Source organism: Planctopirus limnophila DSM 3776, assembly GCF_000092105.1.
In the GTDB taxonomy this organism is placed as follows: domain Bacteria; phylum Planctomycetota; class Planctomycetia; order Planctomycetales; family Planctomycetaceae; genus Planctopirus; species Planctopirus limnophila.
This window is the reverse complement of record NC_014148.1, coordinates 3,391,030-3,506,372: the sequence shown is the minus strand read 5'-3', so window position 1 is coordinate 3,506,372 and position 115,343 is coordinate 3,391,030. Positions and strand designations below refer to the sequence as shown.

Here is a 115,343-nt window from a genome sequence, read left to right as displayed (position 1 = left end):
GCCATCGACATGCATCTCCTGCACCCAGTAACGGAGGCTGTCCATAATCAATTGCAGCACGCGCGGGCAGACCATGTTCAAGGTGTTACCGCAGCCGGTGTAATCGAGATAGTAGCGGCGGTTATCTGCCACCTGCCGATAGTAACTGCGGTTATCAATCCCGCGTAACGACAGCATGGGCCCCAGGTGATTCCCTTCAGCCGTATGGTTGTAAACGACGTCGAGAATAACTTCGAGGCCATGGGCGTGCAGCGTCTTGACCATCTTTTTAAACTCAAGAATTGCTCCCTGAGGCGAAGGGTCTGCCGCATACCTGATTGCCGGAGCAAAGAAGGCCAGGGTGTTGTAACCCCAGAAATTTCGCTTCCCTTGTGTCACCAGAAAATGGTCATCAATGAAGTGATGCACTGGCATGAGTTCGACTGCAGTAACTCCCAGTTCCTTCAGATGCCGGATGGAGCCCTCACAAGCCAGCCCTGCATAGGTACCGCGCAACTCACGGGGAACCCACGGGCTCAGTCGAGAGAATCCTTTGACGTGCAATTCATAGATGAGTGTTTCATGCCAGGGCGTTTTCGGATGTCGATCGCGACCCCAGCGAAACCTTCGATCAACCACTGCGGCTAATGGTGCAAACGCACTGTTGTCTCGTCGATCGATGAGCAGATCCTGCTGTTCCTGCCCGATGACATACGGGAACATTTCTTCCGACCATTGGACATCCCGGGCAATGGCCATGGCATAAGGATCCAGCACAATCTTGTGAGGATTAAAGCGATGCCCTTCGTGCGGTGCATAGTCACCATGCACCCGGTAGCCGTAGATCTGCCCGGGCTTTACATCCGGCAGATATCCATGCCAGACAAAATCCGTCTGCTCAGGGAGCGTGATCCGGCAAGATTCCACCTTCGCTTCGGCAGAATCAAACAGGCACAGTTCGACTTTGCTGGCATTCTCCGAGAAGAGCGCAAAGTTCACTCCGCGTCCGTCAAACTTCGCGCCCAGTGGGGCTGGCGATCCTGGCCAGATACGCATGGGGAGTTCCTTTCCCGGGATGTTTCGTTATGGGTTGTGAGTCGTTGTGGGGGAGTTGAGGGTAGGAAGATCAGTGTGACTGCCTCTACTCATATCGATCGGAGTGAATTGGGGTGAGGTGCTGGATCGGTCACTTTCCAGCTTGTCGGGATCTTGCTCGGCATAACTCATTTATCAGGAAGCCCCTCACTCGACCTGTTGGCCACCCTCTCCCGGAGTACCCGGCGAGTGTCAATTGCCTTTTCTGAGTTCTCTCCTTTTCCCCTTCTATCCTTCCTACCTCCCTGGCCTTGTCGCTTATCTGCTTTCTCCCCTCTCCGCTCCCATCAACCCGTTGTTCTCAAACCAGCGGCCACTCCTTGAATGGTCAGTCGCACTGAGTGTTGCAACCTCGCTGCACGATCGGCTTCAATGCTTCCTTCACGGGCTCGCTTCAAAAGCTCAACCTGAATCAGATTCAAAGGATCGACGTAAGGATTCCGCTCCTGAATTGAGGTCTGCAGCCAGGGTGTATTCGAGAGCAGCGATGATTCGCCGGTGATCATCAGCACCGATGCCCGGCTGCGGTCGTACTCTTCATGGATCATGGACCACAATCGCTTGGCGACTTCCCGATCTTCGACCAGGTCGGCATAGCGGTTGGCAATCTGCAAGTCGGCCTTCATGAGTGCCAGCGTCGCGTTATCGATAATCGCCTGGAAGATCGGCCATGTCCGATACATTTCCTGATAACGTGACCAGTCTTCATTGTTGCGGGCGACGGCATCATGCAGTGCTTTCCCTAGACCGAACCAGGCGGGAATCATGTGCCGACTCTGCGTCCAGGCAAATGTCCAGGGGATCGCCCGGAGATCCGAGAGACTCTTCCGTTCGCGTCGCCTTGCAGGTCGCGAACCAATAGGTAAGCGTTCGATTTCTGATATCGGCGTCGCCCGGTCAAAATACATCAAAAATCCAGGGTCATCCACCAGCTTGCGGTAATGCAGATAAGATTGCTGAGCCAACTCGTCGAGATGAGTAAACCAGTCTTCCGGCCAATGCCCTTCTTGTGTGCTGCTCACCAGCAGCGTGGCCCATGTCACCTGTTCCAAGTGGCGGAACGCAATCTGTGGTTCGTCATATCGCTCAGCGAGGACTTCTCCCTGTTCGGTGACACGCAGGCTGCCATCGACTGATTTGGGTGGCAGCGAAAGAATGGCCCTGGCTGCCGGTCCGCCGCCACGGCCTAGTGCACCGCCTCGACCATGGAAGACTCGCAGTCTCACACCCTGGCTGGCCAACACATCCGAAAGCTGCTCCTGAGCACGATACAAGCCCCACGAAGCCGCCAGATATCCGCCATCCTTTGTGCTGTCGGAATAGCCCACCATCACGTTCTGGAGTGGCTGTGCTCCCTGATCTTTCTTGAGGTAGGCCAGATAATCAGGAACGGAAAGCAGATCGGTGAGAATTGCCGGCCCCTGGCGAAGATCGTCGATTGTTTCCAGCAGTGGCATCAATGGCAGATGCGGCAATTCAGCCTTGGATTCACCGGCGGTTACTTTCCAGGCCCACTTCCAGAACCACAGAATCACCAGGATATCGCTGGCATAGTGCGTCATGCTGACAATGTGACCACCGAATCGCTCAATACCACCGGCACGCACGGTCTCAGCCATCAGCTTGTAGAGCGAGAAGGTCTCTCGCGCCATATCAGATAGCTCGCCCTCAAGAACATTCATTCCCAGATCATGCGGCGTCGTCAGAATTTTCTGGCGGGTTTTTTCGTCGGCTTTGGCATACTCGGCATAAATCCCGGCACGAGCAAAAACTTCCTGCAGCACATCCACATGCACGCGGGAATCCTGCCGGACATCCAGAGCCGAAACTTGCAGTCCGAAGGTGCGAATCTGATCGAGCCACGCTGCCAGGAATGAGGCATGAATTCGATCCCCTTTTCGCCTCAGCAGGCTCTCTTCGATCAAGCGGGCATCGGCTTCCAGTTCGGCTGCTGTCTGATAGGCCTTCAAAGGCGAGGCCAGCGCAGGCTCAATGCGTTTGCGAAGCTTGAGTTCAATCACCTTGATCCAGCGCCGATAAGGTTCAGCCTCAGGAGCATCTCCGACCAGTTGATCGAGTTCGGGATGAGCGCCAAACGTCTTCTGCAAGGCTGCATAGACTGGATCATCCGGCTGCATGCCGCGATCGGAAACGACCAGCAGGTCCGCGAGTTCGCGCGTGGTTTTCAGATGCCGCTCGATGGCAGTGGTTTCGAGCAATCGCAGGGTGTCGCTGGTGACCTGGGCAGTCACAAACGGATTTCCGTCTCGATCTCCACCAATCCAGGAGCCGAACTTCAAAAATGGCGGCACATGGAATTTGAATCCCGGGTAATGTTCGGCGAGGGCACTCCGCAAGTCCTGGAAGATCAGTGGTACAATGTCCCACAAACCATCGAAGAAGAAGAGACCTCTCTCGACTTCCTGCATCACAGTCGGTGGCTGCGGACGCATGGGGTCGATTTGCCATAACAGCGTGAGTGAACCGCGAATTCGTTCCTGAAGGACTCCGCTTTCGCGAGGCAACAAATCTCCCTGATGGGCAGTTGTTAAGTCTGAACGCAACTGGCGGAGAATACGCCGGGTCGTTCGCCGCTTGGCTTCCGTCGGGTGAGCTGTGAAGACCAGGCCGATGTGCAATTTATCAAGCAGATGCTGCACAGCTTCGGCCGTCGCTCCCTGCTTTTTGAGTTGAGCAATCGCATCGCCCAGCGATTCCTTCCGCACGGAACCTTCTGATTGCCGCTCCCTTTGCCGAATTACGCGAATACGCTGCAGATCTTCCGCCACATTGGCTAGATCAAAGTAAATGCTGAGTGATTTGGTGAGGAGGTCGAGCTGATCTTCATTCAAACCCGCCAGTAATTCGACCAGACGTTCGGCGGCACCTGGTAAACCGACTCGTCTTTCCCGTGAGAGTTGCCGAATGCGCATGAGTAAGGCAGCCAGGTCACTCCCGGCCTGCTCGACAATTGCACCACCCAGAAGTGAAGTCAGCGTCTCGACATCACTACTTAAAATCGGCTTTGCACTCATATCGTTGCCTGTCTCTGGATCGCTACGTGTGACCTGATTGCTGCCCATCAATAACGGATTCACGGGGAAACTTCACTCGATGCAATTCTGCCAGATTCTGGGGCTGTTGTTGCTGATTTCATAGGAGAATTCACTCGTTTCACTGGATAAATTCTCGCGACCTCAAGCTTTCACACATCCAGAAAGGCCGTGCCTCGAATGCCTGTGATCATAAAATAAGCGATTTGCCCATAAGTTGCGCATATTCTGTTGGCAAGCCTCTGTCCATCAGTGGTTGGCAAAAGCATACACGCTTCAACACCCTGTAAGCACCCGGTGTGCCAATAGATTTTGGAGAGGGCAGAAAACGGTATTGGGTTCACCGAGGAAGTCTTGCGATCTGAGAGTACAACTAGTGATGTAATTCAAAGAGAAATCGACGTGCTTCGAAGGCCGTCTTACCACCAGAGTGAGGCCACCTGAAATGTGATCAGCGCTCCGACATATGCGAGGGCGGTCATGTAGACGAACGTGAAGACCGCCCACTTCCAGCTTCCCGATTCCTGCGCCACGACGACCAATGTGGCCATGCACTGAGCGCAAAGGGCGAAAAAGACCATAATCGACAGAGCCACCGGAATCGTGAAGACGGGGCTGCCATCTGGATTTCTGGAGTTGATGAGTGCATCGCGCAATTGGGGCGATTCCGCTTCCATCCCTTCGCCGAGATTATAAATCACACCTAACGTGGCGATGATCACTTCACGAGCCGGGAATGAGGCGAGCACTCCCACACCAATCCTCCAGTCCCATCCTAATGGACGCACGATCGGCTCGATCGAATGGCCCGCTATCCCGAGAAAGCTGTTCTCCTGCAGTTGCCCTTGTGTGGCAATCAGTTCCCCCTCCAACTTCTCGATTAACTTGTCGTATTCTTTGAGCTGTTGATTCAAAGAATTCAATTCATTTTCTAAGGATGCACTCTCCACCGGAGAAGGGGGCGGAGCATCATCAGATCCTGCCAACTGCTGCTGTAGATTTTCTCGTCGCTGGAGAGGATCTTCAAAGATCTGCCGGGTTTCTTCCATCTCTGCCAGAATCGCATTTTCACGCGAATGATCTCCGGGGAAGTAACCTAACCCCCAGATGACAATGGAGGTCAGCAGGATCAATGTTCCCGCTCTCACCACGAAGGCCGCAGCGCGATCGTACACACGTTGAAAGACGGTCTTGATGGAGGGCCACTTATAGGGTGGGAGTTCCATCACAAACGGTGGCGTTTCTCCGGGGAAGATGGTCTTTTTCAAAATCCACGCCACCGGAATGGCGACAATCGCTCCCAGGGAAAGAAACGCCAGCAGGACCAGCGAGCGCAGATCGACCCAGCCCCCCAGAAAACTCACTCCCGGAATGAAGGCCCCAATCAGCAGGCTATAGACCGGCAATCGAGCCGAGCAACTCATGAGTGGTGCCACGAGAATGGTCACCATTCGATCTTTGCGATTTTCGATCACACGCGTGGCCATGACTCCCGGAATGGCACAGGCAAACGAAGACATCAGCGGTACGAATGACTTTCCCGAAAGACCGACCTTAGTCATCAGCCGATCCATCAAAAAGGCGGCTCGTGCCATGTAGCCGCAATCTTCGAGAATGGCCAAAAACAGAAACAGCAGCACAATCTGAGGCAGAAAGACGAGCACTCCCCCCACACCGGCAATGATTCCTTGCGTCACGAGGCTGCGCAGTGGCCCACGGGGCATCATGGCACCTACCAGATCCTGCAGGCTGCCAAATGCAGTCTCCATCAGTAACATCACGGGCTCGGCACCGCGGTATAACAACTGGAAGACCACAAACATCATGAAGATGAAAATCAGCAGTCCAAAGACACTGTGTGTCAGCCAGCCATCCAGCTTCTCACTGAACTGGCCAGCCTGCCGGACAGGCCTGATTTCCAACCCGGCGACGGCCTTACGAATCGAGGCGTAGCGCACTCGCGGCTCGATCCCGCTTATGCGATAGCCGGCTGCACTTACCTGTTCGCGAAGTCGCTGGAGATGGTTTGAGAGTTCTGGCCACAGTTGGACTTCGGCCTGCTCGATCTGCCCCTCGATGTCGATCAACAGACGACTGACCAGTGGCCTCGGCATTTTTCGGCCATGGGCCGAGAGCAATCCCTGCAACTCGTTGACTGCAGTTTCGAAAGCTGGGGGAAAATCGGAGTTTGAAGCTTGTTGAGCAGCGAGATCAGTGCCATGGGCTGCTGGTGGATTCTGCTCGATGAAGTCGAAGATTGATTTCTGAACGAGAGCGACGCTCGATTGATCATGAGCATTGCAGAAGACGACGGGCACACCCAGCCTTTGCGAAAGCTCTGGCTCAGTGATCGCAATTCCCGCTTTTTCTGCACGGTCAATCATATTGACAATCAGCAGGACGGGCAGGCCGAGGTCGCGCACTTGAGAAAATAGATACAGATTTCGCTCGAGGTTCGTTCCATCGACAATACATAAGGCCCCTGCGAGTGATCCGATCTCTGGTCGTAATCCCAATAGCACATCGACAGTGACTCGTTCATCGGCCGAACGTGCTGCCAGGCTATAAGTTCCCGGCAAGTCCACCAGCACGGCTTCCCGGGTGCTGGTTTTCAATCGTCCCAGCTTCATCTCGACAGTCACCCCGGGAAAGTTCCCCGTGCGCGTGAAAATGCCAGTCAATGCCGAAAACAGCGTGCTTTTGCCCGTGTTCGGGTTTCCGACAACTGCCAGATGCGGCACTCGATCAACTGCCAACGACATGCAGGGGCCACTTTCCCGAAAGGGCAATGTGTTTCATTGCGAGAACGGCCACTTGCGTCGTTCTCACCGGTCAATAAAACAGGTTCAAATCATCTCGATCACAACGCGGTGAGCTTCTGCCTTTCTTAACGAGAGATGGTAACCCGCCACGCGGATTTCGAGCGGGTCGCCCAGAGGCGCTCTCCCAATGAATTCAATCTCAGCGCCAGGTAAAAGCCCCATTTCCATGATTCGCAAGGCGAGCGAGTCATCACCCTGGACATCCTGCACTCGGGCATGCTGTCCCGTCTGAAGTGATTCGAGTGTTGCGGTCATTTTTGAAGACTTTGAATAGTGGATGATCGTTGTCGAGGCAATAACTCAGTGGTGGGTGATGGCAGGCAACTCATCAGGTGGGGGAGGGTTCAACAAGCACAGTTGCGAGATCATCCGTCCTCAATGAGAACTGATTTCCCGCCAGAGAAATAATACAAGGTGATCCGGGCAGAACCATTCGTACCTGACTGCCCACATTCAGTCCGATTTCCTGCAGTCTGGTGAGAAGTGTTGTATCTCCATCGATATCAACAACTTGTGCTGATTCTCCAGCTTTGAGGCAATCCAGAGGTATGGTGTAACTCACAAGGATATCCCCCAGGCAGAGACTCCGCGAAAGAATTATTGAGACTCAGTCTCAATCACTTGGTATGATAAACTGGTAATGTCTCTGTGGGTAGTCTCCTTGATCAGAAGTCATGGCAAATGTGGGAAACGTTCATCGTTGTGGCGATTGTCGTTGTTGCCGCCACTCAACTGGCTTGGCTGAGTTATCGCTCCCTGGCGTCTCGCCATGGGAAAAAGTCTGGGGGTTGCGGTTCCTGCCGCGGTTGTTCGCATGCAAATCCGAGTTCCTCTGGCTCTAATTCTGCGGCTGAATTGCCTCTTCTCAGCAATTTCGGGTGCGGAAATAGTCACACGCCGTCCCGCAGATTCCATCAGGCTGAAAACCCGCCTGTCTTCGTCAAACTCTCGCCCGTTACGCCAGATCACCAGCACTGAAATTGGCACAAATCCTCAAGGATGAGGGTTTTTCCTCTCGCACTATTGATGATATGCCCGAGTTCTGGAGATTTCTCCTCCATCGGCATGGCAGATGGTGATTGAGTCGGAAATATCAGTTATCCCGATAATTGTCCGGTCCACAAATCCGGAAACCGTAGCTCTGTAATGTGGAAAACGTCATTCGTGATGACGATGCGTCACTTGCTTTGCCCTGTGTCCTGCTGGCCTGAAGTCGCTTCTGCCTACCTCTCCTGATCGTCAGTCATTTCCAATTCCTGTCGCATTCACCGTTCGGGGTTCTGGCCCCTGATGCCGGTTATCAGCCTTTAATCAGGGAAAAATTCCAACAGAATCTTGACATTGAAGTCCCACCTTCTATTCTCTTGTAATCAAATAGGCCGATACCTGACGCGACGAATTATTTGATTTTCCGATAGAGAGGATTCTTGGTGCTGGAGCTTCGTGCTGTGGAGATCTTTGCCGAAGTGGCCAACCTGCGCAGCTTTTCCAAGGCAGCGCGGGGATTGGGAATTTCACAGCCAGTTGTCAGCGAAACGGTCCGCGCCCTCGAAGCCACTCTCGGTGAGCAGTTGATCGATCGCACAAAGCGGCCTCTCGAACTCACCCCGGCGGGAAAGCTCGTTCTGGATGCAGGCCGCGATCTGTTGGATCGTGCACTTCGCCTGGAAGACAGTGTCCGCCACCTGAAAAACAAAGTCGTTGGCACAGTGCGCATTGCGGCCATCTATTCCGTGGGTTTGCTGCAGATGGGGGCTTATGTTCGGCAGTTTGAACGCCTTTATCCCGATGCTGCTCTCGAACTTCGCTACCTGCATCCTGAGACGGTTGTGACCAGCGTTACCGATGAAATTGCAGATCTCGGGATTGTCTCGTTTGCTTCTAGGCGGCCTGATATCACCTGTATCCCCTGGCAGGAGCAGGAGATTGCTCTGATTGTCTATTCCGGCCACAGGCTGGCAAATCGCACTAAGGTTCGGGCTCGTGAAATTGACGGCGAATCACTCGTCACTTACACACCTCAGTTGCAGGTGCGGACAGAACTCGACCGCTGGTTGAAGCAGGCCCGGGTGAATGTCGAAATCAGTCATGAGTTCGACAACATTGAGAATATCAAACGGGCTGTCGAAATTGGTTCAGGAGTCGCACTCCTGCCGCTGCCGACTGTTCGTCGTGAACTCGAAATAGGCTCGCTGAAAGCGATCACATTAGAAGATGTGCGCTGGGTCAGGCCGCTGGGGATCATTCATAAAAAGAATCGCCAGCTGACAACAGCGGTGCGCAAGTTCCTCGATCTGCTGCATCAAAATCCCGACTCATTTCTCTTCGGAAATTCCATGCAGACAGGTCATTCCATGCAGACAGCAACCGGGATTGTTCCTGCTGTGGCAGTACCAAATTCCTCAGGCAGGCCATTGGCCGGAAGCTCAGCAATTCTGGCTCAGCCTGAGGTCTTGCCCATACCAGATCCACCTCAGGAACGGATTGTCGTGCAATCCACCATTCCACCTTAATCCTTTAGTTCGCCCGAATCTTTAATAGTTCTGGCGATCAGGCCGAACCAGCTTGTCCTCCGGGGCTGTCGATCACGGATGGTCAGCGATTCCAGATTCCCGAGTAGCGTTTTCTGTTGTGTATTGATTTCGAATTCGATTTGCCGAGCCAATTCATCCCTTGTCTGAGAGTTTTTTGAGATGACAGATTTTCACAGCACTGGCCTTTCGTCCTCGTCAGCTCAGTCACTGCACTCATCGGAAACCGCACGTTCACTCGCCAGGCAGGAGGTCAAGGCCCAGAATCTCGGCCCCGTAGCGGCGAGTTCCTTATTTGCCTCTCCCTACAGCGAAGAGATTTTTGCTCCAGGGGGCACTCCCAAAGCACATGGTCTCTACGACCCTGCCAATGAGCATGACAGTTGCGGCGTGGGCTTTGTGGCCCACATCAAGGGACAGAAGTCTCATCAGATTGTCGTTGACGCTGACCGGATTCTGCGTCACATGTCCCATCGCGGAGCCTGTGGCTGCGAAGAAAATACTGGCGATGGGGCAGGGATGCTCACAGGCATTCCTTATCAGTTCCTCAAGCGGGTTGTCCGTAAAGATCTCTCTGCCGAACTTCCCCCTGAAGGACGATTCGGGATAGGTCTCACGTTTCTGCCGACAGACCCCGAACAGCGAAGAGTCTGCAAGGAGACGGTCGCTGAGATTATTCGCCAGCAGGGCCAGACACTGATTGGCTGGCGAAAAGTTCCCGTCGAGCCCGATAAAGCCGATATCGGGCCATCGGCCCGTGCTGTCATGCCGGTGTTTGAACATCTCATTGTGGGTGCTGCCGAAGGTCTTTCCGAAGAAGCTTTTGCTCGCCAGCTTTTTGTGATTCGCAAGCGGGCCAGCCATGCCATTCGCGAAGGTTCACTCCCTCAGGCGTTGATGTTCTACATCTGCTCGCTGTCGACCAAGGTGCTGATTTATAAAGGGATGCTCACTCCCGATCAGGTCTGTAACTTCTTTGTCGATCTCCAGGAAGAAGACTATGTCTCTCACCTGGCGATGGTTCACTCCCGCTTTTCGACCAACACCTTCCCCAGTTGGGATCGTGCTCATCCGCAGCGTTATGTCGCTCACAACGGTGAAATCAACACCGTCCGTGGAAATGGCAACTGGATGTACGCCCGCCAGGGGATGATGAAGAGTGAACTCTTTGGTGATGATCTCCCCAAACTGTTCCCGCTGGTTGAGCCCTATTGCTCAGACTCGGGCAACTTCGATAATGCTCTCGAAATCCTGGTGCAGAGCGGTCGCAGTCTGCCTGAAGCCGTCATGATGATGATCCCCGAAGCATGGCAGAATCATGACACCATGCCCGAGGACAAACGGGCGTTTTACGAGTATCACTCAGCTCTGCAAGAGCCGTGGGATGGCCCGGCATCGGTCAGCTTTACTGATGGTGATGTCATCGGTGCGACCCTCGACCGGAACGGTCTTCGTCCCAGCCGGTTTTATGTCACGCACGATGATCGCGTCGTCATGGCCAGCGAAGTCGGGGTGCTCGATATCGCGCCTGAAAATGTGAAGATGAAGGGCCGCCTGCAGCCGGGAAAAATGTTCCTGGTCGATTTCCGGCAAGGTCGCCTCATCCCGGACGAAGAACTCAAGCGGGATTTCTCTAACCGTCGCCCTTATAAGCAATGGCTTGAAGAACAGCGGATTCAGCTCAGCGAATTGCCGCCGTACCCCGCTTTTGAGCGGATGTGCGGAGAAACGTTGCTCTCGCACATGCAGGCTTTCGGCTACACCACCGAAACTTTGCAGTTCATGCTCGTGCCGATGATCAAGACAAAGAAAGATCCACTCGGCTCGATGGGCGACGATACGGCTCTGGCCTGTCTGAGTGATCAGCCGCGTCTGCTCTACGATTATTTCAAGCAGCTCTTTGCCCAGGTGACGAACCCTCCCATCGACTCCACTCGAGAAGAGGTCATCATGTCACTGGAGTGTTACATCGGGCCAGAAGGTAACCTGCTGGAAACCACAGCCGGGCAGTGTCATCGACTCGCGGTGCCACACCCGATTCTCACTAACGAAGAACTGGCTTCGCTGGCACACCTTGATTATCGCGGCTGGAAGTCCAAGATTATTGATATCACCTATCCTAAAAAGGAAGGTGTCAAGGGACTCAAGCCCGCACTCGATCGCGTTCGTGCTGAAGTGAGCCAGGCCATTCAGGATGGTTTTGGACTGGTCATCCTTTCCGACCGTGCGATGTCGAATGATCGGCTCCCTATCAGTGCTTTGCTCGCGACCGGGGCTGTCCATCACCACCTGATTCGCAGCGAAGAACGCACGAAGATTGGGCTGGTTGTTGAGACGGGTGAGGCTCGCGAAGTGCATCACTTCTGCCTGTTGGTTGGTTATGGTGCCGACGCCATCAATCCTTACATGGCATTTGAAGCCTTGTGGCAGTTGCAGGAAGAAGGTGAACTCGAAGGGGATTGGACTCACGAGCAGATCACTGCTGCTTATCGCAAAGCGACCAAGCAGGGGATTCTCAAGGTGATGGCCAAGATGGGGATCTCCACTCTGGCCAGCTACAAGGGAGCCCAGATCTTTGAAGCCGTGGGACTTTCGGAAGAAGTCATCAAGGAATGCTTCCGGGGAACCGCCAGCCGTATCAAGGGTGTGGGCTTTGAAATCCTCGCAGAAGAAGCGATTCGTCGTCACGAACTGGGCTACCCCAGCCGTGGCAACGAGAAACTCCCTGTGCTGCCGAATTTTGGTCTGATGCACTGGCGTGCGACAGGCGAAAAGCACGCCTGGAATCCGCAGAATATTGCCAATCTCCAGCGCGCTGCCCGTCAAGGAGACAAGTCGGCTTACAAAGAGTTCTCGAAGATGGTTAACGAGCAGACTGCTCGCGAATGCCATCTGCGTGGTCTCTTGAAGTTCAAGCCTGGGACACCGGTACCACTCGAAGAAGTCGAATCCGCAGCAGCTATCGTCAAGCGATTCTGCACCGGTGCGATGAGCTTTGGTTCGATCTCGGCAGCCGCTCACGAATCGCTGGCGATTGCCATGAATCGCATTGGTGGCAAGAGCAACACAGGGGAAGGGGGCGAAGACTATTCGCGGTTCCAGCCATTGCCCAGTGGAGACTCCAAAAAGTCAGCGATCAAGCAGGTGGCTTCAGGCCGCTTTGGTGTCACCAGCTATTACCTGACCAATGCCGATGAGATCCAGATCAAGATTTCGCAAGGGGCTAAACCTGGTGAAGGGGGTGAGCTGCCTGGGCATAAGGTTGATCAGGTCATTGCTGCGACCCGGCACTCGACACCAGGTGTGGGGCTGATCAGTCCTCCGCCACATCACGACATCTACTCGATCGAAGATCTGGCTCAATTGATCTTCGACCTGAAGAACTCGAACCCATCGGCACGCATCAGTGTGAAGCTGGTGTCTGAGGTCGGTGTCGGTACGATTGCCGCTGGGGTTGCTAAAGGCCATGCCGATAACATTCTGATCTCGGGGGATAGTGGTGGGACCGGGGCTTCTCCGATCACCAGTATTAAGCATGCTGGTTTGCCTTGGGAACTGGGCATTGCTGAAACTCATCAGACGCTGGTGCTAAACAACCTGCGCAGCCGTGTTCGACTGCAGACGGATGGTCAACTCAAGACCGGCCGCGATGTGGTGATTGGTATGCTGCTGGGGGCTGAGGAAATCGGTTTCGCCACAGCACCGCTGATTGCTCTGGGCTGTATCATGATGCGTAAGTGTCATCTCAATACCTGCCCTGTGGGGATTGCCACGCAGGATCCGGAATTGAAGGCCAAATTCACTGGCCAGCCCGAGCATGTCATCAACTACCTCTTCATGGTGGCTGAAGAAGCACGCGAGATCATGGCTGAACTTGGCTTCCGCACTGTTAACGAAATGGTGGGCCGCAGTGATATGCTCGAATTCAATTCGGCCATCGATCACTGGAAGGCCAAGCATCTCGATCTGTCGGCCATTCTCACACCGGCACGCAAGCCGCATCCTGATGTGGAAACCTTCTGCACCACGACCCAAAAGCATGGGATGGAACTGCAGATTGATAACGAACTCATTCGTGAGTGCCAGCCCGCGATTGAAGATGGCAAACATGTGGAACTTGCCATTCCTGTGCAGAACATCAACCGCGCTCTGGGAACGATGCTCAGTCATGAGGTCTCCAAGAAGTGGGGTGCTAAAGGTCTGCCCGATGGCACAATCCACATTCGCTGTAAAGGTTCTGCGGGGCAAAGTGTCGGTGCGTGGCTTGCTCATGGAGTGACCATTGAAGTTGAAGGCGATGCCAACGACTTTGTGGGTAAGGGACTTTCAGGCGGTCGAGTGATCATTTACCCACCGAAGAACTCTTCGTTTGTCGCCGAAGAAAACATCATCATTGGCAACGTCGCACTCTATGGAGCCATTCAAGGTGAACTCTTTGTGCGTGGACGTGCTGCCGAGCGATTCTGCGTGCGAAACTCGGGTGCTGTTTGCGTGGTTGAAGGGGTCGGAGACCATGGCCTTGAATACATGACTGGCGGTCGTGCTGTCATCCTGGGGCCCACAGGAAGAAACTTCGCTGCCGGGATGTCGGGTGGGATTGGTTATGTTTACGACCCGAACGACAACCTCCTGGGTAACTGCAATCTGGAAATGGTTGAGCTCGAAAAGGTGGAAGCCGAGGAAGACAGGGCTGAACTGCTCGATCTTGTCCGCCGGCACATGGAGTACACCGGTTCAACCGTTGCTCGTGGTCTGATTGCCCGCTGGGAAACGGCTCTTTCTCAGTTCAAGAAGGTCATGCCAGTCGATTACAAGCGGGCTCTGGCCGAACAGAAGAAAGCAGCACAGCAGAAGGTGCTGGCTGCAAATTAAAGGCTTCGCCAGGGATCGATCTGCTCCGCTGCCTGGCGCTCGCTGGCAGCGGGGTGGTTTTCCCCTTCGCATCAATTTTTGACCACTTGGTTTGGCAGAAGCATCCACGATCTCCCAGACCAGCAGATTCCTCTCGATATCACTCGATTCACTTTGCATGGCCTGGCGATCACGTCTGGCCCTATTTCTCGGGAAAAGTGCATTATGGGAAAGCCCACAGGTTTCAAAGAGTTCACCCGTCAGGTTCCGGAAGATCGTTCACCCAAGCTGCGGATTCTCGACTGGAATGAATTCCACGATCACATGGCTGAGGACGATCTGCGCAAGCAGGGGGCTCGTTGCATGGATTGTGGCGTCCCGTTCTGCCATACGGGTCAATTGATGGCTGGCATGGCGGCTGGTTGCCCGATCAACAATCTCATTCCTGAATGGAACGATCTGGTTTATCGTGGCCACTGGCACGAAGCCCTCGATCGCCTTCATAAGACCAATAACTTTCCTGAGTTCACAGGTCGTGTGTGTCCCGCTCCTTGTGAAGGTTCCTGTGTGCTGGGGATTACCAATCCTCCGGTCACCATTAAGAACATTGAATGTTCGATTATCGATAAGGGCTTTGAAGAGGGCTGGGTTGTTCCCCGGAAACCACTTCATCGTACGGGCAAGAAAGTGGCGGTGATTGGCTCAGGGCCTGCCGGTCTATCGGCAGCTGCTCAGCTCAACAGTGCGGGTCATCTTGTCACCGTCTTTGAGCGCGCCGACAGAATCGGCGGGTTGCTCATGTATGGTATCCCGAATATGAAGCTTGAAAAGCACGTCGTCGAGCGGCGTGTGAAGTTGCTCGAAGAAGAAGGCGTCGTTTTCAAGACGGGTGTCGAAGTGGGACGTCAGTTGCCTGCGGATCAACTCAAGAAAGAGTTTGACGCCATTGTCCTCTGTATGGGTGCCACGCGTCCGCGTGATCTTCCGATTGCTGGCCGGCAACTCAAGGGGATTCACTTTGCGATGGAGTTCCTCCACGCCAATACCAAGAGTCTGCTTGATTCTGAGCTGTCGAATGGACAGTACATCACTGCCAAAGATAAGCATGTCGTTGTCATCGGTGGTGGCGATACAGGTAATGATTGCCTCGGAACATCGGCCCGTCATGGCTGCAAGAGCCTGACGAATCTGGAAATCGTTCCCAAGTCGCCTGATGAACGTGCAGCGAATAACCCCTGGCCCCAATGGCCCAAGACCTACAAGGTCGATTACGGTCATGCGGAAGCTGCCGCTGTCTTTGGCCACGATCCTCGTCTTTACAGCACGACAGCTCTTGAGTTTGTGGGGAATGAAGCAGGCCATGTGAAAGCGATCCGTATTTCTCAGGTTGAAGCGGCTCCTCCCTTTAAGCCGATTGCCGGGACCGAGCGTGAGATTCCCGCCGATCTTGTTCTGCTGGCCATGGGTTTTCTCGGGCCCGAATCACCGATCTCGGAGCAGTTGGGCGTCTCGCTTGACGAGCGTTCAAACTACAAGGCCGAGCACGGTAAGTTTGCCACAAATGTTCCCGGTGTCTTTGCTGCCGGTGACTGCCGACGTGGCCAGAGCCTGGTGGTCTGGGCGATCAACGAAGGCCGCGGCGTGGCCCGCTCTGTCGATCTGCATTTGATGGGGAAGACAGATCTGACGGCGTAAGCTCGTCGAAATTCGATGATTTCCCTTCAAAGCCCCACTCGTGACATCCTGGTCGCGATGGGGCTTTCTTGCAAAAAACCTCATTATTGAAATGATGTAGCCGCATCCCCTCCAGGAACGAATTGTCGTGAGACGATTTGCGGGCAAAAGACAGTTCTCGTAGGCTTACGAATCCTCCAAATCTCCCTGAATGCGTGCCGAGTTTCCTATGCGAATTGCCCTTGGATGTGATCACGGCGGATTTCCACTCAAGGCTAAAGTCGCCGAAGTGGTGAAGTCGTGCGGTCACGAAATTGTTGATCTGGGGACAGATTCGAGCTGTTCCGTCGACTATCCGGATTATGGGCTCACAGGGGGGCTGGCCATTGCCCGCCGGGAGGCGGATCGCGCGATTCTGCTCTGCGGCTCAGGAATTGGTATCAGCGTCGCTGCCAATAAGGTACCTGGTGTGCGTGCGGGCGTCTGCCACGACACTTACTCGGCCCATCAAGGGGTTGAGCACGATGATATGAACGTCCTATGTCTGGGTGCCCGGATTGTCGGCGAAGCTCTCGCACTCGAGATCGTGCAGTCGTTTCTGAATGCGCGGTACACCCACGAAGAACGCCACGCCCGCCGCCTGGCTAAACTTCTCGAAATCGAACGCCGTGCCAATTCGGGTGAATGGACACCAGCTTCTTAAAGTGTTCCACGTTAGTGGTCTATCCTGCCGGCCTAAGCCCAGAGCTCTTCTTACATGCGGGTCGTCAAATCGAGCTGAAATCGCCTCAAGAACACGATTTCAGTTGCTGCCACCTCCTCGAATGAGTTATGAACGCCATGGCAGGGGTCGCCTAGTAAACTTTTTTACAGGCAACGAAGCTCTGACAGTTCGACAGTCGCAGCACAGACGTGAAGCTGGAGTGATGGATGGATATCGCATGGATAACCCAGGCCTTGTATGGATTTGCCTTGATTGTTGCGGGACTTCTGGTGAGCAGCCTGGTTGGAGCCATTTGGCTACGTCTCGCTGCGACTTGGTTGGGATTTGCCACGATTCCTTATCGAGGTGCTCTCAAGAGTTCTCTGATCACCAATTTTATCCTGATCTCTCTTAATGGTTATGTGAGTTTGAGTTCGGTCTTTTCCATCTCATTGTTAGGTGGATTGGAAGATGATCGTGGATATTCCAGGATGAATCTCGCGTTTAGCTTTCCTCCTCTGTACTTCATGTATGCCACGATATTTGGTCTGCTGATCACTGCGGCCGTACTGATGAAAACAATTCCGGAGAAAGAGTCGAATGCGGGCTTAAAATTTGTCGATGCATTGGCTTTGGCCGCGTTCTATTTTGCTCTCACCTTTGCGTTTCTGGTCTTTGTTGCAGTGTTCGTGCTGCTGGCCATCATCGGCATCTTCAAGGTCACAGGTGTTTGATGTGCCTTTGTCCGGAATTGTGCGTCATCGCGTCGCACACGGCATGACAATGAATTGGAGTGAGTGCTCAACTTTGTGAGCGCGGGTATTCTTATCTGAAAGTCCCAGCAGTCTCATCACCTGTCAATCCAAGAGAAAAACATCAAACCCGGGTCCATCATGCGACGGTGGAGTCGCATACGAACGAGCGGGATCTGACCATGTCAAAACGACATGCGCCGTTGATGATCCAGGCTCTCGTGAACAGGGTTGGCACCTCCGGCGTGATTAAGACGCCGGGTTTGATAGCGAAGTTGTCTTCGACAATCCCGTTTCCCACAAGTCCAAACTCAAATCCCTTTCCGGTCATTTCTGCCGCTGAACCGCTAATCTTCGAAGGTCATGAGGTGGTTTCCATCGGCCAGCTTCCAATGACAAGTCCCCATCGATTTTGCAGTTCAGCGGGAAGTTATTTGGGCCAGACATGGTCATTGATGGCTTCAAAATCGATGGTTTTCACCCAGCCATCGGCGAATTTCGCCACACGCACTGGAGAAATGGCCTGAAATCCCTGTTCCTCGCAGCTTCTGCCGATCTTTAGTCACTTCAACGATCGAATGCCCGTTGACCTGCTTCTGCCGATTGAGCGATACCGTCGCCTGGAAGTCTGGTGGCTGGTTCGATTCATCGGGCCAATGATCAGACGGTTCCCTTCGCAAATTGCCTGCCCTCCCATCCTTTCGCCTGCCTGGCTTTCATTCTTCCCGCCTCACGAATTGTTGTTGACTCCCCGCCTGATCCTGCCACAGACGTTTTTTCCTGCCATCTCTTGAACTGGTCACTGAAGCTCATGCCCACGAGGTTCATGCTGGTTGAACACAGGATGAAGACATGCCTCATCGCTCAAAGACATCTTCATTGCTCATTCACGATCTGCAACCAGCAGGTCTGCCAACGTCTGCAGCCATGCAGTCGCCGGCTTTCGATTCAAACAGCAGTGTCGATTTGAAAAGCCATTCAATACTTGCCAGCAGGCTTCTCCCCACCGGTGGAACTCCTTTCATTATGCACGACACCCACTCTGGCTCTGGTTCAAAAACTGGCAGTCTGGCAACTCGTTGTACCGGTGCCCTGGGGTTGGTTTTACTCGCAGCTTTCACAGCGTCGCTCTCTGCTGTGGGGTGTGCCAATATGGTGGAATCGCGAGCGATCGAAAAATTCGCCGCAAATCTTGATTCGGCCAACCTATCAGCCCTCAAACACACATCTTCCGATGCGTTCAGCCAGAAAGCTCTGCGCACTGCCGATGCGATGGATGATCTCAAAATCCTCAATCTGCCGACGGGCAAAACGTCGGTCATCAAGGTTGAAGAGGTTGATCCCAAACGCAAACGAGTCACTGTCGAAGTCGGTGAACAAAAGAAGGAAATCTTCTACGACCTGGTCTTCGACGATAAGTATCGCCAATGGGTCGTTGACGACGTCTTCATGAAGCAGCGTAAGCGCGGCGTGACTGCCTACAAATCTGTCACCGAACAGATGGATCTGCTGCTCAGTGTCCGCGAAGCCATTGAAGCGTGGCAGGAATCGGAAGTTCCCTCCATCTGCGAACAGATGACTCCCGAATTCGCCGCCGCCTTCCGCAATCTTCCCGATGATTACCGCACCAAACTCACCAAGATTGTCTCTGGCGAAAAACGATCCTCGAAATCGACTCGTCCCGAGGCTTCTCTCGATGAAAAGACCGCCATTGTCCGGCTTCCCCGCGAGCGTGGAGAAACTGTCTGGACACTCGTGCTGCAGGAAGGGCATTGGCTGGTGGCAGATATTGCCATCGACTCCAAAGAAGAGGTCGAGCAGATTCCTTCGGTCTACAAACAATCGCTGGCTGTGCTGCGCTGTATGGAATTCCTCGATGCCTACGCCTCGCGTGATCGCGAAGTGATCAAACCGTTCTGTGGCCAGGAGTTCTATGAAGGGGCCATTGCCCTGGGCGATCTCTCGCTCATTACGCTCCCCCGTCCGTCAGAAAACTCTCACACTGTCGAGGTCAAAATCCAGAAGGCCCGAGCAGATTTTACGCTGACAGGCAAAGAGAATGTCATTCATGTGGCCATGCATCGACAGGGCGGAGATATCGTCATTGGCGATCAACCCCCCGTCTATGAGGTGACTGAAGTTTCGGTTTATGATATTGCCACCAATCAGGAGCAGCATCTGACGGCTGTCTTCACCGCACAGGCCATGCTCGAATTGTTTATCGAGGCGATCGCCCAGAGAGATGTTACTACTCTGCGGCAACTCTCGACGTATGACTTTACGAAACGTGTCTGGAGTCAGGTCAACGATCAGAATCTGCCCGGCTTACCCCTCGAAGTCTTCGACGAACCTGAGATTCAGATTCTCGGACGCAAATTCGAAGGTGCTCTGACTCGCTTCTACGTCATGCAGAATGGCCAGGAACTCACCTACTTCCTGAGAGAACAGCAGGGTCAATTCCGTATTGATGACATCGAATGGAAAATCTCGGGCCGTCCGGCCTCAGTCAAAATGACAACCGAACTGATGATCCCTCTTCAGAACTTTGCCTGTGCTGTTTCGCTGGGGCGTGATCCGGCCTATCAGAATGTCGCACTGGAAAATCTGCAGAAGTGCTGTTCGGAAGAGTTCAACCGCGTCGTCTGGCGGCAAACCCAGTTTGTGCCCAACTCCGGTATGTCGGCTGATACATTCCTGGCGACTTCACTCAAGGGTATTCAACTGGGTGAAGGCCTCGCTCTGGTCCAATTGGGGGAATCGCAATTTGGAGCTGAAGTCAGGCTCCGCAAAGAAGGCGAACGCTATGCCATCGATGAAATTTTACTTGTCGCTGGCGTGGAAGAAGCTCAGCGTCTCGATCTTCGTCGCACACTCAAAACTCAGCTGGCGGAAGGGACAGCCAAGCCTCCTGTGCCGACAGGCCGAGAAGAAGTGATTGGCCAGTGGTCGAAAGATCAGCAGGTCATGCGGGACAATCAGGTTGTCCCGGCGGCGGGGAGTGTCGAATCCGGCACACCCGCTTCAAAAATGCCAGCCATGAAGAAACACAACTCGTCTGGCCCATCGGTTCCCTCAGGCGAAATGCCCTCTCGCCTGCCAGTCGAACCGATGATGAAACCCAGCCAGAAGTCCAATGTTCCACCGGCACAGCCCCTGGAAACATCTCTTCACAAGACAGGCCAGCCTGCTGTCTCTGAACATGGCGGGCAGTCCCTCAGTCATCCCATGACACCCACCGTTGATGCATCACACATGCTGCCCACACGATATGAACGAACAGGCTCTGTGGGTTCTAAGGTGTTGAGCAACTTGCCTGCTCAACCACAGGTCGCGACTCAGGGGATAGTTCCTGCGGCCAGCCAGAGCAAGCCAGCTGCCATTGAAACCCAGTCGACGGCTGATTGGGCTCATGCTCAATTCGATCAAGCCTTCGAATCGACAACCAGCAGCAAGAATCCGCCTGATCAGCAATCCGAGCCGATGCCGCTGAAAAAGTAGCGTTGCGCAAAACTCCGATACCGTGCCACTTTCACCGGCTTGACCTCTCTGCAACCAACAACCAACAACCAACAACCAACAACTTAATTTATCATTGCTCGCCCCATCGCTATTTGCTCGGAATGCTGATCGTCTTGTAGTCTTTTGCGTCAATTTCGGGCTGTGAAGTGTGAAGTGTTTTTGTGATCTTTCCATTGCGGCCTTTAACCACCAGTTGATGCTTGCCTGGTGGTGCAGGGATTTCGAGCTGCCGCTCTCCTTCCTCCCATTCGAAACGCTGGCCATCCAGTTCCGCCCAGACTTTCAAACCTTTGCTTAGAGGGTTGTCGCTTCTCAGCACAATTTTCCCGGGCCGATCACTGGGGGGAGCTTGTGGGTCAACGAGCGAAAACTCAGTTCCCAGGAGCGATGCCTCATTTGTATAGGTATCGATCTGGGCGTGAACTACGGTGGGTTCATTGAATTCAAAATCCATCTCTAATTCATCGCCCGCTTTCCATTGCGGAACAAAAAGCATTATCGGTGCTCGAAACTGTTTGAGTTTGTCGGACTTGGTGAACCCCATTTTCATCATCACTAAGGCATCACTCAAACTTTTTTGGCTCACGTTCTTGAGCTTGAATTTCTTGGAATCGACTCGACGAAATTGAACCAATGGTGAGTTCGCTACTGGCCCGGCATGTTGTGCTGCATCGGCGACGAGAACCTTGCGGGCATCCATTACGAGATTCTGGAACATGTGATCCCGGTTGTTGGATGTTCCATCTCCAAAAAACAGATCTTCCCAGCCATTCTGATCTCTGCGAGCGATCACCCAGGCTCGCAACTCCTGATCGTTTTTCCCAGCAATCGCTTCCAATTCACGAGCTTCTTGCTGAGCACTGAGATCCGGTTCATTACCACTCGCAAAAACAGGTCTCTGATTCCCAAAGGAGTCCGTAGTTTCATATCCGATGACGGTGCCATAGCCAATTTTCTTGTTTGCTAAACGCTCCGCATCCTTTCGCAATTTCGCCCGCACAGCTGTCAGATCGATACCTGCGTCGGCCTTGGCTCGCTCCAGCATTTTTGTCGAATACTTATGAAGTTCTGGAGCAGGGTATTTGGATGCGGCTTCGGCGGCCTGACGCCACTGCACGGCATAAGGGCGGTGTGTATCCCGTCCGGGCATGACGTACTTACCTGAAATCGCTGCCGCCAATTGTGCAAATTCCATCGATCGAGGCTTGTAGCCCGTCTCCGGGCCGGGAACCAGTGGCGATTTCTTGACCTGTTTTTCAGGTTCGGGCTGACCGGGGAATGGCTTCCATTGCGGAGGATTCTGCTTTTCCTGCTCCATCTCTCGTTTTCGCTCAGCCAGTCTTTCAGCCAAACCCGAACCGGCTGGTTTGTTCTGGGGGAAAATCAGCAGGAGAGTCAATTCCCCCTTCCGGAGAAATGTTTCGCTATGCGGCGACTTCTCGATACGAATGTTTCGCAAATTGGCTCCGGCAGGCAGATAGTGTCCATTCATTCCCGCCAGGCCAGTCAACTCCATGGTCTGATTCGCTTCTTCGACCTGAAAAACCAGGGAGAGCTTCACGTGGTCGGCAACTGCGGATTTCAGCTTGATGCGAGGTGTCAGTACGATCTTCCCCGTTCCCAGATCGAGTGTATTTCCCTCGATGTTTCTGGCGAGGTCGCTGGTCACATCTTTGACTCCACCCGGAATCGCAGCGGAACTCCTCCAATCAAACAAGCCATTTTTTTCAGCGGCTGGGGCTATTGGCTGTGACAGCAGGCCGCAGGACATTCCCACAAGTAACCAGCAGGCCCATGGCACGATGTTTTGTGTTCGAGACATCCGCTTCACCCTGGGAAGATTCATAAAATCGCCAAAACTGCATGAGCAGCAGCTTACACCGATTCATGCGTCAACGAAGCGGCCTGTTGGCCAGAAATTCTTTGAAAGTTTTTCATGAGGCGAAAACTTCTTATTTGAACGGTGAGTTGGGTGAGCGACCAGTTCGGAGAGCGGCCGGTTGGGGGCATTCTCAAAATCCTTAACTTCAAGAAACGATGACTGGATGGCAGCTGATTTCGCTTTCATTTGCACCAACAATTGAGAATCGTGGTCGGGTACGGCTTTTGACATATCCATATTTTTGATGGAGGGCGATAATGTTGAGATGATGCGACGGTAGAACCGCGCCCCGTAAGCTTATGGCGATTTGCTCAATTCCAACTTGCACCTGCATTCGAAAGTCATTTTGTGGATTCGTTGCTCATCGCTCGATGGCAGATGGCCTTCACGCTTGGCTCGCACATCATTCTGGCCTGCTTAGGTGTCGGTTTACCCGTTCTCATGCTGTCAGCCGAGTGGCTTTCGCTGCGCACCAATGATCCTCTCTGGCGGGCACTGGCACACCGCTGGTCGAAAGCCTTTGCTGTGCTCTTTGCTGTCGGTGCGGTTTCCGGGACAGTTCTCTCATTTGAACTGGGCATTCTCTGGCCTAAGTTTATGGGAACTTTTGGCAGCGTGATTGGATTGCCATTTACTCTCGAAGGTTTTGCCTTCTTTCTGGAGGCGATCTTTGCCGGGATCTATCTTTATGGCTGGAATAAGCTTCCCCCTCGCATCCACTGGTGGACTGGCGTGCCGATAGCCCTCTCTGGTGTGGCTTCGGCCTCCTTTGTTGTCACTGCGAATGCCTGGATGAATGCGCCGCGCGGTTTCACAATGCGGGATGGTGTGGTTGTCGATGTCGATCCGCTGGCAGCAATGACCGGGCCAACGGCCGCCGTCCAGATTGTCCACATGCTGCTGGCGGCTTACATGGTGACGGGTTTTCTGGTGGCAGCTTTCTATGCATGCGTACTCTGGAATAAACCTACCTGTCTCTATTCTCGCAGGGCGATGTTGCTGGCGTTGTGGATGGGAACACTGGCCAGTTTTCCACAGGGTCTGGCAGGAGACTGGGCAGCGAAAACAGTAGCTCGCACTCAGCCGATTAAGCTGGCAGCCATGGAAGGGCAGTTCAAAACCGAAACGGGGGCTCCCCTTCGCATTGGCGGCTGGCCGGATACGACCACTCGCGAAACCAATTATGACATTGAAATTCCTTACGCGCTGTCAATCCTTGCTTATGGTGATCCTCACGCGACAGTACAGGGCCTCGATGATTTTCCACGAGAAAACCAGCCTCCAGTCGTCGTCGTGCATATCGCCTTTCAGATCATGGTGGGGCTGGGGACTTTACTCATGGCGTTAGGTGGCTGGACAATCCTCTCGTGGTGGATGAAATGGCATCCCGCCGACAATCGCTGGGTTTTAATGGCGATCATCGCCTCCGGCCCGGCGACAGTGCTCGCGATGGAAGCAGGCTGGGTCGTGACGGAAGTTGGCCGACAGCCCTGGATTGCCCATAACGTGATGCGTACCAAAGACGCCGCCTCACAAATCCCTGGGCTGGAATGGCTCTTTTTAGCGACGCTGGCCATCTATCTGGCTTTATTCGCTGGCTTGACCATTGTCCTCCAATTATTGGCGGTGCAGCCGATACCAACGTCTTCGAATTTGTCTTCCAACCCGGCAGCGTCAGATCAAAGCTCTTTGTCATGAATCCCGATGCTATTCTCCCTGCCTCAATACTTTACGGCACATTGCTGCTGGCACTCACAGCTTATGCCATTCTTGGCGGTGCCGACTTTGGCGCGGGAATCTGGGAGTTCAACACAAGTTTTCGCTCGCATCGTCGAGATCGCCAATTGCTGAGAGAAGTGATTGGCCCTGTCTGGGAAGCCAATCACGTCTGGCTGATTTTTGTGCTGGTGATCCTCTGGTCGGCCATGCCGCGGGTGTTTCAGCATCTGTGTGTGGTGATGTGGCTGCCACTACTTCTGGGATTAGCTGGGATTGTCTGTCGTGGCGCGGCCTTTATCTTTCGCGCGTATTCGCCTGTCGAAAACTCGGTCACGCGTGCGTCGACTGTGCTCTTCGGTCTGGCTTCGACGGCAGCGCCATTTTTTCTGGGAACCGTCGTGGGAGGGATCCTGACCCGTGAGGCAACAAATCCCCGTTTATCGCAGACGGCGTGGCTCAATCCACTGGCGATCTATAGTGGATTTTTTGCAGTGGCTGTCTGCCTCTATCTTTGCTCAGTCTTTCTCTTCCGCGAAGCAAGCCTGCGCCACGAACGTTTTCTGATGGAGATCTGGCGGAGCAGGGCGATGCTCTCCGGTGTCTGGACAGGACTTCTGGCCATGGCAGGGCTGGCGTTTGTCAGCAGCGAACAACCGGAAATGGCCAGGCGACTCATCTGGGGCGACTCACCCTTGGTGCTGCTTTCCTGGGCTGGCGGGATGTTTTCGATGGTCGCGCTCTATTTTCGCTGGCCTCTGGCTGCCGTGCTGGCGAGTGTTTTGGCTGTGGCCGCGGTGCTGTGGGGGGCCGGCTTAGCCGTCTCACCCGCGACCATGATCCCCGAAATTCCACTGGATCAACTGGTGGCTCCGCCGTCCGTCCTCTGGGCCATGCTTGTGGCGATCGCTGGCGGAATGCTCCTTTTATTACCTTCGCTGGCGTGGCTGTTCTGGCTCTTCAAATCGTCTTCAGCACTCGACCATGAGCATCTTGCCCATTCCAGCCATCCCTGATGCCGATCTTCGGCAGAATTCCACTTTGTTCTACGGGCCACGATTCCGCTCATTCGGGTCTAGACCACTCCGCTTCAATCAATCATCATAAAGTGGCAGAATTTTTCTCGGGCCTGTGAGTGACATTCACTGGCAGCCTCAGGGGTCAAGAGCAATGGTCATCAACATGGATGTGAGCGATACCTCTCCCACCAGATCGAACTTCTGGTCTCCGGTGCTCCTGATCCTTGCCTTGTTTTTGATCATCCTCGATCCCTCCCGGGCTCTGGCGCAGACGACGAATCGTGCGGCTGCTGCTGGCACGTTGAAAGTTCTCCAGAGTCAACAGGCCAAGTTGGAAGAAGAATTTGCCGCCAGGCTTGAGACTCTGGCCAAAGAGTGCGAAACCCGTGTGCTTCCCAGTGCTGCTCTCACAGTTCGCGCTGCGAAAACACCGGCAGATCGGGCAGCCTTTCTCGCCAGGCCCTTACCGCGCCAAACACGCGCGGAAATTCCGCTGGCGCTCCCTGCGGACGATCGCTTCTGGCAGACTCAACTTCGCTTCGAACAGGAAAGCCACGCCAAGAATTTATATCTCCATTCACGCAAAGCCTTACATGCGGGTTTTGGCAGTTATGCTCTGGATCTTGTGCGAGAAGTGGCTCAGCACGATCCCGATAACAAGCCTGCTCGCAAATTGCTTGGTTATGTGCAGCAGGGCCAGGAATGGATGACGCCTTTCGAAGCCGACATGACACGCAAAATGTATGTGCGGCATCCGCAGTTTGGCTGGATTCTCAAGAAGCATGTCCCCCGTTACGAAAATGGCGAGCGGTTCGTGCAATCCCGCTGGGTGTCGGCCGAGAAGGAAGCCGAGATTCGCCGTGATTTCCGGCAGGCGTGGGAAATTCGTACTGAGCACTTTCTGATTAAAACCAATCACAGTCTCGAAAAAGGTGTTGAACTTGGGGATGCTCTGGAAGCCTTTTACGACTTCTTCCACCTGCAGTTCGCTGGCTTTTTCAATACCCCCGAGCAGCTGGCTCAATTGTTTGATGGGAAGACCCAGGCACGAACGGTCTCCAAGCCACATGTGGTGCACTACTACCGTACGAGGCTCGAATACAACGAACGCCTGAAGCAGTTTGTTCCACAGATTGATATTACCAATGGCCTGTATCGACCGACGGAACGAATTGCCCACTTCTTTCACGATCCTGAAGTGAGTGCCAAAACGACGCTCTATCATGAAGCGACTCACCAGTTGCTCTACGAGATCGGACGTGATCGCGAGATCGCCCGGTATGAAAACTTCTGGATTGTTGAAGGGATTGCCTGCTATTTCGAATCGTTTTCTGAGAAAGATCTGGGTGCCAGCCTGGGTGATCCTCGATTTGATCGCTTTCTGGCAGCCCGCTATCGATTTCTGAATGATGGCTACTATCTGCCTCTACGCGAGATGGCACCGCTCGGTATGCAGGCATTTCAATCGAGCGAAAAACTTGCCTGGAACTATCAGCAGGCTGCGAACATGACCAAGTATCTCATGGAAGCGGAAGGTGGCCGCTATCGAGATGCGGTCATTGCCCATCTGTCACAGATCTACTCGATGAGTGATCTGAAGCGAGACAGCGTCGATTCGATTGAAGAACTGGTGGGTGTTCCGTTCGAACAGCTCGATGCCGGTTATCGGGAGTTCGTCATCCAGCAGGAAGAACTGGCTCGCAGCCTGCCACCTGCCAATCCCGCAATCATCACACCTTAATACTTCTGGTAGCCCTGCCAGCTAGTGGCCGGGTGCCGGAGGCACAAGACGCCGCGCCATCCGTGTGACATGCTTCCAACGTGGTCCATGGTTGAGCCGCCCGCTTGCCGTAATTGTCGGAAGAGATAAAGACAAGATGCCTGTTTGATCAACGTTATTTCCGATGACAAGCGCAGGAAGTGGCATCTTGTCGCTGCGCGACCCAAACCGCGAGGCGGTCGGGCCACCCGGTTGGTATAACATGGCTGCAGAAGTGATGACCTCTTCAGGAACCATGCACATGCCTATCACCACTGAATTCTTGAGGACGCTCGCCACCATCGTGGGCTCGAAGCATCTGCGCACGGTGGCGAGCGAGCTGCTGGTGTATGAGTGTGATGGCTACACCATCGAGAAGAATGTCCCCGAGGTGGTTGTCTTCCCCGCTTCTACCGACGAACTTTCCCGCGTGATGAAAGCGTGTACCCAGGCAAAAATTCCTGTCGTGCCGCGTGGAGCCGGGACGGGGTTGGCTGGTGGTTGTTTACCCATTGGTGGCGGCGTGATGATCGCCACCACACGGATGACGTCCATTGAAGAAATTCATCTGCGAGATCGCTATGCCGTCGTTCAAGCCGGTGTGGTGAACATCCATTTGAACCGGGAACTGGCGGGTTCAGGCTATCATTATGCTCCGGATCCTTCCTCGCAAAGTGCCTGCACGATTGGCGGCAACGTGGCGACCAACAGCGGTGGCCCGCATACCCTCAAATACGGGGTGACGGTGAATCATGTCCTGGGGGTCGAAATGGTGCTGCCGGATGGCTCCATCGAGGTTTTTGGTGGCCCCCGGGGAACCAGCGATCCACTCGATCTGACGGGGCTGATGGTGGGGAGTGAAGGGACATTGGGTATCTGTACGCGGGCCTGGGTCAGGCTCACACGCGATCCTGCCGCCTGGCGAACATTACTCGCCATCTTTGCCACAGTTGCCGATGCCACCAATGCGATCAGTTCGATCATTGGGGCGGGGTTGATCCCTGCAGCGCTGGAGTTGATGGATCAGGGCATCATTCAGGCGGTCGAAGCGGCATTTCAATACGGGTTCCCGCTCGATGCCGGGGCTGTGCTGATTATTGAACTCGATGGGCTGGAGATCGCGGTCCAGGAAGAATCAGTCAAGATCGCTGCACTACTCGAACAGCACCATGTGCGGGAAACGCGGGTGGCTCAATCGGCAGCCGAGCGCGCCGCGCTTTGGAAGTGCCGCAAGCAATCCTTCGGAGCAATCGGCCGGCTCAGCCCCAGCTACTGCACACAGGATGGAGTGGTGCCGCGTACGCGGCTGCCAGAAATTCTTTCGTTTATTCAGCGCACTAGTGAGAAGTATGACATTCGCATTGTGAATGTCTGCCACGCCGGTGATGGCAACATCCATCCCGTCCTGCTATTCGATGAACGCCACGAGGGGGAATTGAGTCGAGTCCTGCAGGCGAGCGATGAAATCCTCAACGAATGTATTCGGCTCGGCGGGAGCATTACCGGCGAGCATGGCATTGGTGTCGAAAAGCGAGCCTTTCTGCCCAAGCTCTTCTCGCCTGTTGATGTCGAAGTGATGTCGCGTGTGAGAAGCACTTTCAACCCGGAAAACCTGCTGAGCCCCGGGAAGATGTTTCCCGCAGGTTCAGGCTGCGGCAGCGAACATATCGAACGCGTGCACCCCGGCAAACAGGCCAGTGCCTGAAGTCTCCTCACCTGAAAAGCTCTTTGGTGGGAGTGAGTTTCGCGACTATTATTCAGGCGGCCTTCGCGTTTTTACCGCCAGAGGGCTGATGAATGGGCGGACGCTCGTAGATTGCCACCTGGCGAATGCCATAAGTCAGCCAGTCTCGCCAGAGCATCTGGTAGGAAGTCCAGATCTCGGGAAGACGCTTGAACTTCAGTTTGATAGCCGCTTCGAAGAGACGAATGGCTGGTTCAATGGTCAGGGTATGGAGCACAACCAGTTGTGCTTGTCGCTTGGAAAAATGTTTGGCGGCATATTGCAATCGGGCTCGCAGATTGTAGAAGCCTGCTTTGCCGCGAATCTGTTTGGACGAGCCACCACCCAGATGCCGAGCGCGTGCCCCGGCAAAGTAGACCGTGCGATATCCGGCCAGCCTGGCTCGTTCGCAGAAGTCGACTTCTTCGAAGTAAACGAAGTATCGCTCATCCAGCCCATTCAGTTGATGCCACACGTCACGCCGGACGAGGAAGAAGGCTCCGATCACTTCCTCGACATCGCGCGTGGAAAGGTGATCCCATTCTTTCATGAACAGAGGCGGGAACCAGCGGGGAAAGTAGCTGTCGAGCCGCCATGATTTCGCTATCAAAGAGACGGGCGTCGGTAACCTTGAGCAAGTTCGTGAAACTCGACCACGCTCATCTTCGAGCTGGATGCCGCAGATGCCAATGTCAGCCTGTGCGGGCGCATTCAGAAACTCGACAACCTTCGAGATCGATTGTGGGTAAAGGATGGAATCCGGGTTCAGTAGTAGTACAAACTCGCTGGAACTGAGTTCTGCCCCCTGATTGCAGGCCATGGCAAAACCAAGATTTGTTTCATTCCGCAGGAGCTTGAAGGGATAGTGTAATGCGGGGATGTTCCTCCACGAATTGTCGCTGGAGGCGTTATCCACCACGATGACTTCAAGTGAATCTCGGCCCTCGCAGTTTTCCAGCGAGTGCAGACATGCCTGCAGCATCTCTCCGCCGTTCCAGTTGACGATCACGACAGAGACGAGTGGAGGCTGTACTCGGTGGCCTGCAGAGAGCGTAGACGTGGCAGCAGGTGTTTCGATCAATGTCGATGGAGCTGGTGGGAGTGGCGACCAGGGGATCATCGTGTTCATTTCCAGTCACGGAGACAGTGATCGAAGACCTCGCAAATTGATCCGCTAGGCGTTTGACTTCACAGCAATCAATCGCAAGGCGTCGCCCCGATGGTCGGCTTCGCTTTGAGCAGCCAGCTTCGTAAAGTGTGGTTTGCCCGCTTTCAGCCAGGCGTTGTACTTCTCGTGACCCTTCTTGACAGCCATCTGGGCCGACTTCCGAATCCACGACCGCATGCCAATCTGTTCAATCTTGACGGACGAGAAGCGGCCTTCAGGAAGAATCTTTGCCAAGGACTTTGGGCTGAAGTGGTTGAGATGCCTCGGGGCTTCCAAAGCGAACCAGTCTTCGCGGAACTCGGCAAAACTCCAGCTCTCGATGTTGGGAACTTCGAGAACAAGTTTTCCACCGGGGGCCAACAGATCAGCCGCCGCTGAAAGTGTCGCCCGAGGATCAGGGACATGCTCGAGTACATGCCACAAAGAGACGACATCGTAGCTGGAGAGCTTGAGTTCAGGATGAGGAATCGTCCCTGCCAGTACGCGAATTCCTGTTCGCTCCTGGACTTTGCGGGCCACATCGCTGGCGTAGTCGATCCCTTCGACGTTCCAGCCCAGGCGTTTCATGCGGGTGAGAAATCCTCCCGAGCCGCAGCCCACATCAAGCAGGCGGCCTGAGCCTGTCCAGGGAATCCATTCATGGCGCGTAAACTTGGTTCGAAATCGTGATGCCGCCAGCCGGGAGGCCATGCGAGTCAACAGGCCGACGGGTTGTGGCGGGTAGCCAAAATCAGTTCGCAGTGCCGACTGTTCAATGAAGCGGTCAAACGCTTTGAGACCGTCTCCCGAGTTGTGATCGTAAGGTGAGTATTCGGCGGGATAAAAGTACCCCAAAGAAGCGAGTGTGGGCCGGGGATTGGTAATGACCATTGAGCACGACTCGCACTCGACGATGGGAAACTTCCCGCCAATTCCCGTGAGTGGGTCAGTTGCTTCAATGATTGTGCGGAATTGATGAGATCCACAGCATGGGCAATCGATCGATTCGCGGAAGATTTCCGGCTGGAATGTACCCGGAGCGATCGCCAAGGCCGGTGCCGTGGCCTGAGCACCCCACGCATCGAGGGAGAGAGCTGCCGACATGCGAATCCTTTCGCCGGACATCGGCCACTCGAGGGGAGCAACCGAATCGGATCATTCCAAGATCGTGAATTGCGACGATAACAAAACGTCTTGCTTAATCTAAATCGGGCCTCACAATTGCCGCAAGATCAACTTTGATAACCACTTTCGCTGGGAAACCTGTTGAAAAGAAAATGCCCTCTGATTCAACACCAGAGGGCATTTCGCTTTAGGAATTGTGACACAGTGGTCACAGGGGTAGTCAACGAAAGAGATAGCCCCGGCTCAATTCGATGAATGGTGAGATTCCATCACCGAATCGATGACGAAATTTCGTGTCCATCCCATAAGGCCAAAATGGCATCAGGCATCCTTGATGGTTTCGATCCGCCGCTGGATGTCGATATTCACACTCTGGTAACGAGCCACCAGTTTGCCCGGGCTGAAGATCTCGCGTGAGAGCTGTTCGATATCGTCGGCACCCACGGCACTGGTGAGGATAGTCGAAAGATACTGCATCCCCAGTCGCGATGGCTGGAACTTATCGGCATCGTACAGTGAGGGGTGCACATGCCGGGCATGAATGCGGCCCCACTGATCGCGCAGGCGTTGGGCAGGGATCGAATCGAGGCGGAAGCCATCTTTAGTAGACCACTGCAACGTGGCAATCACGTTGTTTTTGCCTTGATGCAGCAGATCGACCGTTTTGCCACCGAGTTGTGTCGCATAGAAGCGATCAAACAGAATCGGACGACCACCACGCTGGGTGTGACCCACTTTACGAGTAAAGATCGCCGAATCCCCCGATTCGTGCTTGCGGCGGCTATCAAAGAATTCATCACCAAATCGCTTAACCAGCATGCGTTTCAATTCTTCAGCCGCACCGCTGAAGACCACGTTGCCTGCGGGGTCGAAGCTCTTATGAGCCGCACCCAGTTGATGGCCAGTCGAATCGACAATCCCTTCGCCAATCGAAATGACCACGTGCTTCTGCAGGTCGTAAAGCTCGGCAATACGTCGTTCAAGACGATCCATATCGAGCGGCACTTCAGGAATCAGGATGACATCGGGCTGGCCGTAAGCAGAGCCGAGCGGGATATAGCCGGAATCTCGTCCCATGACTTCGACAATTGCAATCCGGCGGTGGCTTTCTGCCGTCGTGCGGATGCGCTCCATCCCCTGGGCGACCACAAAGCAGGCTGTGGCATAACCGGGAGTGGCAAAGTTAATGATTTCGTCGAGTTGAATGGCTTCGCGCTGAGGTTTGGTCAGCAGTTCTTTGCGGTCGCCCGCTTCGTTCCATTCGTGAACTTCATCGAGATAGTTAAGCCCGAGATCGTTGTCGATGGTTTTTGGAGCCAGTACGCAGGGGAGCATCTCGGAAAGTGGCTGCATGCCGTTGATTGTGCCGTCACCGCCGACACAGATCAGACCTTCAATGCCGAGCTTTTTGAGCCGACTGCCAATCTGGCCCAGGAGTTCACTTTCGGCGGGATCGACATAGGTACGGGAAGCACCCAGCAGAGTGCCTCCTTTACAGGGATCAAGTTCGGGAATGGTGGTGAAAAGCGGGTTGAGCCGCACATGAGGTGTTCGCGGATCGACAAGGCCCGCATAGCCTCGAATGATGCCATAAACCTCGATCTTGAGGGCATTGGCTCGCTCGACAGCCCCGTAGATGGTGGCATTGAGTGCGGGAGTATCACCGCCGGCAGTCAGAATTGCGATCCGCTTCATTCTCAAACCTTTGTCACAAAACAGGAGGAATTCCTGCAGTTGTCTCAAACGTCAGTGTCACTTTGCTCGCTTGGACAGTTCCTCAAAGCTCCTTGCTCACATCAACAATCAGAAGCCATCAGATTCTGATTCATTGTGTTAAAAAGGAGGTCAACAACTCGGAAGGAAAAGCCTGCGATACGAAAGGACACTGCATTCACTGCGCCAATCAGTTCCAAATCACGACGAGCTCGAGGCTCTGGTTGCCGCTGTCATTCGGAGTGCTGAAATTCAGGGCGCATTTCAATCGTTGATTGCGCGGAGGGCAACTCTCGCGGGCAAATCTCACACGATTGTTGGGAAAAAAGATCAATGCATAAAAACATGCAAGCGCAATTGCATGTTCTCTGGGCAAATCTGCTCGTTTAAGTGTCTATCGCTGCACGCACTAAGTCGCAGTGGTGAACCGTAAACATGACGAAAAGCTGACCTGCGCGAGTCCACCATTCATGGTCTGTGCTTGCCACAGATCTCCAATATCAGGCGGCTTCTGGAGAAGTCGCTTCTTCCGATGATTCGGGGACTTTGCAGAGGTAGATGCCCAATTCGTACAGAACCAGCAGGGGGGCCATCATCAGAATCATACTGGCTGGGTCACCGGAAGGAGTCAGCAGCATCGAAGCAATCGCGATCACGAGAATCGCCATTCGCCGCTGCTCGCGGAACATCTTGGGAGTCACCACGTTGATCTTCGCGAGGAACATCATCACCAGTGGCAGTTGAAAGCTGATGCCGAACATCAGTGGAAAACTGACGGCGAACGAAATCCACTCCGAGATGCGAATCTGCGGGTTGATTCCCAGGCGGGCGTTGTAACCCAGCAGGAAGTCCAGCATCAGCGGGAAAACGGCAAAGTAACAGAAGGCCGCCCCCGCCAAAAACAATCCAATACTGAAGGGCAGATAGATATACACATAACGCCGCTCGTGAGGATAAAGCCCGGCAGCGACAAAGAGCCACAACTGGTAAATCACCCATGGGCTGGCGAAGACCAGGCCCGAAACGAAGCCGACCTTCAGATAAGTCATAAAGGCTTCCTGAACATTCAGTGCGATCGGCCGTACGCTGTTCTCGGCTGCCTTTCGCAAAGTCGAGAAGGTGTCGCTCATCACTTTGACTGTGATCGATTTCCCCTTGAGTTCTTCTTTCGGTGCCGGTAGCGACTCCGGGGCGACCTGATGCAGTTGGGACAGCAGCTCGTAAGCCGACAATTGGAGATCGATCGACTTGCTGGGGCTCGTTTTCTCGGTCTGGAGTTGTTCGAGTTCCTGTTTCAGTTCTTGCGTATCGGTAGATGCGGGAGTCTTGTTTTCATAGCCCCAAAGAGCCCAGAACGAATTCGAGAGATACGAGAAGAAATCACCCGATGACATCTGCGGCTCAGCCTGGACGAATTCCATCATGTTGTTTCGCACGAGGGCCGCATCAATCGGCTGGCGGATGAATGCGACAATGTATTCGCCGGCATAGAGTGAAAAACAGACAGCGATCACCAGTCCGATCATCGCACGAAAGACATGCACGCGGAGCACTTCGAGATGCTCGCCAAAAGTCATGGTCGAGTCGTCGAAGAGATCCTTCGTCTTGATGCTGGGAGTGGACCTTGATTTGGAAACGGCTGGAGACGGTGTGATCTGCGGGCTGGCCATGAAATCCTCAAGGGGATGGCGGTATCCGAAATTCCGTTGTTGCCGCAGTTCGACTGATTCGGGACATCATCTGACTTGTCACATCATCGGGATGAATTCGAAAGACTGCCTGGCAAATGTCGGCTTCTGGCACCGTATAGAAGACAAAAAGGCAAACCCAGGGAGTCATCGAACCCTATGCTCAACCCCCAATGATCTCCGGGGGTTGACAGACAAAGGCGATGCACCGAGGTCAGCCGACGGGCACCAACTGAGAAGCAGTCAATGCAAACGGCTGTAACATCAAGAATACCAGAACCTTTGCCTCACGCCAATTGGGAAGCCGCTGTTGCTTAGTGATTGCAGCAATCTGCTCCTAAGTGCCGTCTTGACTGCATCAAAAGGCGACCAGTTGATCACCTCCTGTTTGCATGAGCCGCTTATTGCGCCCGACATTACATGTGTCAGCAGCGTCAATTTCAGGTGGGCAATCGTCGTTTGGTTATTCAGTCTCCCCTTCATATTGTCGTTACGTACATTTGTCGGATTTGGTTGAGCAATTGCACCCAATTGATGCAATTCTGCGGCGTAATGATGCATGAATATGTATGTTTTTTCGATCACTAATGATTTTTGAGATGAAGGTTGGCATGTTAAAATGATCAATCAGTGTGATAAAAGTTCCGTTTATGGTCTATAGATTACAATTTCTTCATCTTTTTGAGTTTTGGAACGAACTGTGCGTCATATCGAGATGTCCATAGTAGTCTATGTTTACTTGTATTACTGGAGAGATTTGACATGCCGCGTTTTCGAGGGTTTACGTTGATTGAGTTGCTGGTGGTCATCGCAATTATTGCGGTGCTCATTGCCTTACTTCTTCCTGCGGTTCAGCAGGCAAGAGAGGCGGCTCGACGGACACAGTGCCGTAACAATCTCAAGCAACTTGGTCTGGCCATGCACAACTATCATGACCAGTCGAACATGTTTCCGATGTCAACGACACGCGTCACTAGCTCGGGTCAATCGACAACAACCGCAGCCAGTTGGATTGTCCGACTGTTCCCCATGATGGATCAGACAGCGGCCTACAATTCACTGGCCTTTACTGACAACGATTTCACGATGGAACGTGGTAAGAACCGCGCCTGGCAGACCATGAGCAGTTTGCGAGTTGCGGGTCTCAATTGCCCATCAAGTCCCTTGCCTCAAACAAGAACTCAAAACACCAATACAGCCACGCGCGGCTTAACAACGGGTGTCCCGAACTCTATTGCAATTCAGACAACGAATTATGTGGGCATTGCCGGTGCCTACGATGCACCAGCTGGTGGGACGGCAAATGACACGATCTGGGAAGGGGCTCATGGTCGTCAAGTTTGGAACGGGCTGATCAACCCTCCCATTAAGGGTTTCTCGACAGTTGGCTTGCAGAAGGTGACAGATGGTTCCACAAATACTGTGATGGTGGGTGAGCAAGGCAACTTCCGAAAGGATTGCAGCGGCAATCCGGTTGATCGTCGGACCAGTAACTCGAATGGTGGTCTGTGGGCTGGAGGGCCTGGTGGAGAAGATCCGGCTGATCAATACTATGGTTTCTGGGGTAATGTCACAAGTTTCCGGGCTCCGGCTGGCATCAACTATGACGCTGACTGCAGCAATCCATTCGGTACTGTGCCCTACTGGTATGGCGATCCCGGTTACCACCACGTCTTTAATTCGGCTCACACGGGTGGTGCTCACTTCCTGTTCGCAGATGGTTCTGTCCGTTTTCTATCACAGAACATGTCACAGTCCATTTTGAATGCCCTGTGCAACAAGAACGACAACACTCCAGTTGGCGAATTCTAATTTGTTTATCCGAGCTCATGGTCATCAGACGTAATTCTTCGGTTAAGCGAGTTAAGTTCGACAAAAGGAGTCGTGAATTGAGTTCCTTGTTTTCACTAACCGGCTTTCGCTGGAATGGTTGGAGTTTAGGTTTTGTCTTCCTGGCAACAGGTTGTGGAGTCAGTGATACTCCTGTCCTCGCCCCTGTCAGCGGTCAGGTGATGCGAGAAGGCTCACCGGTCGCCGATGCACTGGTAATCTTTACCCCTGCAAAAGGCACGGCTTCATCTGGAAATACAGATTCGCAGGGCCGATTTGAACTACGCTACTTCGATGGTCAAGGCGGCGCTGCTGTGGGCTCACATCGAGTGAAGGTCACAACGGGCAATCCTGGTAAGCCATTGCAGCCTGGAGATCCTCCCCGTCCGATGCTTGAACCACCGGAAGACATTCTGCTTCCCGAACCATTCGAAGTTCGTGCTGGAGAAAACTCATTCCAGCTTCCACTCCCACCCAAAAAGAAGGGATCAGCCCGTACTTAAAACTTGCGTGTAAAAATCAACAAAAAAACAGAGAGAGGATTGTCGAACTGACAATCCTCTCTCTGTTTGAAGATCAGACTTAAATTGGTGTGTCGCGATTGGTCTCAGTCAACCGTCTTGGCTCGATTTGCCGCACGAAACTATTAATGATCGATGAGACTTAGTCCAGCCAATCACACCCGAGCCGTACGGCCCGTGTTGACACCTGCTTCGATCATGTTCTGCAGCTCGCGAATCTCGGCCAGTTCCTGCTTCCTCTCTTCATCAGTCATATCCGATGAATCCCGGAACTCGAGCATGCGGCTGCTGCGGACAAATCGCAATCCCCGCTGGAGCAGTTCACACTGGCGGCTGGTGAGATGGATTTGGAGTGATTCGCTCATGAAGACCTCAATAATGGAGAAGCTCCGGCATTTCTGGCCGATGTGCCAATGACTCGCTGAAACTTCCTGACCAAATTCTAACCTGATGGATTTTCGATCTCAAGTTCCTGTCAAGATCGATTTTTCTGGAGACAGATTCACCAGGGACATTCCCCGGCTCAACCCGTCTTCGCAACTCCTTCCTGGAGAGACTTCATGCTGGTATCTGAACAGCAGTTCTGATGCCAAACATTAAGATTCTACGGCAGATAAGCTGCAAGTCTTCCAGAAACACAGCGGTCGTGCCTCAGTCTCAAGGTCGATGACGCTCGGACGGCGCACTCGACTTTAAGATCGGCCTTCCGCACCGGCGAAATTTGCCGGAGGCCTGCCCAGCGACAACCTTCGCCTAACCCTTCCAACTGGAAGTGGCACTGGTCACTGCAGAATCTGCAATTCGCTGGCAGATCGGTCAGTCAAGATGATGGCGGGTGAAACAGTCACTTTCCCATTTCCTGAAAACTGGCCAATTCCTTTTTGGCGATCTGATTTTTGGGGAAATTCGTAGTAATCCCAATTGTTTCAGTCTGAGCAAATGTTCTAATAACCTTCGCGCCCAATGATCTCCCATAGTTGAATAATCATGAATTGTGATCCAGCAATTCAGGAGCATCATGGCCCGTACGTTCTCCACACCTGCCGATGATGAAACCCGGAATTCAGCTTTAACCGGTACTACTCTGGCCGTTCCTTCTCTGCTGGCAGGCTTGGAGCTTCCGCAGGCTGACTCCATGAGCCGACCTGCCGTGCAGAATCGCCGGAGTGCCTGGTTTGTCAGTCTGGTGCTGCACCTGGTGTTACTGCTGGTGTTGTCGCTGATTACGTTTTCCGAAGTGATTCAGCTCCCTTTTGTGATTGAATCCGGCCTCGCGACAACGCCAGAAGAACTGCTGCCCGTGACAATGGATGTCGCTGCTACGGTGACGGATCCCAACGAATCGTCCAGCCAGGTCTCGGCAGATGGAGTCATGGGGGCTGATTCGTCTGGCGTTTCTGTTCAATCTTCGATGGTTTTAAAGGAGCAGATTGCGGGTGAGTTTTATGGGCCGGGCTCACAAACTCCGGGAGAAGTGATCAGTTTCGAGACATCACAACTTTCGCAACCTGTCTTAAGGGCAGGGAAAATGACCCGGGCCAATGGTGTTTCCGGGGCTGTGGATATTCTGACAGAGGAAATCGCTCAGTCACTGCAAGAAGGGCCGACACGAGTCGTCTGGATTCTGGATGTTTCACCCTCGATGACCGAATACCGCCGGGTGATTGCTGATCGCATGGAGAAAATCTATGCCCAGCTCAAGTCGATGAAGCTGCCCATCGAGACTTCATTGGAGACCGGCTTGATGGCTTTTGACGACAAGCCGCACGCACTCTCGACGAAAACAGTCAAAGACCCTCTCAAAATCAAAGATTTGATCAACCGATTGCCTTCGACCGAACGCGGGATTGAAAACACTTACCTGGCAGTTATGAACGCGAGAAACCGCTATGGGCCAGCGAAAGAGCGGGTTCCATTCCGCGTCATGTTCATCGTGGTCACTGATGAAGAGGGCTCCGATGTTTCTCGGAATCTGGATCATTGCATTGAACTGATGCAAAAGGATCTCATCCGTTGTTTTGTCATTGGGAAATCGACTGTGCTGGGTCGGCCGGTTGTGGAAACTCATCGATTTGACCCGTCAGGTCAGCAATACATCAGTGTCGTTGAGCCCGGCCTGGAATCGGCTTACCTGGAGTTCATGGATCCTGCCGCTCATTCGTTTTTTTCGTACAACCAGCCGACAGTTTTGACCGGTGAGGCGGCTTTTGGTCTTAAACGTTTATGTGTAGAAACGGGTGGATTATTTCTGATGTCAAGCACCGACATTGATCCGGCAATTGACCCTGAGATTAATGAGGAATTTCAACCTCTCTACGGAGATCGACTGGCAGTTCAACGTTCGCTGCAGTTCGATCCCTTTCGGGCAGGACTGGTGGCGGTTTCTGAAGATTACAAAACTTTGGCTCTGGGTGTACCGGGAAGCCGGTTTCCCATACCGAATAATCTGCTCGTCAGTGGATTGACCTTACCTGAATCGCGAGCCATGGTGGCAGCTTTCGATGCGGGGTTAGCCCGGAATCTGAAATCTCTGGAAGAGCTGGGCCCCTGGCGCACTCGAGTGCGCGACCGCAGATCGCTTGCCAATTATGATCTGGCGGTTTCACTACTCGTGGCCCAGCGTGCGTATTGTCACAGCTATCTGGGTGTGCTCGAACAAATCACTTCGGGGAAGGCTAAGCCGAAGCAACCAGATCACAATATGTGGCAACTGATCGCTTCGAGTCCGATTGATGAGGGTGGGCCAGTCGCCGAAAAGCTGCGAGAGAAGGCCCATGAGATGCTTTCCACTGTTGCAGAAAGCTATCCCGGGACGCCCTGGGCCGTGCGTGCCAGGCTCGAGCTAGAAAGTTTATATGGTAAAGGGTGGGGGATCAGTTCTTATAAAGTCCGGGTGACACCTGGGTTCATTCCTCCTCGAACGCCTAATCCCTCCCCGATCCGGCAGAATCTTTAAGGCCAGAAAATCACAGTTTCGCTGCCGACTTGAGTTGAAAAACTTCAGCAGAACCAGATCGGGTCTTGCTCCACTTGACTGGCGGAGACGTTCGCCTCAGGAAACTCCTGTTGCAGACGGTTCGCCAGGGCTTCCATGGCAAATCGCTCGGTGGCGAAATGACCAGCCAGTACCAGCCCTGTGCGATGTTCGCGAGCTTCCAGTGCGGTGTGGAAGCGTGCTTCCCCCGTGAGGAAGAGATCGCAGCCGGCCCGCCGGGCATCGCTCAGATACTCACCCGCTGCGCCACAGGCAATAGCGACGGTTGTCACGAGGCGTTCGGCATCCCCCACCACCATGACGTGCCCGGATTGCAACACGTCCCGGCAACGCTCGGCAAAGGCCTTCAATGTTTCAGGCTGATGCAAGACTCCGCGACGGCCGCTGCCCCAGGAACCGCTCGAAGGTTCTAATGGGATCACATCAATGGCAGGTTCTTCGTAAGGATGAGCGGCTCGAAGTGCCTTGAGTGCAGCCTCCAATCGATTTTTCGGGCAGAGAATCTCCAGGCGAAACTCCGGAGCTCTCTCAAAAACTCCGGCTGTTCCCACTGTGGGATTCGTAGCTGCAGACCCTTGGAAGGTCCCGGTCCCGGCATGGAAGAAACTGCACCGACTGTACTCTCCAATCGTGCCCGCACCGGCTTGCCAGATCGCTTCCGCCACGATTTCCAATGAGTTTTCGGGGACAAAAGTCACAATTTTGAGTGCAGCAGAGAGGGGTTTGACACGCAATGGCTGAATGGCGTGAAGTCCCAGCCGTTCGGCCAATTGCTGATTGATACCAGTCGGTGCGTCATCCCATGCCGTATGTGGTGAATAGACGGAAATTCCGGCTCGGGCCAGTTTCCAGAGGAATGCTCCTTCCACCGATTGTGTCGTCAGTTTCTGAACGGGTTTAAAGAGCACCGGATGATGCGTCACAATCAATTGCGCATTTGTTTCGATGGCTTCTTGAGCGACATCGCTGGTGAGCGAGAGACAAGTCAAAATTCTGCCGGCATCCATCTCGGGGCTGCCGAGCAACAGGCCTGTGTTGTCCCAACTGGCAGCCAGGTAAGGGCTTGCGATCTGTTCAAGCACTTCAATAACGTGCCGCACGGTGGGTACAGTCATGGTGGCCAGCCTCAGCTCCGAGTGAAAACTGCTGGCGGAAATCCGGCCCGCCATTAAGGATCAAATGCATGATGAGAGTTTCTGCAGCTTATCCAAAACAGGGGAAATTCGCTGTTCCGAGGTGAGATCTCCTTTTGTCAGATCTGTTTTCAACGTGATGATGGAGGAAGTCGGTTCCATCAGCGGAATCTGCAGAATTTCTCGTTTCAGGCGTTCTGTCCGAGTGAAATCGAGCGGGGAAGACTGCCTCCTCACGAAAATCCTCATGGTATCCGGGTTCACTGGTCGTAATAATCCACTCATTCAAATGGTAGTGGATCGCTGGAACCTACTTTAGAAGTGCCGAGAAGAGTCATCGGACTTTGCAGGGCGATGGGTTTTCAGTTGATCGCTGCGATTTTTCAACGATTGCCATACCTCCCCACGGGGAAAGTTTTGCCATGCAGATTCGGAGTGTCCGCGCCCTTCGTGGACCGAATATCTGGTCGCGTCAACCATGTTTAGAAGCTCTGGTCGATCTGGGGCCGCTGAAGGATCTTTCGTCGGAGCTGATTCCCGGCTTCAATGATCGACTCATGAGCTGGCTCCCGGGCATGATCGAGCATCGCTGCAGTGTCGGCGAACGGGGTGGTTTCTTTGTGAGGCTCAGGCGGGGAACTTATCTCGCACACATCCTGGAGCATGTGACTCTCGAACTCCAGACAATGGCTGGCACCAATGTGGGCTTTGGCAGAGCTCGCGAAACATCCGAAGAGGGTGTCTACAAAGTCGCCATTCGATACGCCGAAGAATCGGTGGGCCGGGCGGCTCTGGAAGTCGCTCATCGATTATGCCTTGCCGCCGTTTACGACCAGCCTTTCGACATCCAGGCTGAAACGATTCGACTCAGGGAACTGGCCGATCGTGTTTGCCTTGGGCCAAGTACACAGGCGATTGTTTCCGCCGCTCTCGCCAGGAACATTCCTTACCGACGATTGAACACAGGGAGTCTGGTGCAACTGGGGCAGGGCTTTCGCCAGAGAAGAATCTGGACAGCTGAAACTGATAGCACGAGTGCGATTGCCGAATCGATTGCCCAGGATAAAGACCTGACGAAATCGATGCTCCGCGCTGCCGGTGTTCCTGTTCCGGAAGGTCGCGAGGTCAAAGACCCCGGCGATGCGTGGGAAGCTTCTCAGGAGATTGAGGGGCCCATTGTTGTTAAGCCGATTGACGCCAATCATGGTCGTGGCGTGTGCATGAATCTCGAAACGGAAGAAGAGATCCGTGATGCCTTCGTGGTAGCTTCCCAGGAGGGAAGTGGTGTGATTGTGGAGCGTTTTGCTCCAGGATCAGAGCATCGCCTGCTGGTGGTCGGCGACAGGCTGGTGGCCGCCTCTCGGGGAGATGCCGCCAAGATCGAGGGTGACGGTGAGCACAACGTCGCGGAATTGATTCAACGGCAGGTGAACAGCGATCCTCGCCGGGGCGATGATGAGATTTTTCCATTGAGTACTGTCCGCCTTGATGACGGCGTGGTCTTGCTCGAACTGAAGCGGCAAGGTTACACCCCGGAGTCGATTCCTCCCGCTGGTGCGGTTGTCATTGTTCGTCGGAATGACAATTTGTCGATCGACGTAACTGATGAAGTTCATCCGCGCAACGCCGAGCATGCGGTGATGGCGGCTCGGATCGTAGGATTGGATATCGCTGGTGTCGATATTGTTACAGAAGACATTTCCCAGCCTCTGGAGGAGCAGGGTGGGGCGATTGTCGAAGTGAATGCCGGGCCGGGATTATTGATGCATCTGCGGCCCGCCGTCGGGAAACCTCGCCCCGTGGGAGAAGCCATTCTTGAGCGACTCTTTCCACCGGGAACTTCTGGCCGCATTCCTCTGGTTTGCGTGACGGGCGTGAACGGAAAAACGACCACCAGTCGGCTCGTCGCCAGCATTCTCCGTCAGGCAGGAATCAAGGTCGGCGTGGCCACCAGTGACGGAATTGTCGTGGAAGATCGCGTGATTGAGCTGGGCGATTGTGCAGGGCCCAAGAGTGCGCGGGCCGTGCTGCTGAATCCCACCGTCGAGGCTGCGGTCCTCGAAGCGGGCCGTGGCGGAATTCTCCGCGAAGGGCTAGGGTTCGACAAGTGCGATGTGGCTGTCGTCACGAACCTGTCTGAGCCGGATCATCTGGGTGAATACGATATTCATACTGTGGAAAAGATGTATTCGGTGAAGCGAACGCCGGTTGATGTGGTGATGCCGGGTGGCTTCGCAGTCCTGAATGCGGCCGATCCCTGGGTGGCAAAGATGTCCACACTTTCTGCGGGCGGGGTGATTTTCTTTGCCCGTGATGAGCGTCAGCCTGTGCTTTCGCAGCATCGCAGTGAAGGTAAGAAAGTGGTTTTCGTACGCGACGGCTGGATTGTCGCGGGTGATGGCGGGCTCTCGTCGCAAATTGTCCGTCTGGCAGATGTTCCCTGTACCCATGGCGGACGGATCGGCTTTCAGATTGATAACGTACTGGCTGCGACTGCCGCCGCCTGGGGACTCAAGATTCCGTTCTCGGCAATCGCCGCTGGATTGCAGCACTTCCAGGGAAATCTGGCAGACGATCCGGGCCGGTTCAACGTTTTTCAATTGGGTGGAAAAACGCTGATTGTCGTCGATGCCCGGAATCCGTCAGCCCTTAAAGCCACGATTGCCGGCTTGGAGGCCTTCTCGAGCCAGCGAAAGTTGGTGGTTTACGCTGCGGAAAACGATCGAATCCACAGCGATATCACGCAACAGGGAGAGTTGCTCGCAGAGCATTTCCAGAATTTTTACTTGTATCATTTGCCAGGCTGTGCCACGACGGGTGCGGATGCACCAAGAGAACTTCTGCTCGCTTCAATTCGTGCAACCGCTGATTCAGAAAAGCTTTGCGTGAATCTGGAAGAGGATTGGCAAAAGGCGGTCGATGCTGCCTGGCACGATTTTCGCGAGGGAGATGTCCTGTTGATTCAGGCTGGGGCGATTTCTGCCACTATTCGTAAGGTTCAGCAGCTTCTAGGGTTAGAGCTTGTCAGTAAAGCGTAGAGTCGCTGTTTTCATCTTGGGGACGACTTCAGAAGACTCAGAGAAGATTCAGTCTCGGGTGTTCCAAATCGACAGTATTGGCAGTTTAAGTGTTTGAAATCACGGGTTGAGATTTGCTGAAGATACAAATTGCGAGGGTTGGTGTTCAGTTTCAGTGAACAAGATTTTTGTTAACCGGGCCTGCGTCACTTGCGTAACTTCGCAGGAACTTATTTCAATCATCTTTGATTTGATTTCTCTTTGCATAACAATTCACAAGACACGAGCAGCAGCAACGTATCAGGGAGCAGGATCTACTCACAAATTCGTCATTCTTGCGACAGCTTTTATCATCTTGATGACAAGTGTTGCTGGAATTGCTTTGATGGAACTACCACTTCGACTCAAAGCGAACTTGTGACTGATCGACCTTGATTTTGACGATACAACAGGATCAACACTCAGTAGCCAGCAGCAGGACTGGCACGAGGCGGCAGGATGTCGCCTGACTGGAGTCTGGGCTTTACAGGAAAAGGGTCATTGGCAGCAATTGATCATTGATGCCAGCGACCGGCGGCAGGCCAGTGCCTATGCCACCTCCCAGTGACGACAGTTTGCCGCGACATTGACAAAGGATGCTTTATGGAGTTGGCGAATGTCCGCGCGTTGCGTGGGCCGAATGTCTGGTCTCAATTGACCGTCATAGAAGCCACCCTGGATTTGCGTCAGGTGACCATGCAGTTTCCCCTGGAACTGGCCAAGTTCCGCGGACAACTGACAGAGATGGCGGCCTTTCTCGCACAGGAAGATGAAACCGAAGTCTTCAGCCAGACACAACAGGATCGCTCGATCCTGCTGGGAGTCGCTGAGGTTGTGGTACGACTGGTGGTGGGCTTGCAGAATGCGGCGGGTTCACTCGTCACGCTGGGGCGCGTTGTCGAAACCAGAGAGACTGGCTTATTTCGCATTGCCTTTGAGTATTGCGAAGAAGATGTGGGCCGGCAGGCATTGAAGGACGCTTTGCGTTTGTCCCGTCATGCCCTCGCACTGGAGAATCTGCTTCCCGGGCACGCTCCTGAGCTGGCGATGTCTGCTGCGGAAATGGTTGACGAACTGCGGACACTCGACCAGCAGATTCGACTCGGGCCAAGTACCAATTCGATCGTCATGGCGGCTGTGGCTCGTGGCATCCCTTTCCGCCGCTTGAATACCCGCAGTCTGGTTCAGTTAGGCTATGGTTGCAAACAGCATCGCATACTCGCGGCTGAAACAGATCGCACCAGTGCTGTGGCTGAGGCGATCGTTCAGGACAAAGAACTGACGAAGAACCTTCTGGAGGCGGTGGGCGTCCCTGTCCCTAAAGGGCGGCAGGTCGTGGATGCCGAAGATGCCTGGGCTGCCGCTCTCGAAATCGGTCTGCCCGTGGTCATCAAACCTAAAGATGGCAACCAGGGCCGGGGAGTTGCGGTTAACCTGTCTTCCAAAGAGCAGGTCTTCTCTGCCTTTGCTGCAGCTCGGGAAGAAGGACGCGAGATTCTCGTCGAGAAGTTTGCTCCCGGTTCGGATTATCGACTGCTGATTATCGGCTACAAACTGGTGGCTGCTGCTCGCCGTGAACCTCCACAAGTCGTGGGGGATGGGCGTCACACCATTCGCGAACTGGTTCGTGAGGTCAATCTCGATCCGCGCCGTGGTGAAGATCACGCCACGCCGCTCAGCAAGATTCCGCTCGATGATATCGCCTGTGCTGTGCTGGCTGATCAGGGATTGATTCCCGATTCCGTTCCCGCTGCAGGCCAACTGGTGCTGTTGCGGCGTAATGCCAATCTCAGTACCGGTGGCAGCGCTGCTGATGTGACTGAGTTAGTCCATCCGGAAGTCGCTGCACGAGTGATTGATGCCGTCCGCATGGTGGGCCTCGATATTGCCGGTGTCGATGTGGTGGCCAGTGACATCAGTCGGCCGCTCGAGCAGCAGGGCGGTGTGATTGTCGAGATCAACGCCGCTCCGGGACTGCGGATGCATCTCCAGCCTTCCTCCGGTCAACCTCGTCCGGTGGGTGAAGCAATTGTAAATACCATGTTCCCTCCCGGCGACGATGGTCGTGTACCCATCGTGTCAGTGACGGGAACGAATGGAAAAACGACCACGACACGCCTCATGGCACATATCTTCCGTCAGCAGGGTAAATGCGTCGGCATGACCTGCACCGATGGTGTCTACATCGATGATCGTCGCATTGATACGGGCGATTGCAGTGGCCCGCGCAGTGCTCGAACTGTTCTTTCAAACCCCACTGTCGAAGCGGCTGTGCTCGAAACCGCCCGTGGTGGAATTCTGCGCGAAGGGCTCGGCTTTGACCGCTGCCATGTCGCCATTGTGACCAATATTGGGGAAGGCGATCATCTCGGGATGGCTGGCATTGAGACAGCCGAACAACTTGGACGCGTCAAGCGTGTGATTGTCGAGAACGTATCACCCGATGGTCATGCCGTCCTGAATGCCGAAGATCCCATCACTCTTGCCATGGCTGATTATTGCCCCGGGAAAGTGATTCTCTTTGCCCGCTCAGGTGATCATCCTGCAGTCAAGTCGCATCTGGCCAAAGGCGGTAAAGCCGTCTATACCCAGCAGAACTGGCTCATAGCAGCCGAAGGAAGCTGGAGTGCGCGAGTGGCGTCGCTCAATAATGTCCCGCTGACATTCTCGGGGCTGATTGGTTTTCAGGTCGATAACACCATGGCTTCGATGGCTGCGGCCTGGGCCCTGGGCATTCCCTTCGAAACGATCCGTTCGGCACTCGAGACGTTCAGCAGTGATATCCGCAAGGCACCGGCCCGGTTTAATGTGCTGGAAGCGGCTGGAGCCACGCTGATTATCGATTATGGCCACAATTCATCGGCGATTGTCGCCTTACTCGATGCGATCAACCAGTTGCCACATGGCCGCCGCCGGATTGTTTATACGGCTGCAGGCGATCGCCGCGATGAAGATATCGTGCGACAGGCGCAGCTCATTGCCAGTGGCTTTGATGAGATCGTGATCTACGAGGATCAATGCACGCGCGGCCGGGCGGATGGCGAAGTCATCCGACTGATGCGGCAAGGCCTCTCTCAAGGGGGTAGGCTTTCAAGTATCCTCGAAACGCGTGGTGAAATGGTTGCGATTGAAATGTGCCTCCAGCGGATGGAACCCGGCGATCTGGTACTCATTCAGGCTGACCAGGTCGACGAGGCCATTCAGTTCGTTCAAACCTACATCTCGAAACTCCCACTGGCGGTTGCCACTCAGGCAAATCCCCATCGTTCGAGGAAGTCGTTCGAGGAAGAATAGTTTGCTGTGTGATCGCATCTGAGACGATTTGCCACTGAGTACGACGTGCCCGGACATTTCCGTCCGGGCATTTTTGTTATTGAAGGATTGTCGAGCAGCCAATGGATCGGAGGCTCGGTGCGAAATTAGCCTCGCCACTAAAGGGCGCAGTCGTGCATGGATCTGCGTGCGCGAGGCGCCACTTGGAAAATCTCAAAAATGCCTTGCGAGTGATTTTACTTGCATGTACAATAACTATCGGCCTATGATCGGAAATGAAAAGTGTCCCAAATTCGAATTGAGCAGATTGCGAGGGAGTGCGTGGCCGTGCGGCTGCGTATGCTCAATAGAGTCGTTACGAATGTCTACGATGAGGCATTGCGCCCATTGGGGTTGAAAGTCAGCCAGATGAACATTCTGGTGGTTGTCGCCTTGATGGGCTTGCCACGTCCTACGGATCTCGGTGAGGCACTTCATATCGATGTTTCGACTCTCAGCCGCAATCTGGAGAGAATGAAAAATCGAGGCTGGCTGGAGTTGCTGAGCGACGACAACGACGGCAGGGCACAGCAAGTCCGGCTGACCAGCGAAGGACGCCAGCTTCTGGAAACGGCAGCCGGGTTTTGGGAAGCCGCTCAGTCGCAAGTGATCGCCACTCTCGGCGCTGAGATGGTTCAACAACTCACCACATCGTCTGATCGAATTCGAACAAAGTCTTAATTCTCGATTTGCCCATATAGTTGTATATGCAACAGGTGAAGCATGAAGATTGAAAAGCATCCGACAGTGCTGGCCTACCGCGAGAAAAATCAGTCTGGGCCAGCAAGTCCAGCAGCAGTTTTGCAGGCCAGTGAACTGAAGCAACTGGCACGCGATGCTGGTGCCGATGATGTGGGATTCATCGAGATCGGCAGGCCTGTTCTGGATCAGGAGCGGCACGAGATCTTGAAGGCTTACCCCCGGACGAAAGCGCTCATGAGCATTGTCGTGCGGATGAATCGCGAACCCATTCGTTCTCCCTCTCGATCTGTGGCTAATCTGGAGTTTCATCATTGCGGTGATGAGGTGAATGAAATCGCTCACCGCATTGTCCGCCAGCTTGAAGATCGTGGTATTGGAGCTATGAATCCCTCCATGGGTTTTCCTATGGAGATGGCTGACTTTCCCGGGAAGGTCTGGGTGGTGTCCCACAAACCAGTTGCTGTCGCTGCCGGGCTGGGGATGATGGGAATTCATCGCAATGTGATTCATCCACGATTTGGTAACTTCATACTTCTGGGGACAATTCTGCTCGATGCCGAGATTTCGGCATACGACGATCCCATCAGTTACAACCCGTGCCTGGAGTGCAAACTTTGCGTAGCCGCCTGCCCGGTAGGTGCGATTTCAGCCGATGGTCAATTCGATTTTTCTGCCTGCTATACACACAACTATCGCGAATTCATGGGAGGCTTCACGGATTGGGTGGAGCAGGTCGTTGATAGCAGGAATGCTGTCGAATATCGCCAGCGAGTGACCGATGCCGAGTCTTCATCGTTGTGGCAAAGTCTCTCGTTTGGTCCCAATTATAAGGCGGCGTATTGCCTGTCAGTTTGCCCGGCAGGAGAAGATGTCATCGGCCCCTATCTTGCGGACAAAAAAGAGCATCTCAGGGAGATTGTGCGTCCACTGCAAGACAAGCACGAGACCATCTATGTGCTGAAGAACTCCGATGCCCAGCAGCACGTCACCCGTCGATTTCCTCACAAGAAAGTCAAAATCGTCGGCAACGGTCTGCGGCCTGCCACGATTGAAGGGTTCCTCAAAGGGGCTCCGCATGTTTTTCAGCCAAAGCAATCGGCTGAGTTGAATGCCACATTCCATTTCACGTTTACTGGCGATGAAATCTCGAAGGGGCAGCCTCAGCGGGCGACGTTTCAGATTCATGACCAGGCTTTGACAGTCACAGAAGGGCACCAGGGTAATGCCGATCTCAGCATCAACGCAGAGGCTTCGACCTGGATTGGGTTTCTTCGAAAGGAACGCCACATCGTCTGGGCATTACTGACACGTAAAATCCGCCTGAGAGGTCCACTCAAGCTGCTGGTGGCATTCGGCAAGTGTTTTCCCCAGTAACAGGACAATGGTCGCTGATGCATGAAGCGACAGTCCCGTTCTGATACTGTCACAGAGATCACCATGTTCTCATACAGTGAAGTTGAGGAAGAGGATTGCCATGTGGCAGCGACTGTCAGCAACACAGGTTGTGTCCGCCCCAAAAAATACAAGAGTTTTAGAAGGGTCACGATACCAAACTCCTGTATCAGATATCTGCCAGATTCTGGTGACACTTCTGGCAATAGCAGTCCTAACGCCCCTGGAAAGTCTGGCTGCTGATGCCAGTCGAATATCCCCCGAAGGTCTTGTCGAAGGGTCTCTTCAGAAAACGATCGATCGGATCGTGGCGAAGGAACCGGGGGCGACAATCATTCTCTCTCCGGGAGAATATCGACTCGACAAGACACTGAAGTTGACTGCCAAGCATAACGGGATGACTCTTAGGGGCTCGCCGGGATCCATTATTCGCGGGTCGATTTCACTTCACGATTGGAAGCCTGTCGCAGGGCATGACGGGCTATGGCAAGCCACTTTACCCATGCCGGTTCCGGCACATCTCAGCCCTCGACTGATCTTTCACGATGGGAAACTCCTGGCCCGGGCTCGCACTCCTGATGCTGGCTGGTTGGAGACAGAACAGACTCTTCAGACAAATGGGCCCATCCAACTGGAGATTCCTCAAGAGCACTGGAATTCTGCCTGGCAGGAAGGGTCGGGCCTGGTCGTTCGAGCAGTTCAGAAATGGGCTGGCTTTGAGCAGGTTGTGACGGGCATTGACACCAGGCAACGTACGCTGACACTTCCACTGGCAGCCATCGGCCATCGGCAGGAAAAGAAGAACCGCTTCTGGTTCGAAAACTCGTTAACTGACATCAATCGTGAGGGAGAATGGATTTATCGACCGGCTGAAAATGCCATCCTCTGGAAACCACTCGCACAGGCAGGTTCTTCATCGGCAATCCCACGAGTCGATGTCTCGCTACTGGAAGCCTTGGTGGTCGTTGACCATGCCGAAAACGTGACACTGGAGGGGCTTGATTTCCGGGAATGTGGGAGTTCATTTTCTGCTCAAGGCGAAATCGATGTGCAGGCGGCGGCCAAAAGGCGCGGTGCCATACAATTCCGCTGGGCTCGTCACTGTACGCTCAAAAACTCAACAGTTTCTCTAGTCGCGGGATATGGCGTAGATTTGCAGACAGGCAGCAATTCCATTCGGATTGAAAACTGCCGATTGCATAACCTGGGGGCGGGCGGGATCCGGATTGGTGAGGCGGTGATCGCACCCGAGTCGGAAAAGCAGGTCAGTCGAAACATCGTGTCTGGTTGTCAGATCAGCCGCTATGGAAACATTGATTTTGGTGCTGTGGGTGTCATCGTCTTTCAGTCGAGTGAAAACCGGATTTCGGATAACACGATCTTCGATGCTCCTTACTCCGGGATCTCGGTTGGCTGGACCTGGGGCTATAAAGAGTCTCCCTGCCATCACAACATCGTCGAACACAATCATATCCACCATCTGGGAAGCGATCTTCTCAGCGATATGGGTGGTGTTTATCTGCTGGGCCCACAGCCGGGAACGATTGTTCGCAAAAATCTGATTCATGACTTGAAGTGCCACGAATACGGAGCGTGGGGGCTCTATACCGACGAAGGTTCGACGGGCATTCTGCTGGAAGAAAACGTCGTCGCCCGCTGTATGAAGGCTGGTTTTCATCAGCACTATGGTAAAGACAACATCATTCGCCGCAATCTGATTGTCGATTGTGGTGAAGGGGGAGTGCGCCGGTCTAAGGAAGAAGAGCACAACTCATTTACGTTCGAGCAGAACGTCGTTGTCAATACGACTGGCCACTTTCTGCATTCGAACTGGAAAAACCGCAACGTGCAGCTCAACAAGAATCTCTACTTCTCGAATGCCCCGCAGCCATGGAGGTGGGGAATGTGGAAATGGGCGGCCTGGCAAGAACTGGGGTACGATAAGGATTCTCTATTGGCTGATCCCTTACTGGTTGATCGCTCACAACCCCAACAAGGATTCCAGATCAACTCACCCGTTTATCGAGAACTCGGCTGGTGGCCCGACCGATCTCAGCCTCGACCACTTGCTGATACTGGTCCTCGATCAGCAGTTGTGTCTTCAGCTTCACAGTGACCCGAAGACCCTTTTCTCACGATGGGGTACTCAGACTTCGCGTCATCTTGTTGCGTCATCAAGAGTTAGTCTTCTCCTCTCGGATAGCGAGGGGCAGGCTTGATTCCCAAAGCCTTGATCCGTGAAGCCAGAGTGGTTGGCTTGAGGCCCAGAAGTGCTGCTGCTCCCCCTGGCCCTGAGATTTTGCCATGAGTGGCCTGCAGTGCTGCCAGAATGTTTTCTGCTTCCATCTGCCGGATCTCCAGGTCGGTGCGAATGGGAATCTCCTGAGATGTCGCTGTGGAATTGCTGGGCGACTTCACAGATCTGGTGGGTTTGCTGCCCGTTGTTTGAGGGAGTTCAATCAAGAGTCTCTCGTTGGTCGAAGTAATGACCGCTCGTTCGATGACATGCTGCAACTCGCGCACATTTCCCGGCCAGTCGTATTGCTGAAGTTTCTGGACGATGGCGAGAGTCAACAAAGGTTGAGGACGTCCCACCTTGCGTGCTGCAATCCTCAGGAAGTGACTGGCCAGGAGGGGAACATCCTCTTTGCGTCGACGTAATGGCGGGACTTCCACAGGGAACACACTCAAACGGTAATAGAGATCTTGCCGAAACCGCCCCGCCTCCGCCTCCATGCGTAAATCGCGATTCGTGGCCGCTATGATCCGCACGTTGACCTTCCGTGTTCGTTCTTCGCCAACTCGCTCCAGTTCTCCCTCTTGCAACACACGCAACAGTTTGGCTTGGAGTTCCAGCGGAATCTCGCCCACTTCATCAAGAAAGAGTGTCCCCCCATCCGCCAGTTCAAATCGTCCGACTCGATCGCGCAGGGCTCCGGTGAATGCCCCTTTGGCATGCCCGAAAAACTCGCTCTCGTAGAGTTCGCGCGGGACGGCGGCGCAGTTCACCTTGATGAGCGGACGATTCGATCGCCTGCTGCGGCGATGGATCTCGCGGGCGACCAACTCTTTGCCAGTGCCACTTTCCCCAAGAATCAATACTGACGAATCGGTCGGTGCTACCAGGTCGATCTGCTGAGAGACTGTCCCCAAAGCCGGGCTTTGACCGATCAGTTCGCCGAACGCACCGCTCCCCGTCACTTCTTCCCGTAGGTACTCGTTCTCCAATTCCAGACGCTTACGAAGACTTTCAATTTCGGCAAAGGCTCGAGCGGTAACGATTGCTGCCGCCGCGTGGTCGGCAATCATGCGCAGCCAGCCCATGCATTCTTCGCCAATAATCTGCCGGGCAAAGACTCCGAGTACCCCGAGAACTTTTCCCCTGTGGATCAGTGGTTGACCGGCGAAGCCTCGAATCCCTTCGGCTCGTACCCACTCCGGACGTGCAATCCATTCTGGTAGAGGTTCCTGGATCTCTGGTTCTTCGATGGCCAGTCCCGTGGCAGCGATCCGTCCCACTTTGCGCACGCTGTAGGGCATATACTGGAAAGCCCCATCCACCGCAGTCCAGGTGATCGAGGGCGTTGTCAGCGAGGATCCACGACTGGCAACCAGTTTCAGACACTCTGTCTGGTGCTGACACACCTCCTGTGTCGAGCAGCCACGGCATTCGCTTGTCGGTTGCGATAACCAGATGCGGGCCAGAGCGATGCGTTTCTGCTCTGCCAGTCGGCTGACAATCAGGTTGAGCAAGCCCTCAACGGAATGTTCTCGCGCCAGATCAAGGAGCAGGCGTTTGGGGTCTGAGACCAGAGGCTCACTGCGGACATCGCTCATAGATCGACTCACGAAATTTCGTGATGTGTTTACGTGTATTCGTAAGAATACGATATGTCGTTATTTACTAGGTGTCAATAAAAATGTCGTAAACTCATGTTTTTAAATGATTTGTGTTTTTTCTGTTGAGTGGCATGGGATGTGTGCTAAGGGGTGTCAGTTATCGAATTGTTCGGTGACAAGAATTTGAATCCAGAATTTGAAAGAAATCATCATGCCACGAATCACTCCTCTCGATCCACAGAATGCCACTGGCCACGTCAAAGAACTGCTCGATGGAGTTGGCCGCAAGTTGGGGATGGTTCCCAACATGATGCGAACGATGGCTCAAGCTCCGGCTGTCCTCGAAGGCTATCTGCAATTCAGTGGTGCCCTGGCGCGTGGGCAACTGAGTGCCAAAGTTCGAGAACAGATTTCTTTAGCGGTCGCTCAAGCCAATAGTTGTGACTATTGCCTGGCTGCTCATTCGGCCATTGGCAAGATGGTCGGCCTGACTGTCGACCAACTGCGTGACAGTCGGCATGGAGAGGCGGTTGATCCGGGAACCGATGCTCTGCTGCGTTTTGCTCACAGAGTCGTTGAGACGCGCGGTCATGTGAACGAAGCCGACGTGCAGGCCGTCCGAGATGCAGGTTTTGGTGATGGCGTGATTGCCGAAGTCGTCGCTGGTGTCGCCCACGACATCTTGACCAACTACTTCAACATCGTCGCAGCGACGGAAGTCGATTTCCCCCACGCTCCGGCTCTCTAACAACAGTCGAAGCCTCGCGATGACCAACAGTCGCGAGGCTTTACGAGCGTTATCCTCAATGAGTTCCCGGCTCACGAAAGAGGCAGATCATCATGTCCACGACGATCCAACAGCATGCGACACTGATCCTAGTGCCGCCATTCACACAAGAGACGGCACTCCGCAAAGTTCGTCTGGCCGAAGATAGCTGGAATTCCCGTGATCCAGTGCGTGTCTCCCTTGCCTACACCGAGGACTCCGTCTGGCGTAATCGCAGCGAGTTCGTCACCGGTCGCGCAGAGATCCAACGGTTTCTGGCTGGTAAATGGCAACGGGAACTCGACTATCGGCTGGTGAAAGATCTCTGGGCTTTTACTGATAATCGTATCGCTGTCCGCTTCCAGTATGAATGGCGCGATCTCCACGGCGGCTGGCACCGGAGCTATGGCAACGAACTCTGGGAGTTCGACGAACGTGGTTTGATGCGTCGCCGCGAGGCCAGCATCAACGACATCGATATCGTCGAATCCGACCGCAAATTCTTCTGGCCCGCCCCCGGCGCACGCCCAGCGGATCACCCGGGCATTTTCGAAATCCGCTAAATAACGATCAAACTTGTTCTTTAAAGCCCACTTCTCATTTAGAGAGTATTGACCATGTCTCGCAGTAATTCCCTCGCTATTCTATTGGCTTTCTCAGCATTCACGGCATGGGGTTGGCTCTCCGCCAACGAAACCCAGGCTCAAACCCAGACTGTCCTGCACAAGACGGTCAAAGTGGGCGACCTCGACATCTTCTATCGTGAGGCCGGTCCGAAGGACGCGCCGACGATCCTGCTGCTGCACGGCTTTCCCACCAGTTCGCAGATGTTCCGCAATCTCATTCCCGCTCTGGCCGACAAGTACCACGTCATCGCCCCTGACTATCCCGGTTTCGGCCACAGCTCGATGCCCACCCACGACAAATTCACCTACACCTTCGACAACCTGGCAAAGGTAATCGACGAATTCACGCAAAAGATCGGCCTCACGAAGTACGCCCTCTATGTGCAGGACTACGGCGCGCCGATCGGCTATCGTCTGGCCAGTGCCCATCCCGAACGCATCACGGCGATCGTCGTCCAGAATGGCAATGCCTACGATGAAGGGCTCGACAACGACTTCTGGAAGCCGATCAAGGCCTACTGGAACGATCCCACCAGCCAGACGAAGCGCGACGCCCTCAAGGGAGTTCTCAACTACGACGCCACCAAGTGGCAGTATCTGCATGGGGTGAAGCAGCCGGAGCGTGTCAGCCCGGATGGAGCTGCCCACGATCAGTTTCTCCTCGACCGCCCCGGCAATGCCGAGATTCAGCTCGACATGTTCCTCAGTTACGGCAGCAATCCGGCCCTTTATCCCCGCTGGCAGGAGTATTTCCGTAAGCACCAGCCGCCGATGCTGATCGTCTGGGGAAAGAATGATCAGATCTTCCCCGCTGCCGGTGCCGAGCCTTACAAACGAGACCTCAAGACGCTGGAGTTCCATCTCCTCGACGCGGGTCACTTTGCCCTGGAATCCAACGGCGACGAGATTGCCCGACTGATGCGTGATTTCCTCGGCAAGCATGTTGCTCGCAAGTGATTCTCGGCTCACCAACCTTCCGGACAGCAGGTGGCACAGATTGCTCGTCTTAGAGCGACCTGTGTGCCAGCGGCACAAGAGTTTGCGCCTCCCTCGACCATGATCTTTTTGCTCTTTGATATTTCAGCAAAGTGTTTCTTTCCACCCACTGCCGGGGATCGCTCGCCGGCAGTGGCTTTCGATTCCGTCGCAATGAGTAACTGCATCAATCAGGTACAAATGGTGTACGATGATTTTGGCCAACTGATCACGGAGTACCAGTCCCATGATGGAGCGGTGAACGTGTTGACGACACCGAAAGTCCAGTACACCTACGCCGACGGCTCGAATAACTCGATCCGCCAGACAGGGCTGGTCTATCCCAACGGCCGCACGTTGACCTACAGCTACGGCACCGCCAACAGTCTGGATGATGCCCTCAGCCGCACCGTCTCGATCATCGACGACGATTCCACTCACCTGGTCGATTACGAATACCTGGGCCGTAGTACCTTCGTCACCAGCACCTCCCCCGAACCCGGCATCCAATGGACGCTGGTCGGTTCCAGCAATGATCCCGATACCGGCGATATATACACGGGCCTCGACCGCTTTGGCCGAGTCAAAGACAACCGCTGGCACAAAGAGGGCACCGATCTCGACCGCATCAAGTACGGCTACGACCGCGCCTCGAACCGCATCTGGCGGGAAAACCCGGTCGCCCAGTCTTACAGTGCCGAGTTCGACGAAATCTACACCTACGACGGCAGCCATCGGTTGAAGGACATGGCTCGCGGAACATTGAATGTCGGCCACACGGCCCTCACCAGTCAAACGTTCGGCGAGACCTGGAACCTCGACGCCACCGGCAACTGGACCGCCCACACCCGCGACGACGACGGCGATCTGACCAACGACCTTGTCCAGGCCAGAACCGCCAACGAAGTCAACGAAATCGGCACCATCACCAACAGCGTCGGTTCAAGCTGGGCCCAACCCGCCTACTCCCCCGCCGGGAACATGACCACCATCCCCCAGCCCAAAGACCCCAGCAAGGAATACCTCGCCACCTACGACGCCTGGAACCGACTCGTCAAACTCGAAGAGGAAGTCTCCAGCACACTGGAAACCGTCAGCACCTACGCCTACGACGGCCGCAAGTTCCAGATTACCCAGGAAGAATACACCGACGGTACCATCGAGGAAACCCGCCACCTCTACTACAACAGCGGCTGGCAAAACCTCGAAGACCGCCTGGGCACCGCCCCTGATTCAGAAGCCCCCCACCAACACCACATCTGGGGTCTGAGATACATCGACAACTGCCTCCTCCGCGACCGTTCTACAGATTCCACCCTCGACGAACGCCTCTACACCCTTCAAGACGCCAACTGGAACGTCGACGCCATTGTCAATGGGAACGGCGACACCCAGGAACACTACAACTACTCTCTTTATGGCAAAATCACCACCCTCGACGACAGCTTTGTCCACGCTTCTCCCAGTCGTGCCTGGACAATTCTTTACTGTGGCTACAAGGCAATCAAGTCACAGGTTATGTATATGGTTCGGCACCGAACGCTCATTTCCACCTTAGGCCTCTGGGTATCACGTGATCCTATATTTCGACTTATCAACGAACAGGTGAGATTGATTGTTGAGCCAGGCTTCACACCTCTGTATTCGTACGCATCTAGTAAACCATTAAACCACACAGACCCATCAGGCTTGCGAGAGATCCCCTGCACTGGAACACCCTGTCATAACTATTGCCCTGGCTCGGGAAGGGGCCCCCAAGTTTCCAACGAATACTGCAGTTACTTAGCCTGGATAAATGGAAATTGTTGCACTCAAATAAAGATTGATTTAGGTAAACAATGCTGTGAATCGAAAGGCGAAGTGTTAAATACATGCACGTGGGATAGAACTGGCATGGCAACTGGACTAACTATTTGGACTTGCAAAAAACCAAAATGGAAGGGCACGACAAAGGCAAATGGATGCTGCAAGCCCGGATGTGGTATCTTCAGTGCTACAGGTGACACCAAAGAGAGCTGTGAGGCAGCTGCAGAGAAAAAATGCAGAAACGCGGGATGTCACACCCCAGGGGAGAAACCATGGAACTGCAAGTGCTCGCATACACACTGCCACCCTCAATAAACACTACCCTTTGTTACCTAGAAATAGCATTATGAGTAAGAAGAAAAGAGTACGCACAATTGAAAGTGTTGTAACGCGAATAATTGCCACTTTATCTCCAGAGAATCATACTACTCGAAGCGTTTATATACTTTTCTTGGATTGGTGTGAAAGGAATCATATTGACACAAGCGAAGAATTGATTGCCATATGGAGACTAATGCCAGAGAGATTAAAGTTTTGTGCAATAATTGCCTGCATGGAACTCTCAACACCAATCCCTGCTGATATTGTTAAAGAGGCGTTCAATTCGAGAGCTTCGCTGGTGAACGGCATTGCAAGTGCATACATATCATCTCATGGTCCGGATGAGTTTTTTATAGCGCTATGTGCAAGTTCATTCTATTTGAGACCGACTTCGAGTCGCCTGCATCGCATATCCAGTATGATTGAGTTGTGCAAAATCAAATCCTGCCGTCCAATTGCATTATCAACTGCCCTGCTGCATATCGCATCAAGAAAGCGGTACCCAACAATGATATGCACATCATGGATTACATCGATTGAAAATCACTGTCGTTATGTATTCTCTGAGAGAGAGCAATTTCAAGCAATTGCGACACTTGTTGCTGAGACAACCAGGGACGTGTATGGAACTGCAGACGAAGATGTAAACTATGCTGTTGAGGAAATGACCAAGAATATATAAGGAGGCTGACACAGGTTGCTCGTCTTCGGGCGACCTGTGTCCCAGCGGCACAAGAGGTCTTGCCTGATCTGATAGCGTCTCAAAAACGACCCGCTGAAACCCATTGACTCCACCTGAACCCAGTTCAAACCATTCCCAAACGCCCTCCTGACCCAATTCCACCCCTTCAACCCCGGCCGTCATCCCTGGCGGCCGGTTTCTTTTCCTCTCCCCGCTCCCTTCCGCTCTTCACAATTCCCTCCCCCAACCAGATCCAGCCAAACCCATACTCAACCCTTTCTCTCCCAATCTATCCCCCACCCCATTCCCGAAAGCCCCTCCTATGACCACACGAACGGTCGATACCCCCAACCCCGTCACACCCTCCGCGACACCTGTTTCAAAAGACGGTTTCCCCAAAGTCTTCCGGAGCAGCATTTGGACACAGATCTCTTTCTGGCTGGGGTCAGGACGTTTAATCGGCTAAAGTGAGGGAACTTCACAGAGAGGCGAATCCCTCGCTTTGACCCACAACCTCGATTCCGACTGCTTGAACAGAAACGGCTCGCATGACCTCCCCTCGACCTGTCCGCACACGTTTTGCCCCCAGTCCCACCGGTTACATGCATATTGGCGGCATGCGAACGGCTTTTTTTTGCTGGCTGTGGGCTCGTCATACGGGCGGTACTTTCATTCTGCGGATTGACGATACCGATCAGCAACGAAACGTCAGCGAAGCCCTGCAGCCGATCTTCCGGGCCTTTCAATGGTTGGGACTTGATTGGGACGAGGGGGCCGAGAAGGGCGGCCCCTACGCACCTTACTATCAGTCGCAGCGAACCGGGATCTATCGTGAGGCCATCGATCGACTTCTTGCAGAAGGGAAGGCCTTTAAAGACTTTGATGCTCCCGAAGTCGTGCAGCAGGATCGTGCCGAGGCGGAAGCGGCGAAGCGGAACTATGTCAATATCCGCCGTTCGCTCGAACTGACCCCCGAAAAGATCGCTGAACTCGAAGCGGCGGGGACGCCCTTCGTGGTGCGGTTGCTTGTGCCGCGGGATCAGTCGGTCACCATCCACGACGCCGTCCGCGGAGAAGTCACCTGGGATTGCGGCACCATGCCCGATCCGGTCCTCATGCGATCCAATGGCACGTTTCTCTACAACTTTGCCTCGGTGGTCGATGATGCCGCCATGAAGATCACACATGTGATTCGGGCCGAAGAGCATTTGACGAACACCTGCGTGCAGACTTTACTTTTTCGCGCTTTGGGTTGCGAGCCGCCGGTCTTCGCACACATTCCGTTCATCACCTCGCCGGGCTCGACCAAGAAGCTCAGCAAACGCGACCTGGATAAACTTCGAAATGTCCCGGCACTCAAGAAGCTGTTTGACCGCGCGGACGAGATCGGCCCGAAACTCGGGCTGGGCGATTCGAAAACCTTGAGTCCGGTGATGGTTGAGTACTACGAAAAGATGGGCTATCTACCGGCGGGAATTCTCAATGCCCTGGCTCGATTAGGCTGGTCACTCGATGATAAGACGGAGATCATGGATCTCAACACGATCGTGGAGAACTTTACGCTGGATCGAATCGTCAAAAGTTCCGCAGGTTTTGACGGTGATAAGCTGCAGGCCCTCCAGGCTCACTGGATGAATGTCCTGCCAATCAGCGACAAGGTAGCCGGGGTGAAACCTTATCTCGACAAGATGGGCTGGGCAGCCAGCGATGAGCGGCTGGCAGCCATGCTGGCCGGTATCGGCGATCGATTGAAGATCTTCAGCGATATACTCGACTATCGAGAATTCTTTTCGAATGATGAGACGCTCGAGTTTGAATCCAAGCCGCTCGAAAAACTGCGTTCACAGGCAGGAAGCCGCGAGATGGTTCTGGCACTGCAGTCTCTGCTTCAAGATGCTGAATCATGGCAGGCGACAGCTTTGGATCAGCTGGTGCATCAATGGGCAGAACAGCAGAGTCATAAAATTGGTCAAGTGGTTGCCCCGTTGCGACTGGGAGTCACCGGCCGAGGTTCAGGAATTGGTCTGTTCGACGCCATGGAATTGATTGGTCAGACGAGTTGCCTGCTTCGGTTATCCCGGCTGGCTGAAAAACTGGTATAACATGGCTATTGTCATGGATTGCCAGCGAAACTCGATTTTCATCGAAGGATGAAAGGCCCAGCGTCATCTGTGATTTTTGCGACGGGATTGGTGACAGGCTGGCTTGTGAATTCATCAGCAGTAGGGGAGCGTGGGATGGAAGCGACAATCCCGGGGTTCAAAACAATCGATCTGCCTTGGCATGAATTAGAGCTTTGGGTCGATCCTTTTGGCCGATTGCTGGCAGCATGGCCTGGCAAACCACCCGTCATTGTCGAGCCTGTCCGCAGCTTTCCCTGGAGTTCGCCCGCAAATCACATTGCGCTCGTTGATGAAAAGGGGCTCGAATGGGGCTTGATTCCCTGTCTGGATCTGCTGCAGACAGGCCCTCGGCAAATGATCCTCAATGCTCTGGAACAACGCGATTTTGTGCCAGAGATTCTGCGAATCGTAAAGACGGAACCGAACTCGCCACCCTGCCATTGGACGGTGGAAACCAATGCCGGCGTGACCGATTTTGAAGTGATTTCACTCGATGATGTCCGGCGTCTTGATTCTGACAGCGTGCTGATCTCAGACTCACAAGGTCTCAGATACCGCGTCTCCGATCATCAGCGGCTGGATACAACCTCCCGCGCGGTGCTCGATCGATATCTTTAACTTCCAGTAGCTAGAACCTCTCAACCCGGAGAGATCTTTTATGCCGATTGATCAAAACGTGATTAAATGTCGAGTGTGTTTCAGGCAACTGGCGATCTTCTCCATGATCGCTACGGTCATAGGCGCAGGGTTGACAATTGCCAGAATCGTCGAGGCGGATGAATCGAAAACTCGTCCGAACATCATCCTGATGATGACTGACGATCAGGGCTATGGCGATCTTTCGCTACATGGAAATCCTGTTGTCAAAACACCTCATCTTGATCAATTGGGCCGGCAGAGTGTGCGATTCGAGCAATTCCATGTCAGCCCGACTTGCGCACCAACGCGTGCCTCCATCATGACCAGCCGTCATGAGTTCAGCAGCGGCGTCACACATACGATTCTGGAGCGAGAGCGACTTTCACTCAAAGCGACAATTCTTCCGCAGTTTCTCAAGCGGGCCGGTTATACGACAGGAATATTTGGTAAGTGGCATTTGGGTGATGAAGATGCTTATCAGCCTGGAAAACGTGGTTTCGATGAAGTGTTTATCCATGGCGGAGGCGGGATTGGTCAGTCATATCCCGGGAGTTGTGGTGATGCTCCTCTCAATAAGTACTTTAATCCAGTGATTCGTCACAATGGAAAGTTTGTGGCGACCAATGGCTATTGTACAAAGGTCTTTGTCGATCAGGCAATTACCTGGATTTCATCCCAACCCGACAATCAGCCTTTCTTCTGCTATATCACCCCGAATGCGCCGCATGCGCCACTCGATTGCCCTAAAGAATATTATGAGCCATATCTTGAGCATGTTCCCGAAGATGTCGCCAGGTTCTATGGCATGATTACTCACTGGGATGATCAATTAGGCCGCCTTCTAAAGGCTTTGGAGGATCGTGATATATCGAAAGATACGATTGTGATTTTTATGACCGACAACGGATCTGCCACCGGGGCCAAACATTTTTCGGCAGGGATGCGGGCGAATAAAGGGACACCTTATGAAGGGGGAATCCGCGTGCCCGCCTTCTGGTCATGGGCGGGACATTGGCAGCCGCAGGTTCGTCAGGAGGTGACTTGCCATTATGATATTCTTCCCACCCTCACTGAGTTGGCGAATGTTCCTGTAGCCGACGACGAAAAACAGTCGTGGCAGGGACGATCACTGGTGCCGCTATTGGCAGGACGCTCGCCGAATTGGCCTCCAAGGCCATTCATCACTCACGTAGGTCGCTGGCCCAAAGAGCATGACCCCAAGCGTGAACCATCGACGTATCAATACGCCAAATGTGCGATCCGGCTGGGAGATTGGAAGCTGATTTCCAATGTGAAACAGGGTGAGCCCCAATGGGAGCTCTATCAGCTTGCGGAAGACCCTGCGGAGAAGATCAACCTGGCAAAAAAGTATCCCGATCGTGTGGAAGAACTCAAGAAGATCTACGACGCGTGGTGGCTTTCAGTTGTGCCAAAGATGGAGAATGAGAGCATCGAAGGACCAGCGGTCAATCCCTTTCACAAAGCCTACTGGGAGCAATATCAAGGCCCCGGCCCCAACCACGCCAATCCGCCAGATGGTTCCCCACGTCCAGCCCAGAAGAGAAAAAGTTCTTCTTGAAGCAGTACTCGATCAGGAAAATTCGAGCCATCGGACTGTGCTCTCCGATTGAACCCAACCTTCATTCAGGCGAGGTAGAACCAAAGACCAATGGACATCACCGGTTAGCAAGAAAAGTCAGCGGAGAGACAGGGATTCGAACCCTGGATACCCTTGCGGGTATGCCGGTTTTCAAGACCAAATGACGTTTTCCGTAACTACTTTAAATAGCAATGAGTTACTTGATGGCCTCAGTAGCCTTGCAGCGCCTGTTGCAGCGCCATTGAATCGACCCCTGTCACCGGCTGACACTCAGAGTCATCAGTCCTCACAGAATGATCGTGAAGTGAGGGCAATCGTCGAAGCCTGGCCAACTCTACCCAGGCACCTCCAGCGGGCGATTCTGGAAATTGTAGGGGGTGCCTCGCCATTGAAAGACTCTGATGTCGTCGCGAGTCGAAAGTAAAGGAAGTCACCCGTTATTTACCTGGTGGGCTCCTCTCGGCAGGCCGTGACTCCACGAATAGAACGTTTCTTCCATTGGATATTTTTAGGTCATATTCATCAAACAACGGTTTGCGACTGGTAAAGGAATTTCTGGAATCCATTGAACACTTTGCCAATCTCTTCGGGGCGTCCCAGGTCGATGACCGCATCCGCGATGGCATTGTTGTATTTGAGTTTCAGCAGTGGGCCGAGTTTGTCCGAGTCCAGTTCGCCCACGCCTTCCTTCACGTATTGCGCCAGCACAAATGCAAGAAATGCCTGCCGCTTGTCATCGAAGTGAGTACTAATTTCCAGCTTTGCACGGGCGGCGCGTTCTTCGCGGGTCAGCGGTGTCAGGGCAAAGGCAACGTGGGCCAACACGTCAAACAGGTCGCTCTTTTCGGCGTCGATGATCCGTTGCATCTCAGCCATCTGGTCGGAGCCGAATCCTTTTTCTGCCAGCCCTTCCAGCAGTTTGGCCCGTGTGTCCGGCGAACTCCACAGCGTTCGTAGTTCGGTCTCGTCGCTGAAGAAGTCGGGGAATTTGCCGTATAGGCTTTGCATGAATTGCTGAGCCGACATGGGTGTTCCATCCGGATGCCAAAAGCTCGTTGCCATCATGTGCTGGATCGTTCGTTCCTTGCCGTCGGCCAGTTTGACCCTTGTGATGCGTTTGCGCTGGCACTTGCACCGCATTTTCCCGCATTGGGAACATGGCTCCCGGGGGCATTCGCACGGCTGTTTGCCGCAATTCGAGCACGGGTTTGGAACACAAACGCATGGGCTTTCCCCGCATTCTTCGCACGGCTGAGAGGGGGGCTTTATGCATTCACAAGGATTCTGTCCACACTTCTCGCATGGTTCATCATCGACTGGTTCGCCGTCCCATTCGGGGTCGGCAAAATGGTGATGAGCCTCGACGAAATCGTAGATCGTAAAGTAATCCTTACCGTCGTAGAGGCGAGTCCCGCGGCCGACGATCTGCTTGAATTCGATGATGGACTTGATTGGCCGCATCAGCACAATATTTCGCACGTTTCGCGCATCGACGCCAGTCGAGAGCTTTTGCGATGTCGTCAGAATCGTCGGAATACTTTTTTCGTTGTCCTGAAAGTCCCGCAGATACTGTTCCCCCAGGCTGCCATCATCTGCGGTCACACGAACACAGTAGTTCGGTTCTTTGCTCGTCTTGATCTGATTGATCAGGTCGCGAACTACCAGCGCATGAATCTGAGTGGCACAGAAGACAAGAGTCTTCTGCCGCTGGTCGATTAACTCCATAAACAACTTCACACGATACGCTTCCCGTTCGCGGATCTCGATGATCGTGTTGAAGTCTTTCTCCTCGTACCGCTTGCCCTCCTCAATCTCTCCTTCGATCAGTTCGTCGTCAGCAGTGTAGATGTAGTTATCCAGCGTGGTGGAAATCTGCTTCACCTTGAACGGCGTCAGGAAGCCGTCGTTGATGCCATCTTTCAGCGAATAGACGTAGACGGGTTCGCCGAAGTATGCATAGGTGTCGACGTTGTCTTTCCGCTTGGGCGTCGCGGTCAGGCCGAGCTGCACGGCAGGAGCGAAATAGTCGAGGATGCCGCGCCAGGTGCTTTCGTCGTTTGCGCCGCCCCGATGGCATTCGTCGATGACAATGAAGTCGAAAAAGTCCGCCGGATATTCGCCGAAGTAGGGGGACGGCTCACCGTTTTTGGGTGGTCCACTCATGAACGTCTGGAAGATCGTGAAGAACAGGCTGCCGTTCTTGGGGACTTTGCCTTTCTTTTTGATTTCGCCTGGTTCGATCCGCACCATTGCATCTTCCGGGAAAGCGGAAAAGGCATTGAAGGCCTGGTTGGCAAGAATGTTTCGATCGGCGAGGAACAGAATGCGTGGACGGCGTGACGGTTCGCGGCTCAGATTCCAGCGGCTCTGGAACAGCTTCCAGGCGAGTTGAAACGCGATGAACGTCTTGCCCGTACCGGTCGCCAGTGTGAGCAGAATTCGCGGCTTCCCGGCGGCGATGGCTTCCAGTACCCGCTCGATGGCGATGTCCTGATAGTAGCGGCCCTGGAAGTAGCCGCCCCGGTCTTCAAACGGAATCGCGGCGAATCGGTCGCGCCAGGCGTTCTGTTCGGCGAAAGTAAGATTCCACAGTTCATCGGGTGTCGGATATCGGGGGACTTCCTCTTCGGTTCCCTCCCGCATGTCGATGCCGTAGATCCCTTGTCCATTGGTCGAGTAAGTGAAGCGAACTTCGAGTTTTTCGGCATAGTTCTTTGCCTGGCCGACCCCTTCGGTCAGTTCTTCATCCCAGGCCTTGGCCTCGACGATAGCGAGTTTTGTATTGCGGTATTCCAACACGTAATCGGCAGTAAGTGATTTCCCGCGCCGGCCAAACCCTTCAAGCCGTCCTGGAGCGATGGGGTACTCCCGCCGAATACGGCTCCCTGCAACGACTCCCCAGCCAGCGGCGGCGAGCGCTGGGTCGATGTGTTCGGCTCTGGTTTCCGCCTCGTTCATGGTGTTCAACCTTCACTGCCGTCTTTGGGTTTTCTTGGCCTTTTCGGCTTCGGAAGTTTCTGAATCTCTTTTGCGGCTTGCTCCAGGTCGTCGTCCACTCGGCGCGGCTGGGAGTCTAAAAACTGTCGATAGCGCGCGTACTCGGCTTCTGCCTTGTTGCGGGCGTCTTCAGCGGAAATTTTTCCAGCGTGTTGCAGCAATTCACGTCCCGACAACTTCAGGAAATCATCCAGTTTGACGATCCAGTCGACCATTGTCATCGGTTTTCGGTTGAGCGCCTGCAGCTCGGCAAATTCGAGATAGGCATTGACGATGCGATTCAAAGCCTGCAGTTCGTCCTCGTTGAGGTAGTTCTTGGCGATTGAGACATCATCTTTGCGGATCACACCGCCCGGACGGGTTGATTTCATTCCCATCAGTGGCTGGTTGGCGTCGGCTCGGCGATGGATCACTTCGGCGGCAGTGTGACCGTGTGCCGCCCAGTGCATTTTGTTTTGCACTGTGGCGAAGAACTCCTGCGAGGTCTCCGTTTTCGGCGAGTAATCGACACTGGTCGCATAAATGTCGAGGACTTTCTGATAGAACCGCCGTTCGCTGGAGCGGATGTCTCGAATGCGTTCCAGCAGCTCGTCGAAGTAGTCTTTTTGACCTTTGCCGGGCGGATTCTTGAGCCGCTCGTCGTCCATCGCGAACCCTTTGACCAGGTATTCGCTCAAGCGGGCCGTCGCCCACTGGCGAAACTGGGTGCCGCGATGACTGCGAACGCGATAACCAACGGCCAGAATGACAGGCAGGCTGTAATGGCGAAGTTTGCGAGTGACTTCGCGGCCTCCTTCGGATCGAACTTGTAAGCAATCCTTACAAGTTGCCCCCTCGTCGAGTTCCCCTTCCCGGTAGATCGCCTTCAGATGGAGTGTCACGTTTTGCGGAGTGACCTGGAACAATTCAGCGATCAGGGCCTGCGTCAGCCAAATGGTTTCGTTCTCGAAGCGGCACTGGATGCGAGTCCTGCCATCTTCGGTCTGGTACAGAATCATCTCGGAGGGAGGTGTTTCGTCGGCCATCTGCGGTTCCTGGAGTGCCCCAGTGAAAACTCGGTCTACTAAATTCGTTGATCAAGCTGTGCCGCACTGGCTAAAGCCTTCGAGAAGTCTCATAGCAATCGGATATCCCTGCCACATACGGTTTCCTTCGATGACTCCCCAACTGGCACCGGCGCGCGTGGTGTTGATGCGGTCGGCTCTGGTTTTGGCTTCGTTCAGAGCATGCATTCTGGATTGCGTTAAAGAGCACAAGTCTTTTCATGTCAATACATTGCGTCTTAGGTGGTTGTGGATTTCCTTTTGCATTAAAGCACTTACGCCCAGAACGGCAGATACCGAGCGTAACGAGTCGAACTGCTTTCAGAATCATCCGCTTTGATCAGACCTTCGTCTTTCGTCGCGGTGATCACCAACGACACGGTTGCAACTTTTGAATCGTCCACTCCGAACCGCTGCCGGAGCGACTGATTTGACATCCGCTGCCCGCTCACGTACTGCAAGCAACAGTGCTGATAGCACGCTCGGATGCGATCCGCCTTTGTCATGACCGGAAAATCTTGATGGGCGAACAGGACAGCCGTGGTTCGCAACTCTCCGGCGCGAAAATCTGGGGCGGGAAGTTGAAACACTTCCGACGCACTGATCACCTTGTCGATGCCACTGCCTTTCTCCTCGCAGATTCCCAGCCGACGCATCAGATCGGCCAGGCGTTCGTTTCGGGAGCGATACTCATCAATGAATCGCTCGACCTGGATCGGTGGAAGTCCGGGATTCGAGATTTCCACTCGATCGTCGTACATCTCGATCATCACGGATGCTCCGGTCATCAGAAAGTCTTGATGAACAAGTGCATTCGCAATAAGTTCGCGAAGGGCTTGCTTCGGGAACATTTTGACTTCTTTTCGCACGGCTTCTTCGATGAACCGATTCTGCGGTGCGGCCGAATGCACAAAGTCCACTAACGCCTCGAATCCTACGGCGTAGCCCCGCATTCCGGGTTTGTCATCTTTTGTCTTGAGTTTGTTCACACCGTCGTAGATCACCACACGGGGCGCTTTCCTTGCCAGTGCGTGCGAGAACCCATCGAGTCTTTTCGCCAGAAGAATGGCAGCGAGGTTCGAAATCTCCCACCCATTCGAGTCGCCTTTGATCAATCCTTCGCTCGCCAATCTTTCCAGAACGCCCGTTCGTTGGGTAGGATAGGGCAACTTCATCAGGTCGAAGTAAGCCTGCGTGTCGAGCAACGCAATGACCTCATCGTCACTGGCATCGGTCTTTGCGGGTTGTGAAAGCCAATTAGGTTGACCTTCGGAAAAGATTTGCCGCAAGCGATCTTCGCTCATCGCGACAAGCTCTTCGCCCGCCCGCATCAGGTAAGCACCTTCGTATTGATAGGCGGTTCCCAAGGGCCGGCTGGGGATATGAAACACGAGAACACGGCCATCGGGATGAGCAACTTCCTCGATTTCGACTCGAAAGTTCAAAGTTTGAAATATCTTCGCGGCCATCTCCACCGGATCGTTGAATGCAGCCGTTCCCACCACTTTGCGAGGTGGAACGTCTTCGATTCCCAGCAGCAAGTGCCCGCCCCCTTCGTTGGCCAAAGCGACGCAATAGCGGAAGAGCTTGCGGTTATCGAATTGGTTCTTGGCCTCTTTGAATTCGAGGTTTTGATGTTCCGAGCGTGCCGCACGCCAGGCGTCGATTTGTTCGGGAGTGGTGATCATGATATGGGCATCTCCTACAGTTCCCCGCTGAAGGCGCGGTGCAGCAGTGACTTTTTCAATTCATCGAGCGCGGCGAGCTTGCGCTGGTAGAGGGATTCGAGGCGTTGGGTTTCTTCGCGGAGATCGTTGGCTGCTTCGACGATTGCTGACTGAACCTGAGTCGGTGGGAGCAATACCGGAAGCTCTTGAATTAGGCCCATGTTCAGTCCAGCCATGATTGCGCCCTTGGCATGTTTCGCTAAGAATGCTTGCGACTGTTGTGCGTGTAGGAAGTAGAGGTGGAGGTAGCTCGGCAAGCACTTTTTCCAGTCAAGCGTGATGCAGCAGATATGCTTTGTATTGATCGCGGTCGGAATGTCGTCCGGAACAACCGCGCAGCGGCCACATGTTCCCATGATCGTTATCAGCACATCTCCGGGATACACTCGGTAGCGCTCAAGCTGGCCGAACTTGTCTTTCGTGATGAACCGGCTTTTTCCCCAGCGGAATTCATTGGCGACGGCGTTGTCGATGCCGAGAACAGCAATACCTTCATCAACGAACTCGCTGTGCAGTAATTGACTACCGAAAGGTCCAGTGCGAATTGAGCCTTTGATTGGCGAGGCAACGTCCTTCACAGTTTTCTCCACCCACCCGTCGCCGCGTTGGGTGAAGACGGCCTGGAGGTGGCTTTCGAAGAGGGCGCGGGCGTTTTGGAGGTTCTTTTCGGCGTTCGCTTTGGCGGTGGCGAGGCCCTCAAACGCTTCGTCAAGAATCCCCACAATCCGCCGCTGCTCGGTCAGCGGGGGAAGCGGTACCTCAATGCATTTGTAAACGTCGCCATTGAGATTTCGAATACCTGTCGAATGGCTCTGCATCGTTTCTGTGACACCAGACAAGTGCGTCCAGAAAAGAAACTTGTGCAGAAAGCGGAAGTCCAACGTTTTCGGATCTTTCACGCGTATCGCAGCTGTGAAGTTGCTGAAGGAAAAATCCCCCGCCCTTTTGTCGAAGAGCGCAACACGTCCTACTGGTTGCTTCGGCCCCCCCCCCGACTTCTCCAAGATTAGGTCGCCAAAGACCAAGCGACGTTTCTCGAATTTCTTTGCCTCAACCTCAATATAGGCAATGTCGGAATCATCTAACGTGCCTTCTTTCGTGAAGTTGGTGTTCCTTATTACGCCAACTGTGACGAAGGGTGGCTTCTCTCCCTTCCAAAGTCCATTATTGAATTCGCAAACGTCGTCTAGCGTCTTGTATATCCATCCAGCCTTCATATCAGCCCCCGGATGGTTTGCAGGACTTCGGCACTCTCGGCGTCCAAGGCGGCGATCTCGTCCATGATCTCTTCGGGGCTGCGATGCGTCACTTCCTCGCCGCCGTGGGGGTTCTTCACCGACAGGTCGAATGTCGATTGGTCGATCGTGGTGGCCTCCACACTCCACGACTTCGGCGAATCGGCGCAGGTCGCCTGCAATTCGATGAACTCAGCCAAATCGGCATCGTTGAGCGGGTTCGTCTTGCCCAGGTTGCGGCCTGGGTCGAGCTGGTAGAACCAGACTTTCCGCGTTGGTGCTCCCTTCTCAAAGAAGAGCACGACGGTCTTCACGCCCGCCCCCTGGAACGTGCCGCCGGGGCAATCGAGCACGGCGTACAGGTTGCAGCTCTCGAGCAGCAGCTTCCGCAAACTCACCGAGGCGTTGTCGGTATTCGAGAGGAACGTGTTCTTGATGACCACGCCGCCCCGTCCCCCCGCTTTCAGAATCTTGATGAAGTGCTGCAAGAACAGGAACGCGGTCTCGCCTGTGCGGATGGGGAAGTTCTGCTGAACCTCCTTTCGTTCCTTGCCGCCAAATGGTGGATTGGCCAGCACCACGTCGACACGATCCTTCTCCTGGATATCCGCGAGGTTCTCCGTCAGCGTATTGGTGTGGACGATGTTCGGCGCTTCGATGCCATGCAGGATCATGTTCATGATCGCGATGACGTAGGCCAGCGACTTTTTCTCTTTGCCGTAGAACGTCTTCTCCTGCAGCGTCTTGGCCTCTTTGGTTGTTAAACCTCGCTTCGCTCTCAGATACTCGAACGCCTCGCACAGGAAGCCCGCCGAGCCGACCGCGCCATCGTAGATCCGTTCGCCGATCTTCGGTTTCACCACTTGGATCATTGCCCGGATGAGGGGACGGGGCGTGTAATACTCGCCGCCGTTCCTCCCGGCGTTGCCCATGTTCTTGATCTTGGCTTCGTAGAGATGCGACAGCTCGTGCTTCTCGGTCTGCGAGCGGAACCGCAGTTCATCGATGTGATCGATAATTTCTCGCAGGTTGTAGCCGCTGGAGATTTTGTTTTTGATCTCGCCGAAGATTTCACCAATTTTGTACTCGATGGTGTTCGGCCCGATGGCTTTCTGCTTGAACCCGTGGAGATAAGGGAAGAGCTTCTCGTTGACGAAGTCGCGCAGGTCGTCGCCGGTCTGTGCCCGGTTGTGATCGATCAGGCCGTCTTTCCCCTTGGGAGCAGCCCACGCCTCCCAGCGATAGGGCGGGTCGAGGATGAAGGTGTACTTCTTCCCCTCCAGGGCGGCTTCGTCGGCTTTGTCCTGTTCCAGCCCGTCGAGATACTTGAGGAAGAGCAGCCAGGAGGTTTGCTCGGTGTAATCGAGTTCGGTCGTGCAACCGGACTCTTTTCGCAGGACGTCGTCGATATTTTTGAAGGCTTGTTCGAACATGCGGTCTGTGGCTCCTAAGGGAGCCCGCAATATATCAGAGGGGTTGGCCTTCATACCATCGATGAGTGTTCTGGAAAACCCGGCATCACTCACGGCCCCTAGTGGAAACCCTCAGATCAGGCGACGGGCACCCCTCAAAGGTGCCAGCCTGGGCTGAGGCGTGTTTCGCTCGGCCTTTCTGGCTTATGAGGCGTGAGGGAACGCAGCGAAGATTCCGGCGCAGCGTAAGCGGAGTCCGGAGATCGGAGCGGAGTGACCGAACGGCCTGCAAGGCCAATAGAAGAGAGATATTTGCAATTATAAATACAAATGATGTAGTGATTACAATTCTGAGAAACTCCCCTAGACAACTGGAAAGTTGCGGATAACCTTTTTTCGGCGGTGTCGAATTCAAGTTGGTAATGATTCTATTGAAATCATGGTTCAAGTTGAATGGGTGCCGTTCAGTTCCAGGATGTTCCTGGGTTGAGAGTTCAGCACAGAGCATGGGATACATTATTTAAAAGCGACAGTTTGTCGCCGAGCTTTCCGCACCGTTGAATGCACCGCTCAGTGGGGGATCGTTTTGCACGGTCTTTTTTGTGGTTACTGCTGAGTCTTTGGTAGCGCGGATATTTTTGTTGATAGGCTCGCCCCCGCCCATGTTTCTGGCCTGTAAAGCAGGCAGCTGAAGCTGTTTCGACAATCGTCGTAAACAGTTTCTTCATTTCAATGGGCGAGCGATTTCATGTGTGACGAGAGTTTCTCGCGCAAGGAGAACAATTCCTGGTGCGATATTCCCCAGAAGTTTTCTTCTGAAGAACACCCAATAGGCGATTCTCAACAAAATCCCATGCAACGGCATGGGGGCGAGGCATTGTCTGTAACACGCCTAGCCCCCTTTACAAATGGGGAGAAGAATCACCTTCCTGTTCCTCTGATTTGCGGCGTTGATACACTCGACCTGGGCCTTTACATCGAGTGGAGTTCAAACTGGTCGGATCTGACTCAGATTCTCGATCAAGCCAAGGAGCAGGCCGCAGGAACTCAAGGTGTTCCGATCTTTGGCGATCATTTCCTCATCCTCCCCAGTGGTAAGCCACCCAGCTATCGCTGGCATCTCCAATGGCCGGAGTTTCATCTCTATCTGGGACGCAGTGCTGAACCTTACAGAAACACTCCCAATGGTTATGTTTCGATCAATGCGAAAACGCTCTGGTCGATGGGAATCTCCAGTGCGGTCAATCTGATGGTTCGTTGGATTGAGCTTCTGGAAGGAAAAGTGCGATCGATCAAACCGAGCCGGTGTGATCTGGCCGTTGATCTTCAACTCAAAGACCCTCTGAGTCTGCCATTTCTCCTGAGTCATCGAGTCCCGCAGCATGTGCAGCATTCTCACAATATGACTGGCGATTCACTGGAGACGTTTTATCACGGCGCCAAGAAATCACCGATTCAATTGAGAATCTATGACAAGGGCCTGGAAGTTCTCAAAGGGGGTACCAAGCTCTGGTTCTACGAGCTTTGGAATGTTGAGCCGGAAACGCATGTCTGGCGAATTGAGTATCAGCTACGCCGGGAGATTCTCAAACAGTTTGGCATTGATCAACTGGATCATCTGATTGAGAAAGTCGGGGGATTATGGCAGTACCTCACCGAAGACTGGTTCTCTCTGCGGGCACAAGATGACTGCAACACGAGCCGCCGCACAGTGCTTCCCTGGTGGGAGGTCGTGCAATCATGTGCCGATCAATTCGGGTCATTGATGAATCTGGAGCGAACGCTTGATACCGCTTCTGCTGACAGCACCTGGTATGTGAACCACGTCGCTGGCTGCCTGGTGGGATATGCCGCAAGAGAACGGTTACTCACGCTACAAGACGCACTGGCCTCCATGTCTGATCAAGTGCGTTGGTATTTCGATCAACACGACTTTCAAAGCAAGCTCGCTGTGAAATCGATTCAACTGGGTTACCCGGGGAGTTCCGGGGGCACAGAAATCGATACCTCTACTTCCGGAAAGGAATCCGAATCATGAGTCGAGAACGCAAAGCCCGTAGAGATCGAAAACGTTTATTGATGATTTTGGAAGATTTCAAACCGATGGTTGTTCTCTTCGCAGCAAAAGAAGGCCTTCGAATCAGATCGGACAACGAGGCTTTCGAGTACTTGCAGGAGCTTTTTCAACGAGGAGTGATGATCGACAATAAAGTCGATCCAGTAACCGGCCTTATTGAAATTAGCGTCATCCTAAGCCGTTTGGATACTCAAGAAGAAGGTATCTCCTTCGATGAATTGGAAACCATAATGAGGCGAGCGAGCTAGGTATTTATGGCTTGTAATGTGGGTGTTAAAAACTCTTTTGGAACAAATGAATTTGCAAAGGAAACTCTGATGGATCAGAACAACCCAATACTGGCGACAGCGGAGAGTGTCGCGAGTATGCTGAGCATCTCATTGAGAACGCTTTGGCGGATGCGGAGTGCGGGGAAACTGCCTGCACCTGTCCGCGTCGGTAAATCGACACGCTGGAGAGTTTCGGATATTCAGGAATGGATTGCGGCAGGGTGCCCAGTCCCCATGGCCCCACCACTTCAAAAACGGAAGGGATAGAACGTGGCTTCGATCTATCGACCGACTTACAAGAAGAACGGCAAGACCGTTAAGGTTCGCAAGTGGTACGTCCGGTATCGCGACTATGACGGCCAACTGAAGACTGTGCCCGGCTTCACCGATAAGGGGGCCACTCAGCAACTTGCAGCCAAGCTGGAACGGGAATCTTCCATGATTCAGGCCGGGCTGTTGAGTCCTGCGGCTCGATTCAAGGACGAATCTCTGGATGAACATCTCCTGGCGTTCGAGCAGTCCTTGCGGGCCAAGCAAGTTTCAGAAGGGCAAGTCAGCCTGGTTCTGACACGCTGCCGGAAGCTCCTCGAACTTTGCAAAGTTCGACGTCTGGCAGAACTTCGTGCTGAATCGATTGCCAAAGTTCTGGCCGATCTGAGAGCAAAGAAGGGGGATAAGCAGGGGATTAGTGCCCAAACTTCGAACCATTACTTGAGAGCCATCAAGCAGCTGACTCGCTGGCTGTGCCTCGAAAAGCGGATCGGGGAAGATCCTTTGGTCCGTCTCGAAATGTTGAACGTGCAAGTCGATCGGCGGCACGATCGTCGAGCACTTTCCGATGCGGAGTTGACGCTATTGCTGACAACGGCAGCCAGTGGCGCGGAGTACCTGGGGTTCAGGGGTGAAGATCGGCGGATGCTGTATCTCGTCGCGAGTGCTACAGGCCTGAGGGCGTCAGAACTGGCCTCCTTGACTCGTGAAAGTATTTCGCTTGATCGCTCGCCGCCCACTGTGATGGTGCGGGCTGCGTACTCCAAGCGTCGGCGTGAAGACGAATTGCCCTTGTCGGAAGAGCTGCGGAGTGAACTTCAAGTATGGCTTGCCGGCAAGCCTGCAAGAACACCTTTGTGGCCGGGAGATTGGGCGAAGTATCGCTATGCGGGAAAACTTTTGAAGTTTGATCTCCAGGAAGCGGGCATACCCTACAAGGACGCCAACGGGCGATACGCCGATTTTCATGCACTGCGTCACACGTTCATCACGAACCTGGGACGAAGCGGCGTTTCGTTGACGACCGCCCAGAAGCTGGCCCGGCATTCAACGCCTGTCCTCACAGCGGCACGTTACACGCACATTGACCTGGCCGAGCAGAAGAAGGCGGTCGATTGTCTGCCGTTGCAGCGCCAGTTGCAGCGCGGAGGCGTCACAACGGGGCATTTGGAGGCAAAACCTGACACTTCTGAAGTTTTACCGGAAGAGACCGGCAAAAAAGAAAAACCCCTGAAAACCAGGGGCTTTTTGAAGAAAACTCAGCGGAGAGACAGGGATTCGAACCCTGGATACCCTTGCGGGTATGCCGGTTTTCAAGACCGGTGCATTAAACCGCTCTGCCATCTCTCCGGGCGGTACTTTTGATGCTTGCCTGACGTTAAGGGGTTGGCTTTCCGCTGTCAAGTTTTCGCAAGCGGTTTAGCGGGCTGTTTCCGGTGTGAAAACTTCTCAGGTGTCCCTGCTGCGAATCCATTGTTGGCAATTCTGGCTGGGCTGGGTGCGGGCCGATTTGTGCAGCAGGAAACACCAGAGACTGTCTACCGATTGAGATTGTCCATCGATTTCCTGTGACGACGTGCCTTGTTTCAGTGTTTGCGCGGGACGCACTTTGAATGTGGTCGATGACCGACTTCTTCGCGGAAATGGTGCGGCAGGCTGGAAGAATGGTCTGAGCTCGGGGGCTGGCCAGATCGACCGACTTATCCGTGAGATTCTGTGAGTATGGGTTCCTGATGCCATGATTCGAGAGTTGAGGAGACGCTTGGTGAAAGCACACCCAGCCGTCCTTTGGGCGGGCACTTTTGCAAGTGCCACTGCTGGCAAAGGACGGCTGGCAGAAAGACTCATGAGATATTTTGAAGTCGCTAGGTCATGTCGAGACGTTGGTCAAGTAATTACGATACATGATTCGCTGACAGGGTGATCGATGAGTGCTATATAAGAATAGCGAATCGGCGTCTCTGTGGAAAATATAGCAATATGGTTAGTAGTTATAGTAACCACCAGATTCGCCGGAAGGAGCGTCGCAGACGATGTCGCGATCGCCGTCGCAGAAATCCAGAGAATCACGGTATTTACCGCCGCCGACCGCACCCTGGTGGCCGGTCAGGCCGTCATAGCGATAGCTCTGGTTGACAGTGCCGAAGGCTGTGGCGACATCTTCCAGTTCCTGATTGACTGCGTGGGCGACTTCGGAAAGTCCAACGACAAGGGCGAGGACCGCGATGGTCGCGACGAGTACGAGTTCTGCGGAGACGATAAAGCCAGCTTCATTGTGATACAGGGAAAACAGAAGAGCATTCATGGGCAAATTCCTCGAAAACAAGATGAGTGTGTTTAGTGATTCAGAGTTTGCCATCTCGTGATTTCCATGAGCTGCTGCTCAAGGTGCATTGAAATCCGATGTGGCTGGTCGAAGGTGAAGAGTTGATGGTAGTGGCTTATGGGCGTTCGCCGGAGAAGTCGCCGTTAGGGACGATGTTGCAGTAGTTGTCGCAGAAATCTTGACGATCGCTGTATTTTGAGCCGTAGGTGCCACCCATGTGTCCATCGAGTCCACCCACCTTGTAGGACTGGTTGATGTTGCCAAAGGCAGCACCGACGTCTTCGAGTTCGTTGTTGATGTTGAGGGCGACTTCTGACAAGCCGACGATCATGGCCAGGACAGCAATGGTGGAGACCAGGACAAGTTCAGCAGAAACAATGAAACCGGCTTCGTCATTCAGGAGGGCGTTAAAGAGGTTGGTCATGATCGAGATCTTTCTGTTGTTCAAAGTGTTGAGAACTGTGTGATCCAGCGTCGTGTGGTGTTTCGCCAGATGGATAAGATGTAAAGCAGCTGTTGCGCCAATTGATTTGGAAGGGCGAGGGAGGATGTTTCCGAAAGTCAACCTGTTGTCGTAAAGTATTTATGGGCAATGAGTTATGATTGTTGACAGAAGCCCGCTTTTTCTTTTGACAAAGTGTTGCCAGCCCTCACCGCCGTGGTGTTTCGGCATCAGTGTCTGGAGAATGGTTCTCAGTTATCGATCTAACTGTATGCGGGAAATAAGGTTACGTTCTGTTGCCTCGCTTCCGGCAACATGAGGCCAATTGGCAACATGCCGTGGGTGGCTGTTCAATCGCTCTCAAGAGTTGTACGAATGAGTTCTGGAAGTGAGGCCACGTGAACTCCTCGCTCTCATGCTGATGAATCATCAGGATTTGTGGGTGAGGATGAGTGGATAAGAGCCCAGGCTGAATGATCACTGGTTCAATGAGCATGGGCCCAAAGTTGAGTGGAGTTTTCCTGAATGACAACGCATGCATCGTTCCACCCGTCATCGGCAGCACCCCTGGTGGTCGTTGTCAGCTTTGAACGATTAGCAGCGGCAGCGCTTGGTCCTTACGGAAATCAATGGGTGGAAACTCCCCATTTGGACCGACTGGTGATGGAGGGAGTCCTGTTTGAGCGATTGATTTCTCACGACCCGGATCTGGGAACGATTCCTGCCTGGTGGACGAAGGGGCTTCAACTGCTGGAAGCATCGACTCTGGCAGAGCAGGCGAATCGGTGCCGCCTGTTCGTCGAGGAGGAGAGTCAGTTTGCACAAAAGAGCTTGCAGGAAAAGCATCCTGCTCTGCTGAAATCACCTGTGGAGTTTGTCAGTGGTGGAGATGGGCTGGACGTGGCGCCCAGCCAGTTTCCATTTCCAAAACTGGTGGCTCGTGGAGTGGAGTGGCTAAAGCAGCTGGATTCAAAGATTGATCCATCGGGACGTCTGAGAGATGATGGTCAGAGCGGGGAATCGCATTGGTTATGGCTCCATTCTCGTGGAATTCCCAAGCCTTGGCTTCCTCCTCAAGAACTGGCTGATCTTTACTTTGGCGATTTTGAAGATCAGGGTTGGGCACTGGAGGAAATTGATTCGTCTGAATGGGGTGAGTTGTGGCCAGTCTATGGGAGTTATGCCTCGCTCATAGATCATGCCCTGGGGGTTCTCTTTGAAGAACTTCGAGTGCTCGCAGCGACTCGACCGGTCCAACTGCTGCTCTTTGCTGCAGCTGGTGAACTGATCGAATCGATTCATCCGGGGAGTGAGCGGATTCAGGGGACGGAGTTGATGAGTTTTCGGCCTCCCTTGATCTATTGGGAATCTGGATGCGAAGTGGAGATCTCAAACGATCAGGATCCTCTGGTTTCTACGCAAAATGTTGAGGCCTGCAGTCAAAAAGTCTTCCCTGCTGGTTCTCGCTGGAGCATGCTCCTGAGTGAAGATGATGTGGCGGCAACTATTGAGCGATGTCTGCGAAAAGCCAATCACTCGTCACCAACGTTACAGGATTATGCTAATGAAAAGTTTCCCTGCAGAGAGCATGTGATCTGGCAGGCGACAGCCCGGCAATGGAGAGGCGTGGTGACACCAGGCTATGTGTATCTGAGTTCGCAAGTTCAAGAAGATTCTCAGGGGATCGAAGGAGGCCTCACCAATTCTCCGAACGATCAAGTCTTAGAGCAGCCATGGAGCGATGCCACCAGGCGGCCACTCGACACAGAACTGGAACGACTGCATCTGCTCCCGGATGATCCCTGGCTCTTACTCAATGAAGCGGCTCAATCGCAGGACCTCGTCTTCGAAATGCGTCAAATCCTGGAGCGAAGAACGCCGTCAGCAGCAGGAAACCTGTCTGAGTGATGGACCAATGTCATTCACAAATCCTTTGTGCAGTGGCTGATTCATGGCAGATGTTGAGAGGTCGCCAATTCTTTGATCGGGAAGAATCTGTCGAACATCACATTCGACGACAGGTCATGAGGTTGATACCATCAATTGGTGTTGATTTGTTTTTGGGGACATCACTGAATGCCTGGTCGAGACCTTGGCCGTGCTTGAGGTTCATGGTTTATCCGAGTCTGTTCCCGAAAAACATCCTGAGTCATTGAGTTTCATTTTTAACTACCGCCAGAGAGGTCTGCGATGAGTGATCGTCCCATGGGTTGTACGCGTCGTGATATGCTTCGAGTTTCAGGGCTGGCAGTGGCCGGCATGGCTTTTGGATCGATGACAGCGACACGGTCAGTGGCGGCAGCTTTACAGACATCGGCCAGTCCGTTTGAAATTTCACTGGCTCAGTGGTCATTGCATAAGGCTTTCTTTGACAAGAAGGCTGACCCCATGGACTTTGCGAAGATCGCGAAAGAAGAATTTGGCATTAACGCCATTGAGTATGTGAATCAGTTCTACAAAGGCAAAGCCGAAGACCAGGCCTTCCTGGCTGACTTGAAGAAGCGCGCAGACGATCATGGGGTGAAGAGCCTGCTGATCATGTGCGATGGGGAAGGGGCTCTGGGTGACGCCGACGAAGCGAAACGCAAAAAGGCTGTCGAGAATCATTACAAGTGGGTGGCTGCCGCCAAGTATCTGGGTTGCCACTCAATTCGAGTGAATGCACAGAGCGGTGGATCGTATGATGAGCAGTTGGCACGTGCTGCTGATGGCCTGCGTCGGCTCACCGAATTTGCGGCGACTCACGATATCAATGTGATCGTGGAAAACCATGGCGGGCTCTCTTCAAATGGTGCCTGGCTGGCTGCTGTGATGAAGAAGGTCGATCATCCCCGCTGCGGGACTTTGCCTGACTTCGGGAATTTCCGTGTCAGCAAAGATGAGATGTATGATCGCTACAAAGGTGTTGAGGAATTGATGCCCTTTGCCAAAGCTGTCAGTGCGAAGTCTCACGACTTCGATGCGGCTGGCAATGAGATCCACACCGACTATCGCAAGATGATGAAGATTGTGGCCAGCTTTGGTTACAAAGGCTATGTCGGTATTGAATATGAAGGGAGTAAAATCTCCGAAGCTGACGGGATCAAGGCGACTAAGAAACTGCTTGAAACTGTACGCAGTGAGATGGCGTAGTTTGGTGTTGGGTGTTTGAGGTTTGGCGTTTGTGGGGAGTTGATGGTTGTGGGTGGGTTGTCATGGGATGGCCTTTCCAAACACCAAATGCCCAACATCAAACACCACCTCTCTCACTCCCCATAGGCCTCCTTCTCGAACGGATTTTCCCGATAGCAATCGCGGCCTCGGAGCCAGAGGAAACCACTGGCTCCGAGGTAAGCGGGAATGAAGGCCGGGCCCCAGCGTTCGTATTGACGGACATGGATCCGCTCGTGAGCACGTGTGAAATCGTGTGCTTCGCGTGATTGTGCCAGGACGGTATGGCCGAACGTGATGGCTGTGATACTGGAGAGAGCCCCCCAGGGGCGATTCAACCAGGAGGCAAGTTTGGGGCCGCTGATTTCCAGGACACCGTCGACCCAGACCCATTGATTGGTGCTTCGACCCACAATCAATGCCATTAGAATGCCAAGGAGGGTGTTGGGGGATGCCCAGGCATAGGCGGCTAATTTCTTAAGTCTGTCCATCATTCGCTGCCTGTCGTATTCGAGGGAAATTGAGCGAAGCATCGAGTGCCAGCGAACGGTCAAATTGAGATGATCGGATCGTCATCAGTAATTCTGGTTCAATTGCCTGTTGATCACGAAGTTTTGGGAACTCGTGGTGCAAGGATCCCTTCAGATCTCATGCACAGGTACATTTTGGATAATCAGGAATCTTGATTCAGGTTCCGGCAGCGCGATCCCATATCGCCGAGTTGACCAATCAGTGAATGGAGGCAAGACGATGTTAACAAGTTTTGGGAAATGCTTTGTCGGGATGGTGTTGGTATGTCTGCTGCCGGTGGTGCAGGGTGGAGAGGCCGAACAGAACCTCAAGGCTTTTCCTCCGGCTGAGCCGGGAATGACTCGACATGTGATCTTTCTGGAGCCGCAACCTGATGAAAGCCTGTTTAAAGTTGAGTTACAGGTGGGGAAAGTGGTCAAGACTGACAGTCGCAATCACTTCTTCTTCGGTGGAAGTCTAGAGGCCAAAAATATCGATGGTTGGGGTTTTACGAAGTATGTGGTTGCCAAACTGGGGCCCATGGGTGGCACTTTGATTGGCGTCGATCCCAATGAACCCCTGGTGGATCGTTTTGTCACACTGGGAGGCGAACCACAGTTGATCCGCTACAACAGTCGGTTGCCAGTCGTGGTTTATGTTCCTGAGGGGGCCGAAGTCCGGTATCGGATCTGGCGCGCGGATGATAAAACCACCATCGTCCCAGCGAAATAGACAACGCTCGGCACAGGGTTCAAGATTCGACGACAGGAAGTGTTCGCCTGCAGTGTTTCGCTCATCGTGATTCACTAAAAGTGCGAAAACGATGTGTCGAGAGCCATCGATATTGTCCACACATGGTACCGATTCATCGGAGATTGTTGATGTGGACTTACGAAAAGGCCCTGCTGGATCGAATTTTGATCGACCAGACGCAACTTTTTCAGTGATCTGACTCGCTGGTTTCGAATTCTCATGAGAGAATGAGTTGAATTCGAGGCTCATGTACCAGCCTGGGATGATTCGAGAGTTGCTGGTCATTGATCGTTTTTCGATCTGGTCATCCATGGAAATCGAGGCACGGGATGTTGGTATTGTCAGGTACTGCAAAGCAATTTCTGGCGGTCAGCACTTGTGCTCTGTTGCTGATGACCGGTTGCCAGAAGGAGAATGCCTATCAGGAGCCACCTCCTCCCAAGGTCAAAGTGGCGCTGCCTGTCGTGCAGCCAGTCACGCAGTACTATGAGTTCACCGGGACGACAGCTTCTGTTGATACGGTCGAGTTGAAAGCCCGTGTCACGGGTTACCTTCATAAAGTCCACTTCAAAGATGGTGCCCGGGTCAAAGCGGGTGAGTTGCTGTTCACCATCGAACAGGATCCCTTCCGCATTACCCTTGAACAGGCCAAAGCGAATTTGAGAAAGGCCGAAGCGGCTTATGCACTCTCTGTAGCCGATCTGGCTCGAGTGGAAACGCTGGTCAAAAAGAATGTCGCCACCAGTGCAGACCTGGATACGACTGTCGCTGAACGCGATAGTAACCTGGCACAGATCGAAGCGGAGAAGGCGGCTGTCCAGCGGGCCGAACTGGATATGAAATACACCGAGATCCGCTCGCCGATTGATGGACGAGTTGGCCGGAGAATGATCGATGAGGGCAATATTGTCCTCGCACAGGAAACGCTTTTGACAACTGTTGAGGCCTACGATCCCGTGTATGTCTATTTCAATGTCAGTGAGCGAGAACTTCTGGAGTTCCGCGCGAATCTGGTCAAGAATGCGCAGGATCCAGAGCATCGTACTCCGGTGCCACTGCAGATGGGGCTGTTGACGGATGTGGGTTATCCTTATTCAGGATTCTCGGATTATACCGATCCTGGTGTGGATGCGAGCACAGGGACTTTACTTGTCAGAGGGACCTTCCCGAATCCGGATGGCGGTATACTTCCCGGATTATTTGTCCGCATCCGAGCTCCACAAAAAGTGCTGCCTCAGGCTCTGCTGGTACCTGATCTGGCGTTAGGAACAAACCAGGAAGGGAAGTACCTGCTGGTGGTCGATGCCGAGAATAAGGTTCAGCAGAAAACAGTGACGACGGGTTCGAAGATAGGCGAGTTTCGTGTAATTCTCACCGGGATCACTGCTGCTGATCGAGTCGTGATTTCGGGCTTGCAGCGTGCTCAACCAGACAGTCTGGTTGTGCCTGTGGTCGAGAAGCTTTCGCCCCCTTCAGCCAGTGATGTCGATCAATCAGCGGAGAGCACTCCAGCAAAGGCTGGCACTTCTCAGGACGGTCAACCGGCACAGAAAACTTCGGAGACGCCTGCCCAGCCAGCCGGTGATTCTCCACAGGCAGATGCCAAGAAAGAGCCCTCATCTCCCGGTCAGGGGAATTGAGGGTTCTGGTATGAACCAGCACCTTCGACAGTCTCTCCTTGAGCAACTCCGTGGATATGCTTGCCTTGATCTGAAAGTTGATTGTGCCAGCACCCTTTGCCGACAGTCAGTTTGTTACCATCAGTGGTCATCGGATGCACTACCGGGATGCCGGTGCAGGTCGACCTGTCATCATGCTCCATGGAAATCCGAACTGGAGTTATTACTTTCGAAACCTGATTGATTCGCTCAAAGCCACACATCGTTGTCTTGTCCCGGATCACATTGGTTGTGGACTCTCTGATAAGCCGGCCGATCGCGACTATCCTTATCGACTGGAACGTCGCATTTCGGACATCACGGAATGGATCGATGGGCTGCAATTGACGGAACCGGTGACTCTTGTCGTGCATGACTGGGGTGGCATGATTGGCTGCGGCTGGGCCGTCGAGCATGTGGAACAGGTTGAGCGTCTGGTGATTCTGAATACCGGTGCGTTCCCTCTTCCAAAGCAAAAGCCTGTGCCGTGGCAATTGCGACTGGCCCGCACACCGGGGCTGGGGTCACTTCTGGTTCGCGGATTCAATGCCTTCAGTGAAGGGGCTGTCCGCAGTTGTGTGACTCGTCGCCCCATGCCAGCCGATGTGGCTCGCAGTTATTGTGCCCCGTATGACTCGTGGTCTAATCGCCGGGCAGTCCATCGATTCGTGCAGGATATTCCTTTGAATGAGCAGCATCCCAGTTGGGTCGCTGTCTCGAAGACCGCCCAGGCACTGCACCGCCTGCAATCTAAACCGATGCTGATTGGCTGGGGCGCTAAAGATTTTGTATTTGATGACCATTTTCTGGCGGAATGGCGAGTTCGATTTTCTCAGGCTCATGTCCGTTATTTTCCTGATTGCGGCCACTACATCCTTGAAGATGCTCAAGAAGAGCTGATTCCACTGATCTCTGATTTTGTCCGAGGAAAAGAAATCAGCTAAGGTGTGTGGCACGATGAGTTTGAGAGACATGCAGCAGTTGAGCTGATCCTCGTCAACCGGGAGATTAACGCCATGGTACCAGCTTCGATGGAGAAAACGGATCAGACTCTGCGGCCTGTTGACTCAGAGGCTTCTTCAAAAGCATGGTTTCATCCGCTGGAGGTTTTCGCTGGCGAAGATGAGTCGAACAAATGGCGGCAGGAACTCTCGGAGCTGGAGCCGCCCGCTCATCGAACTTATACGCCGACTCAAGCGGTTCTAGCGCGATCTTCCGGAATCTACCATTGGACGACCGAAGGCCGCCGGTTGTACGACTTCACATCGGGAGTTCTCGTTTCGAATCTGGGGCATAATCCATTGCGTTGGATGAGGCGTTTTGCCAGGTATTCCCAGTGGCTGCCGAACCTGCTCTTTGGTGACATCGAGAGTGACGAAATCACCGGTGCCGAAGAGTTTGGCATGGGTTTAACCATGACGGCTTACAACAGTGTGACTTCGATTGAAGTGCTGGCCTGTGAACGTCTGGTGAAAAGTCTGCAACAGACACCACTCGGCAGACGACTGGAGACAATTGCCTGGGCAGCCTCTGGTTCAGAAGCCGTTCATAAAGCCCTGTGGGTGTGCCTGAATCGCGATCCATCGAGGCCCATGATTCTTGCCACGCGTTATGGATATCACGGCAAGAAAGGTCTTTCCAATGCCGTGACTGGCTCTGAAAGTGATCGGGAACGAGATCCTCGGGTGCGTTTCATTGGTTTTCCCCGCGAAGAGATTCGAGATCAGTCGGCAGCCGCTCCCATCGATTTGACGGTCTATCGAAAGGAACTGGAGTCGATCTGGGCCGAATATGGTTCGAAGATCGGGTGTCTGATTACTGAGCCTTATCTGGGAGGTGGCGGGAGCTATCATCCTCCGCGCGAATACCATCAGTTGCTGCAGCAGTTCTGCAGGGAGCACGACATCCTGCTGATCTTTGACGAGGTTCAAGCCAATTTTGGCCGCACTGGCTCGATGTACGCTTTTGAGAAGTACGGAGTCGAACCGGATTTTGTCGTGCTGGGTAAGGGGCTGGGGAATGGTGTTCCCGTGGCAGCCGTGGCGGGCTCGTCGAAATGGATGAAGATGCTCCCCTATGGCGAGTTGAGTGACACATGGAGTGCAAATCCACTTTCCTGTGCTGCGGTTGTCGCCACGCTGGATGAATTCGAGTCGCGTGATTTGATGAGCCATGTGCGGCAAATGGAACCACGGATGTTGGCCGGTCTGAATCGTTTGAAAGAGACCGGGTTAACTTCGTATGTCCGTGGCGAGGGGATGGTATATGGGATCGAATGCGCCCCATTTGCAGGACTGGCTCCTGCAGAAGTCGCAGCAGCGATTGTCAGTGGCTGCTATCAAGGCCATGGGCTTCAAAGTGATGGAACCTGGGGCGACGGGATTCATCTGCTGGGCCCGCTTTCCAAGTGCGTACTGCGTGTCAGTCCGCCACTGGTGATCACCAGCGAGCAGGTCGAAGCTTCGATGGAACTGTTCTACAACCTGTTGAAAGCTGTTCGTCAAAAGCTCTCGTGAGGCTTTTCAATCAGTGCCTATTTTCATACGAACTCCCGGATACAAGGGCGCATTGAGTGCCCAGCTTGTGGCTCGGAGCGAGCATGTTTGATCGACTCTTTGCACGCAATTGTTTTCTGGGATGCGTATCCGAGAGCGCCGGCTGACAAAAAGACAGGCCACATACTGCTGGCAAGTATGTGGCCTGTCGTGTTCATGCTGACCAGCAAACTACTGATCATTCTGCGAGTTGTGATGCCGGTCTACTTCTTGCCGGTGGTGGCGCCGGGGAAGTTATCGGTGCGGAAAGGGACGGCTGGCAAACCGGCTGCGTTGAACAGAGTCGCATCGGGATTATTGGCCCAGGCATAGCGGACAGCGACGGGCTTGGTGATCGAGTCAGGGACGACCAGCACGACGGTATCGCCATCAATCGACGCTTTGGCCCAGGCCCATTTTTTGTCTTCGCCGCAAACGGCAAAGCTGCGGAGTTCATCGCCAGCCACTTTCAACCCGCCATGGACATGATCGAACGCCAGACGGATTTTGTTGCCTTCTACGGTCATCGATTTGTAGACCGGGCCCTGCGAAGGGACATCTTTGCCATATGTGTTTTTCAGAGCCAATAGTGCCAGTCGCTTGCCGACATCCTGTTTGTTTTGAGGGTGAATATCCTTTTCTTCACCAATATCGATGATAATGGCTGTGCCTGCATTGGGGACATTTTTGCCAGTCAGCCACTGAGCTTCGCGAAGTTCAGCCCAGGCACTTTCGACAGGTTCTGGGGTCTTGGCGAGATAATTGGCAAGTTGGACGACATAGAAGGGGAAATCACCTTGTCCCCATTGCTTCCGCCAGTCAGCAATCATGGTGGGGAGCAGTTTGCGATACTGTTCGGCACGGCCGGCGTTCGATTCACCCTGATACCAGATCGCTCCTTTGATCGAAAAGGGAACGATCGGTGCAATCATGCCGTTGTAGAGAACTGAAGGGCGGTTGGGGCCGTTTTTCTGCTTTTCATCGTTGTTGGCAGCTTCACCCCGCTTGAGGATATCTGCATAGTCGGCATCGGCAGCCAAGGCTTCAGCGCTGGTCCAGGCTTCGCACAGCGTTCCGCCCCAGGCATCGTTAATCAACCCCACAGGTCGATCAAGTTTCTGATGAAGGTCGCGGCCGAAGTAATAACCGACAGCTGTCACGTTGCTAATAGTCTCGGGGCTGACTTCGATCCACTTGGCGTTGATATCTTTTTGTGGTTGATTGGCAGCCACCTTCGGCACCATAAAGACACGAATTCCAGGATACTTGGCCGCTGCGATTTCTTCTTTGGGGTTCATGGAACGCGAGACAGTCCACTCCATATTCGACTGACCCGAGCAGACCCAGACATCGGCGACAATCACATTCTTAGGTTCAATGGTGTTTTTGCCGGCGACTTTGAATGTTGTCGGGCCGAACTTCTCAATGGCCGGTAACTCGACCTTCCATGAACCGCCCGCTGCTTTGGTGGTCGCTGAGTTGGAACCAATCGTGACGGTGACATCTTCGCCTTCGTCGGCCCAACCCCAGACCTTGAGAGGCACGCCCTGTTGAAGGGCCATGTTGTCACTGAAGATTGATGGCAACTTGACATCAGCCATGGCAGAGGGCAAAGAAGCCACGGACAAGACAGCACAAGTTGCCGCCACCAGCCAGCTTCGAGAGCGGGTGCTTGTTTTCCCAGCAGTTTCAATCGAATGCGGAACGAATTTTGAACCAATCATGAGGCAGATTCCTGGAGAGAAAGATCGGAGGATTCAGTTGGAGGCGCTCATGGCCCGCTGGCTGTTCAGCACCACGGATCACGACAAACGCCGGCAACTGAGAGTGGAAGCAGGGTTAATCTGCTGATAACTAAACATGTTCATGGGAGAGATGCAAGCATCGGTGTTTTTTGATGGGAAGTTGCTGTGGACAGACGAACTTCAAATGGCATCACCAGTGAATCGAAAATTTGCTATCTTCTTGCAGCATGAACATGCCCTCGCTCCCGTTTCAGTTTGACGACAGTACGTCGCTTCATCCGCGCCTCAATCGGGCTTTGATCCTGCTTGAATGGCTGAGTGGTTTAGTGGCCTTGGTGCTGGTGTTAAGTGACCAGGGGTTTGTCCGTCAAAAGGAAAGCTTACCCGGGCAGGAACTGACCAATTCCAACTGGTGGCTCCTGGGTTTGACCGCAGCCTGCCTGGCATTACCCGTGGTGACATTGCCAGTACGGTATTGGTGGAGTCGAACCCGATCGACCTTTCTGCGATCTCACGCGCTCCTCGTGACCATTACGTTGATCTGGTTTCTTGGCGCCATCGCCTTTTCCATTCCTACAGCGACGATGGAAGTCATTCAGGAAGAAATTGCAGGGACTCACGGCCCCGGTCAGGGGATGATTTTCTGGACGGAATTATTTGGGCTCTTGCGAGGGATTTCCTCGCTGATTCGACTGATCCGCTGGTCGACCGAAGCCGGTTTGAGCCCGGCCTTAGTTTTTGTGGCCAGTTTTCTCCTGCTGATTTTCAGTGGCACACTGCTGTTAATGCTGCCTCGCTGCCGACCCGAAGGCTTGCCACCAGCAACGTGGCTCGAAGCTTTGTTCACCGCCACCAGTGCCTGCTGTGTGACTGGGTTGAATGTGGTTGACCCAGGAACATATTGGAGCCGGACGGGCCAGTGCGTCATTCTGGGTCTGATTCAGGCCGGTGGACTGGGCGTCATGTCGTTTGGAGCATTTATCGCGCTGGTTGTGACTCGCAACATTGCTGCCAGGGAAGCTGCCACTTTTCGAGATCTTCTCGAATCTGATCGACTGGGCGATGTTTCGGGGCTGATTAAGGACATCATTGCCTTTACGCTGGCCATCGAACTCGTGGGTGCGGTGGCGATTTCCGGATTGTGGAGCCATTTGCCTCTGGGCGAACAGATTTTTTACAGCGTGTTTCATTCGGTCAGTGCATTCTGCAATGCCGGCTTTTGTCTGCATGCCGAGGGCCTGATCGGGCGGGAACTGCGACCAGAAGTCTGGGGCGGAATTGCCCTGCTCATCATTTTGGGAGGGATCGGCTTTGGGCCACTCCACAATTTGCGAGAGATTGCCAGCCATCAATTTCTGAAAATCTTCATGCCTCAGAAAATCTCGCCTTCGATAGGCCGCATGCGGGTTTCCTTAACGACCAGAATTGTCTTTCGAGTGACGATCGCACTCCTTGTGGGTGGAGCTGTGGTACTGTTTCTGACAGAGCTGGGGCGTCCTGTGGCGGGCCAGACGATCTGGCAACAGATTGCGAATGCCTGGTTCCATTCGGTCACGTTACGAACAGCCGGCTTTAACACCATGGATCATTCACAGTTAACTCCAGCCAGCAAACTTATAAGTATTGTTTTGATGTTTATCGGGGCGTCCCCCGGATCGACAGGTGGGGGGATCAAAACGACATGTTTTGCTGTAGCGATCCTGACATTGAGGTCAGTCCTTCAGCAGAAGAGTCATATTGAAGCGGGAGGCCGCACGATCCCTCAGGAACAGATTCTGCGTGGCTTGTCGATTGTGGCCTTGTCACTGACAGCGATTATTGGCTGCACGTTGATCCTGGTGATCGTGGAGAACAAACCTACACTGTTTCTCGATCATTTTTATGAAGCCACAAGTGCCTTCGCGACCGTCGGTGTTTCCACGGGGATTACGCCGAGTCTGAAGCCCCTGTCGCAACTGGCATTGATTGCAACGATGTTCATTGGCCGCATTGGCGCTGTCACATTGGTGGTGGCTCTGGCAGGTTCAGCGAGCCAGGTGGTCTATCGTTACCCGGATGAGCGTATTTCTCTGGGCTGAAAGATAAAGATGAGGTTGCCGAAAAGTGGGAACCTTGCGGCTGTGAATCGTTTGTGAGGATGCAGGCTGGCAAACAACACAGCCCTGAAACTGAATCGATTTCAGTTCCAGGGCTGTGAATTGTTTTACGCCTGTTTTTGGAATCAGGCCAAGAGTTGGTTAGCGGGCAGTATCCCACCACCAGCGACCTTCCGGCAATTGTGGTCGAGCAGCTGCTTCGGAGACAGTTTCAAGACGTGGTGACAGTTGCTGACGGTTTTTGTCGCCAACCATCTGGGCAGCATTGGCCCGGACACCACCAGCGACCTGAACAACAATGTTTTTCCCATTGTAGACACGGTGATTGACCACCGAATCGACTTCTGTGGGGGCTGGCAGGTGAGCGGGGTCATAGCTTTCGCCAGCGGCAAAGACACCGAAGTTCCAGTTCACTTTCTGATCGAGTTTTTCATGAGTGATGATGGCCGCAGCCATGGCCAGTTCGAAGATATTCTTCGCTTCTCCGAAGACAAGATCGTTGGCAGCGAGTGTGTCGTAATTGGTGGTGAAGTTTTCGGCAAACTGGCGGTTCGTGGCCTCTGACAGACCTGTGGGCAGGTGCTTACCATCGGCTGTGAGGAGCTGATTCTCCGACTGGCATTTCACGGTTGTTCCAGCAAGCTGGAAGGTATCGCGATCTGGCGAGTGCGAAATGCTCTGGCAATCGAGTGTCAGCCACCAGCGGAGGGCATCCATCGAGCCATTCTTCTGCAGCGAAGCGGGGAGCAGGTCGAAGTAGCTGGGAACTTCCTTGGCGAGATCCAGTTGATCGACGCCGACCAGTTTCATGCGATAATCCGCTTCAACCAGAGTCCGGGCAGCATGGCTGTCGGCTGGGATACCCCAGACCACAATATCCTGACGGCCCAGCTTTTTCTGAAGCTGATTGACCCAGCTCTTCACAGCAGCAGGAGCCAGCGGCCCTTTCTGCTGAGAAGTTTCGGCATACTCCATGAGAGCTTTCACACCGGCTTCACGAGTATTGATCGAGCAACCGAAATCAGCAGTCCCCTGGGAGTAGGCCCGCAGCACAGTGACGAAATCATCCAGGCTGAGGACAGGTTGCTGGCTGGATGTTCCAATCGCTCGTCCCGCAGCATCGACAGACCAGCCTTCAGCCGGGCCACCCACCACAATATCGTTGTCTTCGGGATAGACGAAGACATATTCAATGGAGGTCAGGCCGGCAAATCGGCTCATCGATTCAGGAACTGGCAGTCCATCTTCAAGACGCTGAGCAACGGCCTGCTCGAGTCGCTTCAAAGAAACCAGACGCAAGCCGCTGGACTGTTGAAGTTCCTGATTTACAGCCGGGGTACGAACATTTTCGCGAAGTGCCTTCAGGGCGGTGCTGGTCACTTGTGTCTGCCGTTCCAGCAGGCCGCGACCATCGACACGAACACCTGTCGGGAATGGAGTAATGGCACCGTCGCCACCATCGATTTCATCCCAGTTGGTCGCACTGGTGTTTTCCATGATGATGAGTTCGAGTGTGCGGAAGTCTGGCTGCAACCCGCCACCGGCATGAGTGGCCCCAGCCGCAGCGCGACGGGCAGCTTGCCGGGCGGTGCGATCACTGATGCGACTGAGTGTGACGCGGGATGGTTGGAATTCACCCGTTGCGGCCTGGGCAGCTGCAATTTGCTGCAAGAGTGCCGTGCGTTCTTCGGGTGAGTTTGATGTCAGTGCGAGATCTGTCGCCTGTCCAAATTCGCCCGCATTAAGATGAGCATTCACTGCGTCGCCGATAGCGGCATGGGCAACACTCATCGAGGACAGAGCCCCGAGAGCGAGCATGGTACGGACGCCCCAATTGGCAAGTGAGCGGCGGAGAGTTGTCGGAATCATGAAGATCATTTCCCGGTTGACCAAGGACCAGACCGAACCCAGTCTGAAAGTTCAATCTAAGACAATATGCATGGGGCATTGTTCGTCTCCTGAGGTGGCTTCAGGAGTCAACAAGCACCGTAATATTCAGATTGCAAAAAACGGAATAACGAATATGGGCAGTATGAACTGCTGAGCAGGAACGAAATTTCTTTTCCCTAGTTTGTCTAAGTGCCCCCTCTTTTTGCCAGCGAATTTTCGCAGGCTCTCACAAGTTTTTGGGAGCAGTCGGTACGCTGTATGAGTTTTCTACCCCTGTAAAATCTTTAATACGTGATTTAGGCAGAATGGATTTCGAAGGCATAATCGTCAAAGATAGAATTGGATGCAGAACCCCATCTGGCGTGGGTGACGTCACGTTGTGGAGGCAGCATGACATCAAAACGTATTGTCCTGTGATCGTCACATCGGCCAGACCTGCTGTCCGGGCGAGAGAGCCTGCTGGAAATCGTGATTTTTTTCTGAGGAGTGACCTGTTTTGCCGGAACTGCCGGAAGTGGAGACCATGGTTCGAGGCGTTCGATCAGCACTCGAACGTCACAGGCTCGTCGCTCTCAGAATTCTTGACACAGCTTATCGGTCGCTCACGATCCTTCCTGACGAGCGAACGGTCTGTGAGCGTGTAGCTGGCCAGGTGATTCAGCGCGTCTGGCGGCTGGGTAAACGGGTGGTGCTCGATTTTTCGGATGGATCGACACTGACAATTGAGCCGAGAATGACGGGTTTGATGCTGCTGGAAGACCCGCCCAGTGCCGAGCACTTGCGACTGGAGTTTCGCCTCGCACCGGCGGGCTCGCATGGTTCCCCGACGAAAGGAAAGGGAAAATCCACATCGGTCTGGTTCTGGGATCGTCGGGGATTGGGAACAGTGACCTGGAGACCGCCGGGGGAGCTGGAGAAGCTTTTATCAAGCCATCAGATCGGGCCAGATGCGTTGTCACTGGCTGCTGAGGGATGGAAAGCGGCACTCGGGAAAACGTCGCGTCCTGTCAAAGTGGCCATGCTGGATCAGAAGCTGGTGGCAGGAGTGGGGAATCTCTACGCCAGCGAAATTCTGCATCGGGCTGGGATCTCTCCCTTATCTGCTTCCAGTCAACTCCACCCAGAAGAATGGGAACGTCTGGCAAATGCTGCCCGGCAGATCCTCGAACTGGCCATTCAGTATGAAGGTTCGACACTTTCTGATGGAACCTATCGCAATGCGCTCAATAAATCGGGGGGATATCAGAATGAACACCTCGTTTATGCCAAAGCCGGTGAGGTTTGTTCAACTTGCCGATCGGGTGTGATCCTGAGGATTGTGCAGGCCCAGCGATCCACGTTTTATTGCGAACACTGTCAGACAGTTGCGAAGAAGCGGCCCGGCAAACAGAAAAAATCCTGACATCGCATGCGAAGATCATGCGGCCAGATATCCGGAATCTCTGCGGGTTAGCGAAGTTGTATCAGGAGCGATGCAACGAAACAGAATCTTCTGCATTCTTGAAAAAGGAAAATTCGTGCAGGAAATTGACCTTCAGGCATGTTAAAACATGTACTGAAGTGGTGAAGAGTAAGTCGGACAAGACAGACTCAGGTTGAAGATTTTGGGGCAGTTCGCTGAATAGTCAACTCTTTTTGGCGAGCATTGAAACTTCTCACTGGTTTGAAAACTGCCTCGTAGTCCAAAGCCGTTTGTCGTGATGAGGTGCTGGCTGTAGTTCAGCCAGTTCCATGTGCCGTACTTGCCCGTTTACGATGTTTTAGATTTGAAGGATGATCATGAAGCAGGTTGTATTGAGTCTTGGATGTGCAATTGCAGTGGCACTCGTTTCTGGCTGTGATTCTAAGCCTGCCGCAAAGACGACCACTCCACCTGTGGCAGCACCTGGTCATTCTGGTGTAGGTGGCGAAATGGCTCCAACTTCCGAAAAGCCTGCTGCCGCTGAAATGCCAGCTGATCCTAAGCCCGCTGAAACCAAAGCTGAAGAGCCCAAGGCTGAAGCACCAAAGGTTGAAGAAGCCAAGCCTGCAGAGCCTAAGGCTGAAGAACCCAAGGCTGAAGAGCCTAAAAAAGAAGTTGAAAACCCATAAGGTTTTTCTGATCCTGTTCACTCGCTACGAGCCGCCAGGCAATTGCTGTTGGGATCGATGCCGTGTGAACTCTGTACTGATAATTGCTCAAACCCTGCCCGGGAGTTTCTCCCGGGCAGGGTTTTTCGTTGAGATCTGTTTCTTGATCATCGATCAGTGAGCAATTCACAGATTCTTTGTGGGGCAGACACTCATGTAAGTGTGCCACCTGTTATGTCAGACGAATCAGCCGTCCGAGGAGCATTGCGGGGATCAACAAGGCGACAGTTCCAAAAGAAAGCCATGGATTATTTGTGGACCAGTGCACAACGACTCCACTGCAGATCACATACGAAAACAGTAACAGCTTCACGGTGGACTGGATGATCTGTGGTGAGGGAGTTCGAATCGAAATCAGCATTCGTCGAATCGCGGAAAACCCGATGAGCAGGGTCACGAACCAGGCGGTCTGCGGATTGCCTGCAGCGTTCGGAGTCGAAGCAAACATGGCACACAGTAACCCCAGGCCGGCGGCTACTCCCAGCATACCACCAATGAGTGAGATTTTTGTGGAAGTGCTGAGTCGTCCTGGAACTCCATGGGCTTCATCTCTCGCAAACAAGGTCACTCCGGCAATGTAAGTGCCCATCGCCAGGGCGGCCATCAGTTGCGGCTGAGCAAAAATCTCAATGAAAGCGTTGCCGGCACTGGCACCCAGCAGCAGATTCAAGCCCCGGCAAAGCCCCATATTGATGGGGCCCAGCCAACTCCCTTTGGTGAGTGCATCGTAAGAGACAACAAAGAATGCCAGAATTCCGGCCACGATCGCCGATGTAGGGCCCGCGAGGAATGCCAGGCCGGTGCCGGCAATCAACAGAAAAAAACCTGCGCATAAAGCGATATTGGCTGAAATTCGACCCGAGGGAATCGGCCGTTCGGGTCTTTCGAGGGCATCCAGATCACGGTCGAAATAGTCGTTCAGCACCATGCCGGCGAGATACAGGCAGCTCGAACTCCCCAGAAGGAGCAAGAACTGATTCACAGGCTGCAGGGATCGATGGGAAAGGATAAACCCTGCGAAGATATCGGCCATGGCCGTAAATACTGCGGGGAGCCTGAGAATCTGCAGCCATGCCTTCATGAAGTGAATCGACCTTTCGGTGCCGATGGTTCTTGGAAAATGGGTTATTGCAGCCACGATTTCAATCAACAGCGAGGAGCCATAAAACTTGTTGATCTGGATTCAACCGCAGGATTCATCACGTGCTGACTTCTGGCATGCCTTATGGCTTCGCAGGCTCGGCAGGTGTGGCTGGTGAGTCGGCTGTGGGAGTTGCTGGAGAGTTCGAATCGGCAGATTTGGTCGATGAAGCATGCACAGGCCCAAGGCGCAGTTTCATGTTGTATGTGGCCAATTCGACTTTCTGACCATCCGGTGTGACCGAGAAGCTGTGCAGACCAGAGGAGGCAAATGGTCGAGACTGGCTGAAGAGGCTGGTTCCGGTGGCTTTGTCGATGACATCCATCCAGAGCATGGAGTAATGCACATCGGCCTTCTGTTTCCAGCTTCGCGAAGCAAACACCAGGACAGGAGCATCCGCCAGACTGTCCATGGCGAGTTGCTGGTTCGCAATTTTGCAATTCCAAAGGAGTTTTCCTGTAGCGAGGTTCCAGGTGAAAATCTCGCCACTGGCGCGATGGCTCGACAGGCTGTCGGCAAAGCGGGCGTCGCTGTAGCGGTTGTCATTCAGGAACAGGTAAATGCGTTCGCCATCCGTCGAGACGAATTTTTCGCCTCGATGTGTGCCGCGAGCAGAGAGTGGAATCGCCCCCAGGCTCTGGCTGGTACCTGTCGCGGCACTTAACCGTAACGTTTCTCCGGAGGGCTTGGAGACAAACCAATTGCCTTCCATGATTTCGGAAACGGCAGTCCCGGCAGGGAGTCCCAGACTCCACTCAACTTTTCCCGTGATTGGGCTTTCTTTGCGGATGGTGCAGTTGCCGGAGACCAGCCCCAGAAATCCTCGCTTGGTATTTTTGTCAAACAAGATCAGGCTGTTGCCTGTCGTACCAATGGCCTGGTGTAACCGCTGGGGCTCCCAGGGAGAGGAAATTTCGCGACCATCGTCTAAGCGATGAATCGCCATCTGTGATCGTTCAAACGAATAAATCAGCAGATAATCGTTGAGGACAATCACCCGACTGTCGGCTCTCATATTGATTTTCTGCCACCTTAAATCACCAGTGACAGGATCAAAGACATCAAGAGTTCGGTTGCCGAACAGAACCAGTCCACCGGGAGAAGCACCCGCAAATCGACCGCGCGCATTCAGTTGTTCTGAAGCCAGCAGCGAAATCATGTTGTTCTCAGTATCGATCAAGCCCATCGGGCTCGGTCTGTGGCCACTCCGGGCGTTGGGCCCAGTCTCTTCCAGCGAATAACTCCAGATCGATTTTTTCTCGAGCGGAGAAAGGAGCGTAAGGACCTGCTGATGCAGAACGTAGACCGAGTGGCCAACTGTCAAAGCGACCGTATGCTGGTTTCCTCGATTCCGAGAGCCGGCCAGTGATGGCCGCCAGTTCCACGCTGGGTTACTTCGATGACGAAAGGCGATTTTTTGAGCCTGATGATCGACATCGTATCGATAGGCCGAGATTGAGGGCAAATTCGAAGAGAGTGTGCCAGTCTGCATCTGCTGAGAATAGGTGGCTCCCATCGTCTCCATACCCCAGGGGGCCGGTGGGGTTGGTGCAGAGGCGGCGACCTCTTCGCCATTTTCAGGTGGTGTTTTTGCTTCGCCTTGAGCGACCGGACCAGGAGAAGGTGCAGTTACGTTTGGCTGACTGGGTGATGACTTACTGACCTGAGTTTCCGGACGTTTCAGAGCCGCGAGATCCTGCTCGGCATTTAAAGCCACGGTTATCTTCGCGAGCCTTTCATCGAGGAGTGATTGCTGAGATTCTAAGGAGCTCGATTTCCACAGCAGGAGTCTGAGTTCTGCTTCGGCCAGAAGTTTGTTCTCGATGAGTTGATCGATTGCCGCAAGCTTCAAGTTCTGTGTCACCGGATGAAAATCAGCCAGTTCGAGGAGCAATTGAAAGTTCTGTCCGGCGATTTCCTTCGAAGGAGTTTTCTGATCAGGAGCTTCTTGTTGGAGGTTCAGAGCCGAAGATTCGAGTTGTTTGCGGAGTAATTCTGACCAGGCACTGGCCATCGCCTGCTGCTCGTCGTCAGACGCGATTTTTTCTGAGGATGACTTGGGCGTGGCAGAATCTTTCTGCCGGGGAAGGGTTATCTCCCGCAGTAAACCACGAGCCCAGGCTTTGCCGGTCAGGCGGATCGATGAGTTCTGGTCATCCGGGAATGTGTTGTTGCCAAAGCTTTCGACGAATGCTGTCAATTCACTGAAGAATTTGATATCCGGATTCTGGCGGGAACGTGCTCTTAAACTGTGAGCGATGGCGAGCCCTTTTTCGGCTGTGGTCGAAGCAGCCCGCGATAATCGATCCAGATCGATCTGGTCGAAATTCCCCTCATGCAATCGGGTTAATGAGACCGTCCAGACAATGCGACGAAAACTTTCGGGAGTGAGTGGATAGGTCGAATCATCGGGCGATAAAGGTTCGCTCTTTGACGAGATGGTGTTGGTACGATCTGTTGATGTCCCATCAGGTGGCAATGCCTGCAGAATCCAGGCTGCGTCCAAGGATTGAAAAGCGTCATCGAGTGCCTGGCGAGCCTCGCGAGGCCGTCTTTCGACTAAAGCGAGTTGTGCGCGCAATGAATGCATCTGGGGTGCGTTTTCTTGCGTATTTTTCAGCCAGCGGGCGAGTTGAGGACGGGAAGTGTAAGTCACCAGGCCGTCTGTACTGAACGAGACAAGTCGATCTCCTGCAGCCACCAGATTGCCCAGGTAGCCGCTATCGTTGGCTGTTCGCCGTGTTCCGGTGATGCCACCATCCTGTAAATTGATGGAATAGATTCGACCCTGGCGGGAGGGGGCAAGATATTCGCCATTTCCTAAAACACCACGTCCAGCCAGAAGATCCGTCTCGGGAAGTTCGGTTGTCCATAAGGATTGCCCGTCCGCGAGATTCAAAGCTGTCAGACCGCGGGGATGTGCCATTACGACAGCGGTGGGTGTGACGGCTGCCACAAAGACATGATTTCCACGGTCAATCTTCCATCGCTGGCGACCACTGAGGAGATCAAAACAGAAGAGATGCTGGCTTTCCGCAGGAGCATAGACGACGGCATCACCCATAATGCTGGGAATTGAGCCGTGCCATTCGGAGCCTAATGATTGCATGCTGAGCAATTCAGCCCCCTGGTGAGACATTCCTCGCGATTCGTGAATCTCGGAATACCTTTGGGCCCAGAGGATCGAATGCCGTTCACGATCCACAGCGACCAGCCACCCTAAAGTTGTGGGGCAGATGATGATCCCCTGGCTGGTGGCAACGGAATTGTTGATCCATCGGCGGGCGATATCGTCTTCAATTTTGGAATCCGGGTAGCCAATCAGCTGAGACCACAGCATTGACCCGGACTGGGGATTCAGGGCGACTAAACGTACTTCGCCAGCAATTTCGCAGGTGACGAGGAGTTCATCGCGATCGGGTAGTGGGGCGCTGTGGAAATAGCCACCAGCCAGTGGCAAGCCGAGTGAATCCTGTGCACCGCCGCCACCAATCGTCCAGAGAATGCGGCCGGACGTCAGGTCGTAGGCTGTAAGTCGATTGCTTCGCCAGTTCTGTCCGAGAGGGTCTTGAATGTTGCCGTTCATGGACCATTGATTGCCAGGATTGGCACGAGTAATGACGGCCTGATCCTCGACCACGAAGAGCCGCTGGCCATCAGAAGAGAGGGAGTTGTAGGTCCCTTCGCGGAAGAGCAAAGTTCCCAGCGGATGGTAGTCTGCCGAGTCGCCATTATCGTCCATGGAAGAATCGGTGACCATGCCATTGCGGGCCATGCGGATTCCTGCCGCTCGATTGATGCGAACGTTCCCGCGAAAGGGGAGTGTTCCGTTGGCTGCGGGGGAATCGAGGAAGACATTTTCCGGGACAACGGTCATCTCGGTTTGCCATAACGAGCGACCTGTGCGAATGTCATAAACCTGGACACCGCCCAGATCGCGGACGATCAATCGATCACCGACGACGAGTGGCTGATTGGTGAGCAGCGGGATCCGTCCTGATTCCAGCAATTCCTCAGTCATCGTGCGGATTCGCTCGATCAGATAAGAACTGGTCGAGATGGGATGCGAATAAAGTGGCAGGAGGACATAGTCGCTGGTTTTGGATGCCGAAACCCGGCCGCCAAGACCTTGCGGGATCCACTGCTCTGTCAATGACTGAGGTGGTGGTTCGATAATCGTATGCATGCGATCCAGCCATTGGAGTGGCTGGCGAATTTCTCCGCTGGCAAGACTGGCTCCCTGTTTCCATTCCGGCCAGCTTTTGGTGAGGGTATCGAGAAATTCTTTTCGACCCGCATATTTGGCTGTAAGTGCGGCTCTCAATTGCCAGGGAGGGTTCTTGACGAACTCGGCCTGTGCGAGCCAGAGCATCTCATGCCAGCGACTGGCCAGACCGTATTCACCACGATCCAGGCTTCCGAGGGCAAGTTCATCGGCAGCAAGCTGGCCCGCAGGTGTCAGCATAAAACGAGTGGCGACGCTGGTCAGTCGAGTGCGATCGCTGGTCTGCCGGGCTTCTTTGCGAAGTGCCTCGGCCAGTGGAGCGTACCGTTCGATATAAGTTCGTCGAACATTTTCAGGGGCTCGCAACAACGTCTGTGTGGCCAGCCACTTGAGAGATGTCCAGGTGCCATCCTGATTGCGTTCGAGCGAGTCGTTGTCGTGATCGAGCACTCGTTGCAGGACATCAATGGCGGTTCCCCAGTCCTGTTGTTTCTCGATCCCCTCCAGCGCAGCACGATAAGCCGATTGCAGTTTCTGATCCTGCGGTGCACGACTATCGATATGGTCGCGATCTCGCGAACCACGCTCTTTCCTGGCTTCATCGGGTTCTTCATCGCGATCGACCGCCTGAGGCACAAGAATTCGCTGGATAATTTTACCCAGCGGGCCTAAGCCTCGATTCTGGGCATTCGCGTTTGGCGTCTGATACGTCGCCACGATCAGTAATGCGGTCACCAGGCCTGCGGTCACCACGATCTTGAGTCGAGAGTTCTGATTGGTTTGACGCTGACCCATTCCTCATCCTTCTCAGAAACTGATCATCCCGCAGAACTGATGACTCGAGATACCTGGCCTGTTTGGTGCGGCTGGAGGCAAACCGCTGGTTGAAGCATTGGTTGAAGCACTACTGGATACGAACGTCAGGCTTGCAATCCGAGTGAATTCTGTTTTTGTTCAACCCCAACCTCACCAAGATCTCTTGTCGAAGCGCAACAGTCACCACCTAGTACAATACCCAGGTGGATGTAAGAAGTAAGCACGTGAACTGACAGTTCCTGAAAAAATAGAGTTCGTGACAGGTTCCACCGGATCCCTCTTAAATGGTTCCAGCACGGATTTTTGCGGCACGACCGGCTTGCGATGTGCTGGCTTGCGATTTCCGGAACCACGACGGCTTGGTTGCGAGTCAAGCAACCCCCGGTTAATCTACAGGGTTTGCAATGCCTGCAGCCAGGATTGGCGGGGAACAGTTTGTGGTGCCCCAGACGGTTTTTGCTGACCGATTAGAGAAGGTTCTTTTGCGATAAGATGTTATTGCATAACGGTTTACCTTCTTTTTCTTGGGTGTCTCGGGTTTGGGTTTATTGTCACACATTCAGCTAGTGGTTTTGCGACCGGAGTTTCTCTCATGTCTGCGGATTCAAAAGTTTCGGTGAAAAAGCGTCAGAAGCTCGGGACTGCAGAGACTCGTCGGCTGCGTCTTTCGGGTCTTGTGCCCGGAATTGTTTACGGCCATCAGCAAGAGCCACAGCCAGTCGTTGTTGATGAAACTTTGATTCATCCCATCGTCGTCAGCGGTCACAAAGTTGTTGACCTCGACGTGGAAGGTGTGCTGGAAAAGGCCATCATCCGCGATGTGCAGGTTGATCCTTTTACCCGGCTGATTCAGCACATTGATTTCATGCGAGTTGACCCCAACGAGCGCGTGACAGTCGACGTGGCAATTGAGTTGAAGGGGACGGCCCCCGGTATTCTTTCTGGTGGTATGCTTGAGCATCAACTGCATAGCATCAAGGTGGATTGTCTTGCTTACCAGATTCCTGACTCCATCGTCGTGAAGGTGAGTGATCTTCAGTTGGGCGGTGTGATCCATGTGAACGAACTGGAGATTCCTCCCGGCGTGCACGTGCAGACTCAAGGCGAGTTGATTGTTGTGCATGTCGTGAAGGTCAGCACTCGCGAGCTGGATCTTGCTGCTCCGGGTGCCGCTGAGCCAGAAGTGATTGGCAAGAAGGCTGGCGAAGCTGAAGCCGATGCTGCACCAGCCAAGAAGAAGTAATTCCTGGGGTTTGATGCTTCCCAGGTGAGAGATTAACTGTTGGGGGTTGCCCTCAGAGCCGAAGCCTGCTTGAAAAAGCAGGCTTCGTGGCTTTTGCAGGCTATGGTTGGGGGCGGGTTGGCGTCGGATCGATGGCTCGCTTGCTGTGAGCTGGCTTGTGATATAGGTAAGTTCTTCAAGGCATTTTCTGAAGTAGATGTGGCATGAAATGCATTGTGGGGCTTGGAAATCCCGGTGGAAAGTATGTCGGTACGAGGCATAACATCGGCTGGGAGGTGACTGCTGAATTGTCGCGGCGAGGTGGGGCACCTGCGGGGAAGAGCCGGTTTGATGCGATCACTCGTGAAGTCGTGCTGAAGGGCGTTCCGGTGATTCTGCTGGAGCCACAGACATTTATGAATTTGAGCGGGCGATCCGTCGGCCAGATCGCGAAGTTTTATAAGATGTCACCCGCTGATTTCCTGATCGTTTGTGATGATTTGAATTTGCCACTGGGCAAGCTGCGCGTTCGAGCGGGTGGTTCCTCCGGAGGGCAGAAAGGACTGGCAGATATTCTGCAGGTTCTCGGAACGGATGCTGTTCCACGCTTGCGTCTGGGAGTGGGCAGGCCTCCGGGAACGATGGATGCGGCTGCCTATGTGTTGGCTCAGTTTCGGAAGGATGAGCGGATCGAAGTGGATCTCGCGGTAGCGACAGCCGCCGACGCCGCTGAGGTGTGGCTCGCGGATGGCGTGGATTCGGCAATGAATCGATTTAATGTGAGTTCAGATCAGAAGTGATTGTTTTATAACGGTTTGTAGTGTTTTTTCCGGGAAATCACCGGGGTCTTGAGAGACAAAATCAGTGGCTGGGCGCGGTTAGGTTGCATTCTGACGCTCAGGCGATAAAACTGTATGTTCACGCAAGGCAGCTCGAGATGAGTTCTGCCTTTTGTTTATTGGAGAAGAATTTTGTCCGAATACACTTATGAAGGCATGTTCCTTCTGGACAGCAACCGCTACGCCGCCGATCCCGAGGCAGCGACTGCCAGCGTCATGGGGATGCTGGATCGATGTGGCGCGACTGTGGTGGCACACCGTCCCTGGCAAGAAAACAAGTTGACCTATCCCATTAAGGGGCATCGCAAGGGGTTGTATTACCTTGCCTGCTTCAAGATGGATGGTAGCAAGGTCGATGAGTTGACTCGGTTGGGCAAGCTCAATGAAACTGTCCTGCGTCAGATGGTCATTAACCATCCCCAGGTTGTCTTTGATGCCATGGTGGATGCACTGTCGCATGACGGAGCCATTCACAGCCCTGAACAGCGTCAGGATCCTATGGGGATGCGTGATGACATGGGGCCACGCGGTGAGAAGCCCACTGATTTTGAATAATTTTACTGTTATAGACCTGTTAGTTCACGGGTCAGTCAGCGATTGTTTGTCAGGACAACAAAGCCAGTCAGTCGTTTCCTATCGGATGTCGGGGTCGCCAATCATGGCCAGTTTCAACCGTGTCATTCTGATGGGTAACGTGACTCGCGATCCTCAGGTGAGATATACCACCGGCGGGATGGCAGTCACTGAACTGGGGCTGGCCGTGAACAGGCAGTGGTACGATAAAGCGTCGAACCAGAAAAAAGAGGAAGTCACTTATGTTGACGTAACTCTCTGGGGGCGACAGGCCGAAGTTGCTGGTGAGTATCTGGCCAAGGGGCGACCTGTCTTCATTGAAGGTCGTTTGCAACTGGATACCTGGGACGATAAAGAGACCGGGCAGAAGCGATCCAAGATGCGAGTGGTGGGTGAAACTCTCCAGTTGCTGGGTTCTCGTGATGGCGGATCTGCTGGTGGGCGAGGAGAATCCTCATCCCGGGGAGATTCTGGCTCTTTTGAGGGTGGTCGCGGTGGACGTGGTTCCTCACGGGATGGCGGACAGCCTGCACCTTCTGAATCGATGGGCAGTGATTACGGTGATTTTGGCGGTGGTGATGACGACGTGCCTTTCTAAGGCCATGCGTTAACCTTGTAAGCGTTCTGTCGGTCAACACAGTGTTCTGTCGGTCAACTCAGTCGAGATTTGAGATTAATATTTCGATGGTCGTGTTGAAGTGATTCCCAGTCATGGGCCTGTCTGAATCAGGGCAGGCTTTGAGGTTTACTGGGCCAGCTTGAACAGGCCAATCAAGTCAGTGAAAGAAGTGGCAGTCATGGGTCGTGCAAACGTTACCGCCTCCGGGATGTCCCGAGTTTCCCGTCAGGTTGAGCTTCTCCTGGTGGAATCGGTGGAATCATTGGGCGAACAGGGCGAGATCGTTAAGGTCCGACCCGGTTACGCTCGAAATTTTCTGCTTCCACAGGGGTTGGCAACGGTTGCGACTCCTGAAAACAAGCGAGCTGTTGAACGTCATAAGCAGAATCTGGCTGAACTCCAGGCCAAGCGTATGGCTGATCTGCAGAAGTTGGCTGAAGCGGTCGGCAAGTACAGCGTCACTCTGGAAGCAAATGCCAACGAAGACGGTCATCTGTTCGGTTCGATCCTGGGTCACGACATCAGCAAGTCGCTGAAATCGGCTGGTTATGCCATCGAAGCCGATCAGGTTCGTCTGGATGGGCCACTCAAAGAACTGGGTATGTACACAGTCAAGATTCATATTTACGGTGAAATCAAGACTGATGTTAAGGTTTGGGTTGTGCCAGCCGTCAAGAAGTAATATCAACTCAGCTTTTCAAATGATGCCGGGCGAAACTCGATTTTGCGGCACCACGAAATTTAAAACACCCAGGTATTCCCTGGGTGTTTTGTTTGATGTCGGGGAAGATCGGCGGCAAGCTTCTGGTGAATGGTTGTTACGAGGTCGATCCGAGATCGAATGGTCAAGGGAAGTGCCATGGCCACTGAATTTTCGCGATCAGAGAAATCACGAGTCAAACCGACGGCTTCAGATTTTGCGGGTCATGTGCCGCCGCAGAACCTGATTGCTGAGAAGAGTGTTCTCGGGAGTATTCTGCTTCAGAGTCGAGCCTTTGACGAAGTGGCCGACTTCCTGCTGGCGGATCATTTCTATCATCACGGCCATCAACTGATCTATGCCGCCATCAAGGCGATTGTTGAAGACAACAAGCAGCCAGTTGATCCAGTGACTGTCGCCGAGCATCTGGATCAGAAGTCGCAGTTAGAAGATGTGGGTGGTATTGAGTACCTGATGGAGGTGCTCGAGACGGTACCGCATGCTGCGAACGTGAAAGGTTATGCAGAGATTGTGCGCGATCGCTGGATTCAGCGATCATTGACTGACGCCTGCACCGAGGTGTTGCGGGATTGTTACTCGGGTTCGGATGATACCTCGGAGGTGCTTTCACGGGCTGAGCAGAAAATTTTCGGTATTCTGCAGGAGCAGGAGCGCAGTTCGCAGATCGACATGAACACGATCATGATGCAGACGTTGCATCGGATTAACGCGAGGTTTGATCGCGAAGGTGTGATCAGCGGTCTTTCGACTGGATTTCTGGATCTGGATCGCCAGACGAACGGGTTTCAGGCGGCAGAACTGATCATTCTCGCAGCCCGCCCCAGTATGGGTAAGACCGCACTGGTTTGTAATCTGGCGGAAGCGGTCGCCACCAATGGCAATACCGTGCTGGTATTCAGTCTGGAACAGTCGAAGCTGGAACTGGCTGAGCGATTTTTGTGTATCAGGGCACGGCTGGATGGTCACCGGTTGCGTAAAGGGGATCTTGATCAGGCCGAGAAACATGCCTTGATGACGGCTTCTTCGGAATTGAGCCGGGTGCCACTGTTTATTGATGATGCTCCCGGACGGACAGTGGGGCAGATCAGTGCGATTGCCCGCAGGCTCAAACGAAAGAATCAGTTGGGTCTGATTATCATCGACTATTTGCAGCTGATTGAACCGGAAGATAAGCGGGCGCCGCGTGAGCAGCAGATCGCGCAGATCACCCGGCGGTTAAAGGGAATCGCCAAGGAAAATGAGATTCCAGTGATTGCGCTGTCACAGCTCAACCGGGGAGTGGAACTTCGAGAAGACAAACGTCCGAAAATGGCCGACCTGCGAGAAAGTGGTGCCATTGAGCAGGATGCAGATATCGTCATGTTCCTCCATCGACCCGATGCTTATAACCCGGAAGATCAGCCAGGGTTGGCCGAAGTGATCGTGGCCAAACACCGCAGCGGGCCGACCGGGATCGTGCGGCTTACATGGCGAAGGGAATTCATGCGTTTCGAAGACTACAGTGCAATGGATGCTCCGGATATTGCGTTCTCTGAGTAAGTGAGAGTCGATATGCCCCTCGAAGCGGATGCGGTGCGATTTCTCGAACAGCTCAATGCTCTCCATCTGCCACCTGTGAGTGAACTGGGTGCAGTGGCGATCCGTAAAGCTCAGTGGGAAGAGGCAGCGCCTGCAGCATTTGCGGCCGATGATCGTTTTGAGATGATTGAGGATGTGTGCATCAATCGAGAAATGCAGCTAATTTCACGTGAGGTGGTGGGATCCTCACCAGTCAGACCGCTTGTGAGCGATGATAATCAACTCGCTTTACGCATCTATCGTCCCCATGCGGCTTCCGGGCATATCTGTCTGTATTTTCATGGTGGCGGATGGGTGATTGGGAGTGTTGTTTATTTTGATTCGCTGGTGCGGGAATTGGCACTCGCCAGTGGAATGACGATTGTTTCTGTTGAATATCGGCTTGCGCCGGAATTTCCGTTTCCTGCGGCGACAATTGATGCCGAACTGGCTGCCCGCTGGGTGTGTTCGCAGCTTTTGCCGGGGCAGAAGTATGCCGTGGCTGGTGATAGTGCGGGTGCAAACCTGGCGACTGTGCTGTGCCAGATGTTGCGTGATCGTGGGGAGCATCTGCCAGCGGCTCAAGTTCTGTTTTATCCGGTGACGGATGCCAACTTTGAGAGCAGCAGTTATGAAGCCTATCGGGCTGGGTATTTTCTCAGCCGGGAAGATATGAAATGGTTCTGGTCGCTCTACCAGCCCCAGGTTGCTGAGAGACGTCATCCCTATGCTTCACCGCTGCAGGGAAATCTTCGAGGTTTGCCGCCAGCGCGAATTTGTGTCGCCGGTTATGACCCGCTCTATGATGAGGGAACTCTCTATGCGGATAATTTGCAGGTCGCCGGGAATGACGTGGAGTTTGTGGAGTATCCGGGAATGATTCACGGATTCGTCAAACGCTTTACGGAGTTTGCCTCAGGTCGGCAGGAGATCATCGCGGCGGGTGACTACCTGCGTCGCAAGGTTCAATAAGGATTATTGACTGCAACTTGGTAAAAGGATCAATCGGGAGTCAGGCGATTCCAGCGGTTGCTGAGTGAGAAGGCCTCTCTGGGTGCAGGGGCAAAATAGATTTGCGGTAATCGCGTGATCGTTGTTCCGGCGATGACCACGATGGTGACGATGCTGACCTCTGTCACCAGCTGAGTGATCCAGCCTGCGGGGAAATTCAAGCTGATGAAGCTGGCTGTCGAGCCCAGTGCTGTCGCGAGCGGCAGGCTGATGATCCATTGCCATGGTTGATTGATTGGTGCCGAGTGCCACCAGATGAGACCGGCCATCAAGAGTGTGCAGGTGATGGTCTGCAGGCCCATACGGTTCGAATCAGACAGTCCGTCGAGTAACAATCCCATGCAGGCCGCTGCCAGAAGTGGAGCCGAAGCCGGAAGTCCACAACGGCCCCAAAGTACCATGAGACCTAAACCTAGCGCGGGAAGAATGAATCCCTGCCAGAGATTTTGAGCCACGGGAAGTACGCTGGCCTGGTCGTTATGGTCAGGAGCCAGACTCATCAGACAAGGAATCAGATAGGCCACACACAAGAGAGCCACAAAGGATAGCAAACGCTTCATGGCAGAACTCCCTCTGATGAGGGACTGTCATTCTCGAAACGGGATGAATTGGGACGCAGGCGCAGGATGCTCAGCTGTGCAGGAAATGGTGGCGATGGAGTGGAAGCTGTGGTCACCACTGAACTGGAAGAGACATATGGATCTGACGTTGTGAAGGAGGGATGGAGATACTCCGGTGTGACCTGAACTTCCCAGTAACGATCTTCTGCAGGTAATGTGGCTTTGGTAATCGTTCCCAGGAAGAGTGGTCGATTGAGAAGACCATCGTCTTCCAGTGAATAGACTTCATCTCCGACACGCAGGCCAATGTTGTCAGAGATTTTCTCAAGACGACATGTCTGGGTGCCATCTCCCGCGAGAATCGTTTGCGTAAGAATTGTGGGCTTCTGAGAAACTGTCGAGTTTTCACCCTGGCGAACCACCATGGCCCGGCAGCGAAATCTGCCATGAGTGACTGGTAGAAAAGTGCTCGTCCAGTTGCCGACTCGCTCCACTTTGCCAACTACGACCAAACCGGCTGTCAGTACGAGATCGGCCGGGGCGATGTTGTGATCATGGCCAAGATCCAGCAAAGGTTCGGAAGATTTCACGACCCAGGCCGACTCTTCGATTCCTTGCCGACTTCCCCGTGCGATGATGGCGCCGGATTTCCAGTTTCTGGAAAGTTCGCTGCCCAGCAATGTGGCTTCGATGAGATCTGCTACGAAGAGTCTTCTGCTGCCGGCGCGAAGTCGAGAGGAGTTCGATGTCTGTTCGAAATCGGCATGTTCAAAGCTTATGGGAACAATCCGGGAAGACTGTGGGCTGATGCTGCTATCGGGATGGAATGATTTGCTGGTGTGAGATGGTGTAAGTAGTAAGGCTGTGAGCCGGTGGGTTTTCTCGCGTTCGCGTTCGAGTTGCTGCCCAAGTATGGAAGCTGTGTTTTCGGATAAGTCAACAGCTTGCAGATCGTGAGAAGTCGAACGTTGAAATAAGCCCGTCAGACGGCGGGAAATGGGGGCGGCCAGATGAACTTGAAGTTCCCGCAGGATGAGACAGCCGGGGGCTACCACATCCCGAGCTGTTGTTTTCCACGCACTGGTCATGCCCGCTGGAAGTAATGGAACAAGTAGCGTCAGGATAACCAGTAGGGCCTGCGCAGGGCTGAAGTGAAGTGGATTGAAGAAGCGTCGATCATTCAATCGCAATAGGCCTTGAAACGAGATTGCTGACAGTCAGTTTTTCGAGAGGCGTGGAGTCGTAAAGAGCAGCCCCTGTCGATTAACTGTTGTGAATGCTGAACAGTGACGATTGCCATTCGTTAAGATGTTCGCTGCAGATGGACAGACCACGAACGACGGTTTGTTCAGGATCTTCAGCAATCAGAACGGGGATGGCCAGTTGCTCGCTGAAGAAGTCGTCTAATCCGGGAAGCAGGGCACTGCCACCAGCGAGCACCATGCCGGTATCGGCGAGGTCGGCCACAAGTTCTGGCTGGCATTGTTCGAGGACCTGTCGAATCCCGGAAAGGATCTTCGCCAGTGGGGCCATGATGGCCTGGCGAACCTCACCTGTGGTCACGAGGACTTTACGCGGCACGCTGCTCATCGCATCGAGGCCATTGACTTCGGTCGCTCTTTCACTGGTCTGGAGAGAGGCTGAGCCCACTTCGCGTTTGAGATTTTCTGCTGTCTGACGGCCGATTTTCAGGCCAAAACGCTGCTTCATCCAATCGACAATCGCGTCGTCGAAAGTATCACCGGCAATACGAGTCGAGCAGGAAGCCACGGTCTCTCCCAGGCTGAAGATGGCGACTTCCGTGGTGCCGGCTCCGATATTGCAGACCAGGCTCGCCAAGGGTTCGGAAATCGGCATTCCGGCACCAATGGCTGTGGCTTTCGCGGATTCGAGGAGATAGATCGAACCGGCACCAGCGCGTTCGGCAGTCCCAAAAACAGCTCGACGTTCGACCGATGTGATCGATTGCGGAACAGAGACGAGGACACGAGGTCGAAACCCGGGTGATTGTTTGGCCGCTTTTTGGACGAAGTGCCGCAGCATGGCTTCGCAGAGTTCGAAATCAGTGATGACACCATGACGAATGGGTCGAACTGCCGAGATCGAATCGGGAGTTCGGCCAAGCATCTGCCGGGCCAGTTTTCCCACGGCGGCACCGCGCCCAAGAATTTTTCGAGAGCCGTTCTGAAGAGCGACGACTGTGGGTTCGTCGAGCACGATCCCTTGATTGAACAGGGCAATGCGTGTGTTCGCACTGCCGAGATCAATCGCGAGGTCGGGACTGAGCCACTGCCGTAACCTGTGGAGCATGATTCACTTTGCGAACGATATCAGAGGTTGACGGAAACCGATTGGCGACTTGCGTTTGTTAGCGCCTCGGAGAGCCTGCGAGCGGGGCATTCTGCAGAATGACAGGCTGCCACGACTGAGCCTTGATCACATCGGTCGAGAATCGATCTTCAAAGGCTCGAACTCCTTTGAGACCAACCGGCTTACCAATCTGATCCGCGAGTTGAATCATGAGTTCATCGGAAGCTTCGACGTAGGCGAGGAGTTTGCCATCGGTCGTGGTAATTGCGAGTGGAGGAAAGTCGATGGGGCGTGGCTGAACTTTCTTGAGGACACCTGCTCCATCAAAATTGGGAATGGAAGCTCCCTGGGAGGCGGGCCTGGCTGTGGCTCGGATCGGGACTGAAGCCGTCATGTTCTGAGCATTTGCCGGGGTGATGGCACTGGTCGCTTGAGGACCTGTGGCTTGTGAATTTGCAGGAACCTGATGATTCACGGGTTGAATGGCGCTGCCGGGAGGCACCATTGAGTTTGAGGGCGCAAGGTGAGGAGCGGAAGCAGCCAACTGCCGGGGCGGTTGTTGTGCGATGGGCCGAGGGTAAGCAGTTCCTGGTGGAGCATTGCGGAGTTGAGCTGTGTTCGGAGCTTGTTGGAGTGCTGCCCGATTGACAGCCGCTTGTGCCTGAAGGGCAGCGTCTTTCTCGCGTGCCTCACGGAAAATGCGATCGAAGTCCTGATAGTCGCTGTAGATCTTCTGATATCGAGAGAGACTGTGAATTCGCTGATCGACAACATACTGGAATGTTTCGTCTGTCGTATCGGCAGCGAGTTGCCGGTACTGCTGTTCGATCCTGGTGAGATCCCAGCGATCCGGAGTTTGTGTCACCATTGTCCGGAGCTGCTGGTCGATCTGGCTGAGGTGTTCTCGACGAGTGCGGGGAGTGACTTCTGCTCGGGAAATTTCTGGAAGAGGGGCAGGTTCTACAGCCGAAGCGACAGGAAACGCTGGTGGGGCTGCAGACTCTTCGCGGCTGGTGCTGGTGGATGCCAGCGGCACAGAATCGCTGGCCTCTGTTGATGACATCTCACTCGATAATGGCGGAATTTCCAGTGAAAAGGGATTGGCTGATGTGGCTGCCGTTGTCGAGGAAGTGCCCGTCATGTTGGAGGCACTCGCCATGGTGCTGGAAGACGGGCCAGATGGACTTCCCTGTGATATCGGTCGATCGGTTTCGGGTCGAAGTGCGCGGGCAGTAATCCAGCGGTATTCGTGCGTCGGTGGAGAGATTTTGAAGTACCGCAGAGCACGATTGCCGGCGGGGAGCATGGCCTCTCCCAGAATCTGGACGTTGTCACCTGTGGTCAGACGACGCTGGACGACTTGCCGGGAAAGATTCAGTTCGCTCCCCACATACACCAGAGCGGTGCGGGCCGAGACTTTTCCTGAGACAGGTTGAGCGTCGTTGAGACGTGCGGCATCGGCAGGATCCAGTTCGATATCTTCAGCGGCAATCCAACTGAAGCTCCCTGCAGGTGGGGCAATCATGACCCAGCCACCGGGATCGTGTCGATGGACGGTCACTTGAGAACCGCGGGGCAGATCAGTCGTGACGTCATACCGCGGGCCGGGGCCACTGCGCACGGGTTCGGCATCCACATCGATGGTGGCGATGTAAGGGAAGGTTCTGTCAGCGGCAATGCTCTGTGAGGAAGCACACAGGGAGAGGGTCGCGATTAAAAAAGTCAGACAAAGGAAATGGGAAGGCCTGATTCCATTGCCTGGCGAAACGCATGACGCTGTGGGAGAAGAATTCTGCATAGGGCATCCTGCCTCAAATGTCGAGTGGTCGACACGGAAACCGGCAGAAATGGCCGGTGACTGCAGGCGAGGTGTAGCGAAAGTGGCGTATTGCCTCAAGATGAATGGTGTCTGGCCGTTACCGAAAAGATTTTCGGGTGTGCCGGAGAGAGCGCTTTGAATCGAGAATAGCTTCAAAGCAGTGAAAGTTGGAACGATAGGGAAGGTCAGTTGGCCTGACGACGGTAGAGGATGAGTGAGCGAATGGTGATGACGTGGGTGCAGTCTTTGTGAGCCGCCATTTCCTGATGAATGATTGCCTGCCGACGTAAACCACGTTTGCCCTGGATGCCAGTCCAGGCGATCCAGCCGGACGGGGCGACATGCGGCACAAATTTATGCAGCAAGGTCATCAATTCATGACTGCTCCGCGATGAGTGAATGGAGAGCATCGAAATGGGATCGCGAAAGCTGGAGCAGGCTGCCAGTGGGTGAATGTTCTGCAGCCTTAATCGATCAAGAATTCTGGAAACAGGGATTGGTGAGGGAGAGGATAACGAGTTGCTGAGTGGCGCAACGACAGGTGAATAGACATCACTGAAAGTCTGATCGACAATCGATCGCAGGTGTGCGGATTCGGCCTGACGGGCAAAGACCTGCCAGACACGATCGATTTCTTCTCCAATCGAAACGACGGTGAGGGGTGAGGGATGTCGCATGGCACCCATGGCCATCCAGGCAGCGGAGTATGTTCCCTGAGAGCCGATATCAACGAGGCAACCTGTGGGTGGTGCCTGGGCAGCAAGCCAGGCCGTCATGCGGTCGATTGTGCGATGTCCTGTTCCACAAATGCTGCTCAGAATCGCCTGATCCTGAGGGGGAAACCACTGGGCAAGATCGTAAGCAGCCCGGCTTTCCCATTCGTAGGCACCGGAGAACCAGCGACTGGCTGAGCGGAAGAACCGGCCGGGAGATCGCCACAAGTTACCAAGGAGACGAGAATAAATTGGAACTGTGGAACTGTGATTGGTCGAAATCGCCTGAGCGGAGTTTGCGGCAGTCATGTGCCAATCCTGCTGGTCGAGCTTCTGCCTGAGTCTGTCTGCAGGAATTCCATCCTGATGACGAGATGAGACCAAGGTTTGCTTGCCGGGGCAGGTGTGTAAACCAAAAGAGTTTTTCCGTCCAGTCGAAGGTGGCGAGGATTTGATCGCTGAAAACAAAAAACCCCGGTCACGTGAACCGGGGTGGAGTATCACCAGAAATTTCGTTTGATCGGGGCATCAGCCGAATCCGGGATGCCAGACTGGTCTGCCATCCAGAGGATTGGTATCAGCCGATTGGTGGGCCGAGAGGTTCTTTCTTTTCAGTGATTGGAGGGCACTGTTCCGACATTTCGGCGTTGAGCTTCAAATAGTCGGCCCATTGAGCGGGAAGATTGTCTTCGTGAAAGATGGCCTGCGGGGGGCACTCTGGGACACAGGCTTCGCAGTCGATGCACTCTTCGGGGTGAATGAAGAGCATCGATTCGCCCTCTTTGAAACATTCGACGGGGCAAACAACAACACAATCGGTGTATTTGCAGTTGAAGCAGGGTTCCGCCACAACGTGAGTCATAAGATCCCTTTGCAATTAAGCGGAAAGAGTCGATTCATTCCGCGGAGAAAGTGATTACCGGGAAAATGTTTACCGCAGAGTGTGAGTCTCGCATAACTTATCTGCTGACAACACATTGCAGAGTTATTCAGGTTGTCAGACGATGTTAGTTGCCACCCAAATAATCGTCAAGGACGTCCCGGTCAGGTGAAAGAAATCAACTCCCGAAACTGAGATGTTTTTCCTTCAGACAATGACTCTGGTTTTTGGGTTCGATATGTTCGCATGAACATATTTCTTGCCAGAGTTGGGTCATTGCCATATAACTTTGGATAGAGGTGTGTGAATCTGTCGAAAAGATTTACTGACAGATTGATCTCCCTCGTCTGGTAATTCGTATCAGAAACAATCCGACAACCACGTGAAAGCTACAAAACTGGCTGTATGTTCATGTGGTGACGAGCCACCGGTGGTGGCGTGTTGAGGATCAGGAAAAAAATTCTGAATTTTGTTGGTTACAGGTATGTGACCAATTCATGAGGGGATGGAACCAGTGAGCGAGTCGCAAACGAAGAGTGTACTGGCAGCTTAAGTATGGGTGTCCGTAACTTTTCGTGATTGGCAGGGCAGAATCGTGGCACTTACGGACACTGATCGAGATCTGATCAATCGCTGCCTCCGCCGGGAAGCCGGCGCGTGGAGGGAGTTTGTTGACCGTTTTTTGCCACTGTTTGCCCATGTGATTCATCATTCGGCCCAGGCCCGAAGTATTCCGCTGCAAAACTCTGATGTGGAGGATCTCTGCTCAGATGTGCTGATCGCGATCACTGAGAATGATTTTGCGGTACTGAAGCGGTTTCGAGGAAAGGCTTCTTTAGCGGCTTATCTGGTCGTGGTGGCCCGCCGGGTCGTGGTGCGAGAAATGATCAAACGCCGAATGTCTGAAGCATTCGGGCATGTGCGTTCAAATCATGTGAATTCTGGGCAGAATACCGATGCCATCGAGCCGGTGGCACCAACCGAAGTCCGACGGATTGAGCATCAGGAAGTCATTGAGAAGATCCTGAGTGGGCTGCCGGCCCGGGATGCCGACGTGGTGCGTAAGTACCACATGGAGGGAAGCAGCTACCAGGAGATCAGCCGTGAAGTGGGGATTCCGCTGAACTCGATTGGGCCGATTCTTTCCCGCGCTCTCGAGCGGATGCGTCATCGATACGCCTCGACGTAATGCGGGCTGATTTCGCAGTCTAAAATCGAATCCCGTTCAATGTGGCCAGGTTCGCAGCCAGGCCTGCAACATGAGCACTCCCCAGAGATGGTAATTCCAGACCGGTTGGCCGTGGGTATGGGCGTGCCAGCGCTGCCTGATGAGAGGAGTGTTATAGAAACCGGTGGCGTTCAGGCTTTGTTCTGAGAGCAGGTCTTCGGCCCAATCGCGAAGGTCCTCACAGAGCCAGCGTTCCATCGGCACGCCGAATCCCTTTTTGGGGCGTTCGAAAAGTTCTGACGGGACGTATTTGTTGAGAATACGCTTGAGAGGGATCTTGCCGTTGTTGTCTTGACGCTTGAAGTCGAGAGGTAATGTCCAGGCGAACTCGATGACGCGATGATCAATGAGCGGGGCCCGGGTTTCGAGTGCCACTGCCATACTGGTACGATCGACTTTTGTGAGGATGTCGTCGGGCAGGTAGGTGCGAGAATCGAGATCCATCCAGCGCTCTTCGGCATGAGGTGATGCCAGCCAGGTCTCACGATTCATGAACTCGGTGCCGCTCCAGGGAATGCCGATGGTGCCGGGAGATTGCTCAGTCCAATACTGCATGTGTGACAGATAAAGATCGTCGCTCTCGGCATGCGAAAACAAATGGCTGGCGTGGTTGAGTCTCTTTTGCCATCGAAGCGAAACCGTTTTTGCTAATGGTACAGCCCATTGACAAAGGATTGAGGCGATCGATCTGGCAGGACCAGGAATTCGCTGCAGCATCCTGGCAATCTGCTGGGTTTGGAAATAGCGGCGGTAGCCGCAAAAGAACTCATCACCACCATCGCCCGAGAGTGCCACGGTCACTGATTGTCTGGCGAGCTTTGAGACGAGGTAGGTTGGGATTTGTGATGAATCGGCAAATGGTTCGTCGAACATTTCCGGGAGGAGCGGGATGACATCCAGGGCTTCGCGGCCTGAGACAATATGCTCGATGTGATCAGTTTTTAAGTGCTGGGCGATCGCTTTGGCAAAGGGGGCTTCGTCGTAGGCTGGGTCTTCAAAACCAATCGAGAAAGTGCGGACAGGTTTGGACGACACCTTCTGCATCAAAGCGGTGACGAGGGATGAATCGATGCCGCCAGAGAGAAAAGAACCGAGGGGGACATCGGCAATCATGCGCAGTGCGATGGCGTTCTCGAGCAGTTGTTCGAGTTGCTGGAGGGCTTCGTCGAAGGTTCCCTGGAAGATATTGGCCAGACCTTTGGCAGAGGCATCTTTGCGCATGCTCCAATAAGTCTGCGGGCCTGTGGACTGGCCCTGGGCATTGATGGTGAGGATGGTTCCCGGCTGTAGTTTCCAGATGTGTTCGTAGATGGAATAGGGGCCGGGGATGTAGTTATGCCTCAGGTAGAGAGGAATGGCATTTCGGTTGAGCCTTGGTTCAAAGCGGGGGTGAGGGTGCAGAGCTTTGAGTTCGGATGCAAACAACCACGTTTGACCGATGCAGCCATAGTAGAGGGGCTTTTTTCCCAGTCGATCACGGACGAGAGTGAGTTCCCGCTCGCGATGGTTCCAGGCGGCGATGGCAAACATACCGACGCATTTTTCGATGGTGGGGCGAACCCCCCAGATGTTGAAACCTTCGACGAGCACTTCGGTATCGGAATGGCCTTTGAAGGTGACTCCGAGTGAGGCCAGTTCCTGGCGGAGTGTGTGAAAGTTATAGATTTCTCCATTGAAGACGATTGTCCATTCGCCATTGGCAGAATCCATCGGTTGGTGGCCAAGTGGTGAAAGATCGACAATGGCCAGTCGAGTCTGACCGAGTGCAATGCCTG

At 53.7% G+C, this 115,343-nt stretch carries 83 protein-coding genes, 1 tRNA gene and 1 pseudogene (2 of these 85 only partly in view); 49 read left to right on the top strand and 36 right to left on the bottom strand.

The window, feature by feature from the left end:
* The 5 genes from glgX to PLIM_RS25045 all read right to left on the bottom strand — a co-directional run.
* On the bottom strand, positions 1–1,035 hold the 5' portion of the coding sequence (gene glgX, locus PLIM_RS13890; protein ID WP_013110954.1) for a glycogen debranching protein GlgX. The gene continues 1,503 nt to the left of window position 1, outside the view; only the first 1,035 of its 2,538 coding nucleotides appear in the window; its start codon is at positions 1,033–1,035; its stop codon lies beyond the left edge, outside the window.
* A 326-nt stretch (positions 1,036–1,361) separates the two neighbouring features.
* A complete protein-coding gene (gene ppc / locus PLIM_RS13885; protein WP_230849315.1) occupies positions 1,362–4,172 on the bottom strand; it encodes a phosphoenolpyruvate carboxylase in 2,811 nt (936 codons plus the stop codon).
* Between the two features lie 374 nt (positions 4,173–4,546).
* Positions 4,547–6,889, bottom strand: a complete 2,343-nt coding sequence (gene feoB, locus PLIM_RS13880) for a ferrous iron transport protein B (protein WP_013110952.1) — start codon at positions 6,887–6,889, stop codon at positions 4,547–4,549.
* A gap of 84 nt (positions 6,890–6,973) precedes the next feature.
* A complete protein-coding gene (locus PLIM_RS13875) occupies positions 6,974–7,204 on the bottom strand; it encodes a FeoA family protein (RefSeq protein WP_013110951.1) in 231 nt (76 codons plus the stop codon).
* Between the two features lie 73 nt (positions 7,205–7,277).
* Positions 7,278–7,511, bottom strand: a complete 234-nt coding sequence (locus PLIM_RS25045) for a FeoA family protein (protein WP_013110950.1) — start codon at positions 7,509–7,511, stop codon at positions 7,278–7,280.
* Positions 7,512–7,630: 119 nt separating this feature from the next.
* Between PLIM_RS25045 and PLIM_RS25040 the strand changes: the two genes are divergently transcribed.
* The 8 genes from PLIM_RS25040 (at position 7,631) to PLIM_RS13825 (ending at position 20,958) form a co-directional block, all read left to right on the top strand.
* Positions 7,631–7,927, top strand: coding sequence for a FeoB-associated Cys-rich membrane protein (locus PLIM_RS25040; protein ID WP_148227114.1), 297 nt, complete (start codon positions 7,631–7,633; stop codon positions 7,925–7,927).
* Positions 7,928–8,379: 452 nt separating this feature from the next.
* A complete protein-coding gene (locus PLIM_RS13860) occupies positions 8,380–9,462 on the top strand; it encodes a LysR family transcriptional regulator (protein WP_013110949.1) in 1,083 nt (360 codons plus the stop codon).
* A gap of 180 nt (positions 9,463–9,642) precedes the next feature.
* Positions 9,643–14,352: a glutamate synthase large subunit gene (gene gltB / locus PLIM_RS13855; RefSeq protein ID WP_013110948.1), complete on the top strand. Its 4,710-nt coding sequence runs from the start codon at positions 9,643–9,645 to the stop codon at positions 14,350–14,352.
* A gap of 204 nt (positions 14,353–14,556) precedes the next feature.
* Positions 14,557–16,026, top strand: a complete 1,470-nt coding sequence (locus PLIM_RS13850; RefSeq protein WP_013110947.1) for a glutamate synthase subunit beta — start codon at positions 14,557–14,559, stop codon at positions 16,024–16,026.
* Positions 16,027–16,234: 208 nt separating this feature from the next.
* Positions 16,235–16,708 (top strand): ribose 5-phosphate isomerase B, encoded by a 474-nt coding sequence (gene rpiB / locus PLIM_RS13845; protein WP_013110946.1) that lies wholly within the window; start codon positions 16,235–16,237, stop codon positions 16,706–16,708.
* A gap of 227 nt (positions 16,709–16,935) precedes the next feature.
* Positions 16,936–17,442 carry a hypothetical protein gene (locus PLIM_RS13840; protein ID WP_013110945.1) on the top strand — a complete coding sequence of 169 codons (507 nt, stop codon included), beginning with the start codon at positions 16,936–16,938 and terminating at the stop codon, positions 17,440–17,442.
* Positions 17,443–18,038: 596 nt separating this feature from the next.
* Complete coding sequence (locus tag PLIM_RS13830) at positions 18,039–18,254, top strand: hypothetical protein (protein WP_041401777.1); 216 nt, start codon at positions 18,039–18,041, stop codon at positions 18,252–18,254.
* Between the two features lie 58 nt (positions 18,255–18,312).
* A complete protein-coding gene (locus PLIM_RS13825) occupies positions 18,313–20,958 on the top strand; it encodes a Tim44 domain-containing protein (protein WP_013110944.1) in 2,646 nt (881 codons plus the stop codon).
* Positions 20,959–21,067: 109 nt separating this feature from the next.
* Here the strand turns inward: PLIM_RS13825 and PLIM_RS13820 are convergent, their stop codons facing one another.
* Positions 21,068–22,801, bottom strand: coding sequence for a hypothetical protein (locus PLIM_RS13820; protein ID WP_013110943.1), 1,734 nt, complete (start codon positions 22,799–22,801; stop codon positions 21,068–21,070).
* Between the two features lie 63 nt (positions 22,802–22,864).
* A complete protein-coding gene (locus tag PLIM_RS13815; RefSeq protein ID WP_041401774.1) occupies positions 22,865–23,092 on the bottom strand; it encodes a hypothetical protein in 228 nt (75 codons plus the stop codon).
* 117 nt (positions 23,093–23,209) lie between these two features.
* Here PLIM_RS13815 and PLIM_RS13810 point away from each other — a divergent pair, with 117 nt between their 5' ends.
* The 4 genes from PLIM_RS13810 to PLIM_RS13795 all read left to right on the top strand — a co-directional run bounded on the left by PLIM_RS13810 (position 23,210) and on the right by PLIM_RS13795 (position 29,060).
* Complete coding sequence (locus tag PLIM_RS13810; RefSeq protein WP_013110942.1) at positions 23,210–24,559, top strand: cytochrome ubiquinol oxidase subunit I; 1,350 nt, start codon at positions 23,210–23,212, stop codon at positions 24,557–24,559.
* Positions 24,556–25,593 (top strand): cytochrome d ubiquinol oxidase subunit II, encoded by a 1,038-nt coding sequence (locus PLIM_RS13805; protein ID WP_013110941.1) that lies wholly within the window; start codon positions 24,556–24,558, stop codon positions 25,591–25,593. The genes PLIM_RS13810 and PLIM_RS13805 overlap by 4 nt, the downstream gene beginning before the upstream one ends.
* A 154-nt stretch (positions 25,594–25,747) precedes the next feature.
* Positions 25,748–27,337, top strand: a complete 1,590-nt coding sequence (locus tag PLIM_RS13800) for a DUF1570 domain-containing protein (protein ID WP_013110940.1) — start codon at positions 25,748–25,750, stop codon at positions 27,335–27,337.
* 280 nt (positions 27,338–27,617) lie between these two features.
* Positions 27,618–29,060: an FAD-binding oxidoreductase gene (locus PLIM_RS13795; protein WP_013110938.1), complete on the top strand. Its 1,443-nt coding sequence runs from the start codon at positions 27,618–27,620 to the stop codon at positions 29,058–29,060.
* Between the two features lie 52 nt (positions 29,061–29,112).
* Here the strand turns inward: PLIM_RS13795 and PLIM_RS13790 are convergent, their stop codons facing one another.
* The 5 genes from PLIM_RS13790 to PLIM_RS13765 all read right to left on the bottom strand — a co-directional run bounded on the left by PLIM_RS13790 (position 29,113) and on the right by PLIM_RS13765 (position 35,312).
* Positions 29,113–30,198 (bottom strand): glycosyltransferase family 2 protein, encoded by a 1,086-nt coding sequence (locus PLIM_RS13790; protein WP_013110937.1) that lies wholly within the window; start codon positions 30,196–30,198, stop codon positions 29,113–29,115.
* A 54-nt stretch (positions 30,199–30,252) separates the two neighbouring features.
* Positions 30,253–31,329, bottom strand: a complete 1,077-nt coding sequence (locus PLIM_RS13785; RefSeq protein ID WP_013110936.1) for a class I SAM-dependent methyltransferase — start codon at positions 31,327–31,329, stop codon at positions 30,253–30,255.
* Between the two features lie 342 nt (positions 31,330–31,671).
* Positions 31,672–33,045 carry a 6-phosphofructokinase gene (locus tag PLIM_RS13780; protein ID WP_013110935.1) on the bottom strand — a complete coding sequence of 458 codons (1,374 nt, stop codon included), beginning with the start codon at positions 33,043–33,045 and terminating at the stop codon, positions 31,672–31,674.
* Between the two features lie 518 nt (positions 33,046–33,563).
* Positions 33,564–34,733 carry a twin-arginine translocase subunit TatC gene (gene tatC, locus PLIM_RS13770; protein ID WP_013110934.1) on the bottom strand — a complete coding sequence of 390 codons (1,170 nt, stop codon included), beginning with the start codon at positions 34,731–34,733 and terminating at the stop codon, positions 33,564–33,566.
* A 282-nt stretch (positions 34,734–35,015) separates the two neighbouring features.
* Positions 35,016–35,312: a hypothetical protein gene (locus PLIM_RS13765; RefSeq protein WP_148227111.1), complete on the bottom strand. Its 297-nt coding sequence runs from the start codon at positions 35,310–35,312 to the stop codon at positions 35,016–35,018.
* A 201-nt stretch (positions 35,313–35,513) separates the two neighbouring features.
* Between PLIM_RS13765 and PLIM_RS13760 the strand changes: the two genes are divergently transcribed.
* The gene (locus tag PLIM_RS13760; protein ID WP_013110932.1) at positions 35,514–36,563 is read left to right on the top strand and encodes a DUF1559 domain-containing protein; all 1,050 of its coding nucleotides are present in this window, start codon (positions 35,514–35,516) and stop codon (positions 36,561–36,563) included.
* A 77-nt stretch (positions 36,564–36,640) separates the two neighbouring features.
* Positions 36,641–37,084: a carboxypeptidase-like regulatory domain-containing protein gene (locus PLIM_RS22970; RefSeq protein ID WP_013110931.1), complete on the top strand. Its 444-nt coding sequence runs from the start codon at positions 36,641–36,643 to the stop codon at positions 37,082–37,084.
* A gap of 173 nt (positions 37,085–37,257) precedes the next feature.
* Here PLIM_RS22970 and PLIM_RS13750 read toward each other — a convergent pair whose 3' ends face one another.
* On the bottom strand, positions 37,258–37,467 hold the full coding sequence (locus PLIM_RS13750) for a hypothetical protein (RefSeq protein ID WP_013110930.1): 210 nt from the start codon (positions 37,465–37,467) through the stop codon (positions 37,258–37,260).
* A gap of 653 nt (positions 37,468–38,120) precedes the next feature.
* Here PLIM_RS13750 and PLIM_RS13745 point away from each other — a divergent pair.
* Positions 38,121–40,058, top strand: coding sequence for a vWA domain-containing protein (locus tag PLIM_RS13745; RefSeq protein ID WP_013110929.1), 1,938 nt, complete (start codon positions 38,121–38,123; stop codon positions 40,056–40,058).
* Positions 40,059–40,102: 44 nt separating this feature from the next.
* Here PLIM_RS13745 and PLIM_RS13740 read toward each other — a convergent pair whose 3' ends face one another.
* The gene (locus tag PLIM_RS13740; RefSeq protein ID WP_013110928.1) at positions 40,103–41,212 is read right to left on the bottom strand and encodes a Nif3-like dinuclear metal center hexameric protein; all 1,110 of its coding nucleotides are present in this window, start codon (positions 41,210–41,212) and stop codon (positions 40,103–40,105) included.
* 440 nt (positions 41,213–41,652) lie between these two features.
* On the opposite strand from PLIM_RS13740, the gene cphA (PLIM_RS13730) reads away from it, so the two are divergent.
* From cphA (PLIM_RS13730) to PLIM_RS13705, 5 genes are all read left to right on the top strand, one after another.
* On the top strand, positions 41,653–44,268 hold the full coding sequence (cphA, locus tag PLIM_RS13730) for a cyanophycin synthetase (protein ID WP_013110926.1): 2,616 nt from the start codon (positions 41,653–41,655) through the stop codon (positions 44,266–44,268).
* Between the two features lie 621 nt (positions 44,269–44,889).
* The gene (gene cphA, locus PLIM_RS13720; protein WP_013110925.1) at positions 44,890–47,580 is read left to right on the top strand and encodes a cyanophycin synthetase; all 2,691 of its coding nucleotides are present in this window, start codon (positions 44,890–44,892) and stop codon (positions 47,578–47,580) included.
* 261 nt (positions 47,581–47,841) lie between these two features.
* Positions 47,842–48,279 carry a MarR family winged helix-turn-helix transcriptional regulator gene (locus PLIM_RS13715; protein WP_041401765.1) on the top strand — a complete coding sequence of 146 codons (438 nt, stop codon included), beginning with the start codon at positions 47,842–47,844 and terminating at the stop codon, positions 48,277–48,279.
* A gap of 42 nt (positions 48,280–48,321) precedes the next feature.
* Positions 48,322–49,674, top strand: coding sequence for a 4Fe-4S binding protein (locus PLIM_RS13710; RefSeq protein WP_013110923.1), 1,353 nt, complete (start codon positions 48,322–48,324; stop codon positions 49,672–49,674).
* Between the two features lie 100 nt (positions 49,675–49,774).
* Positions 49,775–51,808 (top strand): right-handed parallel beta-helix repeat-containing protein, encoded by a 2,034-nt coding sequence (locus tag PLIM_RS13705; protein ID WP_013110922.1) that lies wholly within the window; start codon positions 49,775–49,777, stop codon positions 51,806–51,808.
* Between the two features lie 65 nt (positions 51,809–51,873).
* Here PLIM_RS13705 and PLIM_RS13700 read toward each other — a convergent pair whose 3' ends face one another.
* On the bottom strand, positions 51,874–53,529 hold the full coding sequence (locus PLIM_RS13700; RefSeq protein WP_013110921.1) for a sigma-54-dependent Fis family transcriptional regulator: 1,656 nt from the start codon (positions 53,527–53,529) through the stop codon (positions 51,874–51,876).
* A gap of 214 nt (positions 53,530–53,743) precedes the next feature.
* Here PLIM_RS13700 and PLIM_RS13695 point away from each other — a divergent pair, with 214 nt between their 5' ends.
* The 8 genes from PLIM_RS13695 to PLIM_RS13660 all read left to right on the top strand — a co-directional run bounded on the left by PLIM_RS13695 (position 53,744) and on the right by PLIM_RS13660 (position 63,049).
* On the top strand, positions 53,744–54,280 hold the full coding sequence (locus PLIM_RS13695) for a carboxymuconolactone decarboxylase family protein (RefSeq protein WP_013110920.1): 537 nt from the start codon (positions 53,744–53,746) through the stop codon (positions 54,278–54,280).
* A 92-nt stretch (positions 54,281–54,372) separates the two neighbouring features.
* On the top strand, positions 54,373–54,861 hold the full coding sequence (locus PLIM_RS13690) for a nuclear transport factor 2 family protein (RefSeq protein ID WP_013110919.1): 489 nt from the start codon (positions 54,373–54,375) through the stop codon (positions 54,859–54,861).
* A 54-nt stretch (positions 54,862–54,915) separates the two neighbouring features.
* Complete coding sequence (locus PLIM_RS13685; protein WP_013110918.1) at positions 54,916–55,881, top strand: alpha/beta fold hydrolase; 966 nt, start codon at positions 54,916–54,918, stop codon at positions 55,879–55,881.
* A gap of 63 nt (positions 55,882–55,944) precedes the next feature.
* Complete coding sequence (locus tag PLIM_RS13680) at positions 55,945–58,020, top strand: RHS repeat domain-containing protein (RefSeq protein ID WP_041401763.1); 2,076 nt, start codon at positions 55,945–55,947, stop codon at positions 58,018–58,020.
* 31 nt (positions 58,021–58,051) lie between these two features.
* Positions 58,052–58,708: a hypothetical protein gene (locus PLIM_RS24195; RefSeq protein ID WP_148227110.1), complete on the top strand. Its 657-nt coding sequence runs from the start codon at positions 58,052–58,054 to the stop codon at positions 58,706–58,708.
* 548 nt (positions 58,709–59,256) lie between these two features.
* Complete coding sequence (gene gltX / locus PLIM_RS13670; RefSeq protein WP_013110913.1) at positions 59,257–60,810, top strand: glutamate--tRNA ligase; 1,554 nt, start codon at positions 59,257–59,259, stop codon at positions 60,808–60,810.
* Positions 60,811–60,945: 135 nt separating this feature from the next.
* The gene (locus PLIM_RS13665) at positions 60,946–61,449 is read left to right on the top strand and encodes a DUF1854 domain-containing protein (protein WP_013110912.1); all 504 of its coding nucleotides are present in this window, start codon (positions 60,946–60,948) and stop codon (positions 61,447–61,449) included.
* Between the two features lie 40 nt (positions 61,450–61,489).
* Positions 61,490–63,049 carry an arylsulfatase gene (locus PLIM_RS13660; protein WP_013110911.1) on the top strand — a complete coding sequence of 520 codons (1,560 nt, stop codon included), beginning with the start codon at positions 61,490–61,492 and terminating at the stop codon, positions 63,047–63,049.
* A 543-nt stretch (positions 63,050–63,592) separates the two neighbouring features.
* On the opposite strand, the gene hsdR is transcribed toward PLIM_RS13660, so the two are convergent.
* The 6 genes from hsdR to PLIM_RS13635 all read right to left on the bottom strand — a co-directional run bounded on the left by hsdR (position 63,593) and on the right by PLIM_RS13635 (position 71,505).
* Positions 63,593–66,028, bottom strand: a complete 2,436-nt coding sequence (hsdR, locus tag PLIM_RS13655) for an EcoAI/FtnUII family type I restriction enzme subunit R (protein WP_013110910.1) — start codon at positions 66,026–66,028, stop codon at positions 63,593–63,595.
* Positions 66,029–66,033: 5 nt separating this feature from the next.
* Positions 66,034–67,092, bottom strand: a complete 1,059-nt coding sequence (locus tag PLIM_RS13650; RefSeq protein WP_013110909.1) for a virulence RhuM family protein — start codon at positions 67,090–67,092, stop codon at positions 66,034–66,036.
* A 51-nt stretch (positions 67,093–67,143) separates the two neighbouring features.
* Positions 67,144–67,299 (bottom strand): hypothetical protein, encoded by a 156-nt coding sequence (locus PLIM_RS24430; RefSeq protein WP_013110908.1) that lies wholly within the window; start codon positions 67,297–67,299, stop codon positions 67,144–67,146.
* Positions 67,300–67,385: 86 nt separating this feature from the next.
* Positions 67,386–68,798, bottom strand: coding sequence for an ATP-binding protein (locus PLIM_RS13645; RefSeq protein ID WP_013110907.1), 1,413 nt, complete (start codon positions 68,796–68,798; stop codon positions 67,386–67,388).
* A 14-nt stretch (positions 68,799–68,812) separates the two neighbouring features.
* Positions 68,813–70,054, bottom strand: a complete 1,242-nt coding sequence (locus PLIM_RS22965; protein WP_013110906.1) for a restriction endonuclease subunit S — start codon at positions 70,052–70,054, stop codon at positions 68,813–68,815.
* Positions 70,051–71,505, bottom strand: a complete 1,455-nt coding sequence (locus PLIM_RS13635) for a class I SAM-dependent DNA methyltransferase (protein ID WP_013110905.1) — start codon at positions 71,503–71,505, stop codon at positions 70,051–70,053. The genes PLIM_RS22965 and PLIM_RS13635 overlap by 4 nt, the downstream gene beginning before the upstream one ends.
* An 856-nt stretch (positions 71,506–72,361) precedes the next feature.
* Between PLIM_RS13635 and PLIM_RS22960 the strand changes: the two genes are divergently transcribed.
* From PLIM_RS22960 to PLIM_RS25035, 4 genes and pseudogenes are all read left to right on the top strand, one after another.
* Entirely contained in the window at positions 72,362–73,522 is a 1,161-nt protein-coding gene (locus tag PLIM_RS22960) for a replication initiation factor domain-containing protein (RefSeq protein WP_148227108.1), read from the top strand.
* On the top strand, positions 73,519–73,809 hold the full coding sequence (locus PLIM_RS13625) for a hypothetical protein (protein WP_013110903.1): 291 nt from the start codon (positions 73,519–73,521) through the stop codon (positions 73,807–73,809). Before PLIM_RS22960 ends, PLIM_RS13625 begins: the two co-directional genes overlap by 4 nt.
* Positions 73,810–73,878: 69 nt before the next feature.
* The gene (locus PLIM_RS13620; RefSeq protein ID WP_081440350.1) at positions 73,879–74,097 is read left to right on the top strand and encodes a helix-turn-helix transcriptional regulator; all 219 of its coding nucleotides are present in this window, start codon (positions 73,879–73,881) and stop codon (positions 74,095–74,097) included.
* Between the two features lie 171 nt (positions 74,098–74,268).
* Positions 74,269–75,177, top strand: a pseudogene (locus PLIM_RS25035) (tyrosine-type recombinase/integrase); the annotation flags it as partial.
* Between the two features lie 186 nt (positions 75,178–75,363).
* Here the strand turns inward: PLIM_RS25035 and PLIM_RS13605 are convergent.
* The 3 genes from PLIM_RS13605 to PLIM_RS13595 all read right to left on the bottom strand — a co-directional run bounded on the left by PLIM_RS13605 (position 75,364) and on the right by PLIM_RS13595 (position 76,850).
* Positions 75,364–75,450: transfer RNA gene (locus tag PLIM_RS13605), tRNA-Ser, on the bottom strand.
* Between the two features lie 634 nt (positions 75,451–76,084).
* Positions 76,085–76,405 (bottom strand): hypothetical protein, encoded by a 321-nt coding sequence (locus tag PLIM_RS13600; protein ID WP_013110901.1) that lies wholly within the window; start codon positions 76,403–76,405, stop codon positions 76,085–76,087.
* 136 nt (positions 76,406–76,541) lie between these two features.
* The gene (locus tag PLIM_RS13595; protein ID WP_013110900.1) at positions 76,542–76,850 is read right to left on the bottom strand and encodes a hypothetical protein; all 309 of its coding nucleotides are present in this window, start codon (positions 76,848–76,850) and stop codon (positions 76,542–76,544) included.
* Positions 76,851–77,393: 543 nt separating this feature from the next.
* Here PLIM_RS13595 and PLIM_RS13585 point away from each other — a divergent pair.
* Together PLIM_RS13585 and PLIM_RS13580 are read left to right on the top strand one after the other, a co-directional pair.
* A complete protein-coding gene (locus PLIM_RS13585; protein ID WP_013110899.1) occupies positions 77,394–78,776 on the top strand; it encodes an alkaline phosphatase family protein in 1,383 nt (460 codons plus the stop codon).
* Between the two features lie 282 nt (positions 78,777–79,058).
* Positions 79,059–80,000 (top strand): sugar phosphate isomerase/epimerase family protein, encoded by a 942-nt coding sequence (locus tag PLIM_RS13580; protein ID WP_013110897.1) that lies wholly within the window; start codon positions 79,059–79,061, stop codon positions 79,998–80,000.
* Between the two features lie 113 nt (positions 80,001–80,113).
* On the opposite strand, the gene PLIM_RS13575 is transcribed toward PLIM_RS13580, so the two are convergent.
* A complete protein-coding gene (locus tag PLIM_RS13575) occupies positions 80,114–80,512 on the bottom strand; it encodes a hypothetical protein (protein WP_013110896.1) in 399 nt (132 codons plus the stop codon).
* Positions 80,513–80,768: 256 nt separating this feature from the next.
* On the opposite strand from PLIM_RS13575, the gene PLIM_RS13570 reads away from it, so the two are divergent.
* From PLIM_RS13570 to PLIM_RS13555, 4 genes are all read left to right on the top strand, one after another.
* Positions 80,769–81,260, top strand: coding sequence for an ecotin (locus tag PLIM_RS13570; RefSeq protein WP_013110895.1), 492 nt, complete (start codon positions 80,769–80,771; stop codon positions 81,258–81,260).
* Positions 81,261–81,619: 359 nt separating this feature from the next.
* Positions 81,620–82,921 carry an efflux RND transporter periplasmic adaptor subunit gene (locus PLIM_RS13565; protein WP_196349450.1) on the top strand — a complete coding sequence of 434 codons (1,302 nt, stop codon included), beginning with the start codon at positions 81,620–81,622 and terminating at the stop codon, positions 82,919–82,921.
* 77 nt (positions 82,922–82,998) lie between these two features.
* Positions 82,999–83,883 carry an alpha/beta fold hydrolase gene (locus PLIM_RS13560; RefSeq protein ID WP_013110893.1) on the top strand — a complete coding sequence of 295 codons (885 nt, stop codon included), beginning with the start codon at positions 82,999–83,001 and terminating at the stop codon, positions 83,881–83,883.
* A 72-nt stretch (positions 83,884–83,955) separates the two neighbouring features.
* A complete protein-coding gene (locus PLIM_RS13555) occupies positions 83,956–85,455 on the top strand; it encodes an aspartate aminotransferase family protein (protein ID WP_013110892.1) in 1,500 nt (499 codons plus the stop codon).
* Between the two features lie 242 nt (positions 85,456–85,697).
* On the opposite strand, the gene PLIM_RS13550 is transcribed toward PLIM_RS13555, so the two are convergent.
* Positions 85,698–87,197 (bottom strand): sialate O-acetylesterase, encoded by a 1,500-nt coding sequence (locus PLIM_RS13550; RefSeq protein WP_013110891.1) that lies wholly within the window; start codon positions 87,195–87,197, stop codon positions 85,698–85,700.
* A gap of 254 nt (positions 87,198–87,451) precedes the next feature.
* Between PLIM_RS13550 and PLIM_RS13545 the strand changes: the two genes are divergently transcribed.
* A complete protein-coding gene (locus PLIM_RS13545) occupies positions 87,452–89,296 on the top strand; it encodes a TrkH family potassium uptake protein (RefSeq protein WP_052301580.1) in 1,845 nt (614 codons plus the stop codon).
* A gap of 159 nt (positions 89,297–89,455) precedes the next feature.
* Here the strand turns inward: PLIM_RS13545 and PLIM_RS13540 are convergent, their stop codons facing one another.
* Positions 89,456–91,183, bottom strand: coding sequence for a DUF1598 domain-containing protein (locus PLIM_RS13540; RefSeq protein WP_013110889.1), 1,728 nt, complete (start codon positions 91,181–91,183; stop codon positions 89,456–89,458).
* 517 nt (positions 91,184–91,700) lie between these two features.
* On the opposite strand from PLIM_RS13540, the gene PLIM_RS13535 reads away from it, so the two are divergent.
* Both PLIM_RS13535 and PLIM_RS13530 read left to right on the top strand, forming a co-directional pair.
* Positions 91,701–92,606 (top strand): Fpg/Nei family DNA glycosylase, encoded by a 906-nt coding sequence (locus tag PLIM_RS13535; RefSeq protein WP_013110888.1) that lies wholly within the window; start codon positions 91,701–91,703, stop codon positions 92,604–92,606.
* 377 nt (positions 92,607–92,983) lie between these two features.
* Complete coding sequence (locus tag PLIM_RS13530; protein WP_013110887.1) at positions 92,984–93,295, top strand: hypothetical protein; 312 nt, start codon at positions 92,984–92,986, stop codon at positions 93,293–93,295.
* Positions 93,296–93,506: 211 nt separating this feature from the next.
* Here PLIM_RS13530 and PLIM_RS22955 read toward each other — a convergent pair whose 3' ends face one another.
* Entirely contained in the window at positions 93,507–94,415 is a 909-nt protein-coding gene (locus tag PLIM_RS22955; protein ID WP_013110886.1) for a UbiA family prenyltransferase, read from the bottom strand.
* Between the two features lie 142 nt (positions 94,416–94,557).
* Positions 94,558–99,495: an outer membrane protein assembly factor BamB family protein gene (locus PLIM_RS13515; RefSeq protein ID WP_013110885.1), complete on the bottom strand. Its 4,938-nt coding sequence runs from the start codon at positions 99,493–99,495 to the stop codon at positions 94,558–94,560.
* Between the two features lie 613 nt (positions 99,496–100,108).
* On the opposite strand from PLIM_RS13515, the gene PLIM_RS13510 reads away from it, so the two are divergent.
* The 7 genes from PLIM_RS13510 to PLIM_RS13480 all read left to right on the top strand — a co-directional run bounded on the left by PLIM_RS13510 (position 100,109) and on the right by PLIM_RS13480 (position 106,019).
* Positions 100,109–100,759: a 50S ribosomal protein L25 gene (locus tag PLIM_RS13510; protein WP_013110884.1), complete on the top strand. Its 651-nt coding sequence runs from the start codon at positions 100,109–100,111 to the stop codon at positions 100,757–100,759.
* 203 nt (positions 100,760–100,962) lie between these two features.
* Positions 100,963–101,538, top strand: coding sequence for an aminoacyl-tRNA hydrolase (gene pth, locus PLIM_RS13505; protein WP_013110883.1), 576 nt, complete (start codon positions 100,963–100,965; stop codon positions 101,536–101,538).
* A 171-nt stretch (positions 101,539–101,709) separates the two neighbouring features.
* Positions 101,710–102,132, top strand: a complete 423-nt coding sequence (gene rpsF / locus PLIM_RS13500) for a 30S ribosomal protein S6 (protein WP_013110882.1) — start codon at positions 101,710–101,712, stop codon at positions 102,130–102,132.
* Positions 102,133–102,235: 103 nt separating this feature from the next.
* Entirely contained in the window at positions 102,236–102,748 is a 513-nt protein-coding gene (locus PLIM_RS13495) for a single-stranded DNA-binding protein (RefSeq protein WP_041403654.1), read from the top strand.
* A 199-nt stretch (positions 102,749–102,947) separates the two neighbouring features.
* A complete protein-coding gene (gene rplI, locus PLIM_RS13490) occupies positions 102,948–103,451 on the top strand; it encodes a 50S ribosomal protein L9 (protein ID WP_013110880.1) in 504 nt (167 codons plus the stop codon).
* Positions 103,452–103,628: 177 nt separating this feature from the next.
* Positions 103,629–105,029: a replicative DNA helicase gene (gene dnaB / locus PLIM_RS13485; RefSeq protein WP_052301689.1), complete on the top strand. Its 1,401-nt coding sequence runs from the start codon at positions 103,629–103,631 to the stop codon at positions 105,027–105,029.
* 12 nt (positions 105,030–105,041) lie between these two features.
* Positions 105,042–106,019, top strand: coding sequence for an alpha/beta hydrolase (locus PLIM_RS13480; RefSeq protein ID WP_013110878.1), 978 nt, complete (start codon positions 105,042–105,044; stop codon positions 106,017–106,019).
* 29 nt (positions 106,020–106,048) lie between these two features.
* On the opposite strand, the gene PLIM_RS13475 is transcribed toward PLIM_RS13480, so the two are convergent.
* The 6 genes from PLIM_RS13475 to PLIM_RS13450 form a co-directional block, all read right to left on the bottom strand.
* Positions 106,049–106,618, bottom strand: coding sequence for a hypothetical protein (locus PLIM_RS13475; RefSeq protein WP_013110877.1), 570 nt, complete (start codon positions 106,616–106,618; stop codon positions 106,049–106,051).
* A complete protein-coding gene (locus PLIM_RS13470) occupies positions 106,615–107,802 on the bottom strand; it encodes a rod shape-determining protein MreC (RefSeq protein ID WP_013110876.1) in 1,188 nt (395 codons plus the stop codon). Before PLIM_RS13470 ends, PLIM_RS13475 begins: the two co-directional genes overlap by 4 nt.
* 79 nt (positions 107,803–107,881) lie before the next feature.
* A complete protein-coding gene (mreB, locus tag PLIM_RS13465; protein ID WP_013110875.1) occupies positions 107,882–108,928 on the bottom strand; it encodes a rod shape-determining protein in 1,047 nt (348 codons plus the stop codon).
* A 58-nt stretch (positions 108,929–108,986) separates the two neighbouring features.
* Complete coding sequence (locus tag PLIM_RS13460) at positions 108,987–110,726, bottom strand: SH3 domain-containing protein (protein ID WP_013110874.1); 1,740 nt, start codon at positions 110,724–110,726, stop codon at positions 108,987–108,989.
* A 206-nt stretch (positions 110,727–110,932) separates the two neighbouring features.
* Positions 110,933–111,769, bottom strand: a complete 837-nt coding sequence (locus PLIM_RS13455; protein ID WP_013110873.1) for a hypothetical protein — start codon at positions 111,767–111,769, stop codon at positions 110,933–110,935.
* Between the two features lie 268 nt (positions 111,770–112,037).
* On the bottom strand, positions 112,038–112,322 hold the full coding sequence (locus tag PLIM_RS13450) for a ferredoxin family protein (protein WP_013110872.1): 285 nt from the start codon (positions 112,320–112,322) through the stop codon (positions 112,038–112,040).
* A gap of 613 nt (positions 112,323–112,935) precedes the next feature.
* Here PLIM_RS13450 and PLIM_RS13445 point away from each other — a divergent pair.
* Positions 112,936–113,529: an RNA polymerase sigma factor gene (locus PLIM_RS13445; RefSeq protein WP_013110871.1), complete on the top strand. Its 594-nt coding sequence runs from the start codon at positions 112,936–112,938 to the stop codon at positions 113,527–113,529.
* A 36-nt stretch (positions 113,530–113,565) separates the two neighbouring features.
* Here the strand turns inward: PLIM_RS13445 and asnB are convergent, their stop codons facing one another.
* Positions 113,566–115,343: the 3' portion of an asparagine synthase (glutamine-hydrolyzing) gene (gene asnB, locus PLIM_RS13440; RefSeq protein ID WP_013110870.1), read on the bottom strand. Its footprint extends 136 nt past the window's final position; only the last 1,778 of its 1,914 coding nucleotides appear in the window; the start codon falls outside the window, past its right edge; it ends in the stop codon at positions 113,566–113,568.

Bases quoted from the DNA above. Each gene is read 5' to 3' on its own strand.
- feoB (WP_013110952.1), bottom strand. From the start codon at position 6,889: ATGTCGTTGGCAGTTGATCGAGTGCCGCATCTGGCAGTTGTCGGAAAC.
- PLIM_RS13875 (WP_013110951.1), bottom strand. From the start codon at position 7,204: ATGACCGCAACACTCGAATCACTTCAGACGGGACAGCATGCCCGAGTG.
- PLIM_RS25040 (WP_148227114.1), top strand. From the start codon at position 7,631: ATGTGGGAAACGTTCATCGTTGTGGCGATTGTCGTTGTTGCCGCCACT.
- gltB (WP_013110948.1), top strand. From the start codon at position 9,643: ATGACAGATTTTCACAGCACTGGCCTTTCGTCCTCGTCAGCTCAGTCA.
- PLIM_RS13850 (WP_013110947.1), top strand. From the start codon at position 14,557: ATGGGAAAGCCCACAGGTTTCAAAGAGTTCACCCGTCAGGTTCCGGAA.
- rpiB (WP_013110946.1), top strand. From the start codon at position 16,235: ATGCGAATTGCCCTTGGATGTGATCACGGCGGATTTCCACTCAAGGCT.
- PLIM_RS13840 (WP_013110945.1), top strand. From the start codon at position 16,936: ATGGATATCGCATGGATAACCCAGGCCTTGTATGGATTTGCCTTGATT.
- PLIM_RS13830 (WP_041401777.1), top strand. From the start codon at position 18,039: ATGCCCGTTGACCTGCTTCTGCCGATTGAGCGATACCGTCGCCTGGAA.
- PLIM_RS13825 (WP_013110944.1), top strand. From the start codon at position 18,313: ATGCCTCATCGCTCAAAGACATCTTCATTGCTCATTCACGATCTGCAA.
- PLIM_RS13820 (WP_013110943.1), bottom strand. From the start codon at position 22,801: ATGTCTCGAACACAAAACATCGTGCCATGGGCCTGCTGGTTACTTGTG.
- PLIM_RS13815 (WP_041401774.1), bottom strand. From the start codon at position 23,092: ATGTCAAAAGCCGTACCCGACCACGATTCTCAATTGTTGGTGCAAATG.
- PLIM_RS13805 (WP_013110941.1), top strand. From the start codon at position 24,556: ATGAATCCCGATGCTATTCTCCCTGCCTCAATACTTTACGGCACATTG.
- PLIM_RS13800 (WP_013110940.1), top strand. From the start codon at position 25,748: ATGGTCATCAACATGGATGTGAGCGATACCTCTCCCACCAGATCGAAC.
- PLIM_RS13795 (WP_013110938.1), top strand. From the start codon at position 27,618: ATGCCTATCACCACTGAATTCTTGAGGACGCTCGCCACCATCGTGGGC.
- PLIM_RS13790 (WP_013110937.1), bottom strand. From the start codon at position 30,198: ATGATCCCCTGGTCGCCACTCCCACCAGCTCCATCGACATTGATCGAA.
- PLIM_RS13785 (WP_013110936.1), bottom strand. From the start codon at position 31,329: ATGTCGGCAGCTCTCTCCCTCGATGCGTGGGGTGCTCAGGCCACGGCA.
- PLIM_RS13780 (WP_013110935.1), bottom strand. From the start codon at position 33,045: ATGAAGCGGATCGCAATTCTGACTGCCGGCGGTGATACTCCCGCACTC.
- tatC (WP_013110934.1), bottom strand. From the start codon at position 34,733: ATGGCCAGCCCGCAGATCACACCGTCTCCAGCCGTTTCCAAATCAAGG.
- PLIM_RS13765 (WP_148227111.1), bottom strand. From the start codon at position 35,312: ATGCATCATTACGCCGCAGAATTGCATCAATTGGGTGCAATTGCTCAA.
- PLIM_RS13760 (WP_013110932.1), top strand. From the start codon at position 35,514: ATGCCGCGTTTTCGAGGGTTTACGTTGATTGAGTTGCTGGTGGTCATC.
- PLIM_RS13750 (WP_013110930.1), bottom strand. From the start codon at position 37,467: ATGAGCGAATCACTCCAAATCCATCTCACCAGCCGCCAGTGTGAACTG.
- PLIM_RS13745 (WP_013110929.1), top strand. From the start codon at position 38,121: ATGGCCCGTACGTTCTCCACACCTGCCGATGATGAAACCCGGAATTCA.
- PLIM_RS13740 (WP_013110928.1), bottom strand. From the start codon at position 41,212: ATGACTGTACCCACCGTGCGGCACGTTATTGAAGTGCTTGAACAGATC.
- cphA (WP_013110926.1), top strand. From the start codon at position 41,653: ATGCAGATTCGGAGTGTCCGCGCCCTTCGTGGACCGAATATCTGGTCG.
- cphA (WP_013110925.1), top strand. From the start codon at position 44,890: ATGGAGTTGGCGAATGTCCGCGCGTTGCGTGGGCCGAATGTCTGGTCT.
- PLIM_RS13710 (WP_013110923.1), top strand. From the start codon at position 48,322: ATGAAGATTGAAAAGCATCCGACAGTGCTGGCCTACCGCGAGAAAAAT.
- PLIM_RS13705 (WP_013110922.1), top strand. From the start codon at position 49,775: ATGTGGCAGCGACTGTCAGCAACACAGGTTGTGTCCGCCCCAAAAAAT.
- PLIM_RS13700 (WP_013110921.1), bottom strand. From the start codon at position 53,529: ATGAGCGATGTCCGCAGTGAGCCTCTGGTCTCAGACCCCAAACGCCTG.
- PLIM_RS13695 (WP_013110920.1), top strand. From the start codon at position 53,744: ATGCCACGAATCACTCCTCTCGATCCACAGAATGCCACTGGCCACGTC.
- PLIM_RS13690 (WP_013110919.1), top strand. From the start codon at position 54,373: ATGTCCACGACGATCCAACAGCATGCGACACTGATCCTAGTGCCGCCA.
- PLIM_RS13685 (WP_013110918.1), top strand. From the start codon at position 54,916: ATGTCTCGCAGTAATTCCCTCGCTATTCTATTGGCTTTCTCAGCATTC.
- PLIM_RS24195 (WP_148227110.1), top strand. From the start codon at position 58,052: ATGAGTAAGAAGAAAAGAGTACGCACAATTGAAAGTGTTGTAACGCGA.
- gltX (WP_013110913.1), top strand. From the start codon at position 59,257: ATGACCTCCCCTCGACCTGTCCGCACACGTTTTGCCCCCAGTCCCACC.
- PLIM_RS13665 (WP_013110912.1), top strand. From the start codon at position 60,946: ATGGAAGCGACAATCCCGGGGTTCAAAACAATCGATCTGCCTTGGCAT.
- PLIM_RS13660 (WP_013110911.1), top strand. From the start codon at position 61,490: ATGCCGATTGATCAAAACGTGATTAAATGTCGAGTGTGTTTCAGGCAA.
- hsdR (WP_013110910.1), bottom strand. From the start codon at position 66,028: ATGAACGAGGCGGAAACCAGAGCCGAACACATCGACCCAGCGCTCGCC.
- PLIM_RS13650 (WP_013110909.1), bottom strand. From the start codon at position 67,092: ATGGCCGACGAAACACCTCCCTCCGAGATGATTCTGTACCAGACCGAA.
- PLIM_RS24430 (WP_013110908.1), bottom strand. From the start codon at position 67,299: ATGCATGCTCTGAACGAAGCCAAAACCAGAGCCGACCGCATCAACACC.
- PLIM_RS13645 (WP_013110907.1), bottom strand. From the start codon at position 68,798: ATGATCACCACTCCCGAACAAATCGACGCCTGGCGTGCGGCACGCTCG.
- PLIM_RS22965 (WP_013110906.1), bottom strand. From the start codon at position 70,054: ATGAAGGCTGGATGGATATACAAGACGCTAGACGACGTTTGCGAATTC.
- PLIM_RS13635 (WP_013110905.1), bottom strand. From the start codon at position 71,505: ATGTTCGAACAAGCCTTCAAAAATATCGACGACGTCCTGCGAAAAGAG.
- PLIM_RS13625 (WP_013110903.1), top strand. From the start codon at position 73,519: ATGAGTCGAGAACGCAAAGCCCGTAGAGATCGAAAACGTTTATTGATG.
- PLIM_RS13620 (WP_081440350.1), top strand. From the start codon at position 73,879: ATGGATCAGAACAACCCAATACTGGCGACAGCGGAGAGTGTCGCGAGT.
- PLIM_RS13600 (WP_013110901.1), bottom strand. From the start codon at position 76,405: ATGAATGCTCTTCTGTTTTCCCTGTATCACAATGAAGCTGGCTTTATC.
- PLIM_RS13595 (WP_013110900.1), bottom strand. From the start codon at position 76,850: ATGACCAACCTCTTTAACGCCCTCCTGAATGACGAAGCCGGTTTCATT.
- PLIM_RS13585 (WP_013110899.1), top strand. From the start codon at position 77,394: ATGACAACGCATGCATCGTTCCACCCGTCATCGGCAGCACCCCTGGTG.
- PLIM_RS13580 (WP_013110897.1), top strand. From the start codon at position 79,059: ATGAGTGATCGTCCCATGGGTTGTACGCGTCGTGATATGCTTCGAGTT.
- PLIM_RS13575 (WP_013110896.1), bottom strand. From the start codon at position 80,512: ATGATGGACAGACTTAAGAAATTAGCCGCCTATGCCTGGGCATCCCCC.
- PLIM_RS13570 (WP_013110895.1), top strand. From the start codon at position 80,769: ATGTTAACAAGTTTTGGGAAATGCTTTGTCGGGATGGTGTTGGTATGT.
- PLIM_RS13555 (WP_013110892.1), top strand. From the start codon at position 83,956: ATGGTACCAGCTTCGATGGAGAAAACGGATCAGACTCTGCGGCCTGTT.
- PLIM_RS13550 (WP_013110891.1), bottom strand. From the start codon at position 87,197: ATGATTGGTTCAAAATTCGTTCCGCATTCGATTGAAACTGCTGGGAAA.
- PLIM_RS13545 (WP_052301580.1), top strand. From the start codon at position 87,452: ATGCCCTCGCTCCCGTTTCAGTTTGACGACAGTACGTCGCTTCATCCG.
- PLIM_RS13540 (WP_013110889.1), bottom strand. From the start codon at position 91,183: ATGATTCCGACAACTCTCCGCCGCTCACTTGCCAATTGGGGCGTCCGT.
- PLIM_RS13530 (WP_013110887.1), top strand. From the start codon at position 92,984: ATGAAGCAGGTTGTATTGAGTCTTGGATGTGCAATTGCAGTGGCACTC.
- PLIM_RS22955 (WP_013110886.1), bottom strand. From the start codon at position 94,415: ATGAAGGCATGGCTGCAGATTCTCAGGCTCCCCGCAGTATTTACGGCC.
- PLIM_RS13515 (WP_013110885.1), bottom strand. From the start codon at position 99,495: ATGGGTCAGCGTCAAACCAATCAGAACTCTCGACTCAAGATCGTGGTG.
- PLIM_RS13510 (WP_013110884.1), top strand. From the start codon at position 100,109: ATGTCTGCGGATTCAAAAGTTTCGGTGAAAAAGCGTCAGAAGCTCGGG.
- pth (WP_013110883.1), top strand. From the start codon at position 100,963: ATGAAATGCATTGTGGGGCTTGGAAATCCCGGTGGAAAGTATGTCGGT.
- PLIM_RS13495 (WP_041403654.1), top strand. From the start codon at position 102,236: ATGGCCAGTTTCAACCGTGTCATTCTGATGGGTAACGTGACTCGCGAT.
- rplI (WP_013110880.1), top strand. From the start codon at position 102,948: ATGGGTCGTGCAAACGTTACCGCCTCCGGGATGTCCCGAGTTTCCCGT.
- dnaB (WP_052301689.1), top strand. From the start codon at position 103,629: ATGGCCACTGAATTTTCGCGATCAGAGAAATCACGAGTCAAACCGACG.
- PLIM_RS13480 (WP_013110878.1), top strand. From the start codon at position 105,042: ATGCCCCTCGAAGCGGATGCGGTGCGATTTCTCGAACAGCTCAATGCT.
- PLIM_RS13475 (WP_013110877.1), bottom strand. From the start codon at position 106,618: ATGAAGCGTTTGCTATCCTTTGTGGCTCTCTTGTGTGTGGCCTATCTG.
- mreB (WP_013110875.1), bottom strand. From the start codon at position 108,928: ATGCTCCACAGGTTACGGCAGTGGCTCAGTCCCGACCTCGCGATTGAT.
- PLIM_RS13460 (WP_013110874.1), bottom strand. From the start codon at position 110,726: ATGCAGAATTCTTCTCCCACAGCGTCATGCGTTTCGCCAGGCAATGGA.
- PLIM_RS13455 (WP_013110873.1), bottom strand. From the start codon at position 111,769: ATGACTGCCGCAAACTCCGCTCAGGCGATTTCGACCAATCACAGTTCC.
- PLIM_RS13450 (WP_013110872.1), bottom strand. From the start codon at position 112,322: ATGACTCACGTTGTGGCGGAACCCTGCTTCAACTGCAAATACACCGAT.